Origin of the sequence: Nocardia sp. NPDC059228 (genome assembly GCF_042754245.1) — a bacterium.
Lineage (GTDB): Bacteria > Actinomycetota > Actinomycetes > Mycobacteriales > Mycobacteriaceae > Nocardia.
In genome coordinates this window covers 1-113,626 of the sequence record NZ_JBHZAL010000020.1, presented here as the reverse complement: position 1 = coordinate 113,626, position 113,626 = coordinate 1, and the positions used below count along the sequence as shown (strand labels likewise).

General features: G+C 68.6%; 106 protein-coding genes and 4 pseudogenes (1 of these 110 cut by a window edge). 41 read left to right on the top strand and 69 right to left on the bottom strand.

All coding sequences use genetic code 11. The features are described from left to right. Positions 1-35: the 3' portion of a 3-hydroxyacyl-CoA dehydrogenase family protein gene (locus tag ACFXKA_RS27295; protein ID WP_379429450.1), read on the top strand. It extends 841 nt beyond the left edge of the window; only the last 35 of its 876 coding nucleotides appear in the window; its start codon lies beyond the left edge, outside the window; its stop codon occupies positions 33-35. Positions 36-50: 15 nt separating this feature from the next. Beyond that, complete coding sequence (locus ACFXKA_RS27290) at positions 51-950, top strand: hypothetical protein (RefSeq protein WP_379429449.1); 900 nt, start codon at positions 51-53, stop codon at positions 948-950. Here the strand turns inward: ACFXKA_RS27290 and ACFXKA_RS27285 are convergent. Continuing rightward, complete coding sequence (locus ACFXKA_RS27285) at positions 836-1,249, bottom strand: ArsR/SmtB family transcription factor (protein ID WP_379429448.1); 414 nt, start codon at positions 1,247-1,249, stop codon at positions 836-838. The genes ACFXKA_RS27290 and ACFXKA_RS27285 overlap by 115 nt on opposite strands. A gap of 82 nt (positions 1,250-1,331) precedes the next feature. On the opposite strand from ACFXKA_RS27285, the gene ACFXKA_RS27280 reads away from it, so the two are divergent. Next, positions 1,332-1,706 carry a VOC family protein gene (locus tag ACFXKA_RS27280; RefSeq protein ID WP_379429447.1) on the top strand — a complete coding sequence of 125 codons (375 nt, stop codon included), beginning with the start codon at positions 1,332-1,334 and terminating at the stop codon, positions 1,704-1,706. 47 nt (positions 1,707-1,753) lie between these two features. On the opposite strand, the gene hsaA is transcribed toward ACFXKA_RS27280, so the two are convergent. After that, positions 1,754-2,917 carry a 3-hydroxy-9,10-secoandrosta-1,3,5(10)-triene-9,17-dione monooxygenase oxygenase subunit gene (gene hsaA / locus ACFXKA_RS27275; protein ID WP_379429446.1) on the bottom strand — a complete coding sequence of 388 codons (1,164 nt, stop codon included), beginning with the start codon at positions 2,915-2,917 and terminating at the stop codon, positions 1,754-1,756. A 209-nt stretch (positions 2,918-3,126) separates the two neighbouring features. On the opposite strand from hsaA, the gene ACFXKA_RS27270 reads away from it, so the two are divergent. The 6 genes from ACFXKA_RS27270 to ACFXKA_RS27245 all read left to right on the top strand — a co-directional run bounded on the left by ACFXKA_RS27270 (position 3,127) and on the right by ACFXKA_RS27245 (position 10,160). Continuing rightward, on the top strand, positions 3,127-4,317 hold the full coding sequence (locus tag ACFXKA_RS27270; protein ID WP_379429445.1) for a Rieske 2Fe-2S domain-containing protein: 1,191 nt from the start codon (positions 3,127-3,129) through the stop codon (positions 4,315-4,317). A 132-nt stretch (positions 4,318-4,449) separates the two neighbouring features. Beyond that, positions 4,450-6,189, top strand: coding sequence for a cytochrome c oxidase subunit I (ctaD, locus tag ACFXKA_RS27265; RefSeq protein ID WP_354844611.1), 1,740 nt, complete (start codon positions 4,450-4,452; stop codon positions 6,187-6,189). After that, complete coding sequence (locus tag ACFXKA_RS27260) at positions 6,186-6,314, top strand: hypothetical protein (RefSeq protein ID WP_354844614.1); 129 nt, start codon at positions 6,186-6,188, stop codon at positions 6,312-6,314. Before ctaD ends, ACFXKA_RS27260 begins: the two co-directional genes overlap by 4 nt. 615 nt (positions 6,315-6,929) lie before the next feature. Next, positions 6,930-7,781, top strand: a complete 852-nt coding sequence (locus ACFXKA_RS27255) for an alkaline phosphatase family protein (RefSeq protein ID WP_379429444.1) — start codon at positions 6,930-6,932, stop codon at positions 7,779-7,781. A 109-nt stretch (positions 7,782-7,890) separates the two neighbouring features. After that, the gene (locus ACFXKA_RS27250; protein ID WP_379429443.1) at positions 7,891-9,186 is read left to right on the top strand and encodes an MFS transporter; all 1,296 of its coding nucleotides are present in this window, start codon (positions 7,891-7,893) and stop codon (positions 9,184-9,186) included. Beyond that, a complete protein-coding gene (locus ACFXKA_RS27245; protein WP_379429442.1) occupies positions 9,183-10,160 on the top strand; it encodes a TolB family protein in 978 nt (325 codons plus the stop codon). Before ACFXKA_RS27250 ends, ACFXKA_RS27245 begins: the two co-directional genes overlap by 4 nt. Before the next feature lie 635 nt (positions 10,161-10,795). Here ACFXKA_RS27245 and ACFXKA_RS27240 read toward each other — a convergent pair. Further along, a complete protein-coding gene (locus ACFXKA_RS27240) occupies positions 10,796-11,152 on the bottom strand; it encodes a hypothetical protein (RefSeq protein WP_379429441.1) in 357 nt (118 codons plus the stop codon). Positions 11,153-11,312: 160 nt separating this feature from the next. On the opposite strand from ACFXKA_RS27240, the gene ACFXKA_RS27235 reads away from it, so the two are divergent. Beyond that, complete coding sequence (locus tag ACFXKA_RS27235) at positions 11,313-12,068, top strand: murein transglycosylase (RefSeq protein WP_379429440.1); 756 nt, start codon at positions 11,313-11,315, stop codon at positions 12,066-12,068. Positions 12,069-12,363: 295 nt separating this feature from the next. On the opposite strand, the gene ACFXKA_RS27230 is transcribed toward ACFXKA_RS27235, so the two are convergent. The 4 genes from ACFXKA_RS27230 to ACFXKA_RS27215 form a co-directional block, all read right to left on the bottom strand. Beyond that, positions 12,364-12,963 carry a TetR/AcrR family transcriptional regulator gene (locus ACFXKA_RS27230; RefSeq protein ID WP_379429439.1) on the bottom strand — a complete coding sequence of 200 codons (600 nt, stop codon included), beginning with the start codon at positions 12,961-12,963 and terminating at the stop codon, positions 12,364-12,366. 19 nt (positions 12,964-12,982) lie between these two features. Further along, positions 12,983-13,690, bottom strand: a complete 708-nt coding sequence (locus ACFXKA_RS27225) for an ABC transporter ATP-binding protein (RefSeq protein ID WP_379429438.1) — start codon at positions 13,688-13,690, stop codon at positions 12,983-12,985. After that, positions 13,687-14,808: an ABC transporter permease gene (locus ACFXKA_RS27220; RefSeq protein WP_379429437.1), complete on the bottom strand. Its 1,122-nt coding sequence runs from the start codon at positions 14,806-14,808 to the stop codon at positions 13,687-13,689. The genes ACFXKA_RS27225 and ACFXKA_RS27220 overlap by 4 nt, the downstream gene beginning before the upstream one ends. An 86-nt stretch (positions 14,809-14,894) precedes the next feature. Continuing rightward, positions 14,895-15,428: a hypothetical protein gene (locus ACFXKA_RS27215; protein WP_354844649.1), complete on the bottom strand. Its 534-nt coding sequence runs from the start codon at positions 15,426-15,428 to the stop codon at positions 14,895-14,897. A 29-nt stretch (positions 15,429-15,457) separates the two neighbouring features. Between ACFXKA_RS27215 and ACFXKA_RS27210 the strand changes: the two genes are divergently transcribed. After that, positions 15,458-18,430 (top strand): AAA family ATPase, encoded by a 2,973-nt coding sequence (locus ACFXKA_RS27210; protein WP_379429488.1) that lies wholly within the window; start codon positions 15,458-15,460, stop codon positions 18,428-18,430. Positions 18,431-18,623: 193 nt separating this feature from the next. Here the strand turns inward: ACFXKA_RS27210 and ACFXKA_RS27205 are convergent, their stop codons facing one another. Next, positions 18,624-18,965 (bottom strand): putative quinol monooxygenase, encoded by a 342-nt coding sequence (locus ACFXKA_RS27205; RefSeq protein WP_379429436.1) that lies wholly within the window; start codon positions 18,963-18,965, stop codon positions 18,624-18,626. Between the two features lie 61 nt (positions 18,966-19,026). On the opposite strand from ACFXKA_RS27205, the gene ACFXKA_RS27200 reads away from it, so the two are divergent. Continuing rightward, positions 19,027-19,407 (top strand): ArsR/SmtB family transcription factor, encoded by a 381-nt coding sequence (locus tag ACFXKA_RS27200; RefSeq protein ID WP_379429435.1) that lies wholly within the window; start codon positions 19,027-19,029, stop codon positions 19,405-19,407. A 59-nt stretch (positions 19,408-19,466) separates the two neighbouring features. Here ACFXKA_RS27200 and ACFXKA_RS27195 read toward each other — a convergent pair whose 3' ends face one another. Both ACFXKA_RS27195 and ACFXKA_RS27190 read right to left on the bottom strand, forming a co-directional pair. Continuing rightward, complete coding sequence (locus ACFXKA_RS27195; RefSeq protein ID WP_379429487.1) at positions 19,467-20,627, bottom strand: lipase family protein; 1,161 nt, start codon at positions 20,625-20,627, stop codon at positions 19,467-19,469. Between the two features lie 265 nt (positions 20,628-20,892). Further along, positions 20,893-21,375, bottom strand: a complete 483-nt coding sequence (locus tag ACFXKA_RS27190) for a MarR family winged helix-turn-helix transcriptional regulator (protein ID WP_379429434.1) — start codon at positions 21,373-21,375, stop codon at positions 20,893-20,895. Positions 21,376-21,457: 82 nt separating this feature from the next. On the opposite strand from ACFXKA_RS27190, the gene ACFXKA_RS27185 reads away from it, so the two are divergent. After that, positions 21,458-22,702: an FAD-dependent oxidoreductase gene (locus ACFXKA_RS27185; protein ID WP_379429433.1), complete on the top strand. Its 1,245-nt coding sequence runs from the start codon at positions 21,458-21,460 to the stop codon at positions 22,700-22,702. 106 nt (positions 22,703-22,808) lie between these two features. Here the strand turns inward: ACFXKA_RS27185 and ACFXKA_RS27180 are convergent, their stop codons facing one another. From ACFXKA_RS27180 to ACFXKA_RS27170, 3 genes are all read right to left on the bottom strand, one after another. Continuing rightward, entirely contained in the window at positions 22,809-23,003 is a 195-nt protein-coding gene (locus ACFXKA_RS27180) for an alpha/beta fold hydrolase (protein WP_379429432.1), read from the bottom strand. A gap of 68 nt (positions 23,004-23,071) precedes the next feature. After that, entirely contained in the window at positions 23,072-23,284 is a 213-nt protein-coding gene (locus tag ACFXKA_RS27175) for a hypothetical protein (protein WP_379429431.1), read from the bottom strand. Positions 23,285-23,354: 70 nt separating this feature from the next. Then, a complete protein-coding gene (locus ACFXKA_RS27170; RefSeq protein WP_354844667.1) occupies positions 23,355-24,002 on the bottom strand; it encodes a TetR/AcrR family transcriptional regulator in 648 nt (215 codons plus the stop codon). 241 nt (positions 24,003-24,243) lie between these two features. On the opposite strand from ACFXKA_RS27170, the gene ACFXKA_RS27165 reads away from it, so the two are divergent. The 3 genes from ACFXKA_RS27165 (at position 24,244) to ACFXKA_RS27155 (ending at position 27,584) form a co-directional block, all read left to right on the top strand. Next, positions 24,244-25,428 (top strand): LLM class flavin-dependent oxidoreductase, encoded by a 1,185-nt coding sequence (locus tag ACFXKA_RS27165; protein ID WP_379429430.1) that lies wholly within the window; start codon positions 24,244-24,246, stop codon positions 25,426-25,428. Positions 25,429-25,432: 4 nt separating this feature from the next. Next, positions 25,433-26,500, top strand: coding sequence for an alcohol dehydrogenase catalytic domain-containing protein (locus tag ACFXKA_RS27160; protein WP_379429429.1), 1,068 nt, complete (start codon positions 25,433-25,435; stop codon positions 26,498-26,500). 235 nt (positions 26,501-26,735) lie between these two features. Then, on the top strand, positions 26,736-27,584 hold the full coding sequence (locus ACFXKA_RS27155) for a ParA family protein (protein ID WP_354844676.1): 849 nt from the start codon (positions 26,736-26,738) through the stop codon (positions 27,582-27,584). On the opposite strand, the gene ACFXKA_RS27150 is transcribed toward ACFXKA_RS27155, so the two are convergent. Next, positions 27,557-28,087 carry a hypothetical protein gene (locus tag ACFXKA_RS27150; protein WP_379429428.1) on the bottom strand — a complete coding sequence of 177 codons (531 nt, stop codon included), beginning with the start codon at positions 28,085-28,087 and terminating at the stop codon, positions 27,557-27,559. The genes ACFXKA_RS27155 and ACFXKA_RS27150 overlap by 28 nt on opposite strands. A gap of 112 nt (positions 28,088-28,199) precedes the next feature. On the opposite strand from ACFXKA_RS27150, the gene ACFXKA_RS27145 reads away from it, so the two are divergent. The 3 genes from ACFXKA_RS27145 to ACFXKA_RS27135 are packed head-to-tail and all read left to right on the top strand — an operon-like array spanning position 28,200 to position 30,953. Continuing rightward, positions 28,200-28,964, top strand: a complete 765-nt coding sequence (locus ACFXKA_RS27145) for an ATP-binding cassette domain-containing protein (RefSeq protein ID WP_379429427.1) — start codon at positions 28,200-28,202, stop codon at positions 28,962-28,964. After that, a complete protein-coding gene (locus ACFXKA_RS27140) occupies positions 28,961-29,944 on the top strand; it encodes an ABC transporter permease (RefSeq protein ID WP_379429426.1) in 984 nt (327 codons plus the stop codon). Before ACFXKA_RS27145 ends, ACFXKA_RS27140 begins: the two co-directional genes overlap by 4 nt. A 28-nt stretch (positions 29,945-29,972) precedes the next feature. Then, a complete protein-coding gene (locus ACFXKA_RS27135) occupies positions 29,973-30,953 on the top strand; it encodes an ABC transporter substrate-binding protein (RefSeq protein WP_379429425.1) in 981 nt (326 codons plus the stop codon). Positions 30,954-31,010: 57 nt separating this feature from the next. On the opposite strand, the gene ACFXKA_RS27130 is transcribed toward ACFXKA_RS27135, so the two are convergent. The 3 genes from ACFXKA_RS27130 to ACFXKA_RS27120 all read right to left on the bottom strand — a co-directional run bounded on the left by ACFXKA_RS27130 (position 31,011) and on the right by ACFXKA_RS27120 (position 33,610). After that, a complete protein-coding gene (locus ACFXKA_RS27130; RefSeq protein ID WP_379429424.1) occupies positions 31,011-31,292 on the bottom strand; it encodes a hypothetical protein in 282 nt (93 codons plus the stop codon). Between the two features lie 322 nt (positions 31,293-31,614). After that, the gene (locus tag ACFXKA_RS27125) at positions 31,615-32,502 is read right to left on the bottom strand and encodes an alpha/beta fold hydrolase (protein WP_379429423.1); all 888 of its coding nucleotides are present in this window, start codon (positions 32,500-32,502) and stop codon (positions 31,615-31,617) included. 142 nt (positions 32,503-32,644) lie between these two features. Next, on the bottom strand, positions 32,645-33,610 hold the full coding sequence (locus ACFXKA_RS27120; protein WP_379429422.1) for an NAD(P)/FAD-dependent oxidoreductase: 966 nt from the start codon (positions 33,608-33,610) through the stop codon (positions 32,645-32,647). A gap of 82 nt (positions 33,611-33,692) precedes the next feature. Here ACFXKA_RS27120 and ACFXKA_RS27115 point away from each other — a divergent pair, with 82 nt between their 5' ends. After that, positions 33,693-34,277 carry an XRE family transcriptional regulator gene (locus ACFXKA_RS27115; RefSeq protein WP_354844698.1) on the top strand — a complete coding sequence of 195 codons (585 nt, stop codon included), beginning with the start codon at positions 33,693-33,695 and terminating at the stop codon, positions 34,275-34,277. Between the two features lie 27 nt (positions 34,278-34,304). On the opposite strand, the gene ACFXKA_RS27110 is transcribed toward ACFXKA_RS27115, so the two are convergent. The 7 genes from ACFXKA_RS27110 to ACFXKA_RS27080 form a co-directional block, all read right to left on the bottom strand. Then, positions 34,305-34,931 carry a TetR/AcrR family transcriptional regulator gene (locus ACFXKA_RS27110; protein ID WP_364624284.1) on the bottom strand — a complete coding sequence of 209 codons (627 nt, stop codon included), beginning with the start codon at positions 34,929-34,931 and terminating at the stop codon, positions 34,305-34,307. A gap of 105 nt (positions 34,932-35,036) precedes the next feature. Next, a complete protein-coding gene (locus tag ACFXKA_RS27105) occupies positions 35,037-36,533 on the bottom strand; it encodes a flavin-containing monooxygenase (RefSeq protein ID WP_379429421.1) in 1,497 nt (498 codons plus the stop codon). Further along, a complete protein-coding gene (locus tag ACFXKA_RS27100) occupies positions 36,530-37,387 on the bottom strand; it encodes an SDR family oxidoreductase (protein WP_354844707.1) in 858 nt (285 codons plus the stop codon). The genes ACFXKA_RS27105 and ACFXKA_RS27100 overlap by 4 nt, the downstream gene beginning before the upstream one ends. Beyond that, entirely contained in the window at positions 37,371-38,273 is a 903-nt protein-coding gene (locus ACFXKA_RS27095; RefSeq protein WP_379429420.1) for an alpha/beta fold hydrolase, read from the bottom strand. The genes ACFXKA_RS27100 and ACFXKA_RS27095 overlap by 17 nt, the downstream gene beginning before the upstream one ends. Continuing rightward, on the bottom strand, positions 38,270-39,631 hold the full coding sequence (locus ACFXKA_RS27090; RefSeq protein ID WP_379429419.1) for a cytochrome P450: 1,362 nt from the start codon (positions 39,629-39,631) through the stop codon (positions 38,270-38,272). The genes ACFXKA_RS27095 and ACFXKA_RS27090 overlap by 4 nt, the downstream gene beginning before the upstream one ends. A gap of 154 nt (positions 39,632-39,785) precedes the next feature. Further along, complete coding sequence (locus ACFXKA_RS27085) at positions 39,786-40,070, bottom strand: hypothetical protein (RefSeq protein ID WP_354844716.1); 285 nt, start codon at positions 40,068-40,070, stop codon at positions 39,786-39,788. Positions 40,071-40,171: 101 nt separating this feature from the next. After that, entirely contained in the window at positions 40,172-40,816 is a 645-nt protein-coding gene (locus tag ACFXKA_RS27080; RefSeq protein WP_379429418.1) for a TetR/AcrR family transcriptional regulator, read from the bottom strand. Between the two features lie 151 nt (positions 40,817-40,967). On the opposite strand from ACFXKA_RS27080, the gene ACFXKA_RS27075 reads away from it, so the two are divergent. After that, the gene (locus ACFXKA_RS27075) at positions 40,968-41,912 is read left to right on the top strand and encodes an oxygenase MpaB family protein (RefSeq protein WP_379429417.1); all 945 of its coding nucleotides are present in this window, start codon (positions 40,968-40,970) and stop codon (positions 41,910-41,912) included. Between the two features lie 12 nt (positions 41,913-41,924). Here ACFXKA_RS27075 and ACFXKA_RS27070 read toward each other — a convergent pair whose 3' ends face one another. Beyond that, positions 41,925-43,241 (bottom strand): alpha/beta hydrolase, encoded by a 1,317-nt coding sequence (locus tag ACFXKA_RS27070; protein WP_379429416.1) that lies wholly within the window; start codon positions 43,239-43,241, stop codon positions 41,925-41,927. A gap of 334 nt (positions 43,242-43,575) precedes the next feature. Here ACFXKA_RS27070 and ACFXKA_RS27065 point away from each other — a divergent pair, with 334 nt between their 5' ends. Continuing rightward, positions 43,576-43,977 carry a hypothetical protein gene (locus ACFXKA_RS27065; RefSeq protein ID WP_379429415.1) on the top strand — a complete coding sequence of 134 codons (402 nt, stop codon included), beginning with the start codon at positions 43,576-43,578 and terminating at the stop codon, positions 43,975-43,977. A gap of 6 nt (positions 43,978-43,983) precedes the next feature. On the opposite strand, the gene ACFXKA_RS27060 is transcribed toward ACFXKA_RS27065, so the two are convergent. The 12 genes from ACFXKA_RS27060 to ACFXKA_RS27005 form a co-directional block, all read right to left on the bottom strand. Then, positions 43,984-45,063, bottom strand: coding sequence for a calcium:proton antiporter (locus tag ACFXKA_RS27060; protein WP_379429486.1), 1,080 nt, complete (start codon positions 45,061-45,063; stop codon positions 43,984-43,986). A 286-nt stretch (positions 45,064-45,349) separates the two neighbouring features. Beyond that, a complete protein-coding gene (gene thpD / locus ACFXKA_RS27055; protein WP_354844728.1) occupies positions 45,350-46,234 on the bottom strand; it encodes an ectoine hydroxylase in 885 nt (294 codons plus the stop codon). A gap of 9 nt (positions 46,235-46,243) precedes the next feature. After that, positions 46,244-46,633, bottom strand: a complete 390-nt coding sequence (locus ACFXKA_RS27050) for an ectoine synthase (protein ID WP_354844730.1) — start codon at positions 46,631-46,633, stop codon at positions 46,244-46,246. Position 46,634: 1 nt separating this feature from the next. After that, positions 46,635-47,909, bottom strand: a complete 1,275-nt coding sequence (gene ectB, locus ACFXKA_RS27045; RefSeq protein ID WP_379429414.1) for a diaminobutyrate--2-oxoglutarate transaminase — start codon at positions 47,907-47,909, stop codon at positions 46,635-46,637. Beyond that, a complete protein-coding gene (gene ectA / locus ACFXKA_RS27040; protein ID WP_379429413.1) occupies positions 47,906-48,442 on the bottom strand; it encodes a diaminobutyrate acetyltransferase in 537 nt (178 codons plus the stop codon). The genes ectB and ectA overlap by 4 nt, the downstream gene beginning before the upstream one ends. A 104-nt stretch (positions 48,443-48,546) precedes the next feature. After that, a complete protein-coding gene (locus tag ACFXKA_RS27035) occupies positions 48,547-49,272 on the bottom strand; it encodes a response regulator transcription factor (protein WP_379429485.1) in 726 nt (241 codons plus the stop codon). 283 nt (positions 49,273-49,555) lie between these two features. Further along, positions 49,556-50,161 carry a L,D-transpeptidase gene (locus ACFXKA_RS27030; RefSeq protein ID WP_379429412.1) on the bottom strand — a complete coding sequence of 202 codons (606 nt, stop codon included), beginning with the start codon at positions 50,159-50,161 and terminating at the stop codon, positions 49,556-49,558. Between the two features lie 180 nt (positions 50,162-50,341). Continuing rightward, on the bottom strand, positions 50,342-50,884 hold the full coding sequence (locus tag ACFXKA_RS27025; protein ID WP_379429411.1) for a YaeQ family protein: 543 nt from the start codon (positions 50,882-50,884) through the stop codon (positions 50,342-50,344). A gap of 256 nt (positions 50,885-51,140) precedes the next feature. Further along, positions 51,141-51,644: a helix-turn-helix domain-containing protein gene (locus ACFXKA_RS27020; protein ID WP_354844746.1), complete on the bottom strand. Its 504-nt coding sequence runs from the start codon at positions 51,642-51,644 to the stop codon at positions 51,141-51,143. Continuing rightward, positions 51,641-53,893, bottom strand: coding sequence for a molybdopterin-dependent oxidoreductase (locus ACFXKA_RS27015; RefSeq protein WP_379429410.1), 2,253 nt, complete (start codon positions 53,891-53,893; stop codon positions 51,641-51,643). Before ACFXKA_RS27015 ends, ACFXKA_RS27020 begins: the two co-directional genes overlap by 4 nt. Positions 53,894-53,957: 64 nt before the next feature. After that, the gene (locus ACFXKA_RS27010) at positions 53,958-54,602 is read right to left on the bottom strand and encodes a pentapeptide repeat-containing protein (protein WP_379429409.1); all 645 of its coding nucleotides are present in this window, start codon (positions 54,600-54,602) and stop codon (positions 53,958-53,960) included. A gap of 115 nt (positions 54,603-54,717) precedes the next feature. Then, positions 54,718-55,242: a MarR family winged helix-turn-helix transcriptional regulator gene (locus tag ACFXKA_RS27005; protein WP_379429408.1), complete on the bottom strand. Its 525-nt coding sequence runs from the start codon at positions 55,240-55,242 to the stop codon at positions 54,718-54,720. Between the two features lie 85 nt (positions 55,243-55,327). Here ACFXKA_RS27005 and ACFXKA_RS27000 point away from each other — a divergent pair, with 85 nt between their 5' ends. After that, a complete protein-coding gene (locus ACFXKA_RS27000) occupies positions 55,328-57,115 on the top strand; it encodes an ABC transporter ATP-binding protein (RefSeq protein ID WP_379429407.1) in 1,788 nt (595 codons plus the stop codon). 56 nt (positions 57,116-57,171) lie between these two features. Here ACFXKA_RS27000 and ACFXKA_RS26995 read toward each other — a convergent pair whose 3' ends face one another. Then, positions 57,172-59,211: a CocE/NonD family hydrolase gene (locus tag ACFXKA_RS26995; protein WP_379429484.1), complete on the bottom strand. Its 2,040-nt coding sequence runs from the start codon at positions 59,209-59,211 to the stop codon at positions 57,172-57,174. A gap of 99 nt (positions 59,212-59,310) precedes the next feature. Between ACFXKA_RS26995 and ACFXKA_RS26990 the strand changes: the two genes are divergently transcribed. Then, positions 59,311-60,102 (top strand): SDR family NAD(P)-dependent oxidoreductase, encoded by a 792-nt coding sequence (locus ACFXKA_RS26990; protein ID WP_379429406.1) that lies wholly within the window; start codon positions 59,311-59,313, stop codon positions 60,100-60,102. 168 nt (positions 60,103-60,270) lie between these two features. Continuing rightward, entirely contained in the window at positions 60,271-61,053 is a 783-nt protein-coding gene (locus ACFXKA_RS26985; RefSeq protein ID WP_379429405.1) for a VOC family protein, read from the top strand. A 54-nt stretch (positions 61,054-61,107) separates the two neighbouring features. On the opposite strand, the gene ACFXKA_RS26980 is transcribed toward ACFXKA_RS26985, so the two are convergent. Next, positions 61,108-62,247, bottom strand: coding sequence for a lipase family protein (locus ACFXKA_RS26980; RefSeq protein WP_379429404.1), 1,140 nt, complete (start codon positions 62,245-62,247; stop codon positions 61,108-61,110). Positions 62,248-62,366: 119 nt separating this feature from the next. Between ACFXKA_RS26980 and ACFXKA_RS26975 the strand changes: the two genes are divergently transcribed. Then, positions 62,367-63,047: a TetR family transcriptional regulator gene (locus ACFXKA_RS26975; RefSeq protein WP_354844765.1), complete on the top strand. Its 681-nt coding sequence runs from the start codon at positions 62,367-62,369 to the stop codon at positions 63,045-63,047. Here the strand turns inward: ACFXKA_RS26975 and car are convergent. From car to ACFXKA_RS26960, 3 genes and pseudogenes are all read right to left on the bottom strand, one after another. Continuing rightward, positions 63,016-66,546, bottom strand: a complete 3,531-nt coding sequence (car, locus tag ACFXKA_RS26970) for a carboxylic acid reductase (protein WP_379429403.1) — start codon at positions 66,544-66,546, stop codon at positions 63,016-63,018. The two genes, ACFXKA_RS26975 and car, sit on opposite strands and share 32 nt — an antisense overlap. Before the next feature lie 172 nt (positions 66,547-66,718). Beyond that, positions 66,719-67,111: pseudogene (locus tag ACFXKA_RS26965) on the bottom strand (alpha/beta hydrolase); the annotation flags it as partial. A gap of 97 nt (positions 67,112-67,208) precedes the next feature. Then, positions 67,209-67,598: pseudogene (locus tag ACFXKA_RS26960) on the bottom strand (MFS transporter); the annotation flags it as partial. Positions 67,599-67,780: 182 nt separating this feature from the next. Here ACFXKA_RS26960 and ACFXKA_RS26955 point away from each other — a divergent pair. Both ACFXKA_RS26955 and trpS read left to right on the top strand, forming a co-directional pair. Then, entirely contained in the window at positions 67,781-69,085 is a 1,305-nt protein-coding gene (locus ACFXKA_RS26955) for an MFS transporter (RefSeq protein WP_379429402.1), read from the top strand. 152 nt (positions 69,086-69,237) lie between these two features. Then, positions 69,238-70,311 (top strand): tryptophan--tRNA ligase, encoded by a 1,074-nt coding sequence (gene trpS / locus ACFXKA_RS26950; protein ID WP_354844884.1) that lies wholly within the window; start codon positions 69,238-69,240, stop codon positions 70,309-70,311. Here the strand turns inward: trpS and ACFXKA_RS26945 are convergent. From ACFXKA_RS26945 to ACFXKA_RS26930, 4 genes are all read right to left on the bottom strand, one after another. Then, positions 70,308-71,486, bottom strand: a complete 1,179-nt coding sequence (locus ACFXKA_RS26945) for a serine hydrolase domain-containing protein (RefSeq protein WP_379429401.1) — start codon at positions 71,484-71,486, stop codon at positions 70,308-70,310. The two genes, trpS and ACFXKA_RS26945, sit on opposite strands and share 4 nt — an antisense overlap. 113 nt (positions 71,487-71,599) lie before the next feature. After that, positions 71,600-73,981 (bottom strand): ATP-binding cassette domain-containing protein, encoded by a 2,382-nt coding sequence (locus tag ACFXKA_RS26940; RefSeq protein WP_379429400.1) that lies wholly within the window; start codon positions 73,979-73,981, stop codon positions 71,600-71,602. A 46-nt stretch (positions 73,982-74,027) separates the two neighbouring features. Further along, on the bottom strand, positions 74,028-74,441 hold the full coding sequence (locus tag ACFXKA_RS26935) for a VOC family protein (protein ID WP_354844779.1): 414 nt from the start codon (positions 74,439-74,441) through the stop codon (positions 74,028-74,030). Positions 74,442-74,446: 5 nt separating this feature from the next. After that, positions 74,447-74,866, bottom strand: coding sequence for a helix-turn-helix transcriptional regulator (locus tag ACFXKA_RS26930; RefSeq protein WP_379429483.1), 420 nt, complete (start codon positions 74,864-74,866; stop codon positions 74,447-74,449). A gap of 229 nt (positions 74,867-75,095) precedes the next feature. Here ACFXKA_RS26930 and ACFXKA_RS26925 point away from each other — a divergent pair, with 229 nt between their 5' ends. Continuing rightward, complete coding sequence (locus tag ACFXKA_RS26925) at positions 75,096-76,115, top strand: alpha/beta hydrolase family protein (RefSeq protein WP_354844785.1); 1,020 nt, start codon at positions 75,096-75,098, stop codon at positions 76,113-76,115. A gap of 63 nt (positions 76,116-76,178) precedes the next feature. On the opposite strand, the gene ACFXKA_RS26920 is transcribed toward ACFXKA_RS26925, so the two are convergent. The 9 genes from ACFXKA_RS26920 to ACFXKA_RS26880 all read right to left on the bottom strand — a co-directional run bounded on the left by ACFXKA_RS26920 (position 76,179) and on the right by ACFXKA_RS26880 (position 84,749). After that, entirely contained in the window at positions 76,179-77,078 is a 900-nt protein-coding gene (locus tag ACFXKA_RS26920) for a GNAT family N-acetyltransferase (protein ID WP_379429399.1), read from the bottom strand. 59 nt (positions 77,079-77,137) lie between these two features. After that, positions 77,138-78,247, bottom strand: coding sequence for a PrsW family intramembrane metalloprotease (locus ACFXKA_RS26915; protein ID WP_379429398.1), 1,110 nt, complete (start codon positions 78,245-78,247; stop codon positions 77,138-77,140). A gap of 88 nt (positions 78,248-78,335) precedes the next feature. Further along, a complete protein-coding gene (locus ACFXKA_RS26910) occupies positions 78,336-78,905 on the bottom strand; it encodes a hypothetical protein (RefSeq protein WP_379429397.1) in 570 nt (189 codons plus the stop codon). Between the two features lie 174 nt (positions 78,906-79,079). Next, complete coding sequence (locus tag ACFXKA_RS26905; protein WP_379429396.1) at positions 79,080-80,156, bottom strand: polyprenyl synthetase family protein; 1,077 nt, start codon at positions 80,154-80,156, stop codon at positions 79,080-79,082. After that, positions 80,153-80,458, bottom strand: coding sequence for a flavodoxin-dependent (E)-4-hydroxy-3-methylbut-2-enyl-diphosphate synthase (locus ACFXKA_RS26900; protein ID WP_379429395.1), 306 nt, complete (start codon positions 80,456-80,458; stop codon positions 80,153-80,155). The genes ACFXKA_RS26905 and ACFXKA_RS26900 overlap by 4 nt, the downstream gene beginning before the upstream one ends. Beyond that, positions 80,455-80,703 (bottom strand): hypothetical protein, encoded by a 249-nt coding sequence (locus ACFXKA_RS26895; protein ID WP_379429394.1) that lies wholly within the window; start codon positions 80,701-80,703, stop codon positions 80,455-80,457. The genes ACFXKA_RS26900 and ACFXKA_RS26895 overlap by 4 nt, the downstream gene beginning before the upstream one ends. A gap of 95 nt (positions 80,704-80,798) precedes the next feature. Further along, positions 80,799-81,824 carry a polyprenyl synthetase family protein gene (locus ACFXKA_RS26890; RefSeq protein ID WP_379429393.1) on the bottom strand — a complete coding sequence of 342 codons (1,026 nt, stop codon included), beginning with the start codon at positions 81,822-81,824 and terminating at the stop codon, positions 80,799-80,801. 495 nt (positions 81,825-82,319) lie between these two features. After that, complete coding sequence (locus ACFXKA_RS26885; RefSeq protein ID WP_379429392.1) at positions 82,320-83,402, bottom strand: polyprenyl synthetase family protein; 1,083 nt, start codon at positions 83,400-83,402, stop codon at positions 82,320-82,322. 498 nt (positions 83,403-83,900) lie between these two features. Then, positions 83,901-84,749, bottom strand: a complete 849-nt coding sequence (locus ACFXKA_RS26880) for a lysophospholipid acyltransferase family protein (RefSeq protein WP_379429391.1) — start codon at positions 84,747-84,749, stop codon at positions 83,901-83,903. A gap of 395 nt (positions 84,750-85,144) precedes the next feature. On the opposite strand from ACFXKA_RS26880, the gene ACFXKA_RS26875 reads away from it, so the two are divergent. Then, positions 85,145-85,312, top strand: coding sequence for a hypothetical protein (locus tag ACFXKA_RS26875; protein ID WP_354844805.1), 168 nt, complete (start codon positions 85,145-85,147; stop codon positions 85,310-85,312). A gap of 139 nt (positions 85,313-85,451) precedes the next feature. Here ACFXKA_RS26875 and ACFXKA_RS26870 read toward each other — a convergent pair whose 3' ends face one another. Together ACFXKA_RS26870 and ACFXKA_RS26865 are read right to left on the bottom strand one after the other, a co-directional pair. After that, the gene (locus ACFXKA_RS26870) at positions 85,452-86,219 is read right to left on the bottom strand and encodes an ABC transporter permease (RefSeq protein WP_379429390.1); all 768 of its coding nucleotides are present in this window, start codon (positions 86,217-86,219) and stop codon (positions 85,452-85,454) included. After that, on the bottom strand, positions 86,219-87,169 hold the full coding sequence (locus ACFXKA_RS26865) for an ATP-binding cassette domain-containing protein (RefSeq protein ID WP_379429389.1): 951 nt from the start codon (positions 87,167-87,169) through the stop codon (positions 86,219-86,221). Before ACFXKA_RS26865 ends, ACFXKA_RS26870 begins: the two co-directional genes overlap by 1 nt. Before the next feature lie 104 nt (positions 87,170-87,273). On the opposite strand from ACFXKA_RS26865, the gene ACFXKA_RS26860 reads away from it, so the two are divergent. Both ACFXKA_RS26860 and ACFXKA_RS26855 read left to right on the top strand, forming a co-directional pair. Beyond that, a complete protein-coding gene (locus ACFXKA_RS26860) occupies positions 87,274-88,005 on the top strand; it encodes a TetR/AcrR family transcriptional regulator (RefSeq protein ID WP_379429388.1) in 732 nt (243 codons plus the stop codon). Positions 88,006-88,220: 215 nt separating this feature from the next. Next, a complete protein-coding gene (locus ACFXKA_RS26855; RefSeq protein WP_379429387.1) occupies positions 88,221-88,502 on the top strand; it encodes a hypothetical protein in 282 nt (93 codons plus the stop codon). Here ACFXKA_RS26855 and ACFXKA_RS26850 read toward each other — a convergent pair. Next, entirely contained in the window at positions 88,468-89,808 is a 1,341-nt protein-coding gene (locus ACFXKA_RS26850; protein ID WP_379429386.1) for an MFS transporter, read from the bottom strand. The two genes, ACFXKA_RS26855 and ACFXKA_RS26850, sit on opposite strands and share 35 nt — an antisense overlap. A gap of 113 nt (positions 89,809-89,921) precedes the next feature. Between ACFXKA_RS26850 and ACFXKA_RS26845 the strand changes: the two genes are divergently transcribed. From ACFXKA_RS26845 to der, 8 genes and pseudogenes are all read left to right on the top strand, one after another. Continuing rightward, on the top strand, positions 89,922-90,827 hold the full coding sequence (locus ACFXKA_RS26845; RefSeq protein WP_379429385.1) for a LysR family transcriptional regulator: 906 nt from the start codon (positions 89,922-89,924) through the stop codon (positions 90,825-90,827). 65 nt (positions 90,828-90,892) lie between these two features. After that, positions 90,893-92,158, top strand: a complete 1,266-nt coding sequence (locus ACFXKA_RS26840) for a hypothetical protein (protein ID WP_379429384.1) — start codon at positions 90,893-90,895, stop codon at positions 92,156-92,158. An 856-nt stretch (positions 92,159-93,014) separates the two neighbouring features. Further along, positions 93,015-93,911, top strand: a complete 897-nt coding sequence (locus ACFXKA_RS26835; protein WP_354844892.1) for a ParA family protein — start codon at positions 93,015-93,017, stop codon at positions 93,909-93,911. An 89-nt stretch (positions 93,912-94,000) separates the two neighbouring features. After that, positions 94,001-94,870: a segregation and condensation protein A gene (locus ACFXKA_RS26830; RefSeq protein ID WP_379429482.1), complete on the top strand. Its 870-nt coding sequence runs from the start codon at positions 94,001-94,003 to the stop codon at positions 94,868-94,870. A gap of 245 nt (positions 94,871-95,115) precedes the next feature. Continuing rightward, positions 95,116-95,934 carry an SMC-Scp complex subunit ScpB gene (gene scpB / locus ACFXKA_RS26825; protein ID WP_379429481.1) on the top strand — a complete coding sequence of 273 codons (819 nt, stop codon included), beginning with the start codon at positions 95,116-95,118 and terminating at the stop codon, positions 95,932-95,934. Between the two features lie 746 nt (positions 95,935-96,680). Further along, positions 96,681-97,538 (top strand): annotated as a pseudogene (locus ACFXKA_RS26820) (pseudouridine synthase); the annotation flags it as partial. Between the two features lie 65 nt (positions 97,539-97,603). Next, on the top strand, positions 97,604-98,272 hold the full coding sequence (gene cmk, locus ACFXKA_RS26815; protein WP_354844899.1) for a (d)CMP kinase: 669 nt from the start codon (positions 97,604-97,606) through the stop codon (positions 98,270-98,272). Then, entirely contained in the window at positions 98,269-99,684 is a 1,416-nt protein-coding gene (gene der / locus ACFXKA_RS26810; protein ID WP_379429383.1) for a ribosome biogenesis GTPase Der, read from the top strand. The genes cmk and der overlap by 4 nt, the downstream gene beginning before the upstream one ends. Before the next feature lie 180 nt (positions 99,685-99,864). On the opposite strand, the gene xerD is transcribed toward der, so the two are convergent. The 5 genes from xerD to steA form a co-directional block, all read right to left on the bottom strand. Then, a complete protein-coding gene (gene xerD, locus ACFXKA_RS26805) occupies positions 99,865-100,785 on the bottom strand; it encodes a site-specific tyrosine recombinase XerD (protein WP_354844836.1) in 921 nt (306 codons plus the stop codon). A gap of 100 nt (positions 100,786-100,885) precedes the next feature. After that, the gene (locus tag ACFXKA_RS26800; protein ID WP_379429382.1) at positions 100,886-101,539 is read right to left on the bottom strand and encodes an NUDIX domain-containing protein; all 654 of its coding nucleotides are present in this window, start codon (positions 101,537-101,539) and stop codon (positions 100,886-100,888) included. A 95-nt stretch (positions 101,540-101,634) separates the two neighbouring features. After that, a complete protein-coding gene (locus tag ACFXKA_RS26795; RefSeq protein ID WP_354844842.1) occupies positions 101,635-103,362 on the bottom strand; it encodes a CTP synthase in 1,728 nt (575 codons plus the stop codon). A 152-nt stretch (positions 103,363-103,514) separates the two neighbouring features. Continuing rightward, positions 103,515-104,435 carry a copper transporter gene (locus ACFXKA_RS26790; protein ID WP_379429381.1) on the bottom strand — a complete coding sequence of 307 codons (921 nt, stop codon included), beginning with the start codon at positions 104,433-104,435 and terminating at the stop codon, positions 103,515-103,517. A 7-nt stretch (positions 104,436-104,442) separates the two neighbouring features. Continuing rightward, complete coding sequence (steA, locus tag ACFXKA_RS26785) at positions 104,443-105,654, bottom strand: putative cytokinetic ring protein SteA (protein ID WP_354844847.1); 1,212 nt, start codon at positions 105,652-105,654, stop codon at positions 104,443-104,445. Positions 105,655-105,928: 274 nt separating this feature from the next. Between steA and ACFXKA_RS26780 the strand changes: the two genes are divergently transcribed. Beyond that, complete coding sequence (locus ACFXKA_RS26780) at positions 105,929-106,348, top strand: SRPBCC family protein (RefSeq protein WP_354844850.1); 420 nt, start codon at positions 105,929-105,931, stop codon at positions 106,346-106,348. 97 nt (positions 106,349-106,445) lie between these two features. Here the strand turns inward: ACFXKA_RS26780 and recN are convergent, their stop codons facing one another. From recN to ACFXKA_RS26750, 6 genes and pseudogenes are all read right to left on the bottom strand, one after another. Further along, positions 106,446-108,227, bottom strand: a complete 1,782-nt coding sequence (gene recN / locus ACFXKA_RS26775; RefSeq protein WP_354844853.1) for a DNA repair protein RecN — start codon at positions 108,225-108,227, stop codon at positions 106,446-106,448. Beyond that, complete coding sequence (locus tag ACFXKA_RS26770) at positions 108,205-109,170, bottom strand: NAD kinase (RefSeq protein WP_354844855.1); 966 nt, start codon at positions 109,168-109,170, stop codon at positions 108,205-108,207. Before ACFXKA_RS26770 ends, recN begins: the two co-directional genes overlap by 23 nt. Further along, positions 109,167-110,057, bottom strand: coding sequence for a TlyA family RNA methyltransferase (locus ACFXKA_RS26765; RefSeq protein WP_354844858.1), 891 nt, complete (start codon positions 110,055-110,057; stop codon positions 109,167-109,169). Before ACFXKA_RS26765 ends, ACFXKA_RS26770 begins: the two co-directional genes overlap by 4 nt. Position 110,058: 1 nt before the next feature. Further along, a complete protein-coding gene (locus ACFXKA_RS26760) occupies positions 110,059-110,289 on the bottom strand; it encodes a hypothetical protein (RefSeq protein WP_364624175.1) in 231 nt (76 codons plus the stop codon). A 165-nt stretch (positions 110,290-110,454) separates the two neighbouring features. Next, positions 110,455-111,357 carry an HAD-IIA family hydrolase gene (locus tag ACFXKA_RS26755; protein ID WP_379429380.1) on the bottom strand — a complete coding sequence of 301 codons (903 nt, stop codon included), beginning with the start codon at positions 111,355-111,357 and terminating at the stop codon, positions 110,455-110,457. A gap of 270 nt (positions 111,358-111,627) precedes the next feature. After that, positions 111,628-112,725: pseudogene (locus tag ACFXKA_RS26750) on the bottom strand (hypothetical protein); the annotation flags it as partial. Between the last annotated feature and the right edge of the window lie 901 nt (positions 112,726-113,626).

The window sequence follows — 113,626 nt, the reverse complement described above, 5'->3', positions numbered from 1 at the left end:
TCTACGACGACTATCCCGACCCGAATCGGCTCTGACGGCAGGAGGCCGCGATGAAACATCTGCTCGCACTCGACCTCAAAGCCCGTGCCATGCACGCGATCTCGCTCGACGGGGGTGACGTGCGCACCCTGATCACCGGGTTGGACGCCTACCCCGACGGCGTCGCCGTCGATCAGGATCGCGGGCACGTGTACTGGACCAGCATGGGCGCACCCGACCTACGTCCCACGCCCGGCATGGAACCCGTGTTCTTCCACCGGACCGGCATGCTCGAACGCGCCGACCTCGACGGCGGCAATCGCACGGTGATCGTCCCGCCCGGTGCGTTCACCACCGGCAAGCAGCTCACCGCCGATTTCGACACCGGCCACCTGTACTGGTGCGACCGCGAGGGCATGCAGGTCCTCACCTGCAATCTCGCCGGGGGCGAGCTACGCCCGCTGGTGGTCACCGGCGAAGGCCCCGAAGACGCTGTGCACTCTCGGAATTGGCCGGTCGGCATCTGCCTGGACCTCGACCGCCGCCACCTCTACTGGACCCAGAAGGGCGCACCGAAGGCCGGTGAGGGCCGCATTTTCCGCGCGCCACTGGAGCTCCCCACCGGTACCTCCCCCGCGGCCCGCACCGATATCGAGGTGCTCTGGCACGACCTCCCCGAACCGATCGACCTGGCACTGTCCGGCGACGGGAACCTGCTGTGGACCGACCGCGGCGCGGAACCCGCGGGCAACACCCTCAACCGCGCCTCGGTCGACCCGGTTCCGGGACCGGTGACCATCCTGTCCAGCGGCTACCGCGAGGCCATCGGCGTGGTGGCGATCAGCGAATCCCGGTTCTACGTCAGCGATCTCGGCGGTGCGATCCGCCTCGTCGACCTCGACGACGGCATCGACACCGAAATCGCCCGCCCCGGTGGCGCGCTCACCGGACTGGCACTGGCAGAACTCTGAGCGAGGGACCCGAGCACCGCGTCGAGAACGCCGGGGAATCGTTCGTCGATGTCGGCCCGGCGCAGGGCCATGTAGCGGGCCTTGCCGTCGACGCGGGTGACGGTGAGGCCGGCCTCGCGCAGGGTGCGCCAATGGTTCGACAGGGTCGATCTCGGGATTACGAGATGGTCGGGGCTGCAGGAGATTTCGCCGTGAACGGCCATCAAGCGCACCAGTTCCATCCGGACCGGGTCCCCCAGGGCGTGCAGCACCGTCACCAGGTTCAGGTCCGCGGTATTCGGCTGGGTCAGCGGCGGCATCGGGTTCCTCGTTCGGTTGACATGGCCGGGGCACCAGCTTACGTTCGTTTCGTTAATTCGGAAATATCGAAATGAGTTCGCAGTGACGGTCCTCAGCACCCTGGCCCGCGTCTACGTCGACGATCTGGACGCCGCATTGCCCACATTCACCGCGCTCACCGGTGAGCAGCCCCGACTCCGCTTCGCCTACCGCGAGCTGGAACTGGCCGGCATCGGCGCCTACCTGCTCATCGCCGGAACCCCGGAAGCCCTTGCCCCCTACCGGGAAACACACGCCACCGCGATAGTGGACGACCTGGACGAGGTGCTCACGATCGTCACCGCCCTCGGAGGCGACATCCTCGACGGTCCGAACGACGTTCCCACCGGCCGCAATCTGACGGTGCGGCACCCCGGCGGCGCACGCATCGAATACGTCGAATTCGATACGGCCAAGGTCGAATCCGTCGCGAGCTGACGACGGCAGGCTCCCTGCCGCGGCGATCAGGCGCCGACCCGATCCGACTACACCATGGTGTCCCCCACCGGGAGGCCAAAAGCGTGGTTTCCGTACATGACGTAGGCACGTTCGGGGTCGTTGGCCGCGTGGACGCGTCCGGCATGGGCATCGCGCCAGAGGCGTTGCAGCGGGGTGTCGTCGGCGAGGGCGCCGGCCCCGGCGGCCTCGAAGAGCCGGTCGATGGCGGCGATGGCGCGGGCGGTGGCGCGGACCTGGTCGCGGCGGGCGCGGGCGCGCAGGGCGAGCGGGATGTCTCCGCCGGCCCGGAGCCGGGCGTACTCGTCGGCGACATTGCCGGACAACTGCCGCCACGCGGCATCGATATCGCTGGCGGATTCGGCGATGCGGATCTTGCCGAAGGGGTCGTCCTTGGCGTGCTCGCCGGCGTACGCGGCCCGGATCCGCTTGCCCTGATGCTCGACGTGGGCCGCGTAGGCGCCGTAGGCCATGCCGACGATCGGCGTGGCGATCGTAGTGGGATGGATTGTCCCCCAGGGCATTTTGTAGACCGGCTCCGAATTTCGCTGCAGCCCGGGCGATGTCAGCGAGTTCATGACGCCGAAACTCAGGAAGCGGTGCCGTGGGACGAAGACGTCCTCGACGACAACCGTATTGGATCCGGTGCCCCGCAGACCGACCACGTTCCACACGTCGTCGACGGCGTAGTCGCTGCGCGGGATGAGGAAGGAGCCGAAATCGACAGGCTTGCCGTTCTGGAGCACCGGCCCGCCGACGAAGACCCAGTCGGCGTGGTCCACCCCGGAGGACCACGCCCACGAACCGCTGACCAGATAGCCGCCGTCCACCACGGCGCCGGCGCCCATCGGCGCGTACGACGACGCGATCCGCGCATCGCTGTCGTGGCCCCAGACATCGTCCTGCGCACGCTGATCGAACAGTGCCAGGTGCCAGTTGTGAATCCCCAGGATCCCCGCCACCCAGCCGGTGGATCCACAGGCGCTCGCCAGGGTGCGCACGGTGTCGTAGAAGACCACCGGATCGGCGGCGCATCCGCCCCATTGCCGCGGCTGCATCAGGGTGAAGAACCCCGCCTCCCGCAGATCCTCGATCGACTCGTCGGGAATGCGCCGCAGCGCCTCGGTCCGCTGGGCGCGCTCGCGCAGGGTCGGCACCAAAGCCTCGACGCGCTCGGTGATTTCACGGGTCATCTTGCCGGGTTCTCCTGACCGGTCGGGTGGCGAACGCACACTCTCCGCCACATATCTAGAACACGTTCCAGTCACTATTGAGCAGCTCGAGGTCCGCGACAAGCGGACGGAAATCCCTAAAAGAAGAGTCTTTCGACCATTTTCTGGATGACCCCACCGATCGGAAGCTGACACCGATCTGAAACTGGTTCTAGACCTAGGAGGGTGCGATGGCGACGACGTCACACGGGTTCGGCAGAAAGATCCGGGACATCGACGTGGGTACGATGCCCACCCGCTATGCCCGCGGCTGGCACTGCCTGGGCCTGGCGGACGCTTTCCGGGACGGGAAACCCCACTCGGTCAATGCCTTCGGCACCAAACTGGCCGTCTGGGCCGACGATACCGGCGAGCTGCGGGTGCTGGACGCCTACTGCCGCCACCTCGGTGGCGACCTGTCGACGGGCACGGTCAAGGACGGCCGGATCGCCTGCCCGTTCCACGACTGGCGCTGGGACGGCCACGGCCGCTGCACCGACATTCCCTATGCGCGGCGGGTACCCCCGCTTGCCCGCACCCGCGCGTGGATCACGCTCGAGCGCAACGGCCAGCTCTTCGTCTGGCACGACCACGAGGGCAACCCGCCGCCGGACGAGGTCACCATCCCGATCATCCGGGGACCGTACACCGACGCCGAAGACAACCCCGCGGCATTGCTTTCCCCCGACTGGACCCCGTGGACCTGGCGCTCGATCCTCATCGAGGGCTCCAACTGCCGCGAGATCATCGACAACATCGTGGACATGGCCCACTTCTTCTACATCCACTACGCGTTCCCGACCTTTTTCAAGAACGTCTTCGAGGGCCATGTCGCGACGCAGTACCTCGAGACCAAGGGCCGCCCGGACGTCGGCATGGCGACCAAATACCGCGGAGACACGCTGCTGAAATCGGAGGCCTCGTACTTCGGGCCTGCCTACATGATCAATCCACTGCTCAATGTCTACAGCGGTTACGAGGTCCGCAGCGTCCTGGTCAACTGTCACTACCCGGTCACCCAGGACTCGTTCGTCCTGCAGTACGGCATCACGATGGAGAGGCCCACCGGCGTACCGGCGGACACCGCGAACCGCCTGGCGGACAGGATGACCGAGGGCATCGGCGAGGGCTTCCTGCAGGACGTGGAGATCTGGAAGCACAAGTCCAAGATCGAGAACCCACTGCTCTGCGACGAGGACGGCCCGGTCTACCAGCTGCGCCGCTGGTACGAGCAGTTCTATGTCGACGTCGCCGACGTCGATCCGAAGTCGGTGCGGCGCTTCGAGTTCGAAGTCGACACCTCGCGGGCCAACGAGGTCTGGGAGCTCGAGGTCGCCGAGAACCTGCGCCGGCGCGATGTGACCACGGCCACCGCACCCTAGCCAGGTTCGAGGACGATCTCGGTTCGAAGGTCACCGGCGGCGCGGCCCAAGGTCCTCGATCGCTCGTCGAAGGTCATCGGCCCGGCCCACGGGTATTCACCGGCAACCCTGCGGCTCACTACCGTCCGCAGGGTGACCGCCCTTTCCCCGAAAACCCCGCCGCTACCCGAGATCACGCGACCCCATCCCGTGCGGCACGCACCAAAGGGGTCGTTTCTCTACAAGATGGTCACCACGACCGACCCGAAGGTACTGGGGCAGATGTACCTGGTGACCTCGATGGCGTTCTTCATGATCGCCGGGCTGATGGCGTTGATCATGCGCGCGGAGCTGGCGCAGCCGGGCATGCAGTTCCTGTCGCCGGAACAGTTCAATCAGCTGTTCACCATGCACGGCACGATCATGCTGCTGTTCTACGCGACCGCCATCATCTTCGGATTCGCGAATATCCTGCTGCCCTTGCAGATCGGCGCGCCCGATGTCGCGTTTCCCCGGCTCAATGCGCTCAGCTACTGGTTGTATCTGTTCGGCGCGACCATGGCGACCGCGGGCTTCGTCACCCCGGGCGGTGCGGCCGATTTCGGCTGGACCGCGTATGTGCCGCTGTCGGACATCATCCACTCCCCCGGCGTCGGCGCGGACCTGTGGATTCTTGGGGTGGGCGTCTCGGGCCTGGGAACCATTCTGGGCGCGGTCAATATGCTCACCACCGTCGTGTGCCTGCGCTGCCCGGGCATGACCATGTTCCGGCTGCCCATCTTCACCTGGAACGTCGTCGTCGCGAGTTTCCTTGTGCTGCTGGTGTTCCCGCTGCTGACCGCGGCCGCCCTGGCGCTGTACTACGACCGGCACCTCGGCGGGCACATCTACGATCCGGCCAGCGGCGGAACCATGCTGTTCCAGCATCTGTTCTGGTACTTCGGACACCCCGAGGTGTACGTGATCGCGCTGCCGTTCTTCGGCATCGTGTCGGAGATCTTCCCGGTGTTCAGCCGCAAACCGCTGTTCGGCTACACCGGCATGGTCTACGCGACACTGGGTATCGCGGCGCTGTCCATCGCGGTGTGGGCGCACCACATGTACGCCACGGGAGCCGTGCTGCTGCCGTACTTCTCGTTCATGACCTTCCTCATCGCGGTGCCGACCGGCGTGAAGTTCTTCAACTGGATCGGGACCATGTGGAAGGGGCAGCTCACCTTCGAGAGCCCGATGCTGTTCTCGCTGGGCTTCCTGGTGACCTTCCTGTTCGGCGGCCTGTCCGGCGTCATCCTGGCCTCACCGCCACTCGATTTCCATTTGTCCGACACCTATTTCGTGGTCGCGCACTTCCACTACACCCTGTTCGGCACGGTCGTGTTCGCCACCTTCGCGGGCATCTACTTCTGGTTCCCCAAGATCACCGGCCGTATGCTCGACGAACGCCTCGCGAAGTGGCACTTCTGGACCACGTTCCTCGGTTTCCATCTGACGTTCCTGGCCCAGCACTGGCTCGGCAACATGGGCATGCCCCGGCGCTACGCCGACTACCTGCCCTCCGACGGCTTCACCCTGCTGAACCAGGTCTCCACCATCGGCGCGTTCCTGCTCGGCGCGTCGATGCTGCCGTTCCTGTGGAACGTCTTCAAGTCCTACCGCTACGGCGAGGTCGTGACCGTGGACGACCCGTGGGGCTACGGCAACTCCCTCGAATGGGCGACCTCCTGCCCGCCGCCGCGGCACAACTTCTACGAGCTCCCGCGCATCCGCTCCGAGCGACCCGCCTTCGAACTCCACTACCCGCACATGATCGACCGCATGCGCGCCGAGGCCCACGTCGGCTGGGGCGCGACCGCCCATCACGTCACCGAGACGACGCCCGCGGAGGCGAAATGACCAGGCCCCAGCAACTCTCGACCTTCCGGATTCCCCGCCTGCCCTATGGCGTCCTGGTCATGCTGACCGGATTGACCCTGATCGGCGGCCTGATCCTGCTGACCCACCTCGCCCAGGGTCGCTGACCCCCGATCGTGCGGACGCTGACTCCCCTTGCAGCCGTTCGCACTCCGGTGAGGCCGCGCCCCCGCCCGCGCGGCCTCACCGACCTCTACGCGAGCGTTCGTGCCCGCGGATTCAGCCGGCTCCGCTTGACGCCAGGGCCGAGTGGGGCCATCACGCCAGAAGCGTGCTGGTCGAGATCGCTTGTGATGCAGCCTGTCCGGCACATGGAGCCGGAGCGAGTCTGTCGTGGCGGGTGCGACTCGGTCCGGAACCATATGTAGCGCAACGCATTCCGGGCGGATCATCTTCGAAAACAAAGGAATCCAGTCCGAGTCGGCATACGTATGAACCGATAAACATCCGGGAACAGCAATCAAACCTACACCGAAACGCAAAACGAATACTCGACAACCGATTTCGAATCATTCGCCCAGTTATTGCACGGTCATTTGACCAGTTGAACATTTGAGATCAATTGACTAAAAAGCACATTGGTCAGACAATGGCTTCCGCGCTTTATCTGTTCACTTTTCTAACACCCACTGGCTTCGAAACATTGGGCTCGACGCCACGGGTCGGCTCCAGGATTTCCCGAACCTGGCTGTGCCAGGGTTGGTTATCCTTCAGGAGGATTCGTGTTCAGGAAGCGCATTGTGCCCGCACTGCTTGCGGCCGCAGCTTTCATCGGCGTGACGACGGCGGCCGTTGTCACCTCACCCACCGCGCAGGCGGTGACGACCGTGCCCGTGTTCGATCACATCGTGCTGGTGATGTTCGAGAACCACTCGTACTCGCAGATCAACGGCAGTTCCAGCGCGCCGTACTTCAACAGCCTGGCCGGCCAGGGTGCGAAATTCACCCAGTCCTTCGGGGTCACTCACCCGAGTGAGCCCAACTACCTGGCGATGTTCTCGGGGTCGACCCAGGGCATCACCGACGACAGCTGCCCGCACACCTTCAGCGGCAACAACATTGCCAACCAGCTGATCACCGCCGGCAAGAGCTTCAAGAGCTACTCCGAGAGCATGCCTTCGGACGGCTACACCGGCTGCACCAGCGGCCAGTACGCGCGCAAGCACAACGCCGCGCCGTTCTTCAGCAACGTGCCCGCGACCAGCAACCTCATGTACAGCGACTTCCCGAACTCGTCGAACTACGCGACCCTGCCGACGGTCTCGTACATCGCGCCCAACCTGTGCAACGACATGCACGACTGTTCGATCGGCACCGGTGACACCTGGCTGAAGAACAACATGGATGCCTACGCGCAGTGGGCCAAGACGCACAACAGCCTGCTCATCGTTACCTTCGACGAGGACAACGGCAGTTCGTCGAACCACATCTTCACCACGTTCGTCGGCGCGCACACCCAGGTCGGCAGCTTCTCCAACCAGATCAACCACTACAACGTCCTGAGCACCATCGAGAGTGCGTACGGGTTGTCCCACCTGAACTCGGCCGCCGAGATCACCAACGTGTGGAACTGACCATTCGCGGTTGTCCGCGACTGATCGGTAGCTGGTAATCACCCCGCTCGCGGGCATGCCGACGGCGTGTCCGCGAGCGGCTCCCGCAACACACTGAGGTGGCACACCCATGTACCTGTCCACGATCGACCGTCCGCACGCCGGGGACGACGGCGCGAAACCATCGCGCAGGAAAGTGTTCTTCCTGTTGAGCGGCAACGTGTTCGCGCTCGGCACGGTCAGCCTGGTCACCGACATCTCTTCGGAAATGATGACCGCGGTCCTACCGGTGTACCTGGTCGTCGCGCTGCACCTGAGCCCCGCCGTCTACGGCGTCGTCGACGGCGCCTACACCGGGGCGACGGCGCTGCTGCGGCTGGTCGGCGGATACATCGCAGATTCGACGCGCCGCCGCAAGTTGATCGCCGGCCTGGGCTATGGGTTGTCGGCGGTGGCCAAACTCGGGCTGCTGGCCGTGGGCAGTGCCGTCGGCGCGATCGGCGCGGTGATCGCGATCGACCGCGCCGGCAAGGGCCTGCGCACGGCGCCACGTGACGCACTGATCACCCTGTCCACCCCGCCGCAGCTGTACGGCCGGGCATTCGGCGTGCACCGGACGATGGACACGATCGGGGCGTTCACCGGGCCGCTGGTCGCGCTCGGCATCCTCGCCGCAACCGCGCAGGCCTATGACGCGGTGTTCGTCGCCAGCTTCTGCATCGCCGCGTTCGGTGTCCTCGTCCTGGTGTTGTTCGTTCGGGATCACCGCGACGAACAGCCACCCAAGGGCACGGTGTCGGTCTCGGCGCTGGGCGGCCTCATCGCGATGGCGCCGGTGCGACGATTGGTACTGGCCGCGTGCCTGGCCGGGATGGTGACCATCGGCGACGGCTTCGTCTACCTCCTGCTGCAACACCGGGAACACCTGAGCGTCAACTGGTTCCCGTTGCTGGCGGTCGGCACGAACCTGTCCTATCTGCTGCTGGCCACGCCGCTCGGCATGCTCGCCGACAAGATCGGCCGGCTGAAGGTGGTGCTCGGCGGCTACACCGCGCTGGTGCTGGTGTATCTGATGTTGTTCGGGCCGTTCGGCGGCACTGCTCTCCTCCTGGTGGTGCTCGCCCTCTACGGCCTGTTCTACGCGGCCACCGACGGGGTACTCATCGCGCTGGCCGGCCCGGTCCTGCCAGAATCCCTGCGTACCACGGGAATCGCACTGATCCAGACCGGACAGGCGCTGTCCTACCTGGTGACCTCGGTGCTGTTCGGGCTGGCCTGGACGGTGTGGGGACCGGCGAGCGCGAGCCGGGTCGCCGCGGTTCTGGTCGCGCTGGCTGTGCTCATTCTCGGCCTCCTGCTGCGCGGCATCCCGGCCACGAACACCGACGCTTCCGGCACCGGCGACCTCGCCGAGGAGCACGCATGACTCGGCGAATGTTGCTCGCACTGCTCGGGTCCGTGCTCCTGACCGCCGTCGCGATCGGTTACGGCGTGTTCGTGACGACCCGCACACCACCGGCGGTATCGGCGTCCGACGCGCTGAGTCTCACCGGCGGGCCACGAATTCTGTTCCGCAGCACCGCACCCGACAGCAGGGGCCGCCTGGCGATGGTGGCCACGGACGATCCGGGCGGACCACGCTCGGTATCCGCGCTCGACTGCCTGCGGGTCCACGCGGCGGGCGGCACCGGCGTCTGTCTACGGCAGGACGGCGCGCTCTCCACCTTCCAGGCCGCCATCCTGGACAGCACACTCACTGTGAAGCGGGAGATCCCGCTGGTCGGCGTGCCCAACCGCACCCGGGTATCCGGGGACGGGCGGCTGGTGGCCTGGACGGTATTCGTGGCGGGCGACTCGTACAACAACGGACGGTTCTCCACCCGCGCCGGACTGATCGACCTCGACACCGGGGACATGATCGACTCGCTGGAATTCCTCCCGGTGACCCTGGACGGCCGTCCCTACACCGCGGGCGATCTCAATTTCTGGGGTATCACGTTCGCCGCCGACGACAACACCTTCTACGCCACGATGGCCACCGACGGACGCCGTTTTCTCGTGCAAGGTGATATCGCGGCGAAGAGCATTCGCACCATCGGGCAGAACGTGGAGTGCCCATCGCTGTCCCCGGACGGCCGGCGGATCGCCTTCAAGTCGCCGATCGACGGGAACCCCGGGAAGGGCTGGCGGCTGTCCGTACTGGATCTGGCCTCGGGCGCGCGGACCCCGCTGGCCGAAACCCGCAGCGTGGACGACCAGCCGGCCTGGCTGGATTCGAACACGATCGGTTACGCCATTGCGCGGGGCACCGATTCGGATATCTGGGCGGTCCCGGCCGACGGCTCGGGCAGTTCGCGGCTACTCATCCCGCACGCCGAATCCCCGGCGGCACTCGGCTGACCAGAAATGCAGAAGTCCTGACGGGCAGAATTCATTTCGGAAAGACAAGAATTCCTGATGCAGTCATTGGATGACAACGAATCCGGCCGAAACAATTCCAGCGCAACCGGACCCGCCGGTACGCCTGACACCGATGCCACCGAATTCCTCGACCTTCGGCAGAAATTGCCGCATCGCACGGTCCGCGACGCGCGCCGGCATCTGCCCCACGCCGCGGCCGCCGCGGCGCTGATCGCGCTCCTCATCGGGGGGTCCGTATTGGCAACGGATTCGCGGCGAAACGAAAGGGCGAGCAATGTTCTGGCGTCGTCGGATGTCTCCGAGACGTCGAGCGAGGCGGATTCGACCACCCAGGTCGGAGCCATCAGCGATGTCGCCGACGTATCGGAAGCCCCGAATGATGTAGACGTTCCGGATGACACCGCGGCAACGGACACCCTCGGCAGCGAGGCAGCCCCTGCGACCGACCCGGCCACCGGTGAGTCGACCGAGCCCACCGCGAGCGATCCGGCCACGACGACCACCGATACCCCGACCTCCGCCCCGGCACCCGGTCCATCCTTCAGCGCGAGTATCAGTGCGAGCGCGGGTTTTTCGGTGCAGGTCGCCCCACCATCGGACGCGAGCCAGATTGTTCAGCCCGGCGTGAGCCCCAGCCAGGATCCCATCACCACAACCACCGTTCCGATGGTCGTCGCCCCCTTCAGTACCACCGCCCTGTCGACGAGTCCCTCGCCGACCGAGACGACGACAACAACGGTCATCCCGACGACAACGCGAGCGGTCCCGACAACCACGACGTCCATTCCGGTAACCACGACGTCTATCGGTGGGACGACGACACCGGCAAGCGCCGGGCAGACGACACCGTCCGGCAAGCCGACAACCACAACGGACCGACGCACTCCGACGACACCGCCAACCACTAAGACGACCGGGCGGAAGCCGGCACCACCACCGCCCCAGCCGACGATTGCGCACCCACCGACCACGACTCCACGTCACCCGGCGGCCCCCAAGCCCACGAAGCCGAACCCCGCGACGTCTGCGCCCGTCCCGGCCAAGTAACCCGGATGGAAGACCCACCGCGACAGTGAATTTCGAGGGCCGATGACGAATTCCTCTCCACCTGGCCCGCGCGGCCGGGGTGCGATGACAGCGCTCCCGGCGCTGCTGGTGACCGCGATTGCGACAATCCTCTCGGGATGCGGCGCATCCGATCGAACTCCCGATCCGGAGCCGCCCCGTGCGGGTGAGCCGGTGCCGGCGATTCGCCTCGACGCGCTCGAACAGCCACTCGACCAGCTTCGTGACTGGGCTCGAGCGCGGTCCGAGGAATACGGAATTCCCGTGCGCGCGCTGCAGGCTTACGGATATGCGACGGTGGTGATGTCGAAGGCGCAGCCCGGATGCCATCTCGGGTGGGTCACCCTGGCTGGAATCGCCCGTGTGGAAAGCGATCACGCCCGTTTCGGCGGTGCCACCATTGCCGCCGACGGTCTGTTGCGGCCACCGATCCGCGGAATCGCCCTGGACGGCACCGGCGGCAACGCCCGGATCGTCGACCCCACCGCCACGGCCCGGGCCGGGCACACGGTGTATGCCCACGCAATGGGTCCGTTCCAGTTCATCCCCGACACCTGGAAACGCTGGGGTGTGCGCGCCGGCACCGACTACCACACCCTCGCCAGCACCCTGCAGAGCGGCAAACCAGCGGCCACCAGCGATCTTTCGGGTAGCCCGGACGATATCGACGACGCGGCCCTGGCCGCGGGCCGCTACCTGTGCGCGGCCGGCGGCGACCTGGCCACCGCCCATGGCTGGCGCCGAGCCATCCTGGCCTACAACCACTCCGCCGTCTACGTCGACCAAGTACGCAACGCCGCAACCGGTTACCAGAAGCAGTGAGGCCAATCGCTCTGTCTCACATTCGCCGGTGCCGCCTCGATTGCCGCGCCACGCGTGGCCCACCGGAGTTGATACAGAGCCTAGGACGACTGGACAAACCCTCCGGACACCCTCCGATATCCATCTGTTCGGCGGCGTGATCCTGCTGACGCGTCTCGCGCAGGGCCGCTGACCAGTACCGCTCCCCGATCGTGCGGACGCTGACTCACCTTGCCGCCGTTCGCGCTCCGGTGAGGTCGCTCCACCGCCCCGCGCGGCCTCAGCGGTGTGTTCCCGAGCTTCTCTGTCAGCGATTTCAGCGCCGACCGGCCGCGCTCGGCGACAGCGCCGACAGGTAGGGTGCGACCAATTCCGTTGCGGCCGTGACAGTCCGGTCGGCGTCCTGGCCACCCTCGAGCATCCGCGAAGCCGCATGCACGATGCCGTCGATGAGTCCGGCGGTGGCGGCCGGGTCGGCCGCACCGGCCGTCTCGAGCGCGGCGATCAGCGGGGTGCGGAGCTGTTCGTGCAGTTCGCGGCTGTAGGCGGCGATATCGTCGTCGATGATCGTGGTGAGCACGCGGGCCAGGGCGTGCTCACCGCTCGCGACCAATTCCAGGTTGGCGCGGACGTATTCGAGAACTTGATCGGCCGGACCGGACGCGGCCGCCATCCGCTCCGCCACCCGTCGCGCCCACTGCGGGAAGGTGTCGGCCAGCAGCTCGGCGAGCAGCTGGTCGCGGGAGGAGAAGTACTGGTAGATGCTGGGGCGGGCGAGCCCGGCGCGCGCCGCCACCTCGGTGAGAGTGGGCGGGCGGGCCGGGTCCTCGGTGAGGATGGCGCGCGCGGCGTCGAGCAGGGCGCGGCGTTGCGCCTCGCGATGTTCGGCGAGCGTGGCGGCTTGGATCCTCGGCACCTGATCTCCTCGTAGGGGGTTACCCGCTCAGTCTCCCATCCACCAGGGTGAGCACCCGATCGCAGTGGCCGAGGATGTCGTGATCGTGGGTGACCATGATGGTGGCCACCTTCCGCTCGCGGGTCTGCCGGGCCAGCAGCTCGATCACCTCGTGGCTGCGGGCGCGATCCAGCGCCGCGGTCGGCTCGTCCACCAGCAGCAGCGTCGGGTCGGTCGCGAGCGCGCGGGCGATACCGACGCGCTGGCGTTCCCCGCCGGAGAGCTGATGCGGCCGCCGCCCCGCCTTCGCGGCCATGCCGACGGCGGCGAGCAGGGCATCCGGATCCGCTGGGCCGCTCGAGGCCGGTGCGGTGCCGCGCTTCCGCCCGCCGGTGCGATCGAGCAGCCGCACCTGGTCGCGGGCGGTCAGCGCGGGAATCAGATTCCCGGTCTGGAACACGAACCCGATGTGCTCGCGGCGGAATCGCGCCAACTGCCGCCGGGGCAGGGTCGTCATCTCGGTGCCGTGCACCAGCACCTCCCCGGTGTCGGGCCGGGCCAGCCCGCCCGCGACCGCGAGCAGCGTGGATTTGCCCGATCCGGACGGTCCCACGACGGCCAGCAGCTCGCCCGCCCGCACGGTCAGGTCGATGCGGTCCAGGGCCGCCACGGCATGGTCGCCGCTGCCGAAGGTCAGCGAGACATCGCTGAGCGAGATGCCCTGGCGGACAATCGATTCGACGCTCATCGCTGCGCCCCCAGAGCCTCGAGCGGGTCGACCCGCGTGACGCGCAACGTGGTCAGCGCCGCACCCAGCATGCCCATCACGATCAGCAGTACCGCACCGACCGCGACCGCGCCGGGTTCGAGCGCGAAGGGCATGCCGCCGACGAACCGGCTGCCGCCCACTCCCACGCCGACCCCGGCGGCCGTCGCGGCGACGAGCACGATCGCGGCCTGGATCAGGCTGTCGCGCAACAGATATCCGGTGGAGACACCCAGTGCCCGCAGCACCGCCAGCTCGTGGGTGCGCTGCACCGTCCAGACCATGAAGAACGCGCCGACCACCAGGGCCGAGATGGCGTAGAGGAAGACCCGGATCAGGGTCATGGTCGACATTTCGGCCGAGTAGCCGGGAGAAGCATCGAAGGAGGCCGACAGCGTCATGCCGTGCGTGCCCGCGGCGCGGTCTCCGGCCGCCAGATCGATGCCGCCGGGCCGCGCACGCAGCGCCACGGCATTGGCCTCGTGATAGATCTCCGGCCGGGCGATGTCGCCGGGCCGCAGTCCGGCGTGGATCTCCTGCCAGAGTCGCAGCGGCACATAGGCGACGTTCACGTGCCCGAAGGTGCGCTGTTCGGCGGTCGCGCCGACGACCCGCAGTGAGGTGCCGATGCGGTCGATGATCACCACATCGCCGATGCGGACGCCCTTGTCGAGGGTGGTCGGGCTGACCACGATGCCGTCCGGCGCCCCGAGCCCGGACCCCTCTGCCGGGCTCGGGGCCAGAAACGACCCCGGCTCGACCCCGAACAGCGCGAGATCGATCGCGACCCCGTTGCCGGTCTTCGCATTGACCAGCGTGTTTCCGAACAGCGCCGCATCGGCGACATCGCCCCGCTCGCGCCAGGCCGCGACCTGTCCGTCGTCGACCGTGCTGCGGGTGAAGGCCGATTCGGTCTCCGTCTTCGGCGCGAAGGCGAAGGCGTCCACGGGCATGGCCTTCAATCCCGAGACACCGTCGTCGACCAGGCCCGACGACAGGCCCGCCAACATCACGATGAGCACCGCGATCAGGGCGACGACCGCGGCCATCAACCCGAATCTCGCTCGCGCGAACCACAGTTCGCGCACCGCCAGGAACATCCGAACTCCCTTGTCCGGCGCCGGGCACTTTTACCGACGCACCGTCGGGATGTTACCGACAGTGCGTCGGGAAAATCTGAGGGGGGTCACACCTTCTCGAGGCAGAAGGTGGTCCGGGGTTCGGCCAGGGTGATGACGCTGTCGGCGTCCTCGCCGCACAGGGTTTCGTCGGATTGGCCGTCGATGCGGGTCAGGACCTGGAAGCTGGCGTTGGAGGTGCCGCATTCGGCGTACTGGTATCCGGTCAGCATGCTCTCGTGATAGCAGGCGCCCTGCTTGAAATTCGGGGCCAGGCACAGGTATGCCATGGACATGCCATTGAGGGTTTCCTCGTACGAGGTGTAATCGGCTGCGCAATCGGTTTTGCTGCTGTAGACCTTGGCGACCTGGTACACCGCCTTCGGGGAACCGCAGTCCACCGGCGCGGTTTTGGAATCGATCATCGAGCCTTCGATGACATCGATACAATCGCCGACCTTCGAGCGACCGGTATCGGATTTGCCCGCGTCCTTGACCACATCGGCGCCCTTCTGCACGGCGGAACAACCCGCCAGGGCCAGGGCCACAATGGCCAGGATCACGGGGACCAGCCGCCGCGCACTCGACGAAATCCTCTGCATCTGAAGTTACGTACCTCTCCCACTCGCCAATCGATCGAACCCGGACTACCCAACCCGTTTCCGCACGCCACAGCATCCGTGAAACCACGGGATCGGGGCGGGGGCCGAGAGGCGAGAGTGCCGAGTTAGGCTCACCCGAAGGCCGTTCACTCGGAAAGGAGTGCGCGATCCAGCCATTCGTCGGCCGCACCCGCGAACTCTCCACCCTGAACGCGGCCTGCCACGCTCCCGGTGGAGACGGTGTATTCCTGGTGGAGGGCCCGGCCGGAATCGGAAAATCGCGGCTGCTTTCGGAATTCGCGGACAGGCTCGAGCCGGGCCGGTGGCGGACGGTCGCCGTCGCGGGCACCGAATACGATCAGCCCACACCGCACTATCTCGTGCGCGATATCGCGGATCGACTGGGCGGCACGGAAAGCGAAATCGGGACCGATACCCGGGACTCGGCCCGATGGATTCGACAGCGGCTCGAAGCCACGCCGACGCTGCTGATCATCGATGATGCGCATTGGGCCGATAGCGCCTCGATGCGGGCGCTGGCACTGCTGATTCGGCAGCGGCCGGAATCGGCTCGCATTGTGCTGGCCTACCGCGAAGGGCAATTTCCGGAATCGCTCGGATCCGCGCTGCGCGCACCGGGCGTCGCGAGCAGACACCTCGCGGTGCCGCCGCTGTCCGATGCCGACGCGAGAGCGCTACTGCCGGAGCTGCCGGCGGGCCGGTGCACGCAGGTGGTGGCGGCAGCGCACGGCAATCCGCTGTATCTGCGACTGCTCGCCGAACTCACCCCGGCCGATTTCGACGCCACGATTCGAGCCGAGGATCCGGCCGCGGCACCGGCGGATCAGACCGCACTGGACCGGACCATCCGGGCCGAACTGGCACACCTGCCCGCCCGGGAGCGGCTGGTCGCGCAGGCGATCGGGGTGTGCGGCGGCACCGATGACGTGGAACTGCTCTGCGGCACGGCCGAAGTCGCACCGGCCGACCTGCGCGAGGCGATCGACGATCTCACGCGGCGCGGCTGGGTCAGCGTCACCGCCGGCCTGGTGAGCTTCCGCCATCCGCTGGTACGCGCGGCGGCGTACCGGCTGGCCGGGCACGGGTGGCGGGCGGCCGCGCACGCTCGCGCCGCACAGGTGCTCCGCGCCAAGGACGCTCCCGTGCTCGCCCGGGCCCGCCACCTGGAACACGCCCTGGGTCGCGACGAGCTCGCTACGGTCGAATTGCTCTGCGCCGCCGAGCAGGCCCTCGGCACCGATCCGGCCGCCAGTGCCCGCTGGATCGCCGCGGCCCTCGACGCTCAGCCGGATTCGGGTGGGCGCGCCGATGTTCCGGCCCGCGTCCTGCTCGGCCGGGCGCTGCTGCTCTCGGGATCCGCGGAATCCGCGCGCGAGACCCTCGAACCCCTGCTGCCGGGCACTGCGGGCGATCCCACCCCCGAGCAGGTCGAAGCGGTTCTCCTCCATGCGCGCTGCGAACGGATCCTCGGGCGCGTGGACAGCGCGCGAAACCTGCTGACCCGGCTGGTCGATCGGCCCGGCAGTCACGAACACGGACCCGCCCGGCTGGAATTGGCCATCCTGGAGATCCAGGACAACCACGACGCCGGAGGCGCGGAACGAGTCCGGCAGCTGTTCACCTCCGAAGCCGTGCACGATCCGGCCATGCGCGCGGCCGCGGTGACACTGCGGAGCATGGGCCGGCTCAATGACCTGGACCTGCGCGCCGCCGAAGCCGACTACCGCGCCGCGCAGCGGGAATTCGCACAGCTCACCGACACTCAGCTGCTCGACGGCATCCACGCCGTCTCCGCCCTCGGCTGGATGGCGTACTTCCTCGACGACCAGCGCACCGGCCTCACCCACATCGAGCGGGCCATCCGCGTCAGCCGCCGCCGCGGCCGCAGCTTCATCCTCCCCGAACTCCTGACAGTACAGGCCTACTCGCTGGCCAAGCTGGGACGCTACGCGGACGCCCTCGCCGCCGCCGATGACGCCGTCGAAACCGCCGAACTCTACGCGTACCCAGGTATCGCCCCACTGGCCGGAGCCCTCAAACTCCGTGTCCTGGAGGCAACTTCGCCGCGCGCGGACGTCATCCAATGCTGGCGAGACCTCAACGCCCTCCCCCGCCCCGCCGTCCGCTGGTGGCGCGGCGCGGTCGAGGCAGCCCTCCTGGAACTGGCCACCCGCCTCAACCTGGATGAGCTGCCCACCCAGCAACCGAGCCCTCGCACACCCGCAGCTACAGCGGCCGAAGATACGAACCTGCGCCCTGGTCCGCCGCCGGGACCACAACCGCGAGATCCGCTCCGAGGCGACCGCATACTGCCTGGACGGGCGGAGCCACTACAAGACGGCGCAGCCAACGGCGGCCGATTGCACCCGATGCGAGCGGCCGAGCTCTCCGTCGCGTGCCTGAGCGCCGTCGATCGAGGTGACCTCGGTGCGGCCGAAACCCTGCTGGCCCAGGCGGAGGATGTGGCCGAGCGCCTGGGCTTACCCGGCGCGCTGGCTGCGGCTGCCCGGGCTCGGGCCGGATACCTGTGCGCCCGTGGGGATCTCCTCCCCGCCGAACGCGCCGCCGAGGACTCCGCCGAAGCGTATGCGCGGGCCGATATGCCGGTGTTCCGCGCGCAGGCCCTGTTGGTGGCGGCGCAGATAGCAGGGCGGCGCGGCGATTTCACCACGGCCACCGCCCGAATCGCCTCCGCCCGCGCCGAATTCGCGGCAGCCGGAGCCACGGAACTCCAGCGTGCCGCGACGGCCGTCCAACGTCGACTCGCAGGACATCGAACGGTCTCCGGAGCGACGAAGCTGAGCGAGCGGGAGCGCGAGGTCGCCGAGTTGGCCGCCAAGGGCCTCGCCAACAAGGAGATCGCGGCCCAGCTCTACCTGAGCCCCCGCACCATCGAGGATCACCTCGGCCGCATCCTGCGCAAACTCGGTTTGACCAGCCGCGCCGGAATCGCTTCTCGGCTGGCAGAATTGGCCGATTGACCGCGAACGCTGCGCCCGATCGACCGCGGACACCGGCGCCAGATCGACCGTGGAGGCTTTGGCCCGATCGACCACGAACACTCCACCCGATCAACCACGAACGCTGCGGTCTGATCGTCTGCGAACGCGGGGACGGGTCGACCGCGAAAGCCGCTGGTGCCGAACGTCATTGACGCGGACGAGGTCGCTCGCGTCAGGCTGGGATCGGGTGGGGGTAGGGGCTTTGCATCGAGAGGTAACGGATTTCGAGGTCGCGTTCGAGGTAGTCCATGCGGCGCTGCCAGAAGTCGCGCATGTGCGGGAGTTCGAGGTGGCGGTCGAGGTCGGCTTTCGAGCGCCAAACCTCGTAGAACACGAAGGTCGAGGGGTCGGCGGCGTCTTCGTGGAAGTGGTATTCGAGCGCGCCGGCTTCCTCGCGGGTCGGTGCGACGAACGAGAGGAGTAGCTCTCGGAGTTCGTCAACGCGTTCGGGTTTGGGGTGGGCCAGGCCCATGAGCGCGAAGGGGGTCCGATCATCAGGTACGAGATCTGTCATACCTTCGGACGCTAGCCGGGCGTGAGGTACGATGCAAGTCGTACCTGAAGGAGGTGGGTGGATGGCCGACGATGAGCCGGAGCCCGAGGACATGGACCTCGGCGCGGTGCTGGCGGCCCTCGCCGACCGGCACCGCATGGAGGTCGTCCTGGCCCTCCTCGCCGATGCCGACGGCGCGGAACGACATTGCAGTTCATTCGGGCTCCCGGTGTCGAAAGCCACTCGGACACACCACTTTCGAGCGCTGCGCCAGGCCGGGCTGATCCGTCAGATCAACCGCGGCAACAGCAATATGGCCCAGCTGCGCCGAGCCGACCTGACGCGGCGCTTCCCCGGCCTGGTCGAGCTGCTCACCGCCGAGAACGCACGCCGAGCTGCCGCGAACCAGCGGGCTAGCCGAGCAGATGGTCCGATGTGGTCAGCGGCCCCGCTGAGCACCTGAACCGGGAGGTACCAGCGCCTGCACCGGCCAGGCGCACACCTGGCGGTGGGCGGCCAGAATCAGCAGCTCACCGGGACCGGATCTCCGCGGAAACGTGATTCCACGTAGTTCCACGCGTCGGCGAATCCGGCGACGGCCGTGGTCATGTGCTCGGCGATTTCGAAGGGCCGGAACACCAGCGGCACACCGGCCTTGCAGTACCGGTCGGCGACCTCGGCGGCCGGATCGAAGAAGGTGAGCGTGTCGAACCGCCCCTGCCAGAAGTAGGTCGGGACCGCCGGCGTGCCCGGGAAGTAGCGCAGGCTGTTCTCCCGCAGTACCGCGTGCGCCTCCGGACTGTCCATCAGGCTCTTGGAGGCCGCCATCTGGTCGGCGTTGCGGAAGGCGCCGTGAAACAGCAGGAAGCGACGGCAGGCGTCGTGGGTGAATTCGCGGAACCAGAGCCCGTTCTCATTGAGCTGATCCGAGATCGGCAGGCGGTTCGGGTATTCGCGCTCCAGGCCCATGGCCGCCGCGAAGGCCAGGCCGAAGCCCGGGTGCGGCTCGAAACCCAGAGAGAGCGCCATCTGCTCGAGATCGGCCGGAATTCCCCCGGCCACAACGGCATCGAGCTTCAGGTCCGGCGCGTACTCGGGTTGCAGGGCAGCGGCCCAGGCGGTCGCCATGCCGCCACCGGAATACCCGGCCAGCGCGACGGGCGACTTCCCGAGTCCCAGCTCGGTGGCCTTGCGGACCGCCTTCACGCTGTCCAGGGTCACCATGCCGCTGAGCTTGGCCGCGCCGTAGGCGACATTCGGCCCCAGATAGTCGGGCAGCGAGATGGCCCAGCCGCGCCCGATCGGCAGCATGGCGCCCACGCCGTCCTGCAGCTCTCCGTTGAACAGCGAGCGCGACGGATTGCATTGCGCGCCCAGGGAGTTGATGAGCGCCTGATACGACACCAGCGGCGGGTTCGACACCCCCACCGGGAGTAGCACCGTGGTCATGCCGAGGATCGGCTGACCCTGGGAGTTGGTGCTGCGGAAGGCCACCTGCCAGCCCTCGGTGCCCACGTACAGCCCGGTATCGATCTTGCGCGTCCGGACCACGTCACCGGGCGCGAGCGCACCCAGATCGGCCGGCAGACCGTAGAACGGATCGGGATCCTGCGTGGGATACAGGGGTTGAGCCGACACGGGGGCGGCGCCTACGGCCCCCGCGGTCAGGATGCTCAGAGCCAGGACCACAGCCCTGACGGACACTGCGAACAACGACGTCCCTCACACTTCAGTCGTTCTCATCTCGCTCCCGACCGCGCGCGAAAGAACGATCGACCAATAAAGCAATGGATTGGCATTCGGCACAGCCGAGCCGGTGAACCGCCGGAAGAGCATGCGCCAGCAAGCCTCTCGCGAATCGTGCAGTGACGCTACAGCTAACTAATCAGAGCGTCCAGTTATTCGGACAATTCCGGCACGAACTGTCAGTACCGATCACCGCCCTCGACTACGAACCCCGAACCGCCTTGGGCAGGGCCGAGATTCGCCGACGGTGGCGTTGCTGGAGTTCGCGGCTGCGCGTGAGGAAGTCGAGGATGGTGCGCAGCTCGGCGGCCGACGAGCCCGCCATCTCGGCCGCACCCTCCTCGGCGATGGGCCCGTATATCTCCCAGGCCCGGGCCATGGTCGCCGGAGTGATGCGGACCAGCACCTTGCGCCGGTCGCCCGGTTCCGGCTCGCGGGTGACGTGACCGAGCTTCGCGAGCCGATCCAGCATCGTCGTGACACTGCCACTGGTCAGGCCCAATTCGGCCGCCAGTGCGCCCGGCGTCGACTCACCCCGGACCAGCACCTCGAGACAGCGCAGGTCGGTGCGATTGACGCCGAGCACGGTCGCGGCGGCCTGGTCGACATCGTCGACGGCTGCCTGCAACGCCTGAGACTCCTGTCCGACCCGGGCACGCAACTCGTCCAGATTTTCTCTTGACATTCAAACCTCTTGATCGTCAAACTATTTATATCTTGATAACCAAGATACATCACACTCAAGAGAGTTCAGAGGGAGACACGGCATGAAGAAGGCACTGGTCATCGGCGGCGGCATCGCCGGTCCCGTCACCGCGATGGCACTGCAGCAGGCTGGTTGGGAAGCCGTCGTCTACGAGGCCTACACGGACACGGCCGCCGGGCAGATCGGCGCATATCTGACAGTCGCGGTGAACGGCCTGTCCGCGCTGGCCGAGATCGACGCCCACCACATCGTCATGGACACCGGCCACGCCACCGACACACTGAGCTTCTACACCAGCGCCGGCAAGCACATCACCGACATGCCCATCGGCGGCACGCTGCCCGACGGCACCGTGACCCACAGCGTGAAGCGGCGCGACCTGTACCGGGCACTCAATGCCGAAGCCGCACGGCGCGGTATCCGGTACGAGTTCGGCAAGCGACTCGTCGACGCGGAAGCGACGGCCACGGGCGGCGTCGTCGCCACCTTCGCCGACGGCAGCCGGGCCGAGGCCGACCTGCTCGTCGGCGCGGACGGCATCCACTCCCGCACCCGGGAGATCATCGACCCGAATGCGCCGAAGGCCCACTACCTGGGCATCTACGGCCTGGGCGGATTCGTCACCGACCCGGCCCTGGTTCACGAACTCGGTTTGCGGCCGGGCGTTTACAGCATGATCTTCGGCAAGAAGGCCTTCTTCGGCTATCTGGTCGCACCCGGCGGCGAGATCTGGTGGTTCGCGAACATGCCCGGCGCACAGGAACTTTCGAAGCAGACAGTGGCATCCACGACGCGCGCGCAGTGGCGCGACCAGCTGGCACGGATGCTGGCGGCCGACCGGGGCCCCGCGGCCGCCATCGTCGCCGCGACCCCCGACGCCACCTTCGTCACCGGCTTCAACCAGTACGACATGCCGTCGGTCCCCACCTGGCACAACGACCGGATGGTCATCATCGGCGATGCCGCCCACGCGGTGGCCTCATCCTCGGGCCAGGGCGTCTCCATGGCCGTCGAGGACGCGGTGACCCTGGCCATCTGCCTGCGCGACCTGCCCGAGACCGCCACCGCCCTGGCCGAATTCGAGCACCGCCGCCGTGACCGGGTCGAGCGGGTGGTCGCGTACGGCGCCGAAACCAGCGGCGACAAGGCCCAGAACGGCCTGGCCCGCTTCCTCGTCCGCCAACTGACGCCGTTCTTCCTGAAGAGGGCCGCCAAGCAGGGCGTGGGCTCGCTGAACTGGATGTTCGACCACCGGATCAGCTGGTCCGGCGAATCGGCCGACCAGCCGGTCCGCCCGAGCGCCTAGTCCGGGCCGCGCCGTCGCCGACCGCGTCGGCCCGTCGCGCGATCACCACGAATCACCGCGCCCGGCAACGAGATTCGCCGACACGGGCACGCCCCGGCCGCGGGCGTCAGGCGCCTGCCCGGAGCTGGCGCAGGTAGGCGTCGAGGTGGGCGAACGTTACCCGGGGCTGTTCCAGATGCGGGAGATGGCCTGCGGCGGAGATGATTTCGAGGCGAGCATCGCGGAATGCAGCGGCATGGGCGGCTGCGTAGGCGGAGGTGGCGATGCCGTCGCTTTCGCCCCGGAGGAGCAGCGCCGGCAAGGACACCTCCGACAGCCGGGCGGCCAGCTCGGGATCGTGTATGGATTGCGGGACCGCTGAATCGGCGCTCAGCTGGCGAGGGTGTCCGGGGCGTCGGCGACTTCCGGGAAGCGGCGGCGCAGGCCGTCGAGCTGGCGCTTGACCGCGGTCAGGTCGGCCTGGGCGCGGGTTTGAGCTTCGGGGCGCGAGACGTATTGCAGCTCGCGGGTCAGCATATCGGCGTGGCTCAGGAGCTCGCGGGCCAGGACACGGGCCTGGGCGAGTTCGGGATCTTCGGGCATGGGCAACCGCTTTCGAGCTGGGAGTGGGCGAAGTATGTCATGTTTCGTCCACTTGTGCGTCACCGGCGATTCAGCGGCCGGTTCCGCCCAGCAAACGGTCGAGGCCGCCGATGAGGAAGACGACCTGGTCTTCGTAGAGGGCGGCCAGTTCCTCGGCAGGAGGTGGGGTCGCACCCGGATGCCATTCGTCCGCGCGGCTCAGGGCCTGCAGGAAACCCATGAGCGAGATCGCCCAGCGCGCCTCGAGGCGGCTGGGATCCGAGTGCGGAAAGGCGCGGCGGAGCTGAACGTGCAGCTGATCGGGGAGGTCCTGCTCGGCGGCGGTGAGGGCGGGATGCGAGTGCAGGGAGAGCTGGGTGACGATCTTGATCCAGCGCATGCCACGGGTCCGGTGCTGCAGCAACAGGTCTCGATAGGGCTCGGTGACCGCGCGGACCAGGGTCTCGGCGGTGGGCGCTTCGGCGCGAGCGGCGAGCACGTCGGCATTGGCGCGAATCCGGTCGCGGACGGTCGCGCCGAGATCGAGCAGCACGGCGGCGATCAGGTCGTCCTTGGTGCCGAAGTGGTAGTTGACCGAGGAGGGGCCGAGGCCGGCGGCGGCGTTCACCGCGCGCACCGACACCGCGTCCACGCCGTGGGCGGCGAACAGGCGCTCGGCGGTTTTCACCAGCCGGGTGCGGGTCGCATTGCCCTGGCGGTTCTGCATGGGGACGGTCACGGCATGAGCTTGGCACATCGGAGACGCGGGGCCGGCATCGCGGGGCCCAGAACTGGTTCGACAATCCGATTTCGGCACAGCACAGCGCTCATTATCGACGTTGAATCAGCTTCACTACCTGCGTTTTCGAATCGTGCCCACTCACCGGGACAGCCAAACTTATGGATCAGTTGATCCATGTTTACTCGGGGAACCGCACCGGGCGACGAAGCCCGGGGCACTGGGTGAAGGAGATCCATCCGTGTGGACCGCTGAATCGATGAAATTCGGGGCCTTCCTGGCCCCGTACCACCCCCTCGACGCCGACCCGGCCCTGCAGCTGCGTCGCGACATCGATCTCATGGAACACCTCGACCACCTCGGCTTCGACGAGGCGTGGATGGGCGAGCACCACTCGACCGGAGCCGAGATCGTGCCCGCGCCCGACGTTTTCATCGCCGCGGCCGCCGAACGCACCGAGCGGCTGCGCTTCGGCACCGGCGTGGTGTCGCTGCCCTATCACCATCCGCTGGTCACCGTCGACCGCATCACGCAACTGGACCTGCAGACCCGCGGCCGCCTGATCTTCGGCACCGGCCCCGGCAAGATCCCGCTCGACGCGCACATGATGGGCATCAATCCGTCGGATCAGCGCCGCCGCCAAGGCGAGGCGCTCGAGGCCATCCTCGCGCTGCTGCGCGGCGAGGTGGTGAACATGACCACCGACTGGTTCACCCTGCGCGACGCCCGCGCCCAGCTGCCGACCTACGATCCGGCCGGCATCGAGGTCGCCACCGCCTCCACCATCTCCCCCAACGGCTCGGTGCTGGCCGGCACGCACGGGCTGTCGCTGCTGTCGCTGGCGGCCAGCTCGCCCATGGGTTTCGAAGTGCTGGACCGCAATTGGGGCGTCTACGAGAAGGTGTGCGCCGAGCACGGGCACACCGCGGACCGGTCGCGGTGGCGGCTGGTCAATCCGATCTTCCTCGCCGAGACCCGCGCCGACGCCGAGCGCGCGGTGAGCCGCCGCATCGGTTCGATGGCCGCGTACGTGAACCGGCAGACCGGCGAGCAGCCGGCGTGGGCGGACACCCCCGAGGGCATCATCGATCAGTGGCGCAATGACAACCTCGGCGAATTCGGGCAGGCCATCATCGGCACGCCGGACGAGGCGATCGCGCGCATCGAGAAGCTCATCGAGAAGACCGGCGGGTTCGGCACCATGCTGGTCCTGCACGTGGACATGGCGAGCTGGGAGGACACCAAGCGCAGCTACGAGCTGTTCGCCTCGGAGGTGATCCCGCACTTCAAGAATCGCAACCGCCGCCGCGAGGACAGCCTGCAGTACGCGCAGGACAACCGGGAGCTGCTGATCGGGCAGCTGGTCACCGCGATCACCAAGGCACACACCGACTACTACGGCGAGACCGCCGCGACGGGAGCGTGATCCGATGCGCGCCACACAGTTTCTGAACGGGCAGTTCTCCGCCGCCGAGGTGGCCGAGCCGCCCGCACTGGGTCCGGGGCAGTTGCGGATCGCGGTGGCCGCGTGCGGCATCTGCGGCAGCGATCTGTCCATGTCGAAGGATCCGTGCCGGTTCGTGCAGGTGGCGGCGGACAGCGGGTATCCGCTGGCCACCTTCGACACCGAGCGACCGGTCGTGCTCGGGCACGAGTACGCCGGGACCGTCACCGAAATCGGCGCCGGGGTAACCGATTTCGCGGTCGGTGACCGCGTCGCGGGGATCGGGCTCGCGACCGAGGCGGCGACCGGCATTCCGACGATCATCGGGTACTCCAACGACTATCACGGGGCGTTCGGCGAGAGCATCGTGGTGGACGCGTTCTGGGTGCGGCACGTGCCCGAGGGGCTGTCGCTCGAGCATGCGACGCTGGCCGAGCCGCTGCACGTCGGCGAGATGCACGTGCAGCAATCCGGTCTCACCGCCGAGGATTCGGCACTGGTCATCGGCTGCGGGACCATCGGACTGGGCGCGATCATCGCGGCCAAGGCGCACGGGGCGCGGCTGGTGGTGGCTTCGGAGCCCTCGCCCAAGCGGCGGGAGCTCGCGCGGGCCGTCGGCGCGGACATCGTGGTGGATCCGAACGAGCAGGATCCGATCGAGGCGTGGATGACGGCGGTCGCGCAGGGCGACAGCGTGGTGGGCCAGTCGGGCACGGGCATTCTCATCGCGTATGAATGCAGCGGGCGCGCAGGAATTATCGGCACGCTCATGCGGACCATGCCGTTCAACTCGCGGATCCAGGTGCTGGCCGCGCCGTTCGCGGACGAGCCGATCATTCCGGTGGTCGGGCAGTTCCGGCGGATCGCGGTCAATTTCGGGCACGGACCCTACGAGAACGCCTACGACATCACGCTGGAGCGGCTGGCGTCCGGGGCGATCGACGCCGAGGCGCTGATCACCGGGCGGGTCGGGCTGGACGGGGTGGCGGATGCCTTCATGGCGCTGCGGAATCCGGAGGAGCACGTGAAGATCCTGGTGCTGCCGGATCACTGAAGGTGATATGCCCGGTTCATCCGGGTTCGATGTGGCGGGCGTCGTGGTCTATTGCCCCGACGACCGCCACCCGTTCGGCTGATGACCGGCACGCGCCGGGCTCCACCGTTGTCCGGCATGCTGGCTCATTGCCCGGATTGTGAAAATCACTGATAGATCGCCGCACTTGACGATGCGCGAAAGGACTCCGGAGCGGGTCCGACCGATCCGCCACGTGACGGGTTAGGCTGGCGAAATGTCGGCAAACATTGCTGTTGAGGAGGCCGGGGCGACCGGAGGCGAAGCCCAGGTGATTGCGCTGTGCAATCAGAAGGGCGGCGTCGGGAAGACCACCTCGACGGTCAATCTGGGTGCCGCGCTTGCCGAGTGCGGGCTGCGCGTGCTGCTGGTGGACCTCGATCCGCAGGGGGCGCTGTCGGCGGCCCTGGGCGTCGCGCACCACGATCTCGAACTCACCGTCTACGACCTGCTGAGCCGGTCGGCGCCGCCGATCGACGACGTGCTGATCAAGACCGGCGTCACGAACCTGCATCTGCTGCCCAGCAATATCGATCTGTCGGCGGCGGAGATCCAGCTCGTCAACGAGGTGGGCCGAGAGCATTCGATGCGCCGGGTGCTCGATCCGATCCGGGATCGCTACGACTACATCCTCATCGACTGCCAGCCGTCGCTGAGCCTGCTCACCGTCAACGCGCTCGCCTGCGCGGACGGGGTCATCATTCCCATGGAGTGCGAGTTCTTCTCGCTGCGCGGGCTGGCGCTGCTCAACGACACCATGGAGAAGGTGCGCGAACGACTCAATCCCCGGCTCGAGCTGTCGGGCATCGTGGTCACCATGTTCGATCCGCGGCTGCTGCACTGCCGGCAGGTGCGGGACCGGGTGGCGGAGACGTTCAAGGCGGAGCTGTACGACACGGTGATCTCGCGGACGGTGCGGTTCCCGGACTCCACCATCGCGGGTGAACCGCTCACCACGTGGGCACCGAAATCCCGTGGCGCGGAGCAGTATCGGGAGTTGGCGCGGGAGTTCCTGAAGCGGTCGGGGCGGCCGATGGGTCAGCTCGCGATGTCCACGATGCAGTAGCCCTGGGTCGCGGCGCGCAGGGTGAAGGTGAGCACGGTGGTGACGGCGGAGGAATTCGTCACCGGGACGGTCACGGCCGCGCCGGTGTCGCCGGTGCGGGCCGTCATCCGGTCGGCGTCGAAGGCTGTTGTGCCGGTGAGCCTTCCGGGATTGTCGGCCAGCGTCGAGCCCGCGCAGACGAGGGGGTACTTGCCCTCGGTGTCATCGGGCTGGAGCGGCTGCCCGATCCAGCGCGACAGGTAGCGGCGGACCGTGTAGCGGGCGTCGTCCTCGGTGAAAGGGGGCTGGGCGGGGGCGGATCGCGTCGGCGTGATGGTCACCGGCGCGGGGGTGGTCGTGGCCGCCTGCGAGGTGGTGCCCAGCGTGTCGAGTGAACCGGTCGGCACAGGGCGCGCTTTCTCGGAGGAGTGCGCGGTGTGCGGAGTCTGGGCACAGCCGACGGTCAGCGCGCACAGCGCCACGGCGGGGAGCACCTTCAACGCGCGGAATCCAAGGCGGGTCACCGATCCCACGATAGCGGTGTTTTCGATATCCACCCCGACGCGACGAGATCATCAGTACGCTCGGTTTGCGGACCGGACGTCCGCTCAGTCGATGTCGCCGGGGTGATCGCCGATGCCAGCCGTGGTATTGGAAGCCGATGGGCTTCAGAAGCGGTACGGCGGTGTGGAGGCCTTGCGCGGGGCCGGTTTTCAGGTCGGTGCGGGCGAAGTGGTGGCGCTGATCGGCGACAATGGCGCCGGGAAATCCACACTGGTGAAATGCCTCTCGGGGGCCGAACAGCCCGACGGCGGGCGGATTCTGCTGGACGGCAAGCCCGTTCGGATGGCGTCGCCGACCGCGGCGCGACGACTCGGGGTGGAGACGGTCTACCAGGATCTGGCCGTGGCCCCCGACCTCGATCCCACCGCCAATCTCTTCCTCGGACGCGAGTTGCTCCGCATAGGGCTGCCCGGGCGGCTCGGGATGCTCGATCGCAAGGCCATGAGAACGCAAGCGGCCGAACACTTTCAACGGCTCGGTGTCGTGCTGCCCAGTGCGGATGTGCCGATCGGGTCGCTGTCGGGCGGGCAGCGGCAGACGGTCGCGGTGGCGCGGGCGGTGATGTGGGCCAGCCGGGTCGTCTTCATGGACGAGCCGACCGCGGCGCTCGGCGTGGTGCAGCGGGAGCGAGTGCTGGATGTCATTCGCCGCGTGCGCGATCAAGGCATCGGGGTGGTGCTGATCAGCCACAATATGCCCGAGGTGCTGGCCGTCGCCGATCGTATCGAGGTGCTGCGGCTGGGGCAGCGGGTCGCCCGCTTCACCGCCGCCGATGCCACGCTGGAGCAGTTGGTGGGGGCCATGACCGGCGCGCTGACCACGGAGGACCAGTCATGAGGCGGCTGGCCGGGACCGGCACGTTCTGGATCGGGTGCGTGCTGGTCGTGCTGTACGCCGCGTTCAGCATCGTGCGGCCGGACGCCTTTCCGACGCGATTCACGCTGCAGACCTTGCTGATCGAGACGTCGGTGCTGCTGGTGCTGTCGATCGGGATGACCTTCGTGATCGTCACCGCGGGCATCGATCTGTCGGTGGGGATGGTGCTGATCTTCTCCGGCGTGCTCGCGGCCAAGACCATGGAGTGGCTCAGCCCTGGCGAGGATGCGACGCATGCGGGCTGGGGCATCATTCTGCTCGGGCTGCTGATATCGCTGGCGGGCGGGGCGCTCTGGGGGCTGGTGAACGGAATTCTGGTGGCCAAGGCCAAGATTCCGCCATTGATCGTGACGCTCGGGTCGTTCGGGGCGGCGCTGGGGGCGGCGCAGTTGATCACCGGCGGGGTCGATACCCGCACGGTTCCCGGGAAGCTGCGTGACTCACTGGGTTTCGGCACCATGCTGGGCGGGATTCCGGATCTGGTGCTGGTGGCGGTCGCGGTGACAGCGGTCGGCGCCTGGCTGCTGCACACCACGCGGTTCGGCCGGTACACGTTTGCGATCGGCTCCAGTGCGGAGGCTGCGCGGCGGGCCGGGATCGGGGTCACGCGGCATCTGATCCTGGTGTATCTCATGGCCGGAATGCTCTCGGGCCTGGCGGGTTTCATGAATTTGGCATATTTCGGGACCACGACGATCGCGGGCCACGGGACCGACAATCTCGATGCCATCGCGGGGGTGGTGATCGGCGGGACCAGTCTGTTCGGCGGGGTGGGGTCGGTGCTGGGCACCGTGATCGGGGTGTTCATCCCGTCGGTTTTGCGCAAGGGCTTCGTCATCGCGGGGGTGCCGGTGTTCTGGCAGCCCATCGCGGTGAGCGTCGTGCTCGTGGCGGCCGTGTGGTTCGACCAGATCCGCAGGCGGTCCCGGGACCGGAAATAACACAACGCAGTTCGAAGGTGAGGGCCTGATGATGAGGACCGGTGGGCGGGCGGCCGTAATGGCCGGCGTGGTGGTGGCGATGGCCGGGCTACTGGCGGGATGCGGTGGCTCGGTGAGCAATTCGGGCCAGGCCGACGCGAAGAAGCTGGTGCTCATTCCCGGCGTCGCGAACGAGCCCTTCTACATCTCGATGCAGTGCGGCGCCCAGGACGAGGCGAAGAAACTCGGATACTCCCTGGACACCCAGGCCCCCACCCAATTCGACGCCTCGCTGCAGACGCCGATCGTCACCGGCGTCATCGCCAACAAACCCGGCGCGATCCTCATCGCGCCCACCCACGCCCAGGCAATGGCCAGCCCGATCAAACAGGCCAAGGACGCGGGCATCAAGGTCATCGAGGTGGACACCGCGCTCGACGACACCTCCATCGCCCTGTCCTCCATCTCCTCCGACAATGTGAAGGGCGGGCAACTGGCCGCGGTCACTCTCGCGAAACTGGTGGGCGACAAGGGATCCGTGCTGGTGATCAACACGAAGGCCGGCACCTCCACCACCGACCAGCGCGCCCAGGGCTTCGAGGACGAACTGAAACAGAACCACCCGGGCATGTCGTCACTGGGCGTCCAATACAACAACAACGAAGCCGCCCAGGCCGCCTCCATCGTCACCGCCACCCTCGCCGCCCACCCCGACCTGGCCGGCGTCTTCGCCACCAACCTCAGCTCCGCCGAAGGCGCCGCCACCGGCCTCCGCAACGCCGGCAAGCTCGGCCAGGTCAAGGTCGTAGGCTTCGACGCCAGCCCCAAACAGGTGCAAGACCTGAAGGACGGCACAGTCCAAGCCCTCATCGCCCAAAACCCCGCCGACATAGGCAAACAGGGCGTGGACCAAGCCGACGCCGCCCTCCAGGGCAAGCCCGTCACCCGCAAGATCCAAACCGACATGATCGCCATCACCGCCGACACCATGTCCACCGACGACCAGTACTTCTACAAGAGCAAGTGCTGACCGGACCACCACGTCCGAGCACGAGGGCGCGGCAGGCGCAGCCCGGTCAGGCGCAACTCAGCCCTGCTGGCGATCGACGCGGTGCGACAAGCGCTGGGTGAAGGTTTCGGTCCACGCAGCCGACTCCGATTCCTCCGCAGTCCCCGTGGCGCGTCGCCTCGCACGCAAACCGCCCGTGCGCCCGCCTTGTTTCACCCCGCCGGGCCGGGCCTGCAACGCCAACACCCGAACTCCCCACGACACGTAGGCCTCCACGCTCATCCCCGCGCACTCCGCCGCATCGCGCAACGTGAGCCAATCATCCTCACCCACCGTCACCACAATGTCCTTGCTCGACATACCGACCTACGGTAGACCTTGCAGACCGTCCAGACCCGTTAGTGGCCTGCAAATATCTCGTTCAGCCGCTGATCGCCATGTCCGGGCAGTCGAACGGACCCCACCCCGCGCGCCGTAATGCCGAACGCCGGAGCACCGGTCGTATCTCGCACCTTCGACCGCCGGGCAGCATTTTCTTGCCAATTCCAAAGGCACAGTGCGTGATCAGAACGGTCGAGCCAGACATGACTCGACCGGCTCGTTCATGCGCTCACCCGTAATTCGTTGCAGCCGAGCGCATCACGCCGAAGTGGGTTGCCGCCGACTGGTCTGAGAAGCTCGCTCAGCTTTGCGACGCGTGTCGCTGGATGAGTTCGTATACGGGCTTGGGGTCTTCTATTTGGGGGTAGTGACCCAGACCTGGCAGTCGAGTTACCGGCGTGTTCGGCCTGAGGTTCAGAACTGCTTGCAGTACGGCCTCGGTGCAGATGGGGTCCAGACCCGCCCAGCCGAGTTCCAGCGCGCCCGGCCAGGTGCGTATTGCGTTGTGCCAGCGTGTGGAAGTCGGGGGTGTGACGCGTTCGTGGTTGTAGTAGATGAGTTTGTCGAGCATGCGATGACCGTCGTTGTGGGAGAGCAACGACCACTGATCGGCTGCCTCCTCAGCGGTGAGGGGATGTGCCGTGGAGAAGATGCTGCCGAACGAGCGACGGAACGAGAATTCGCTCGTCGCTCGGGTGACGAGCGGGCCGAGCCGGCTCAGCAGGAGTTTCTGTCCGAGCAGCAGGCTGGCCCGTTCGCGGACCAGGCTCGCATTGAACAACAGAGCCGATTTCAGCGTGAACGACAATGTTCCGTCGATGTCGCGGGCGAGGAGTTCGGTGGCGACCGAGCTGCCCATGTCGTGGGACACCATGACGACGGGTTCACCCACGTACCGCTGCGCGAGTTCCTCGGCGATATCGGCTTGAATTCGCAACGAGTACTGGATATCTCGCGGCTTGTCGGACAGCCCGAAACCGAGGAAGTCGAAGGCGAGCAGGCGGTGCCCGTCGATCGAGTCGAAGGCGTCCCGCCAGTCGTAGGAGCTGGACGGGTAGCCGTGCAGGAGCACCAGCGGCGGCAGGTCCGGGGAACCTGCTCGTTCGCGGACGAAGATCCGGTGGCGTCCGACCTGTTCGAAGGTGCCCGATCGCTGCCAGGCCGCGACGCGTGGGGTCAGGTCCGCCATCTCCACCCTCCTGTGAGCGACAGCCGTCGGTTCGCCGTTACCCTAACAAATTGCACTGCCCATGCAGATTGTTCGCGGGGTGAACGGGCCGATTCCCCACGCTCGGTAGGCCGGACCGGCGTGGGCCGGTCCGGCCTACCGGTCAGGCGGTGGCCAGGGCGCGGTGGGCTTCGACTGCCAGACGGGTTTCTTCGGTTACCAGGTCGGCGTTGATGTGGGCGCCGGCCATGGCGCCGGCGGCGGCGGAGTTGCCTACCTGGGCCGAGATGTCGGTGACGTTGCCTGCGGCCCAGATGCCGGGGGTTTCGGTGCGGCCGGTGGGGTCGGCGGGGATGTATTCACCTGCGCCGCTGGGGTGGGAGGTGGGGGTCAGGCCCAGAGCTGCCAGGAAGGCGGCGCGGGCGACCATGCGGGTGGGGGCGGCCAGGATCTCGCGGGGGATGATGGTGTCGTCGGCAAGGCGGACGCCGGAGATTTGGTCGGCGGCGATCTCTACGGCGGTGACCTCGCCGGTGATGACGCGAATTCCTCTGGCCGCCAGCTGTTCCGACTCCTCCTCGGTGGGAGGGGTGTTGGTGTGGGCGAAGTAGACGACGTCGTCGCTCCACTGGCGGAAGAGGAGGGCGAGATGAATTCCCATGGGGCCCAGGCCGAGGACGCCGATCGGGCGGTCCCGGACCTCCCAGCCGTGGCAGTACGGGCAGTGGATGACATCGCGGCCCCAGCGCTCGCGCAGGCCCGGGATATCGGGGAGTTCGTCGACCAGGCCGGAGGTCACCAGCAGCCGGCGGGCGCGGACGGACCGCCCGTCGGCCAGGGTGACGACGAATTCCTCGCCGTCCCTGACGATTCCGATCACTTCGCCCGGAACCACGTGTCCGCCATAGCCGCGCACCTCTTCGCGCCCCCGCGCCAGCAGTTCCGCCGGCGGCACGCCTTCGCGGGCGAACAATCCGTGTACCCCGTCCGCGGGCGCGTTGCGCGGGCTGCCCGCGTCGATCACGACCACCGAGCGCCGGGCTCGGGCGAGCATGAGCGCTCCGTTCAGTCCGGCCGCGCCGCCGCCGACCACCACCACGTCATAGCTGCTGTTCAGCTGATCGGTCATTGATGACCACCTCCTGCCTACGACCATGCGGACCATGCCGCGATCCTGGCAACCGTGTTTGCCGATATGGCAAACTGAAGCCATGACCGAGGATATCGACAGAGCCCTGGAAGGGGTGGGGCTACGGCTGCGTGAGCTGCGCAAACAGCGCGAGACCACGCTGGCGGAGCTGTCCGCCGAAACCGGCATCTCGGTGAGCACACTGTCCCGCCTGGAGTCCGGCGCGCGCCGCCCCACCCTGGAGCAGCTGCTCCCGCTGGCCCGGGCCCACAATGTGACCCTCGACGAACTGGTGAACGCCCCGCTCACCGGCGACCCGCGCGTGCACATGCGCCCGATCAACCGGGGTGGCATGCAGATGCTGCCGCTGACCCGCCGCGTCGGCGGCATTCAGGCATTCAAGATCGTGCTGGGCCCGAAATCCGGTCGCACCGAACCCAATCCGCAGACCCACGAGGGCTACGAGTGGCTCTACGTCCTCAACGGCCGGCTCCGGATGATCCTCGGTGCGCACGACCTGATCCTGCACCCGGGCGAGGCCGCCGAATTCGACACCAGGGAACCGCACTGGTTCGGCGCGGCGGACGACGAGCCGGTCGAATTCCTCAGTCTCTTCGGCAAACAGGGCGAGCGGGCCCACTTCCGTGCCCGCCCCAAGGGAGACTGACGGGCCCGCCCCACGGGCAACCGACAGCTATCCCTGATACCGCGGACCGACCAGCGCGAGCGCGGTTTCGACTGCCACATCGATGATTTCGGTGATGTCGCGCCCGTCCTCCACGGTGGAGGCGATGAGCTCCCGGAACCCGCCGTAGAGGATGGTCGCCATCTGCCGGGTCGGCGGATGCAGTCCGGCCGCCTGGAATTCCGATGTGGCGGTGAGGTCCTGGATCAGCGTGATGAACGATTCCGCGGCGTCCCGGTGCAGTTGCCGCGCCCGCTCCCCCAGCGCCGGGGTGTCGCGGATCCAGGCCAGGGTGATGCAGGTGTCGTCACGGGAGGCCCCGATCCACGCCTCGATCGCCTGATGGATCTGGGTGTCCCAGGGCGCGGTCGGGTCCACGGCCGCGTAGATCTGCTGGACGGTGTCGTTGTTGCGTTCGGTGAGCATGGCGACGAAGCAGTCCTGCTTGTCGACGAAGTGCTCGTAGAAGGTCCGCCGCGAGGTCCGCGCGAGGCGGACCACATCGGCGACGGTGGTATCCCGATAACCGCGCTCGCGAACCGCGTCGGCCATGGCATCCAGCAGCCGCCGCCGGAACCCGGAGTCGATGGCGGGTTCGGCGCTGGTTGTGGTGTCGGCGGTGTCGACGCGGGTCACGAGCATCAGCCTAGTTTCTCCGATCTCGGTGAGCATCGCGGCATGTCGGTATGTTCTCGGCGGTACCACTCGCGCCCGGTCAGGCGGTGTCGCCTCATACCCCGGTCAGGCGGTGACCTGTTCGGGACCGCGTTCGGCCGCGGCGGCGGTATGAGCCGGGCGGCGGCCGAAGCGGATGGTGCCGTCCTCGATTCGCCCGTGCCGCAGGGTGAACACATCCTGGGCGTAGTTCATGCCCAGCCGCCACGGCGCGCGCGATCCGGCCTTGGGGAACCGGTCCATGGACCGCAGCACGTAGCCGGCCTGGAAGTCCAAGAGCGGCGCGGTGGTCACCGCCGGATCCGGCCAGGGCGTCGCCTGCGAATACCCGTGAATGTCCATGTGCCGCAACAACCGGCACACGAATTCCGCGACCAGGTCGGCCTTGAGCGTCCAGGACGCGTTGGTGTACCCGATGGTGAAGGCGAAGTTGGGCACGCCGCCGAGCATCATGCCCTTGTAGGCGATGGTGTCCGGCGGCTGGATCTCGCGCCCGTCGACAGTGAGCCCGATACCGCCGAGGGCCAGCAGGTCCAGCCCGGTGGCGGTCACCACGATGTCGGCGGACAGTTCGGCGCCGGATTCCAGCTTCACCCCGTCCGCGGTGAACCGCTCGATCCGATCGGTCACCACCGAGGCCCGGCCGTCCCGGATGGCCCGGAACAGGTCCCCGTCCGGGACCAGGCACAGCCGTTGATCCCACGGGTTGTAGGCCGGGTTGAAATGCGTATCGACGTCGTAGCCCTCGGGCAGCTGCTTGATGGTCAGGTCCCGGAAGAACTTGCGCATCATCTGCGGCCGCCGCTGGCTGAGCTGATAGATCAGCGTGCCGACGGCGACGTTCTTCCACCGGGTGATGGCGTAGGCCCGCCGCGTCCCGAACCACCCGCGCAGTTTGGTGGCGATGGCGTCCACGCTGGGCGCGGACATGATGTAGGTCGGCGATCGCTGCAGCATGGTCACGTGCCCCGCGTTCTCGGCCATGGCCGGCACCAGCGTGACCGCGGTCGCTCCGCTGCCGATCACCACGACACGCTTTCCGGCGTAATCGAGTTCGGCCGGCCAGTGCTGCGGATGCACGATCTGCCCGTGGAAGTCGCCGATGCCGGGGAACTCGGGGGTGTAGCCCTCGTCGTAGCGGTAGTAGCCGCTGCACAGGTAGAGGAAGTCGCAGGTGATGGTCGAGGTCATCCCGTCGTGCTCGAACCCGACGGTCCAGCGCGCCTCCTCCGACGACCACGAGGCCCCGGTCACCCGGTGCCCGTAGCGAATTCGCCGATCGATCCCCGCGTCGGCGGCAGTCTGGCGAATGTAGCCGAGAATGGCGGGCCCGTCCGCGATGGCCTCCGCCGCCACCCACGGCCGGAACCGGTACCCGAGGGTGTGCATATCCGAGTCCGACCGCACCCCGGGATACCGGAACAGATCCCAGGTCCCGCCCATGGCCTCGCGCGCCTCGAAAATGGCGTAGCTGCGTCCCGGGAACGCGTCCTGGAGATGATGTGCCGCCCCGATGCCCGACAGCCCGGCCCCGACGATCAGCACGTCCACGTGTTCGGTCATTGCTTCGCTCCCTTCGCGGCCCGGGCGCGCACCAGGCCCATCACGACCGACAGCACGTCGAAGTAGTGCGTCGGGGTCACCCGCGCCAGCGTGTCGAACAGGTAGGCGTCGGGTCCGACGAGAACGCGCGCCTTGCCGCGTTCGACTCCGCGGCAGATGATTTCGGCCGCCTGCTCCGGCGTGGTCATCGTCATGGCCTCGAATTCGGCGGCCATCTGCTCGTGGGTGCGGCCCCTGCCCTCGGGATCCTTGCGCACCCGGCCGTTGCGGGCGATATTGGTCCGGATGCCGCCGGGATGCACGGTCACCGCCGAGACGCCCGTGCCCCGAAGTTCCTGCCGCAGTGCGTCGGTGAACCCGCGTACCGCGAATTTCGCCGCGCAGTAGGCACTCTGATACGGCATCCCCGCCAGCCCGTACACGCTGGAGGTGTTGACGATGGCGCCGCTGCCCTGCTCGACCAGGATCGGCAGGAACGCGCGCGTCCCGTTCACCACCCCGTCGAAGTTGATCTGCCGCAACCATTCGTCGTCCGCGGGCACACTGTCGAGCACCGAGGAGGACACCGCCACCCCGGCATTGTTGAACACCGCCGCCAGGGGCGCGGGCAGCCACTCGCGCACCTCGTCGGCGAAGGCCAGCTGATCGGCCGCGTCGCGCACGTCCAGCACGCGGGTCAGCACCGGCCCGCTGAGGGAGGCCGCCGTCTGCTTCAGTCCTTCGGCGTCGATATCCGCGATGGCCACCGGCGACCCACGGCGAGACAGCAACTGGGCCAGTCCCCGCCCGATTCCGGAGGCCGCGCCGGTGATCATGACCGGGTGGCCGGACAGGGGCCTAGAGGTTCGGGGCATCGGAACTCCTGGATTCGGCGGTGCGGACGTGCGAGTCGATGAGGTCGGCGAAGGTGGGCCAGAGTGCGGCGGGCAGATCGTGACCCATGCCGGGGAGGGTGTGCAGGCGCGCGCCGCGGATCGCCGCGGCGGTGACCTTGCCGCCGGTCGGGTTCACCATGCGGTCGCGGTCGCCGTGCAGGACGAGGGTGGGCGCGGTGATCGTCCGCACCTCGGCGGTCCGGTCGCCCGACTTCATGATTCCGGCGAGCTGGCGTCCCACTCCCGCCGCCGGGCGCGGATCGCGGTCCCAGGTGGTCCCGGCGGTCGCGCGAATCCTGGCCTCGTCGAACGGATATCCCGCCGAGCCGATGTGCCGGTACATGCCGACCGCGCGATCCAGGTGCTCCTCGCGGGTCCCGGCGGGCTTGCGGAACATGCGTGCCCAGGTGGACAGCGCGGGCCGCCCGACCCGCGCCGCACCGGTGGTCGAGAAGATCGATGTCAGCGAGGACACCCGAGCCGGATAGCGGGCCGCGACGGTCTGCGCGATCATCCCGCCCATCGACATGCCGACCACGTGCGCGGACCGCCAGCCGAGGGTGTCGAGCAGCCCGACGGTGTCGAGGGCCATGTCCCCCAGATCGTATTGCTGTGGGTCCCAGCGCTTGCGAGCCAGCGCCAGCCCGCCCGGCGGCCGGAACCCGGCGTGTGTGGAGGTCCCCACATCCCGATTGTCGAACCGCACCACGTCGTATCCGCGCACCACCAGCTGCGCGATCAGCCCGTCGTGCCATTCGTGTTTCTGCTGCCCGAGCCCGGCGATCAGCAGCAGCGGCACGCCCGATCCCTCCCGCTCGTAGGTGAGGGTGATCCCCCGCCCGACCTCGGCCACCCGCTCGCTCATGCGGTCACCTCGGCGCCACGCTCCACGCTGGTTTCGGCGGCCTCGACCGCCGGCGGCCGCGGTGCCCGCCGATACACGACGGCCCGCCCCTTCTTCGCCGGAACCAGTGCGACACCGCGGAAGTGCGGGCGCTCATCGGGCGCGTCGGTGGTCTCCAGTGTGAAGTCCCGCAACAGCACCCGCAGCACCACATTCATCTCCATGGTCGCGAAGGCCGCCCCGATGCACCGGCGCGCGCCACCGCCGAACGGAATCCAGCTGAAGGTCCCCGGCCGGGCGCCGACGAACCGATCCGGATCGAAATCCCTTGGGTTGGTGAATAATTCCGGATTGTCGTGCATGAGCCGGATACTCACCATCACATGCTGCCCGCGCGCCAGCGTCCACCGTCCCAGTCGCAGCGAGTCGGTCCGCACCTTGCGCATGGTGGCGTCGATGACCGGTCGTACCCGCTGAGTCTCGAGCAGTGTCGCCTCGCGCAGCGCGGACCCGCCGGCGTTGTTCTCCTCGACCAGGCGGCGCAGAACGTCCGGATGTCGCCGCAGCCGTTCGACGGTCCAGGCCAGCGAGGTGGCGGTGGTCTCGTGCCCGGCGGTGAGCAGGGTGAGCAGTTCGTCGGCGATCTCGCTGTGCGTCATGGCCGAACCGTCGTCGTAGCGAGCCTGCAGCAGCATGGCCAGCACGTCGTCACGCTCGCTCAGCTCCGGATCGGCGGCCGCGCGCCGGATGAGCCGTCCGACGATCTCGTCGTACCGCGCGCGGTAGGCAGCGAACCGTGCCCACGGCCCGAAGCGCCCGAACAGCCTGCGCGGCACCGGAAGTGCCGCCAGCGCCGACCCGACCAGCACCAGTTTCGGGAGCAACACCCGCAGCTGGTCGAATTCCGCGCCTTCCGCGCCGAAGACCGCGCGCAGGATCACGTTCAGGGTGATCCGCATCATCGAGTCCATGGTCGCGAACTCGCGCCCCGACGGCCAGCCGGCCATCTCGCGGACGGCCTCCTCCTCGATGAGCGATTCGTAGACCGCCAGCCGCCGCCCGTGGAACGGCGGGGTGAGCAGCTTGCGCTCCTTGCGGTGCTCGTCCCCGCGCAGCGCGAAAAGCGAACCGGGGCCGAGGAATTGGCCGAGGTTGGCGTCGATGTTGTCCACCAGATCGGTGTGCGTGGTGAACAGCGCCTTGACCTCGGCCGGTTCCGACAGCACGAGTGTGGGCCCGAAGCGGGGCATCGCGACAATGAACGCCGATCCGTAGCGCTGGTGCAGGCGACGCCAGGCCCGGGTGCGCCCGGCCAGGATCTCGATGCCCTGCACGAAGGCCGGCGTGGTTGGTCCGTCGGGCAGTGTCACTGTGGTCATGCGCCATCTCCCAGCCTGGTACATCTGCGTACCATCAGCACGGTACGCGCCTGTACCGACTGTGGCAAGGGTCACGTTCCGGACGCGAGAGGGCCGCGTGACAACTAGCGAGTCCGGTCCGCGCGACGGCCGGAACGCTGCCAGGAGCGGTCGGCTACAGCGCCGACCGCAACGGGTGAGCGGGATCGAAGATCGAGATCGGCGGGCCCTCCCCCGCCGGATGCACCTGGAGCTTGCCGGTGTCGTCGATGAGGATGCGCCGCCCCGGATATGTCCGCCGAGCGATCTCCACGTCACGCTCATCGAACTGGTCGCAGCCGGTGAAAACCAGTACGCCGTAATGTAATTCGGTGGCGTACACACTGGCCGGCCAACGATGTAGCCAGACGTCGAGATCGAAGAGGGCATCGGGTTTGGGCAGGTCAGTGCCGACCGTCATGCGGGCATACTAGGCCCGCCCGCCCGAGTTCCGCACGCGCACATCGGCGAGTCGCCGTATGGATCGCGTCAATGTTGCGCCGCCGGTTTCCCAAGGCAAGGTCAGCGGGCGCCGATCAGCAGGTGGACGATGGCCTGGACGAAACCTTCGATGCGCTCGCGGGGATAGGCGTCCGGTTCGCTGACGGCCAGGCGGCCCAGCATTTCGGCGATGGTCAGCAGTGAGTTCGCGAGCAGGCCGGAATCGATTCCAGCCCAGCGCGGATCGGCGATCAGACCCATGCGGACCAGCGCCTCGGCGCGGTCGAAGATGCCGGCGCGGGAGCTGCGAATGGCCTCGCGATATTCGTCGGGGGCATTGCCCGGGCCCGCGAGCAGCAGTCGCCAGCGGGTCGGATTGCGCAGGGCGACATCGACGAACGCCTCGACGGTTGCCGAGGCGGCGACGACCGGGTCCGCACCGAGCAGGTCGGTGGGCAGGGTGTCGGCGACCTGTTCGAGGGCACGCTCGCGTTCGCGTTCGAGCAGCGCGGCGACCAGCTCCGCGCGGGTCTTGAAGACCGTGTACAGCACCGGCTTGCCGACACCGGCCTCGGCGGCGACGGCCTCCATGCTCAGCTCGTGCAGCTCGGCCCGCTCGAGTACGGCGAAGGCGGCGTCGAGCAGCTGGGCCCGGCGCTCGTCCGGGGGCAGGCGGGGCGCATAGCGCCGCCGCGGCCGGTCTGCCGTCACACGGGGTTTGCTCACTGCCGCTCCACCTTCACCGGCCCATTCTGTCATCCCGGACAGCGAGGTCACGTGCCTGCCCGAGCTAAAGCTACGACACCGTTGTATTCGGTGACCACAATTGCTACGGTGGCGTTGCATTCCATGGGATCGAGCCTGCAGAGGAGCCCCGGTGACCTTCGATCCGACCACTCTCCGCCGCGATGACTACGGCTTCTTCGGCCCGGACTCGCCGAGCTGGAAGGTGTGGACCGCACCCACCGCGGTGATCGGCTTCCAGCGCGCGGTGACCCTCGAGCACTTCGATCCGTTCCTGACCGCGGCCGTGGCCGACACCGGCAAGATCTACTCGGAGCCACGCCACCGCCTCGACGCCACCTTCGCGTACTTCCTGATCGTGGCCATCGGCGATTCCCGCACGGCCATCCAAGCCTCCGAGCATCTGATGACGGTGCATGCGGAGAACACGGGCATCGAGCCGATCAGCGGGCAGCGCTACAGCGCCAATTCCCCCGAAACCCAGTTGTGGATCCACATCACCGGCTGGCACTCGGTGCTCGAGGCCTACGAAATGTTCGGGCCCGGACTGACTCCCGAGGAGGAGGCCCGCTACTGGCAGGAGTGCCGGATCGCGGCCGAGCTGCAGACCTGCAAGCCCGAGAAGGTGCCGGTCACGCGCGAGGGCGTGCGAGAGTACTACGCGAATGTCCGTGCGCGCCTGTGCACTTCGGAACGCGCCCAGGACGGCATGCGGCAGCTGCTGTTCACCTCGCCGCGCCACGGCGCGGGCTGGACGTACGCACTCGGTGCACGGCTGCTGTCGTTCGCCTCGATCGCGACGCTGCCCAGGTGGATGCGCAAGCTCGGCCAGTTCGACCGCCCGGGCATTGTCGACCTGCTGGTGAGACCCGCTGCGCGCGTCCTGGTCTGGCTGTTCTCGCTCTTCGACAAGGCGGGTCTGATCATGGCCGCCCCGATCATCGCGCCGATGGCGGGGCAGATCCTCGAACAGCACCGGAAGGCGGAGCCCCCGACCCGGCTCGAAACGGTCACACCGGCCGCCGCCCGCGAGCTCTATGGCCGTCGAGGGCACCGAACCGTGCCTGCCGCAAGCTGATTCGACGAGACTTCATCGGCAGGTAAGGTCCTGATCCGGACGCGTGCCGTCGCGCAGGAAACGCTCGACGGCATCGTTCGCGCACGCGACCGGCGAGGGATACACGCCGTGCCCGCCGCCGTCGACCGCCACCATCCGGGCGCGGTCACCGAACGCCTGCCGCAGGTGCAGCGCGCCGCTGTACGGGGTCGCCGGATCCCGGAGATTCTGCAGCAGCAGCACATTCGACGGTCCGGATGCGGTCACGACCGTGCGCGGCGCGACCGGATACGGCCAGAAGGCGCACGGGGAGACGCCGCGCGGCATACCCGCGGTGAGCGGGTATCGGGCTCGATCCGCGGCGACGGCGGTCGCGTAGTCGTCCGCCGACGTCGGCCAGGCCACGTCATTGCACAGGGTCGCCACCATGACCGCGGCCGATGCCTGGGCCGCCGGCTCCGGCGGGGAGATCCGCGCGGCAGGCAGGGCGCCCGACCGCAGCGCGGCATTGATCACCTGGGCGACATAGGGAAAACGCTGATCCTTGTACAGCCCGTCGAGCAGGATCTGCCGTAATCCGTTGCCGCTCAACGCCGAGGTCTCGGCACCCGGCCACGGCAGCGGTGCGCGATCCAATCGTGCCGCCAGCGTGAGGAACTGGTCTCGCACCGCCTCGGCCGTCGCCGCCACCCGATCCGGATTCCCCTCGGCCGCCGACCACCGCGCGAAGTCCGGAAACCGATCCTCCGCCCCCACAGCGGAATTTCCCAGCCAGGTCCGCTCGACCCGCTCGGGATCCGGATCATCGTTGCTGTCCAGCAGGATCCGATCCGTGTGCTCCCCGAACAGCGTGGCGTACACCGACAGCACGTACGTCCCATACGACGTTCCCCACGCCGCGATCCGCCGTTGCCCCAGCGCTTCCCGGATCCGGTCGATGTCCCGCGCCGCGGTCCGGGTCCCGATCGACCGCACCAGCGCACCCCCGTCCCGCACGCACGCCTCGGCCACCCGCCGCTCGATCGCCACATTCTCCGCGATCCCCCCGTCCGCGTCCGGCCACGACCGCAGCCGCTCCGGCGCCAGATCCTGCTGCGGGATACGGCAATTCGCCACGGTGCTCGCTCCGATTCCGCGTGGATCGAACCCGATCAGGTCGTACTCGTCCCGCACCGACTCCGGCAGCGTCTGCCCCGCGGTGGACGGCAGATTCAGCCCGCTGCCACCCGGCCCGCCCGGCACGAGCAGCAACACCCCACGCCGCTGCTCGGGATGCGCACTCCGAATCCGCGACACCGCAAGGGAAACCCGCTCCCCCTCCGGATGCTCATAGTCGAGCGGTACGGACACCGTCGCGCACTCCTGCCGCGAATCGACCCCCACCCCCTGACACGCGGCCCACTCGATGCCCGAGCTCGAATCCGACCGGCAGCCGACGAGCACAGACGACACCACCACTGCGAGCCCCACTGTCGCCCCAACGCGAATTGTTGTCTTCACACCGCCGAACGTAGGACCCCCGAACACTGACCCGCGTCACCCCACGGTGTCACCCGCCGCTCCCCCTACGGGACTGTCGGACAGCCGGTGGGTGAAACGCCAGTGTTGCGTGATTGAACATAATCGACTGAATTCGATAGGCTCGGGGTTTGGCGTGCGGGCCGATCGAGCCGAGGGTGATGCGATGAGGCAAGCGTTCGATGCTTGGAAGCGGGCGGTGACCCGGGGGGCCAGTACCCGGGCCATTGCGGAGAAGCTGGACAGCAATGGGCCCAGGATCAAGCGGCATTTGGAGGAGTCGGATCCGCCGGTGGCGGACACGGTGATCGAGCTGGCGCGGGCCTACGGGGTGAATCCGGTGGAGGGGTTGATCGCCGCTGGGCTGATCACGCGCAGCGATGTCGATCATGCTGCAACGAAGGACGCGCTTGCCGAGGTGCCCATGTTGCAGTTGCTGGAGGAGGCCGTGGAGCGGGAGCGGCGGGCCGTGCGGCGGCGAACGCCCGAGGGTGAGCAGGCGGCCGACGGCGAGGAGCGCCGGAGCCGGCGGTTCCGGCGCAAGGTCGGCGAGGGGACCGCGGAGTAGGCGTTCCTACGGCGCGACGGCCAGAAAACCGAACGCCGCGAAGAGCGCGAGGTGCACCGTGCCCTGCAGCAGGGTGGCGCGGCCGGGCACCACGGTGAGCATGCCGACGACCACTGTTATTGCCAGCAGCACCATTTCGGTCGCGCCCAGGCCGAGCAGCAGCGGGGTATCCAGCCAGATCGAGGCGACCGCGATGGCCGGAATCGTGAGGCCGATGCTGGCCATGGCCGAGCCCAGCGCCAGGTTCAGACCGACCTGAACCCGCCCGCCCCGCGCGGCACGGACGGCGGCCAGCGCCTCGGGCAGCAGGACCAGCATTGCGATCACCACGCCGACCGCCGAACGCGGCAGACCCGCTGCGTCGACACCGGATTCGATGGCCGGGGACACCGCCTTCGCCAGACCGACCACCCCGACCAGAGCGGCGATCAGCAGCCCGCCGCTGATCCACGCGCGGCGCGCACTCGGCCGCTCCGCGTGCTCGTCCTCGTCGTCGGTGCCGGGCTCCACCGGGAGGAAATCCTCCTTGTGCCGCACGGTCTGCATGGCGATGAAGCAGCCGTAGAGCACCAGTGAGGCGACGGCCGCGAAGGCCAGCTGGGCGGGCGAGAAGTGCGGCCCGGGTTCGCTGGTCGTGAAGGTCGGCAGCACCAGGCTCAGGGTGGCCAGGGTCGCGACCGTGGCCAGCGCCGCGCCCGTGCCCTCCGCATTGAAGACCGCGACCCGCCGCCGCAACGCCCCCACCAGCAACGCCATCCCGAAGATGCCATTGCAGGTGATCATGACCGCTGCGAACACGGTGTCACGGGCCAGCGGCGCGGCCTTGTCCCCGGCCGAAACCATCAGCGTCAGAATGAGTCCGACCTCGATGACGGTCACCGCGATGGCCAGCACCAGCGCGCCGAACGGCTCGCCGACGCGATGCGCGACGACCTCGGCGTGATGCACCGCGGCCAGTACCGCTGCCAGCAGCAGAGCGAATACCGGGATGTCGGCCAGCAGCGACAATTCCCGGCCCCACACCGCGGCGAGCATCACCACCGCGAGCAGGGGAACGACTACGGTCCAGCGAATCTTGTCCAGCAGCAAAGGTTCCTCAGTGGTCACGGGATTCGACGAGCGCGGAAATCCCTCGGACGCAGCCGAATCGACCGGGCACGCGCCGGCCGACCGGCGCGTGCCCGATGTTCGACCCATGTCAAACCATAGAGGTACGATGCAACGTTCCACAATCACGATGAACCATTGTCGTTCCATCGAGCGCAGTCATCTCACTCATATCGCCAGCTCAGACAGCACATCCGAAAAGTATGTGATCGCACCCACATGGAACGACATCGGTATACGAGACGAACCCTCGACAACTCCCCGATCACACCAGGGGCGTGAAGTCCCGGCTCGCGAGGTACTCCGGCCGCGGATGCGGCGCGGCATAGGGATCGAGCAGCGTGTTCTCGACACTGTTGAACACCAGGAACAGATTCGATCGCGGGAACGGCGTGATATTGCCCGCCGACCCGTGCATGAGATTCGAGTCGAACAGCAACGCCGAACCCGCCCGCCCGGTGAACTGCGTAATGCCGTGCTTCCCGGCCAGATCCGTGATGGCCGCCTGCGACGGGACGCCGATCTCCTGACCGCGCAGGGAAACCCGGTGATGATCGGCCGGCGTCTCACCCTGACAGGGGACGAAGGTGCGATGCGAGCCGGGCATGACCATGAGGCTGCCGTTGAACGGGTAGTTGTCGGACAGCGCGATCGACAGGCTCACCGCCCGCGGCGTCGGCATGCCGTCCTCGGCGTGCCAGGTCTCGAAGTCGGAGTGCCAGTAGAAGCCGGTGCCGGTGAACCCGGGCATGTAGTTCACCCGGGTCTGATGCAAATAAACCTCGGAGCCGAGTATCTCGCGCGCCAGACCGGCAATCCGATCCTCGCGCACCAGATCCGCGATCATGGCGCTGAGCCGGTGCACCTCGAACAGGGAGCGCACCCGATGCGACTCGCGCTCGATGATCACGCGCTCGTCCAGCACGAGGTCGGGATCGCCGGTCAGCCGCTGGATTTCGGCCGCGACCTCACCGACCTCGTACGGATCGAGCAGGCTGTCGACCACGGCGTAGCCGTTGTCGTCGAAATCGGCGAGGGCATGGCTGCCGATCTCACCCCACACCGTCGGGTCGTCACGCTCGATCGGCGGGGTGCCCACCACCGTGCGGGTGCGATAGCGGTCGATTCTTCCGTTGTCGGACACAGTCATTCGAAACTCCTAGTCGACGGCCACGAGCGGGTACACACCGTGCTCGTCGTGCACCTCCTGCCCGGTCACCGGCGGGTTGAACACGCAGAGCATGCGCATCCGGGTCCGGGCGAAGAGGCGGTGCCGTTCATGGCCGTTCAGCAGGTACATCGAGCCGGGGCCCAGCTCGTAGGTGGTGCCGTGGTCGAGATCGACCAGCGTGCCCTCGCCCTCGACCAGCCAGACGGCCTCGACGTGGTGCTGGTAATGGAATTCGTGGACGGTCTCGGCGTCGATGGTGGTCTCGTGGAACGAGAACCCGACCCGGTCGCCGCCGAGCACGATGCGCTTGCTGCGCCAGCCCGGGCCCGCGACATCCCGATCGGTGCCGGTGATCTCGGCGGTGGTGCGCACGATCATGTCAGCGCCCCCGTCCGCCGCTGACGGCATCCAGTGAGGCGGCCAGCAGCTCCAGGCCGTGATCGAGCTCGTCGTCGGTAATGGTCAGCGGCGGAAGCAGTTTCACCACCTCGTCCTCGGGACCGGAGGTCTCCACCAGCAGCCCGCGCTGGAAGGCGGCGGCACACACCTTCTCCGCCTGCGAGGCGTCGTCGAAGACCAGGCCGTGCACCAGACCGCGCCCCCGCGCGCCGACACCGTCGAAGGCCGCGGACATGCCCGTGAGGGCACGGTCGATGCGCTCACCCTTGAACCGGGTGGCGGTCTCCAGGGCGTCGTCGGCCCAGTAATGCTCCAGCGCCGCACGGGCGGTGACGAAGGCCGGGTTGTTGCCGCGGAAGGTGCCGTTGTGCTCGCCCGGCTTCCACAGGTCCAGTTCCGGCTTGAACAGCACCAGCGCCATCGGCAGGCCGTAGCCGCCGATCGACTTGGACAGCGTGACGATATCCGGTGTGATACCGGCCATTTCGAAGGAGAAGAACGGTCCGGTGCGGCCGCAGCCCATCTGCACGTCGTCGACGATCAGCAGAATCTCACGGGCGGAACACAATCCGGCCAGCTTGCGCAGCCACTGCACGCTCGCGAGGTTGACTCCGCCCTCGCCCTGGACGGTCTCGACGATCACGGCGGCCGGGCTGTCCAGGCCGGAGGAGGCATCGTCGAGGACGCGCTCCATCCATTCGAACGAATCATCGTCCGCGCCGGACAGATACCCGTCGAAGGGCATCGAGGTGGCGTGCTGCAGCGGCACTCCCGCACCCGCCCGCTTGGCGGCATTGCCGGTGACCGACAGTGCGCCCAGCGTCATACCGTGAAAAGCGTTGGTGAAGTTGAGGATCTCGGTGCGGCCGGTCACCTTGCGGGCCAGTTTGAGCGCGGCCTCCACCGCGTTCGCGCCGGTGGGTCCGGGGAACTGCACCTTGTAGTCCAGGCCGCGCGGCTTCAGGATCCGGTCGCGCAGTGACTGCAGCAGATCTCGCTTGGCGACGGTGGACATGTCGAGCCCGTGGGTGAGGCCGTCGCCCGCGATGTACTCGAGCAGCGACTGCTTCAGCACCGGGTTGTTGTGGCCGTAGTTGAGAGCGCCCGCCCCGGCGAAGAAATCCAGGTACTCCCGGCCGGACTCGTCGCGGAGCCAGGCGCCGGACGCGGTGTCGAAGACCGTCGGCCAGGAACGGCAGTAGCCGCGCACATTCGACTCGAGATCCGCGAAAACCGTCATATCGGGGCTAGTCATCGCCATTCCTCCTGGGTGGTGACCGGTGCGATGCGGTAGAGGTCCTCGGGCTGATGGCCGCCGGGAAACTGATCCGCCGTGAACAATGTGGTGCGGGTCAGGGCCGCGCCACGACGGCGGGCCAGCGAGGCGAACATGGCGACCGAGGCCGGATTGTCGGGGGCAATGGTGGTCTCGAGCTGCGTGACTCCGCGCGCCGCCGCACTTTCCAGCAGCGCGTCGAGCATGTCGACGCCCAGGCCGTGCCCACGATGGGGCTGATCGACCGCCACCTGCCAGACGAAAAGGATGTGCGGCCATGCGGGCCTGGTGTAGCCGATGACGAATCCGGCTACCTCGCCGTCTATTTCAGCGACGATCGAGGTATCCGCGAAATCGCGGCACCACAGCAGATAGGCATAGCTGGAGTTGGTGTCGAGGACCCGGGAGTCCTCCGCAATGCGCCACATTGGTGCGCCGTCGGAGAGCACGGGTTCCCGGATCTGGATGGTTTGCTGGGATATCGCGTCAAATTTGCTGATTTGGATCTGCATGACCACTTCAGCCTGACGGTGAAGTTTTGAGGTCTTCCATGCGAACTCATTGCGATCTCATGACGATCCCATGACTTCGTGGCCTCGCACACCCGCGAATACGCCTATCGCGGCATATCGAGGCGATATCCGAGGCCGCGCACGGTCACCACGATGCGCGGCTCCGACGGGTCCGTCTCGATCTTCGTCCGCAGCCGGCGGACGTGGACGTCGACCAGCCGCTCGTCACCGAAGAAGCCTTCGTCCCAAGCTCGTTCGAGCAGCAGGGTGCGGCTGAGCACCCGGCCGGGATTCGCCGCGAGTTCACACAGCAAGCGAAACTCGGTGATGGTCAACGGGATCTGCTCCTCGCCCCGGCGCACCACGCCACCGTCCGGTGAAAGCACCAGCGGCGCATCATCATCGGCGTCCAGGACGATCTCCACCGGCGGCTCGGACGCCGGATCATCCGGCAGCCCGCCCAGGTGTGGCCGACGCCGCAGCGCCCGCATGCGCGCGCTGATCTCCTTGAGCTCGAACGGCTTGGTCACGAAGTCATCGGCCCCCGCCTCGAGGGCCGCGACCACGTCGTGGGTGTCCGCGCTGGCGCTGACCACCATGATCGGTACCTCGTGGGCGCGCCGCACCTCGCGTATACAGGTGAAGGCATCCATCCCGCCCACCAGCAGGTCCACGATCATCACATCCGGCGCGCCGTTATTGCGCAGCCGTTCCAGGGCCACCTCGGTCGCGCCTGCCTCGGCGACCTCGTAGCCCTCCCCTTCCATCGCCGCCCGCAGGGCGCTGCGGACCCGGTAGTCGTCCCCCACGATCATCAGGCTCGCGCCCATCATCCATATCCTTTCGTCCGAAGGACGCCGCGAACACGTCCAGCGGACAATCACCGAACTGCGGTGATCGCGTTCGACTAGGTCGAATACCCGAACCTTAGTTGAACGAAACATCCGGCCATCCCAGGTATGCGAGGTGATAGCTGATGCACATCACTCGGATTGCTACCGGTCAGGCGGGGAAATACCGAATGGCACCGCCATGCTTCTGCATTTGCGCACGTCAAAGCCGGTTCGGGCGCATTTGCGACATTGTGAGAACCTGCACAGAGGTTTCGCCGATTCAGGCGTTCGCCGGGCGATCCCGGACCTCGATGTCGATGACCGGGCCATGGGCCGGGTCCAGCCAGCGCATCACGCGGTCCAGATCCGCGCCTGGAAGGGCTACGCAGCCCGCGGTCGGGGTGCCGTCTCCGACATGGAGGAAGTACGCCGAACCCGCGCCGGCGACGACCGGGGAGCGGTTGTAGTCGATGACGACGGCGTGATCGTAGGCGGGACCGGCCGCACCCAGGTCCTCACCCGCGGACTCATCGAACGGGCAGGTGCCGGGGGCGCAGGTGTAGTGGGTGTTGTAGAACGGCGATCCGGTATCGGAGACCCACCAATCCGATGTTGTCACTCGGCGATACGGGAGTCTGGTGCCGTTGTTGGCAGAGATGCCGAAAGCCTCTGTCAGCGTCCAGATTCCAGCCGGGGAACGGTTGGCCGATTCGCTGGTGGGGCCGATGCCTTGCGCACCCACGTCGGCGTACAGGGGGCCGATCGCTCGAACCCATTGTGTGCCATCGCGATCCCAGGCGGTGAGGGTGGCTGTGGTGGCGGTGGGAGAATCGGCGGTGACGGTGATGAGCTGAGTGGCCGGACCGGTGTACGTGGGCTGTTCCACCGGAGGCTCGGAGTGCTTCTGAGCGCAGCCGGCCGCAGCCAGGGCTATGACGGCCAGGGCTGCGATCGCTGGGCGGGGACGGGTTCGACGCATCGTGGTTGCCAGTTTGCCTGAGGCGGCGTGCTCGGGTCGTCTGAAACCCGGGGTGGAATTCGGCTCGCTCGACCTGTTGGCCGGGAGCTAGGCGAGGGAGTGTTCTTCGATGGGGGTCGAGAGGGAGGTGCCGTTCAGGTCCAGGTAGAGGTGGCGGTCCGTGACCGAGAGCGTGAGGGTGTTGCGGCGGTCGAGGAGGGCGGTGGCGGCGTCGATGAAGGATCGGTCGAAGGCGTAGAGCGGGATCTGGTCGGCCTGGTGGATGCGTTTGCCGGCGAGTTGGGCGAGGACCTTTGCAGGGTCCCGGTGAGTGTAAATGGCTACACGGTCGGCCAGTTTGCTGGCGCGGTGGATGCGGTCGGCGTCCGGGGCGCCCACGTCGATCCAGGTGGTGAGGCGGCCGGTGAGGTCGCGGATGAGAACCGGCGGCTCATCGGTGGAAGAGACGCCACCATCACTGAACGCGATTCCCTCTTCATACTCCAAGCAATAGGCCAGGATCCGAGTCAACATGTACTCCCCGGTCTCGGAGGGATGCCGCGCAACCCGCAACTCCAACTCCTCGTAGACCCCCCGATCCACATCAGCCAACTGCACATTCACGTTGTAGAGAGTCGCGTTCAGGGCCATAGTCCCTGCAGCCTAGAGCCCACCCCCGCCCCCACCCACAACCGGTTCAGACTCCACCCACGCCAAACCCGCGGCCAGGACTCCACCCACAGCAGACGAACGATCCCGACCCGACTCACCGGAGACGAGCGATTCGGACTCGACAGCAGACGAGCCCAAGCGATGCCACAGCTGTCGAAGCCTTGATTCCTATGCACTAATTCTACTGCGCCCCCACTATCCATTCGTACCGAATCCCATTCCGATACAAGGCTTTTCAATCACCATCACCAAAACGACCGGTCGCTAATGCCGCATTCCGAAGCCGAGCCGGAAACCCCGGTCCCAGCCGAGCGGAAATGTCCTCGTGCCGCAACGGCTCCCGGCAATGCGAGCACACCACCTCGGCGTGCGTATCGTGGTCGCACGCCGTGTGATGCAGAACCACCGGTTCCCCGGATTCCGGAGCCAGGTACCGATCCCCCCAGGCCATCATGGCCGCGATGACGGGAAAGAAATCGCGCCCCTGATCGGTCAGCCGGTATTCGTGGCGCACCGGTCGCTCCTGATACGGAACCTTGGTCAACAGTCCCGCGTCCACCAATCGGTTCAAACGCTGGGTGAGGATATTGCGGCTGAGGCCGAGGGTGGATTCGAAATCGTCGAAACGCTTGGCGCCGTAGAAAGCTTCGCGGAGGATGAGCGGCGTCCACCAGTCGCCCAGCAGGTCGACGGTGCGGGCGACGGTGCACGGCCAGTTCGCGAAACTCGTTCGTTTCATACGGTCACGGTATCCAGGCGGGCGGGGACGTACTTGTGCCAGGGGGTGCCGACCCATTCGTCACGGTCGTCGAAGGAGGTCAGCTCGTTCGGGGCGGTGCCGGTGGTGACAGAGGTGCCGTCCGGGGCGGCGACCGAGAGCCCGAAACCGTTGGGCAGCGACAGGTGGCCCGGGCGCATGCGGTCGGTGGGCTCGACCGGAACCTGCGCGGTGCCGCGCCGGGTCGTCACCCGGACCAGGTCGCCCGCCGTCAGCCCGAGCCGCTCGGCGTCGCCGGTACTGATGCGCAGGGTGCCCGCCGCATCACGCTTGCGCCAGGCCGGGTCACGGAAGATGGTGTTGGCCGTGAAGGCTCGGCGCTCACCGGCCGAAAGGATGAACGGCCAGTCCGCGCTGTCGTCCTCGGTCGGTACGGGCAGGGTGGCGATCACCTCCAGCAGCTCCGGAATCTCCAGCCGGATCACCTTGTCGCGCACCCGATTCCAGGTCTCGGCGTAATCGTCCTCAGAGATCACGATGCCGTGCTCGCCCGTCAGGATCGCCTCGAACAGCCGCTCCCCCGCCTCCAGACCCGTTCCGTACCCGGCGCGTTCGACGCTGGCCGGGAACTTGCGCACCATGTTGTAGGACGCCGCCCACAACAGTGCCGCCGAGGCCGCACCGTCGGGCAGCGTCTCCCCCAGCGTCCGATACAGCAGCACGGGAGCGAGTTTCGACCGCGCCGGATCGCCGAGGATCCCCAGGAAGGCCACGGCGAACGCCTCCCGCCCCTGCGCGAGCGCGGCCCGCAGCGGCGCGTAGTCCGCCTCGCTCAGCACGCCCGCGGCCTCGACCAGACGGGCGTGGATCTCGGGCTCGGGCAGCACGCCCGCCGGCGCGGGCAGCACCGGGTGCCGCAGGTGGAAGATATTGCGCGGGAAATCGAAGTTGAAGAACGTGGCCTCGTACTTCTCGAACTGGGTGGGCGCGGGCAGCACATAGTCGGCGAGGCGCGCGGTCTCGGTCATGGCGACGTCGATGACGACCACCAGTTCCAGCGCCGCCAGCGCCTCGCGCATGCGGGCCGAATCCGCCAGGGAGTGCGCCGGATTCGCGCTCTCGATGAACATGGCGCGGTAACGCGCCGGGTGATCGGTGAGGATTTCCTCGCTGATCACATTGCACGGCACCAGACCGCTCACGATCTGCGCGCCGGCCACCGGGCTCTTGGGGCCCTCGCCCGCCGGATGCCCGCGGTCGTGGCCGAGATTGCTCAGGCCGGTGAAAGCGTATTGGGTGCCCGGCTTTCCGACATTGCCGGTGAGCAGCCAGACCAGCTTCTCGACATAGCTGACGACCGTCGAGTACCGGTTCATCTGCACGCCGAGGTCCTCGAGCGCGGCGACCGAGTCCGCGCGGGCCAGCCGGTGCGTCGCGGCGGCCACCAGATCCAGGTCGACATCGGCTATGGCGCAGTACTTTTCGATCGGGACAGCCCGCAGCACCGGCAGCACCGCATCCAGGCCGCTGGTGTGCTCGGCCAGCCATTCCTCGTCGATCAGGTTGTCGCGAACCAGGATCGCGGCCATGGCCGTCAGCAGGTACACGTCGGTCCCCGGCCGCAGCTGCAGGTGGAAGTCCGCCAGCTCGGCGGTCTCGGTGCGCACCGGGTCGAGCACGATCATCGACCGCGCCGGATCCTTGGCGATCTCCTTCAGCACCGTGCGCGCCCGCGGAAACCCGTGCGACTGATACGGATTCTTGCCGATGAAGAACGCCACCTCGGCATGCTCGACGTCCGCGCGCATCGGGTAGCCGGTCATCCGCGCGCCGACCCAGAAGTCACCGGTCTTCTCCTGCGCCAGCGCGCTGGAGCGGTACTTCATGCCGAACGCGGCCATGGTCGCCGGGGCGTACGCGCCGCCCAGGTGATTGCCCTGCCCGCCACCGCCGTAATAGAAGATCGACTCACCGCCGAAGTGGTGCCCGACCTCCAGCAGCTTGGCCGACACCTCGGAAATCGCGGTCCCCCAATCGATTTCCTCGAAGCTGCCGTCCGCACGGCGCCGCAGCGGCGAGGTCAGCCGGCCGGTGTGCCCGTTCTGGTAGCGGTCCAGCTGCAGGGCCTTGTTGCAGGTGTAGCCCTCCGACGCCGGATGCAGCTTATCGCCGCGGATCTTCTCGAAGGACCGGCCGTCCGGCCCGAGCAGCACCTGGATGCCGCAGTTGCACTCACACAGGATGCACGCCGTAGGCCGCCACTCCGTCATGTGAGGAGCGTAACTCGAGTAAGTTCACTAGCGCTACTAACTCGCGCCGCTCGGCCGTTTCGGTCTACAGGTCCTTGACCAGGATTCCGAAGGAGTGGGCGAAGACCGGGGCCAGCTCGAGCAGCTGCGTATTGGTGACCAGCGCACCCGACAGCGATTCGACCCCACTGGAGATACCGATCGACCGAGCCTCGCGCAGGTCGACCTTCTTCAACTTGGCATTGCGCAGCGACAGCCCGGAGATCTCCGAGCCGGGGAAGGTCACCGAGGCCAGCTTCGCCTCGCTGATATCCACGTCCCGCAGCACGCAATCCACGAACGAGACATCGGTGAGCACCGCACCACGCAGATTCACCGAATCGAACTTGCAGTTGTGGAAACTCACCCGCCGCAGCGCCGACCCGAACGCCTCCACCCCCGACATGGCCGCGAGCACGAATTCCGCATCCATCCAATTGGTTTCGGACAGATCGGTCCTGATCCAGCGCGTGCCGTTCAGCCAGACATCGTTGAACCGCGAATACCGGAAGAAACCGCCGGTCACCGTGGTGGCCGAGATGGCGCACTCGGTGAAGGTAACCCCGCGCAACTGCGGATCGTCGAGTGAGAGACCATCGAAATGGGCACAGTCGTAAGCGCCCTCATCGCGCAGCGTCTCCTGCGGTTCCAGGAAACGCGCGAAAGGCAGGTCGGCCAGCTCCCGTGGCATATCGGTTCCTTACCGGGTCGAGGTGAAGATCGGATCGGCACAACGCTCCCGACCGTACTCGAGGCTCACGACAGCCCGGCCACCCATCCGCGCGACCGACCGGAACCTCGGCCTGCTACTCCGGGCCGGTTCGCGGGGTCAGCGCGGCGTTCGGCGGTGTGCAGTCGTCGGCTGCCAAGGTGGCGAGAAGCTCGCGCAGAGTGTGACGCTCGCCGGGCGAGAGGGCAGCGAAGATCTCTTCGGCGGCGTCACGGCGAGCGTCGGACATCCGAGCCAGTACCCGGCGGCCCGCTGCGGTCGGGGTCACCAGGGTGGCGCGGCGGTTGCCCGGATCCGGTTCGCGGGCAACCAGTCCGGCGGCGACCAGCGCGTCGACGACGGTCGTGGCCGAGCGCGGCACGATGCCGAGGTGCTCGGCGAGGGCGGACATACGCAACGGTTCGCCGCCGTGCTCGTCGGCACGGCCGATGATGCGCAGCGCGCGGGCCTGGGCCGGGGTGAGGCCGAGCGGCGACAGCCGCGCCGACTGCGTGCGGCGCAGTCGTTTGGTGGTGCGCAGGAAGAGTTCGGCCAGGTCATCGTCGGGAACGACACGCCTCGCGCCCGTCGTACGCGACTCGTCTGCAGGACTGCTCGGCATGATCCAGAGCATAACTCATTGTCCTTGGAACAATTATGAGCCAAACTCAGTTATAGCGCGTGACTCCCTGCGAAAGGAGGCGCTGATGGCTTCACAACCTGAACTGAGCCGGATCGTCCGGCTCTTCCATCCGTATCGCGGACGCTTGGCCCTGGTCGCGGCCCTGGTGGGTTTGGCCTCGCTGGCCGGTCTGGCTTCCCCGTTCCTGCTGCGCGGCATCATCGACGACGCACTGCCGCACGGTCGCACCGGACTGCTGACCCTGCTGGCCGTGGGCATGATCGCGGTCGCCGCACTGAACAGCGTGTTCGGCGTCTTCCAGACCTATATCTCGACCGCGGTCGGCCAGGACGTCATGCACGATCTGCGGTCGGCCGTCTACGCGCGGCTGCAGTCCATGCCGCTGTCCTTCTTCACCACCACCCGCACCGGCGAGGTGCAGTCGCGAATCGCCAATGACATCGGCGGCATGCAGTCCACGGTCACCTCGACCATCACCTCGCTGGTCTCCAACTTCACCTCCGTCGTCGCGGCGGTCATCGCCATGTTCGCGCTGGACTGGCGACTCACGCTGATCTCGCTGGTCATGCTGCCGCTGTTCGTGTGGATCAGCCGCCGGGTCGGCTCCGAGCGCCGGCGCATCACCGCGGAGAAGCAGCGCAAGCTGGCGGGCATGTCGGCGATCGTGGAGGAATCGCTGTCGGTGAGCGGAATCCTGTTGTCGCGCACCATGGGTCGCTCACCCGCGCTGGTCGAGGATTTCACCCGGGAATCGCGGGGGCTGGTGGATCTGGAGATCCGCTCCAGCATGGCCGGGCGGTGGCGGCAGTCGACCATCTCGATCGTGATGGCGGCCATGCCGGCGGTCATCTACTGGGCGGCGGGCATGACCGTGGCCCAGGGGCATCCGCTGGTGTCGATCGGCACGCTGGTCGCGTTCACCACGCTGCAGAGCGGCCTGCTGCGGCCGACCGTCATGCTGCTGTCGACCGGCGTCGATATCCAGAGCTCGCTGGCGCTGTTCGGGCGGATCTTCGAATACCTGGATCTGCGACCGGACATCGAGGAGCCCGCGCAGCCGACGCCCCTGCCGGAGCAGGTGACGGGCGCGGTGCGGTTCGAGCGCGTGGGGTTCGCCTACGACGCGGATCGGAACGTGCTGAGCGACATCGATATCGAGGTGCCCGCCGGGTCGAGCCTGGCGATCGTCGGCGAAACCGGCTCGGGGAAGACGACTCTCGGGTATCTGGTGGCGCGACTGTACGACGTGACGTCCGGCCGGGTCACCGTCGACGGCGTGGACGTGCGGGAGCTGTCCTTCGCCGACCTGTCCGCGGCGGTGGGCGTGGTGTCGCAGGAGACCTACCTGTTCCACTCCTCGGTCGCCGACAACCTGCGCTTCGCGAAACCCGATGCGACAGAGGCGGAATTGCATGCCGCGGCCCGGGCCGCGCAGATCCACGACCACATCATGAGCCTGCCCGACGGGTACGACACCCTGGTCGGCGAGCGCGGCTACCGCTTCTCCGGCGGGGAGAAGCAGCGGCTGGCGGTGGCGCGGGCCATCCTGCGGAATCCGCCCATCATGGTGCTCGACGAGGCGACCAGTGCGCTGGACACCAGGACCGAGCGCGAGGTGCAGGCGGCGATCGACGCGCTGTCCGCGAATCGCACCACCATCACGATCGCGCACCGGCTGTCCACGATCCGGGACGCCGATCAGATCGTGGTGCTCGATCAGGGCCGCGTCGCGGAACGCGGTACGCACCGGGAACTGGTGGAGCGCAATGGTTTCTACGCCGACCTGCTGGCCCGCGACACCTTCGACGATGTCATGGCCGAGGCCGACGTGGTCGGCGTGCTCGAATCCTGAACCCGGACAGCGGAAAGCCCTGCCGTCCACGCTGACGACAGGGCCTCTTGCTCTCCCTACCAGCCGATATTTCCGCCGAGAGGGACGTTCACCCAGCTGGGCGCGTTCGGGTCGAGGTCGATGTGCTGGGGCAGCAGCTCGCTCTCGTTCAACAGCGGGCGCAGCGGCAGGCCGCGCGGGAAGTTGAACGCGAAGACGTCGATGCGCAGGCGGTGGCCCGGCTGCAGGACCGCGTCGGTGGCGGTCAGGCCCAGATCGACGGTGGTGGGCTGACCGGGGACGAGCGGCTCGCGATCGGCCAGGGTGAGGACCGGGTACGGGTCGGTATAGTCGCCGTTGGCCGAGCGAGTTGCCTTGTCTTCGTCCACCTTTCGCAGCGACGCGGTCAACTGGCCGGAGGTCAGCACCGTGGACCTGCCGTCGGGCGCGACATCGTTGAGCGTCGCGGTCCAGTAGCCGTCGGTGGCGTCGAGCACCGTGTTGAGGTGTACGTTCACCGGCCCGGAGACGAGAGTCGCGGCGGCCACCGGTGGGCTGGTGAAGGTGAGGCCGTTGAGTTCCATCGGCCGCGCGTCCCTGGCGCAGGCGTCGAGGACGGCCGTGACGCCCGCGGTGATCTGCGCCGAATCACGCGAGCACAGGCTGTTGATGCCGGGCGCGACGGTGAGCCGCTCCGGCCCGGCGGGATCGGCGACCAGGCTGCCGTCGTGCACGCTCATCGGAGCGGTGCCGCTGGGCACGCCGGACAGGTACAGGCGTCGGTAATCGACGTCGCTGCGCGGGAATTGGTCCGTCGTGGTCCAGGAGCCGCCCTGCTGGAACAACGTCACCGGGCCGTAGCCGTCGATGCCGTTGTCGATGCCCTTGAGCCACTTGTCGAACCAGGCGCGCTCCAGCACGTCCAGGCGCGGCGGGGCCCCGGGTGCGCCGAAGCCACTGCCGGGATCGGCGTGGTAGGTGTCGCCCATGATCAGCTGTTTCTGCCCGGGCGGCAAGGGAATCACGTCGTAGATGCGCGGTTCGGAGTAGGTGAAGATGTCGTGCCAGCCGCCGTAGACCATGGTCGGCACCCGCACCCGGTCCGGATGCCCGAGCCAGGCGGTGCGCAGGCTGCTGTCGGGTTCCAGGATGCTCTTCAGGTTGTCCGGGATCTCCGGGATGGACTGCACTGTCAGCGCTTGAATGATGTAGTCGAAGAAGGTGAACGGGCTCTGCAGCCGGTCGGCCAGCCACTTCCAGTCGAAGGCGCCGGAGAAGATCGAGGTCAGATCCGGGAGCAGTTTCAGGCTGTCCACGCCCAGCAACCACGGTGGGATGAAACCGAATCCGAGTGCTCCGCCGGTGGCGAGCACATCGCGCACCAGGTCACTGCCGGGCTCGACCGGGAAGATGGCCTTCAGCGCGTCCGGCTGATGCTCGGCGGCCTGCACCTGATTGATCGCCGAGTACGAGATGCCCGACATCCCGACCTTGCCGTCCGACCACGGCTGCTGGGCCGCCCAGTTGATCACCTCGACGCTGTCGAGCTGCTCACGCTCCTGGAAGACCTGCCAGACGCCCTCGGAGAAGCCGGTCCCGCGCACGTCGGCCACGACCTGGGTGTAGCCGGACTGGACCAGCTTCCGGTCGGCGGTGAAGACGCGGGCCGCGCCGCCGGGCACCACCTTCACCAGGTCGGAGAGACCGCCGAGGCCGACGCCGGACAGGTCGAAACCCTGCAGGAAGTTCGACAGCACATCCGACAGGCCGGGAATCGACAGCGCCGAATCCGCGATCATGGACACGAGTTTCGTGTACGGGGTCAGGTTGACGACCGTCGGCAGCGGGGTGTCGACGATGTGGCCGTCGGCGTCCATGGGCCGATACACATTGGCCTTCAGGACGGTGCCGTCGCTCATGGCGATCGGGACGTCCCAATCGATGTGCACGCCAGGATATTTCGGCGGACCGTCCTCGATCGCGGTCCAGGCCGCGCCCAGTGATCCGGCGTCCGGGGTGGCGGTGGCCAGCGGCCGGACCAGCACCCCGACGGTGAGTGCGGTGGCGAACAGGGCGAGCGCGCCCAGCGTTCGTCCCCTGAACTTGGTGAATTGCATCCCGACCCCGTGGTTGAGGAACCTCTGCGTACCCAACGGTCGGACTGTAATGGCCGACACTCTCGACCGCAATCGTGGCGGGTGTCATATGTTGATCAGGTGAGCACAGCAGCAGGCGAATTGGCGGGACGCGTCGCACTCGTGACCGGCGGCGGGCGCGGTATCGGGCGCGCCATCAGCCATGCGCTGGCCACCCGCGGCGCCGTGGTCGCGGTCAACTGGGTGCGCCATGAGCAATCGGCGAAAGACACTGTGGCCGAATTGCATTCCCTGGGAGCCACCGCCCTCGCCGTGCACGCCCCGGTCGACGATCCGGTGGCCGTGACCGCCATGGTCGACCGCGTGACGAAGGAGCTCGGCCCGATCAGCATCCTCGTCCACAATGGCGGCGTCGCCAGCCGTGGCCGCCTGGTCTCCGACACCGATCCGGCGGAGGTCGAGCGACTGCTGCGTATTCAGGCCATCGGCCCGCACCACCTCACCAAGCTCGTCCTCCCCGGCATGCGCACCTGCGAACGCGGCGACATCATCATGATCAGCAGCGTCGCCGCCCACGCGCTCGGCGCGGCCGGCGCCCCCTACAACATGGCCAAGGCCGCCCTCGAAGCCCTCGCCCACACCCTCGCAAAAGAGGAATCCCCCAACGGAATCCACGTCAATATCGTCGCCCCCGGCCTGGTCGCCTCCGACATGGGCGACCGCCTGACCGCGGCCCTGTCCGGCGGCATCCACCGCCACGCCGCCGACCTCGACGCCACCTCCCCCTTCGGCCACGTCTGCCGCCCCGAAGAAGTAGCCGACGTCGTCGCCTTCCTCGTCTCCCCCGCCGCCGGTTACCTCACCGGCCAGCGCATCGTCATCGACGGCGGCGCCTACCCATACCGGCCGTGAACCCGGAATTGTCACTGGCCAGGTCGACGCCCGGGTGCTCCCGGAATGTTCCAACACAAGTTCGTGACCAGTCGGTATTCCGTGACCGGAATGCCGGGAAGCATGGTTAGCTGACCATGTGCCTGCCCTCCGACAGGCCGCAACCGACCGATTCTCGGGAGGATCCGTATGCCCACAACAGACAAGGTTTGGCCGCAAGGAACCCCGTGTTGGGTCGACTGTTCCGTCGACGATCCCGCCGCCGCGCGGGACTTCTACGCCCAGCTGCTCGGCTGGGACGTGCTCGACAGTCCGCCCGAGGCGGGCGGGTATCTGATGGCGATGCTCAACGGCAAGCCCGCCGCGGGCATCGGGCCCAAGATGGGTGAGGCCGCCATGCCGTCGGTGTGGACCACCTACTTCGCCGCCGAGAGTGCCGATGCGGTCGCGGGCGCGGTCACGGCGGCCGGCGGCACGGTGTTCATGCCGCCCTTCGACGTGATGGACGTCGGGCGCATGTTCGTCGGCGCGGACCCGGGGGGCGCGGTGTTCGGCGTATGGGAAGCCAAGGCGCACACCGGCGCCGGGATCTTCAACGAGCCCGGCGCGTACTGCTGGAACGACCTGCACACCGCCGCGTACACGCCGTCGCAGGAGTTCTACAAGCAGGTCTTCGGCTGGTCCTTCGACGAGATCGGCAGCGAGCAGATGCCGTACTCCACCTTCGCCGGCGCGGACGGCCGCCCGATGGGCGGCGTGGCCGACAGCACCGGCCAGCCCGGCGGCGGTCCCAACTACTGGCTGACCTGGTTCCAGGTCGCGGGCGCGGACGCCGCGCTGGACAAGGCCAAGGAGCTCGGCGCGACCGTACTGATGGGCCCGTCGGACAGCCCCTTCGGGCGCATGGGCATCGTGTCGGGCCCGCAGGGCGAGGTCTTCGGTCTGATCGACACCACTGTCACCATCGGCTGATCCGGAGCATCAGTCGCCAAGGCCGAGTGGCTCTGTGCCACTCGGCCTTTCGCGTCAGGAGAACAGTCGCGCCACGAACGGCACGCTGTCGGCCAGGGAGGCGAGCATGGCGCCGCTGTGGTCCTTCCCCACGTAGACGTGCACCTCGGGATGCGTTCCGGCCGCGGCCATGTCGGCGACCAGCTTGGCGGTCAGCGGTGCGGGGACATCGGTGTCATTGGTGCCCTGCCCGATGAACAGCGGCCGGTCGTAGCCGGTCAGCGGGACATCCATGACCGACCGCGCGGTGGGCACGAAATCGCCGTCCGCCAGCGGCCGCGACACCAGCTGGTTCAGCGACACACCGGCGGCACGCTCGGCCAGCGGGGCGAAGCACAGGGTCTGGGCGTCGATCACCAGCTGCTTGCCCAGCGGGGTCAGGTAGCTGTCCAGGTCGAAGTCCGGGCGGGCCGCCTTCACGCCGTTGAACACGTAGGTCGCGTAGGCGGTGATGTGCGAGGACCCGATGGGCGGGGTATGCGGCCCGATCAGGGTCGCGGCGTCGACGATATTCGAGGCCGGACCGGTTGCCACCGCGCCGCGGTAATCCAGTTCGGGCGCATAGCGTGTCGCGAGCGAGGCGGTGAAAACCGCGGCGCCGCCGCCCTGCGACTGCCCGATCGCCACCCACTTCGGGGCCAGCGAGTCGTCCACGGCGTGGGCGGCGCGCACCATGTCGATGGCGGCGTGCGCCTCGGCGCGGCCGTCGAGGTAGGCGTGCACGCCGGGGGTGCCCAGGCCGATGTAGTCGGTGGCAACGATGGCGTAACCCTGCTTCATCCAGGTGGCGAGGAACCCCATGTCGCGGTCGGAGCGACCGGCCACCGAGGGCGCGCAGTCGTCGCCGATGCCGACGGTGCCGTGCTCCCAGGACAGCACCGGCCAGCCACCGGGCGGCGGGGTACCCGCCGGGGTGAAGACCACGCCGGTGGACAGCGCGGGCTGATCGGAGGAATCGCGGGTCCAGTAGGTGAGCTTGCGGGCCGAGCCGGTGCCGTCGATCCAGAGGTCCTGCGCCAGCGCCTCATTGCCGACGACGGCGCCCGGGGCCGCACCCTCGGCCCGGACGGGCGGGTCGGCCTGGGCGGTGGCGGCAAGCGGCCCGGTGGCCAGCACGGCCGCCGAGACCAGGGTGATCACGGTGCGTCGCGTCATCGGAGGAGTCCTCTCGTATCGTCTCGCTTTGGTGTCACAGTGAGACACTTCGGTCAGACTATCCTGAGAAGTGTCACTTTGAGACACCAGGGTAGATATCGGCGACACGAGAGGGCGGGATGACGGCACCGACCGGGTTGCGGGAACGCGAGAAGGCCAGGGTGCGGCACGAATTGATCGACGCCGCGCTGCTGCTGTTCGAGCGCCGCGGCTTCGAGCAGACCACCGTGCAGGAGATCGCCGACGCGGCCCAGGTCTCGCGGCGCACCTTCCACCGCCACTTCCCCGCCAAGGCGGCCGTGGTCTTCAGCCACGAGGAGGACGTCATGTCCTATCTGCTGGCCGCACTGGACCGCCGCCCGCCGCACGAGGCGGTCTTCGTCGCGCTGCGGGCCGCGCTGCGCGAGTTCCTCCTCGACGATGCCGAGGCCGAGCTGCGTCGCCGCCAGGCCGACACCGCCCGGCGGGCGCGGCTGGTGCTGATCACCAATCCGCAACTGCGCCAGGAGAATTTCACCGGCACCTTCGGCCGCCGGGACGCGCTGGCCCGGAGTTTCGCCCGCCGCGGCGGACTGGCCGAGGACGATCTGCGGGCGAAACTCGCCGCCGCGACCTGCTTCGCGGCCTTCGGAGTGGGGCTCGACGACTGGGTGGCGAGCCCCGATCCGTCCCTCGACCGCCTCTACGAGATACTCGACGGCACCGTCGCCGCGCTGCAGCACGGTCTCGAGATCCCCGCGGCGGCAGGCGGCGGGCGGCGACTGAGGGCTACAGCAGACCGCGCAGCCTCAGGTCCGTGACGTACTTGTCGATGAGTTCCCTTGTCAGGTGCGGGATGTCGCCGTTCGGGCCGAGTTTCGCCTGCTGCACGGCCGTCTGGAAGCGCTTGGCCGGGAGCGCCGCGCCCGCGATGGGCAGGCCGGGGCGGCGGTAGGCGTGCAGGAGCGGCAGCACCGAGTGGGTGCGCTGCCGCTCCGGCAGGGCGCGCAGGGCGGTCTCGAAACGGCCGGCCCAGTCCGGGTAGGAGTCGATGCGGTCGATGGGATGGCCGGATTCGATGAGCCAGTCCACGAATTCATCGAGGGAGATGCCGTCGTCGTGGGGGTTGAGGACGTCGTAGGTCTCGAAACCGGCGGTGACGCGGGCGCCGAGAGCCGTGATGGCGGCGGCGGTGAAGTCCGCGGGCAGGCCGTCGTAGTGGGCCCGTCGCCGCCCGCCGTCGGAATCCAAGGCGTAGAACGATTTCGGGGCCAGGCCGGTGGCGAGCACGCTGAGCAGCAGGCGGGTGAACATGTCGGGCAGGTTGAACTGCCCGGCGTAGACGCTGTGCGCCAGGATCATGTCGGAGCGGAAGACCGCCACCGGCAGCCCGCACAGGTCGTGCGCCTCGCGCAGCAGCACCTCACCGGCCCACTTGCTGTTGCCGTAGCCGTTGGCGTAACCGTCGCCCACCGTGCGCACGGCGCTGATCTCGCGGATGTCGCCGTCCTCGGTGAACACGGCGGGGTCGATCTGATCGGCGACACCGACCGTGGACAGGTAGGTGACCGGTTTGCGGGTCGCGGTGAGCGCCAGGCGGATCACCTCCGCGGTGCCGACCACATTGGGACCGAACAGCTGGTCGTAGGGCAGCACGTGATTGACCAGCGCGGCCGGGTGCACGATGAAGTCGACGGTCTCGGCGAGCTCCTGCCAAACCGCTTGTTCCAGACCGAGATTCGGTGCGCCGATGTCTCCGGCCAGCACGCGCAGGCGACGCCCGGCCAGCTCCCGGTAGAGCCGCGACAGCTCGGGATCGCCGCTGTCGAACACCTCGTCCAGCCGCCGGCGCGCCGATTCGGCGTCGCGGCCGCGAATGATGCAGACGAGAGTGCCGTCGGTGTCGTCCAGGCGCTGCAGCCATTCCAGGCACAGGAACCGGCCGAGGTAACCGTTGGCGCCGGTCAGCAGCACCGTACGCGGCGGCTGCGGCGCGAGCGGCAGACCGGGCGCGGCCGCCAGGGTCGCCGCGTCCACGAACTTGTCGAGGGTGAGGTCGGCGGCGCGAATCTCGCTGCCGCCGTGCACGGCCGACGCGGTGGGACGACCGCCGGCACCGGACCGTTCGGCCTCGATGCGGGCGGCCAGCCCGGCCAGGTCGCTGGCGGGGCTGACGATCACGCCGACCGGCACCTCGACATCGAAGATCTCGCGCAGCAGCGTCGAGAACGACAGCGCCGACAGCGAATCCCCGCCCAGATCGGTGAAGTGCGCATCCGCCTGTGGCTCGCCGCCGCCGAGGATGGCGCGGGCGGCCCGGCACACCGTCTCGAGCACCGGCCGGTCGGCGGCCTCGCGACGCAGCGCGAGCAGCTCGTCCTCCTGCTGCCGCGCCTGCGCGCGGTACAGCTCCTCGAGCCGCTCGCCGTAGCGCTGCCTGAGCTTGGGCCGCAACAGTTTCCCGATGCCGGACAGCAGGCCGTTGTCCTGGGTGAAGGGCTCGGTCTCGATCAGGAACTCGCGCGGGATCTCGTAGGACTCCAGTTCGGCGTCCTTGGCGATCTGCTGCATGGATTCGGTGATGGCCGCGGTCATCTCGGCGGGTTCGAGCGCGAGGGCTGCCGCCGAGGGCACGATGACGGCCAGCAGGTGCGAGCGCTCACTGGACCCGTGCACGAAGATCTGGGCGATGAGCGGGCTGGTGGCGAAGACGGCCTCCAGCTTGGCCACGGCCACGAACTCGCCCTGCGACAGCTTGAGCACATTGTTGCGGCGGTCGACGTACACCAGATGGTCGGGCCGGACCTCGGCGACGATATCGCCGGTGCGGTAGTAGCCGTCCTCGTCGAAGATCTCGGCGGTCACCTCGGGACGCTTGAAATAGCCCGGGATCTGCTGCGTCGACTTCACCAGGAACTCGCCACGCGGGTACGGCTTGTCGGTGGCGAAGTAGCCGAGCTCGGGCACATCGGCCAGCTTGTAGTCGATGACCGGCGGCCGGCGGATCTCGTTGTCCATGAGCAGGCCGCCGCCCGCCTCGGTGGAGCCGTAACCGTCGACGAGCGGCTGGCCCAGCACCGAGTTCATGAACTCCTTCATGTCCGCGGAGATGGGCGCGCTGCCGACCATGACCCGGAGCAAGCGGCCACCCAGGAAGTCCTGCCGCAGTGCGGCTTTCGCGGCCTCGTCGGCCTCGGCGGGGGCCGCACCCGCGGCGATGCGGCGCTGCACGTCGCTCTGATAGCGCTGGAACACCATGTCGCACACGCGTGGGACGAAGAACGCCTCGGTGGGGCGGGCCAGGCCGAAATCCTCGAACAGGGTCGACATGTCGCTGGCCGCCGCGAAATACGCGGTTCCGCCGCGCGCGAAGGTGCCGCTCAGCACCATGCGGCCGGCGACGTGACTCAAGGGCATATAGCAGAAATTGATGACCGGGGCCGGAATGACCGTGGGCCCCAACCACATACCGGTCGCCAGGCGCTGCGGGTAGATCGCGCCCTTGGGGGTGCCGGTGCTGCCGGAGGTGTAGATGAGCAGGGCGAGCTCGTCCTCGTCGGCGGGGACGTGCAGCGGTACCGCGGGCAGGTCGCGGCCCCGGTCCGCCACGGCCGCAAGCGATTCCAGGCTGATCCAGGCTCCCGACTCCGCGATGCGGCGCTGTGCGGCGGCGTAGGTCTCGGCGTGGTGGTCGTCGCCGGGTTCGAAGTCGAAGACCACGATCGATTCCACCGGTGTGCCGCCGAGCACGCAGTCGAGCGCCGGCGCGAGCAGTTCCAGGCTCACCGCCAGCGTCCGGGCGCCGGTCTCGGTGATGATCGAATGCCATTGCGAGGCAGGTGAACCCGACTGCAGCGGCACGCTCACCAGGCCCAGCCGGATGCCGGCCAGCTCGACGGCGGTGAAGTCGCCGCTGGCGAAGCCCAGGATGCACAGGAAGTCTCCCGCGCGCAGGGGGTGTCGCGGGTCCGCGTGCCAGGCGGCCGCGATATCCCCGGAACGCACCCACAGCTCGCCATAGCTCGTGGTGCGGTACGCGGGCAGCAACCGCCGGGTACGCCGCCCATCGGCGCCGACCACGATCTCGGTGGCCCGCTCGGCGATGGCGGGCCGGTCGGCGTATCCGCCGAAGAGCACCGCCGCCACACCGGCCAGACCCTGCCCGGACTGCTGGGCCGCGGCCGCGACCTCGGGTAGCGGGACCAGCGCCCGTACCTGATCGTCGGCCATCAGTTCCTCGAACCGCTTCGCGATCTCGGCATGCGCGAGCCGATCCGCGAATCGCTGGGTAAGCTCCGCCCGAACGGCGTCCTCGACCATCAATGGCCTCCCTGGTCTCCGGCGATCACGACGCCGCGAATTCGTTCGGACGTCGGGTTTTCTCCCCATCAATTAGCTTTGCTAACATTTCCACCATGGGCGCCCGGGAGGGGAAAGTCAAGAACTCCGCGGCGCACCCCCAATCCAGAATGCGCCGCGAATCCGCAGCGTGCTACCGGTAGCCCGGATCGGTCACCGCGGCATCGACCAGGTCGGCGACGGCGACCGGCTGCGAGGCCGGCGAGACGTGGCTCGAGGGCGGCTCGACGGTCCGGCGCGGGCCCATCCGCTCGGCCATGCGGCGCTCGTTGGCCGGGTTGATCACGCGGTCCTCGATGGAGACCTGGCACCAGGCCGTCTCGGCCTTCCAGGCCGGGGCGGTGACGGTGTCACCGAAGCTGGAGCCCAGCGGGGCTTCTGTGTGACCGCCATGACCAGACCCTCGTCCTCGGTGAGGTCCTGGTCAGAAGCTGTCGTGGAACTTCTCCTGCGTGATCCGGAGACATCCGTCGGAGTCGGGGACGAGGGGCCCGCGGCGCTGTGCGCGGGGGGGCGGAATCGCCTGGCATCCAGCCCGAATTGAAGGCCGATCAGACCAGGGCGTCGTCGGCGGGGCTGGGTTCGGCGGCGGGCCGGTCGGTGCGGAGCAGCAGCCCGCAGCCGTTGCGGATCAGCGCCAGCGTGGACAGCATGAGGGTGGCGCCCGCGATGCCGAGCGCGGCGCGGGCGGCGATGAGCGCCTCGGCATTCGGCGCGTAGGCCGCCGCGAAGGAGGCCACGCTGAAGCCGGCCGCGCCGATCAGCCGCAGCCGCCGCCGGCCGATGCGGTCGCCGAGCGCGCCCATGGTGAGCAGGAGCCCGGCCAGCACGAAGCCGTAGATGTCGAAGATCCACAGCTGCTGGGTGGCACTGGGATCCAGGTCGCGCACGATGAAGGGCACCGCGAAATACAGTACCGAGACGTCCATGGAGACCAGCAGCAGCGGCAGGACGAGCACGGCGAGCGCGCTCCATTCCCGCCGGCCCGCGCGCCGGTGATCTTCGCTGTTCATTGACTCGACGACTTTCGTTCCGGGAGAGGCGAACACCGCAGCATCGCCGAATCCGCCGGCAGTGCCCTGGTATCGGATTGCCAGCGGACTGACAGCGCGGCCGGTCAGCATGACGGGTCGAACTCCCGTCCCCGATGGGTCACACTCGAACCGCACTCAAACGACGATTCGCCCGAGGAACGATGCAGAACCTTCCCGACGACGCCGTGCGCGTCGAAACCCCCGCGCGCTACCGGATCTCGAACTCCGCGGCGTTCTGGCTGCTGTCGATCGCGCTGGGGCTGCTGCTGTTCGCGTCGGCGGCCCCGTCGCCGATGTATCCGGTGTATCAGCAGATGTGGCACTACTCGTCGCTGGTGTCGACGGGTGTGTATGCCGCGAACGCCATTGCGCTGCTGGTGACTCTGCTGTTCGCGGGGTCGCTGTCCGACCACATCGGGCGGCGGCCGGTGCTCGTCGCGGCGGTGCTGGTGGAGCTGGCCGGGACGCTGGCGTTCGCCGAAGCGCAGTCGGTGACTTGGCTTTTCACCGCCCGCATCGTGCAGGGCATCGCGACCGGGCTGGCCACGGGTGCGATCACCGCCACGCTCATCGATCTGCAGCCGGCGGAATCGCGGCTGGGCGCGCTCATGACGAATGTGGCGGCCGGCGGCGGGCTCGCGGTGGGCGCGATCAGTTCCGGGCTACTGGTGGCCTACGCGCCCGCGCCCACCCGGCTGGTGTACTGGCTGCTCGCGGTGGCGTTCACCGTCATCGTGATCGGCGTGCTGCTGATTCCGGAGACGGTCGCGCCCGACGGGCGGGGCCTGGCGTCACTGAAGCCCAAAGTGTCAGTGCCGCAAGAGGTCCGGGTGGCGTTCCTCACCCTGGTGCCGTCGATCGCGGCCACGTGGGCGCTGGGCGGGCTCTATCTGGCGCTGGGCGGCGCGCTCATGAAGGTGCACTTCCACGTCGGCACACCGCTGGCCGGTGGCCTGGTGGTGGTCGCGTTGCAGGGCACCTCGGCGGTCACCGCACTGCTGGCACGCGACTGGACCATCGATCAGGCGCTGCTGCGCGGGCCGATCCTGCTCATGTCCGGGGTCTCGCTGGCGCTGCTGGGCGCGGCGACGGAGTCGGTGTGGCTGTTCTTCGCGGCCAGCGTGGTGGCCGGGGTCGGCTTCGGGCCGTCGTTCTCGGGTGCGCTGCGCATGCTGACGGGTCTGTCACCGGCCGAGACCCGGGCGGAGGTGGTGACCGCGATCTATGTGGTCTCCTACCTGTCGCTCAGTGTGCCCGCGGTCATCGCGGGGCTGTGCGTGCAGCGGTTCGGCCTGGCCGCCACGACCTACGGCTACGGCCTGATCGTGATCGCGATGGAGGCGGTCGCCCTGGCCGGGTCGCTGCGCCACCGCAGTCCGCACACCGCGCTGGCCGGACATCTGTGCCCGGCGCCGTGCCCGGGCTCGGTCGCGCCGATGCCGCGGGTGGTGTCGGCGCACCCCTGACCGGCGATCGCGGCCTCGGCTTGTTAAGGTGGACAGGTGATTCCCACCCGGCAGGCATGGCGCTGGCTGCACTAGCAGCCCGATGAACCATGACCACGGGCTGTACGCGGCCCGTGATTCCCGACCGGAACACTCAGCTCGTGCAGCCCTCCATGAACTTTCAGGAGTTGTACGTGACCACCCCTTCGGATTCCTTCGCCGCGTCCCGCGAACGCAGCGACGAGCTGGCCGCCGAGGTGGCCGCGCATCCCGGCCGATTCCGCGTCCTCACCGGTGAACGGCCCACGGGCAGACTGCATCTGGGCCACTACTTCGGTACCGTGCGGGAACGGGTGCGGTTGCAGGAACTGGGCGTGGACCTGTGGGTGATCCTCGCCGACTATCAGGTCATCACCGACCGCGACAGCCTCGGCCAGGTCCGCGAGAACGTCTACAGCGCGGTGCTGGACTACGCCGCCGCCGGGATCGATATGAGCCGGGCGACCGTGTTCACCCACTCCTCGGTGCCGGCCCTCAATCAGCTCATGCTGCCGTTCCTGAGTCTGGTCACCGAGTCGGAGCTGCACCGCAATCCGACGGTGAAGGCGGAGCTGGCCGCCTCGGAGCGGGCGCTGAGCGGGCTGCTGCTCACCTATCCGGTGCATCAGGCCGCCGACATCCTGTTCTGCAAGGGCAATCTGGTGCCGGTGGGCAAGGACCAGCTGCCGCACCTGGAGGTCACCCGGGTCATCGCGCGGCGCTTCAACGAGCGCTACGGCCGGGTGTTCCCGGAACCGCAGGCGCTGCTCACCTCGACCCCGGAGATCCCGGGCCTGGACGGCCGCAAGATGTCCAAGAGCTACGGCAATGCCATCTCGCTGTCCATGACCGCGGATGAGACCGCGGCGCTCATCCGCCGCACCGCAACCGATTCCGACCGGCGCATCACCTTCGATCCCGATGCCCGGCCCGGCGTCTCGGCGCTGCTCACCACGGCGGCACTGTGCCTGGGCACCGATGAGCAGACGCTGGCGGACAAGCTCGGCGACGGCGGCGGTGCGGCGCTGAAGAAGCTGGCCACCGACGCGGTGAACGACTTCTTCGCGGGGCATCGGGCCCGGCGCGCGGAGCTGGCCGCGGACCAGGATTTCGCGAGCGGCATTGTGCGCGAGGGCAATCGGCGCGCCAACGAGATCGCCGAACGCACCCTCGATGAGGTGCGCTCGGCGATGGGGACGGTGTACTAGTCCGCCAGGGCTCCGTAGACCGCGGTCAGGAAGTCGCCGCCGAGCGGGCTGCGCCACTCGGCGGCGATGATGATGTTGGCCGACTGCACGAAAAGCAGTGTCACCAGATCCTTTTCGGGGTCGGCGTACCAGGCGGTGCCCAGGCCGCCGGGCCACGAGAGGGTGCCGACGCTGGGAATGCCGCCGCCGGGTTCGGTTTGCATCCTCACGCCGTAGCCGAACCCCTGGCCGGCCCAGATATCCTGGCCCAGCGGAGGATTGAAGGGGGCGGCCGCGTGCTGTTCGGGGGTGAGGCGGTCCCGGCTCAGCGCGGCAACAGTTTCGGCCGACAGGATCCGGACCCCGTCCAGCTCACCGCCATTGAGGAGCATGCGGGCGAAGCGCGCGTAATCGTCCACGGTGGACACCAGGCCCGCGCCGCCGGAGGGGAACAGCGGCTCCTCGCCCCATGCGGTGGTGGCGGGCCGGTCGAGTTCGGTGCGGTCGGGGTCGTACAGCACCGAGAGGCGGTCGCGTTCCGCTTCGGGCACCGTGAATCCGGTGTCCACCATGCCCAGCGGCGTCAGGACCCGTTCGCGCAGTGCGGTTTCCAGCGGCTGCCCGGTCACCCGGCTGATCAGGATGCCGAGGATGTCGGAGGCGGTGTGATAGCGCCACACCGTGCCGGGCTGCGCGATGAGCGGCAGCTCGCCGACCCGGCGCAGCCACTCGTCCGGTGCCAGCCGTTCGGCGTTCGCGACGCCGATGGCGCTCGCGATGGGGTCGGCGGTGAGCGCGAACAATTGCGGTGCGAGGCTGGAGCGGCCCCAGCCCAGGCCCAGCCGGTAGGTGAGCAGATCCTCCACCGTGATCGCGCGCTCGGCGGGCACCACGTCCGCGGGCGAGCCGTCCGGGTCGCGCATGACGGTGCGGCCGGCCAGTTCCGGCAGCCAGGCGTCCACCGGATCCGACAGCGCGATGCGGCCCTCGTCCACCAGGGTCAGCGCCGCCACCGCGGTGATCGGCTTGGTCATGGAGGCGATGCGGAACAGCGTGTCGCGCCGCATCGGCTGCCCGGCCGCCCGATCCCGCCACCCCACCGTGTCCACCTGCACCAGTTCGCCGTGCCGGTAGATCACGGCCACCGCACCGGCCACCTCGTCCCGCTCGACGTACCCGTCGAGTACCTCGCTCACCCTCTTCAGCCCCTCGGCCGAAAACCCGTTCACCGCAATCGCTCCCTTCCGTCGGCAGCCGGGATCAACCGCCGACGGCCGCCGATATTCCCGGCCGGGTCCGGGTAGTTCGCTCAGGCACCCACGTATGCGGCGAGGTGCTCACCGGTCAGCGTCGAGCGGGCGGCCACCAGATCGGCGGGGGTGCCCTCGAAGACGACGCGGCCGCCGTCGTGACCCGCACCCGGTCCCAGATCGACGATCCAGTCGGCGTGCGCCATGACGGCCTGGTGATGCTCGATCACGATGACCGATTTGCCGGAATCCACCAGGCGGTCCAGCAATCCGAGCAGATGCTCGACATCGGCCAGGTGCAGACCGGTGGTCGGCTCGTCGAGCACGTACACGCCGCCCTTGTTCCCCATGTGGGTGGCCAGCTTCAGCCGCTGCCGCTCACCGCCGGACAGCGTGGTCAGCGGCTGCCCCAGGCTCAGGTAGCCGAGGCCGACATCGTCGAGATGCTGCAGGATCTTGTGCGCGGCAGGGATTTTCGCCTCCCCGTCCGCGAAGAACCCGAGCGCCTCGCCGATCGGCATGGCCAGCACCTCGCTGATATCGCGCCCGCCCAGCTGGTATTCGAGCACCGCCGCCTGAAAACGCTTGCCCTCGCACTCCTCACAGACGGTGGCCACCCCGGCCATCATGGCCAGGTCGGTGTAGATCACGCCCGCGCCGTTGCAGGTCGGGCACGCGCCCTCCGAATTCGCGCTGAACAGAGCGGGTTTCACGCCATTGGCCCTGGCGAACGCCTTGCGGATCGGCTCGAGCAGGCCGGTGTAGGTGGCCGGATTGCTGCGCCGCGAACCCTTGATCGCGCCCTGGTCGATGGACACCACGCCCTCACCCGCCGGAATCGACCCGTGCACCAGCGAGCTCTTGCCCGAGCCCGCGACACCGGTGATGACCACCAGCACGCCCAGCGGGATGTCGACATCCACCTTCTGCAGGTTGTTGGCCGTCGCGCCACGGATCTCCAACGCCGCCTTGGACTTCCGGACCACATCCTTGAGCGCGGCCCGGTCGTCGAAGTGGCGTCCGGTGATGGTGCCGCTGCTGCGCAGCCCGTCGACAGTGCCCTCGAAGCAGATCTCGCCGCCGCCGGAACCCGCGCCGGGGCCGATGTCCACGATGTGGTCGGCGATGGTGATGGTCTCGGGCTTGTGCTCGACCACCAGCACGGTATTGCCCTTGTCCCGCAACCGCAGTAGCAGATCGTTCATGCGCTGGATGTCGTGCGGGTGCAGGCCGACGGTCGGCTCGTCGAAGACATAGGTGACATCGGTGAGCGCCGAACCCAGATGCCGAATCATCTTGACGCGCTGCGCCTCACCGCCCGACAGCGTGCCCGAGGCGCGGTTCAGGCTCAGATAGCCCAGCCCGATCTCGACGAACGAGTCCAGCACCTGCCGCAGCGATTCCAGCAGCGGCGCGACCGACGGCTCGTTAAGCTCGCGCACCCAGTCGGCCAGATCGCTGATCTGCATGGCGCAGGCGTCGGCGATGTTGATCTCGCGGATCTTCGAGGACCGGGTCAGGTCACTGAGCCGGGTGCCGTCGCAGTCGGGGCAGATCTGGAAGGTGACCGCGCGCTCGACGAACGCGCGCACGTGCGGCTGCAGCGAGTCGATGTCCTTGGACAGCATGGACTTTCGGATCTTGGGGATCAGGCCCTCGTAGGTCAGGTTGATGCCCTCGACCTTGATCTTGGTCGGTTCGCGGTAGAGCAGGTCGGCGAGCTCGCGCTTGTTGTACTTCTTGATCGGCTTGTCCGGGTCGAAGTAGCCGCTGCCGATGAAGATCCGCCCGTACCAGCCGTCCATGCTGTAGCCGGGAATGGTGAACGGGCCTTCGTTGAGCGACTTGCTGTCGTCGTAGAGCTGGGTCAGATCGATGTCGTTGACCGCGCCGCGCCCCTCACAGCGCGGGCACATGCCGCCGGTCACCGAGAAGCTGCGCCGCTCCTTGACCTGCTTGCCGCCCTTCTCCACGGTCACCGCGCCCGCACCGCTGATGGAGGCGACATTGAACGAGAAGGCCTGCGGTGAGCCGATATGCGGCTGTCCGAGGCGGCTGAACAGGATGCGCAGCATGGCGTTGGCGTCGGTGGCGGTGCCGACGGTGGAGCGCGGATCCCCGCCCATGCGTTGCTGATCGACGCTGATGGCGGTGGTCAGGCCCTCGAGCACGTCCACCTCGGGACGGGCCAGCGTCGGCATGAATCCCTGCACGAAGGCGCTGTAGGTCTCGTTGATCAGCCGCTGGGATTCGGCGGCGATGGTGTCGAAGACCAGCGAGCTCTTGCCCGAACCGGATACGCCCGTGAACACCGTGAGCCGGCGCTTGGGCAGATCGACGGAGACGTCCTTGAGGTTGTTCACCCGCGCGCCGACGACCCGGATCAGGTCGTGGGCGTCGGCGGCGGGCAGGGCGGGCTGCGGGGACTTGCTCGGGGCCATGCGTGTCTCCATCTGTGCGGGCGTACCGGTGGGGCGGAAGAGCGGGTCAGGAAACCTGCTGGATACGAACGAGATTGCCCGCGGGGTCGCGCACGGCGAAGTCACGCACGCCGTAGGGCTGATCGGTCGGCTCCTGGACGATCTCGACCGCGTCGCTGGCCTGCAGCTTCTCGAAGGCGGCGTCGACGTCCGCGGAGGCCAGCAGGATGGCGCCGTAGGTGCCCTTGGCCATCATCTCCACGATGAGCTTGCGCTCGTCCTCGGTGATGCCCGGATCCACGGCCGGCGGGTGCAGCACGATGGAGGTTCCGGGCTGATCGGCCGGGCCGACCGTGAGCCAGCGCAGCCCGTTGTAGCCGACGTCCTTGCGGAGTTCGAAGCCGAGCGCGTCGCGGTAGAAGGCCAGCGCGGCATCGGCGTCATTGTGCGGGAGGAAGCTCGCTGCAATGGTGATATCCATGGCGATCAGGCTAGTTGCGGGGCGCTTGCCTGGGCTTCTCGATTCCTGATCGGTCGGGTCACCTGCTTCTCGACGCAGGAGGGCATGCCCTCGGGGGCATCGGCCATCTGCTGTTTGTACACGCTGGGCGGCACCCCGACCAGCTCGGTGAAGCGGGTGCTGAAGGTCCCCAGCGAGGAGCAGCCGACCGCGAAGCAGACCTCGGTGACGCTCAGGTCCCCGCGCCGCAGCAACGCCATGGCCCGTTCGATGCGCCGCGTCATCAGGTAGGCGTACACCGATTCGCCGTAGGCGGCCCGGAACTGCCGGCTCAGATGCCCGGCGGAGATGTGCGCGTCGCGGGCGAGGGCCTCGACATCCAGCGGCCGCGCGTACTCGCGGTCGATACGGTCCCGCACGCGGCGCAGCCGCGCCAGATCGCGCATACGCTGTTCCTCGTCGGGTTTGCCGGTCACCTCTCGATGGTCGCACGCTGGGCGAATACTGTCGCGACGGCGTACCCGGCGATTGGGGGCTACCCTGCAAACGTTTTGTCAGGTAACAGTTTTGCCTTGACACAAGACATAGCGTGTCGGGGGAACCGGATCGGCCGGGGCCCCGGCACGGATCGACGATGAGGCCGAGCGTGGCCCGAGGACTGGAATCAGCTGTTCGATGAAGCTCTCTGCACTACGTAATAGGACCGCCCTGCGGACCGCCGCCGTCGCGCTCACCGCCGCGTTGTCCGTGGCCCTGGCCACCGGCACCGGCTCGGCCGACCCGGACAAGCCTTCGGCCATCAGCTCCATCCAGAAGGATGGACGGACCTGGCATCTGAAGGTCTACTCCGCGGCCATGGGCCAGGACATCCCCGTGGACGTGCAGCGTCCGGCCGACGAGTCGCAGGCCGCGCCGAACCTGTACATGCTCAACGGCCTCGACGGCGGCCTGGGCACCGCCAGCTGGAACGCCCAGACCAATGCCCTCGGCTTCCTGGCCGACAAGCAGGTCAATGTGATCCAGCCGATCGGTGGCCGCGGCAGCTACTACACCGACTGGATCAAGGACGACCCGCAGCTCGGGCGCAACAAGTGGACGACGTTCTTCACCCAGGAACTGCCGCCGCTGCTCGATGCCGCGCTCGGCTCCACCGGCCTCAATGCCCTGGCCGGCCTGTCCACCTCCGGCACCTCGGTGCTGCAGCTGGCCGAGGCTCAGCCGGGTCTGTGGAAGTCGGTGGCCGCCTACAGCGGGTGCGCGCAGATCGCCGACCCGATGGGCAAGCAGTTCCTCAAGTTCGCCGTGGAGACCTGGGCGGGCGGCAAGACCGAGAACATGTACGGTCCCGACAACAGCCCGCTGTGGACCGCCAACGACCCGGTCATCAATGCCGAGAAGCTGCGCGGCACCCAGCTCTACATCTCCAGCGGCAGCGGCATTCCGCTGATGAAGGACGTCGAGTACTACACCAAGTCCGCGCCCGGCCCGCAGGGTGACATCAACCTGGCGCTGGGCATGATCATCGAGGGCGGCGTCAACGCCTGCACCCACAACCTCAAGGACAAGCTGGACTCGATCAACATCCCCGCGACCTACCAGTTCGACCCCGTGGGCACCCACTACTGGCCGTACTGGGAGACCGCCCTGCACGACTCGTGGCCGCTGCTGGCCTCGGGTATGGGCATTCCCGCCTGAGTCACAGTTCGCGAGCGCCGCATGCCGTCGATCGGCATGCGGCGCTGCTGTTTTCCGGGGTTGCTACCGCTTGTCCGGGTTCGCCATCGGGGTCGCGGGGTCGGGGACGCTCATCGGTGAGCGCGCGATGCGGCCGCCCAGCCGTTCGTTGACCGTGAAGCCGTGGTGGCGGCACCAGGCGGCGAGGATGGGGACCGCGGAATCGTCGTCGCGGAAGGTCGGCACCAGCTGGCCGACGATGTAGAGGTGGTGGGCGTCGGCGGCGCGGCACAGGTGCTGCAGGACCGCGGTGCCCAGGCCGGTGCCGCGCAGTTCCGGATTCACCGTGATGTTGTCGAGCTTGATGGTGTCGGCGTAGATGTCGAACACCACCTCGACCAGCGGGTCGGCGCGGCGCAGGGATCCGATGTCGAAGGGCACCGGTCTCAGCACGCCGGGCAGGTGGTCGGACAGCCGTTGCCGCGCGGCCTCGTCGGGGGCGGTGCGCGCGAGGGCCAGCACCTCCTCGCTGAGGTCGGCGACCACCGCGCGGTCGCCGACCGCGGCCATGGGCCGGGCCTCCTCGGTGGCGTGGGCCAGGGCGGGCAGGCGGCGGGCCCAGTGCGGGGCGTCGTCGCCGTGGCGCAGGGCCAGGTCGGCGAGGGTGTCCTCGAGGCAGAAGGGCGCGCCGAGGCTGCGCACGACGGCGCCCGACAGCACGCCCCAGCGATGGTCGTCGGCGCCGACGCCGTGCACGGCCAGCTCGCGGACCAGGGCGTCGCGGCGGGCGGTGGCGCGGGCGACCGGGGAGCCGGGCAGCTGCTGCAGCCAGCGTTGCCAGCCGGTCAGATTGGCGCGAATGCGGGTGGTGGCGATATCAGCGCTCGCGTCGAGATAGTTGCACAGCGCTTGCTGTCTGCGCTCCAACAGCTCCCTCGCGCGCTCTCGCCCGGGCTCGATGGGCAGCGTCCGACCCTCACTCATACTGACTCACGCTAGCGTCCAGTTGACTATGCACTGGTCACCGGCACGCAGAAACTGCGCTACCAGCCGGAACGCGCACCCGCGCCACCGGGGATGCCACCCGGCCCGGACCCGTACCACTGGGGCAGTGAAGTTTGCTGGGGCGCAACCGAATCCAGATCCGTGACCCGGTCCAGCAGCCCGCGCTCGTAGACCAGGGCCTGCCTGCGCGACCATCCGGTCGAATGACGCAGCGCGGCACGGGCTTTGCGGCGGCGGTGATAGGTGAGCAGGGGCGCCAGCCCGGCCTCGGTGCCGACGGTGCGGGCGGCCGGGCGGGCGATGAGCGCCCCGAACCAGCGCCGCTCGGTGGTCAGCACCCAGGCGTAGGCGACGGCGAAGATGACCAGGTCGATGAGGATGGGCAGGTAGGTCGACAACAGCGCCGGACCGGGCGGGCGCGGGGCGTCGAAGAGGACGTGCATGGTGACGGCCAGCCCGTAGAACAGCGCGAAAACGCCCAGCCGCCAGAACCACGACCGGTCGGTGCGGCTGATCAGCAGCACGATGCCGACACCGGCCAGCGCCGACATGGCCCAGTGCGAGGTCAGCGCGGTGAAAAGTCGCAGCATCGCCACCAGGATCACGTCCACCACCGGATCCTGCGGGGAAGACAGTGCGGTCTGGGTGCTGTAGAGGCAGTCCTCGGCGATCTGCGCGCCCAGCCCGACCGCCGCGCCGAGCAGCAGGCCGTGCATGGGCCGGGTCAGCCGGCCCCGGAACAGCAGCGCGACCACGGCGATGCCGATGGCCTTGATGTACTCCTCGTCGATGGGCGCGGTGATGGCGGCGCTCCAGTTGACGGCGAAGCGGTCGCCGAACAGGTTGGTGATGGCGCGACTCACGTGGTCGTTGGCCCACATGGCCAGCCCGGTCCACACCGTGGCGCCCCAGATCGCGCCCATCACCATGGGGGCGACCAGGTGGCGGCGGGCCCGGAAGGGGTCCAGCGCGAACAGGATTCGCCCGATGACCACCAGGGTGAGGGCGGTGATCGGAAGGGCGGCGAGGGCGGCCGCGCCCGCGAACCACACCTGCCCGGCGGCCTGCAGCACGAACAGCAGCGGCCCGGCCATCACCGCCAGGCAGTACACCCAGAACAGCAGCGAGCGCGGCTGGAACCAGCTCATGCCGCATCCTTTCCGGCCTGAGCGAAGCCCTCCATGGTTACGCTGCGCGAGCGCAGGGAGGCGGAGCGCCGCCGCCGGGCTCGACCGCTCATGCCTCGACCGCCTTGCTCGAGTTCAGCACGTCCGCGATCATCCGGAGTCCGGCTTCGCGGGTGGTTCCGGTGGCCGTGACGGTCACGCCCACGTCCCCGCTGCTGGCCACCGCGCACACTCCGCCGGTGGTATCGGGCAGCACGCAGGTGAGCCCGTGGAAGTCGCCGACATCCACCGCTCCCCCGTCGAAACGCACGGTGACCCCGGCCGCGCGCAGCGGCAGCAGCATGCGCGGGGCGGCGGTGGCGAAGTCGGTGATGCCGTCGACCACCGACACCGACACCCGCTGGTCGCCGCTGTCGGAGGTCAGCACGGCGATGGATTCGTCGCCGGTGGCCCGCCGGCGCATCTGCTCGGGCGCCCGGAAGACCATGGCGTTGGCGGGATTCGCGGCGCCGTGCACGGCGCCGATCCCGGTCGCGATGATCTTGATACTGGTCCCCGCCGCCACCTCGGTCTCGCGGACCGGTACCGCCGATGACAGCAGGGGCGGCACCACCAGGGCGACCGCCAGCGCCCCCACCGCCCCGATCGCGGGGACTACCGAATGCACAAGGCGCACCATGCTTTCCACCCTCTCGGCTCCCTGAGGCAACGCCGGGGAGGGCGGATGCGTTCCGGACGCCCGGGTCGGGGTCCGGGCAGTCGCCCGCCCGGCGCTTGCCGCGAGTTAACCACACCGGCGGGCGCGATCGGGGTCGCAGCGCCGGGCGGGGCCCGGGGGTGATCGGGAGCGCGGCTAGGAGGTGCGCGCGATGACGGCGTCGGCGATGCTGCGCAGCCCGGACACCGCGGCGGGCGGGAACGGGGCGTGGGCGAGGGTCCGCTGCACCAGCAGCCAGCGCTCACGGATCATTCGTTCCACCGTGGGACGCGCTGTGGCGCTGAGGATCTCGCGACAGAGTCCGGCCCCGTGCAGGTCCAGTCCGGCATTGCCGACCAGGGCGCCGAGCTGGGCGCGCTGCTCGGGGCACGCGTGTCGCAGGGCGAGTGCGAGCAGCGCGGTGTGCTTGCCTGCACGGAGGTCGTCGATGTTGGATTTGCCGGTCTCCGCCGGGTCACCGTAGACCCCGAGCAGGTCGTCCTGGAGCTGGAACGCCTCGCCTAAAGGCCGCCCGTAGGACGAGAGCGCCCGCGCCACGTCGGGTCCGGCCCCGGCCAGCGCGGCGCCCAGTTGGAGCGGCCGTTCCACGGTGTAGGCCGCCGTCTTGTACCGGATGATCTCGAGCGCCCGGTCCAGGTCGCGGGTGGGGCGGCCGGTGGTGAGCAGGTCGAGATACTGGCCGTAGTTCACCTCGGTACGCATGGCGTCGAGAATCGGTGCGGCAGCGGCATTCTGGGCCGCAGAGAGGCCCGCGGTGTGCAGCAGTTCCTGCGACCACACCAGCCCGAAGTCGCCGATGAGCAGGGCGGCGTGGGTGCCGAAACGGGCGGCGGACGGGCGGTCGCCGCGGGCACCCTCGGCCACGGCCCGGTGCACGGTGGGCCGGTCGCGGCGGGTGGCGCTGTCGTCGATGATGTCGTCGTGGATGAGTACGGCGGCGTGGAACAGCTCGACCGCCGCGGCCACCCGGACCACGGAATCGGGCAGCTCACCGCCGCCGCCGGCGTACCAGCCGAGCACGCAGAACAGCGGCCGGATCCGTTTGCCGCCCGCGAACAGGAACGCGCGCACCGCGTCGACCACGTCGGGGGGCAGTCCGGCGGTGGCCGCGGATTCGGCCTTGTCGCCGAGGAATTCGTAGAGCGCGGCCTCCACCCGCACCCGGATGGCGGTGCGGTCCAGCGAGGATGGAGCGATCGCGGGGGTACTCACAGGGTGTCCTCCGATCCGGCGTTCTCGGTGAGGGCGACTGCTTCGGCGAGCAACGCCTCGACGATCTGGTGTTCGGCGGCGGTCCGCACCACGCGGCCGCGAACGAAGATCTGCCCCTTGCCCGCGGCGGTCACCTCCGCGGTCTGTCGCAGAGTGGCGCCGACATCGCGGGTGGAGGTGGTGGTCATGGTCTGGACCGGGATCGGCGCGCCGCCGCCCACGGGGACGCGGCCGATCCGGATGCGGCGGGTGCGGCGGCGCACCGGTGGCGCCGCGGCGAGGTCGAGCCGGGTGGTGATCATGGCCGCCTCCGCATCGCGGCGGGGGCGGCGAAGACGACGTGTTCGCGGGCGATCTCGTATTCGCGCACGGTGACCGGGCCCCACCAGCGCAGCGCGTCGATCACCGCGTCCACCAGGGCGGGCGGCGCGGAGGCTCCGGCAGAGAGCCCGATCACCCGGGTGGGCTCGATCCACGCGCCGTCGATGTCGCCGCCGTCGTCGATGAGATGCGCCGCGATCCCCTGCCGCCGTGCGACTTCCACCATGCGAGGCGGCCAGCAGCACGGTGCGCCGGCGCTGCTTCGGAAGCCGCTCCAGTACCGAACTGGCACAGGTGTTCTCGTTCACGACCTCTCCTTCGTCACTTGTTCCGATGGTCGACGAGCTCAGCGAGGGTGCGGAGATCACCGCACCCGGGCCGGTCCGGCAGTGCGGCCACCGCCGCGCGCATGCGCTGCTGCGCCAGTCGTTCGGCGCCGTGCCGACCGCCCGCCTGTTCGACGAGCGTTGCGGCTCTGCCGATCTCGTCGGCCGAGAGCGGAGTGGTTGTATCGAAGAACCGGTTCAGCGCCCGCCCTGCGTCGGTACCGGACTCCAGCGCCAGGACGATCGGCAGTGATCGTTTGCGCCGGGCCAGATCCCCGGCGGGCTTGCCGCTGTGCGCGGGATCGCCCCAGATGCCGAGGATGTCGTCGCTCGCCTGGAACGCCACCCCGAGGTTCCGCCCGAAATGCTCGAAAACGGTGACGGTTTCGGCATTCGCGCCCGCGCTCAGCGCGCCGAGCGCGCACGAGCAGCCGAGCAGCGCGCCGGTCTTGCCCATCGCCATTCGCTCCCACCCGGCGGCGGTGGCCTGGGCGGCCCCGGCGTGGCAGTCCTCGTGCTGGCCGCGGCACATCTCGGTGACCGTGGTCGCGAGCCGGTCGATGGCGGCGACGGCAACGGCCGGGGGCAGCACCGCCGCAAGGACATTCACCGCCAGCGCGTGCAGGGCGTCGCCGAGCAGCACGGCGTCCGGGACGCCCCAGACCTTCCAGACGGTGGGGCGGCCGTGGCGCACCGCGTCGAGATCCATGACGTCGTCGTGGAGCAGGGTGAAATTGTGGATCAGCTCGACCGCGGCGGCCGCGCCGGCGGCCTCGGCGGGGACGCCGTCGCAGGCGAGGGCGGCGGAGGTGACCAGTGCGGGCCGGAGCATCTTGCCGGACGCGCCGCGGGTGGCGGCGCCGTGCTCGTCGCACCAGCCGAAGTGGTACCCGGCCATACGCTGGATGGGTTGCGGCAGGGACAGCACCGCCTCGCGCAGCACCGGTTCGAGCACGGTACGGGCGCGAGCCAGAATCTCGGCGGGGCGGTGCACGGGGGGAACGAAGGCGGTCACGGTCATGGAGACGCTTCTTTCGGTGCGCGAAGGGAATTCGGCTCACACGGTCGGCGTGGGCGTGACAATTCATCGAGGACGCCGACCGATCCTGAAGTTCGGCCGCACGCTCGAGAACAACCACCAGATTCTGTAGATCGCCGTCGAATTCGACCTCCTCGCATACGAGCCCGGGTCCGCGTCGTATCGGTGCCGGATGGGCTTGAACTCACAGCAGCCGGCAGCCGTGTCCGGTCAGCTCCCCTCCGCTCCAGATCTGTTGTCCCTGTTGTTGTTCCATCAGTACATGTCCTGTGCCCACCGGCATCGTCCGGATGGGAATTCAGGCATGCGAAGATGGCAGTAGCAATTGGGAAGCTGAAAAGGCTGCATACTCGGCCCCAGGTGCTGAAATGGGAATCCGTGCGCGACAGGCGATTACGAAGCTGCGATATTCTGCGACCGATCGGGCTCCCGAAATTCGGGGCACTGCGGGTACGCTGACATTATCGAATTCTACCCTCAGCCTTCGGTATTGGTGAGGTGTTCGGCGAGTGCGCGCAATACCTGCCGGGCCGGCGCGGGTACATGCATATCGTCAACCGCGTTCAAGGCCTGCTCGCGGCGCAAGGCGACCATCTGCTCGATCTCCTCGCGCGCGCCCACCTCGGTCATGATGTCCCGGCACAGCGTGGCCCCGCGCACGTCCAAGCCCGGATTGCCCAGTAGCGCACGCAATTCCACGGCGGTGCCGCCCACCGCCCGGCCCAGTGCGGAGGCGACCAGCGCGGTGTGCCGGCCGTCGCGCAAATCCTCGAGCCGGGAATCGGTACCGGCCCGGTCGCCGAAGACCCGGTGCAGGTCCTCGGTCAGATGCACGGCCTCCCCCAGCGCGCGAGCGTAGACCGACAGTGCCGCCTGGGTATTCTCGTCGGCCCCGGCAAGGCGGGCACCCAGCTGCAGCGGCCGTTCGCAGGTGTAGCCGACGGTCTTGTAGCGCACGATCTCCAGGGCGCGTTCCAGGTCGGCGACCGGATCACCGGCCGCGCGCACCTCCAGGTACTGCCCGTAGACGACCTCCATGCGCATGGCCGACATGGCCGCGCCGGCGGCCGCGCGCTGACGGGCGCTCAGATGTGCCGAGCACAGCAGCTCGTCCGACCAGGCCAGGGCCAGATCGCCGAGCAGAACCGCGGCCTGCCGGCCGAAGCGCTCCCGATCCGGCTTGTGCGCGAAGCGGTCCGCCATGGCGCAGGACATGGTGGGGAAGCCGCGCCGGGTGAGCCGGCGTTCGATGACATCGCGGTGGATGAGCACTGCGGCGTGCTGCAACTCCAGTGCCGCGGCCACCCGCACGACGGCCGTGGGCAGCCGATCGCTGCCACCGGCCGCGAACCAGCCGAGCACGCACAGCAGCGGGCAAATCCGCTTGCCGCCGCGGCAAACGAACGAGTGCAGGGCATCCACCAGGTCGGTCGGTAGCCGCTCGCGGTCCGCTACCCGCGCCTTCTCGGACAGGAAGCTCTCGAGGACGGCGTCCACCCGGTCGCGTACCCCGGTCATGTCGTGGGGAACGGTCCATTCGGCGCACACGGGCTCGACCATGTCGACACACCTCTCCTGGCATCGGATTTCGATCGCGGGACGCGGGGCCGGGCGGTCTCGGAATGAGCAGCCCCCTGCTTCGCCGCGAACGACCTTGTGCCACAGGCCGCCTCGTGCCCCCGGAAATCCCCCGAAACCTGTTACCCCGACCATGTTCCGACTACTCCCTGCGCGCAATCGAATCCACGCGATGTCGCTGTGAGCTCTGTGATCAATCCATGTGGTCGAAAATGATGTACGCCAATGCGTTTCAGCGCTGCGCCAGCAGTGCGCAGACCCAATCTGGTTAGTCTTCAGCCAATGAGCGAAACGTGACCTGAACCGAGAAAAGTGTAATACGCACGATCGCCGACGGTAAAGCGTTACCGCTCAGCATCGTCGCCGACACACCCGGACGCGGGACGCGGGACGCCGGGTGCGACGTGGAGATTCGCACCCGGCATCCGGCTCTGGCCCATACGATGAAATCCGCTGTCCCCCTGGAGCAGAGCGGTCCGGCTACAGCAGATCGGCCAGGCCCTTCAGCGGCCCGGGCAGTCCGGCCACATGCTTCTTGATCCCGGCGGCCACCGGGTTCGGCGTCTCGGCACGCAGCCGGTCCAGCTCGGTCTGCATGGTCCGGACGGACCGGGTGTAGTACTCGTCGACCAGGTCGGCGTCCTCCGGATCGCCCGGCTCGACCGACCAGTCCAGTGCGGGCAGGAAGCTGACGGTCACCGAGGCGGGCAGCGGCACCTGCGGCAGAATCGGCGCGACACCGAACGGCAGTCCGAGGGTGTACGGAAACACCTTGGCGCGCACGAGCTTGTCAAGCTGCAGTAGCCGCGCGGTGCGCTCACCGCGGCTGAGCACGAAGATGGAGTCGTGGCCGCCATTGGCGACCGCGGGGATCACCGGGACACCCATTTCGAGGGCGAGCCGCACGAAGCCCTTGCGCTCGGCGAAGTCGATCTTGCCGCGATCGGTCCACGGGCGGCACGCCTCCCAGTCGCCGCCGGGATACACCATGACCGCGCCACCGTCCTTGAGCCCCTTGGCCGCCGACTCGCGCGAGGCCGCGATGACGCCGAACTGGCGCAGGCTGTCGCCGAGAATCGGTGCGCGCAAAAGGATATCGTGCGCGACGCCGTAGCTGGGCTCGTCCGGGCGGCGTTCCAGCATGGCCATGAAGGTGATCCACACCTCGGGGGCCCAGTAGATGGACGAGTGGTTGCCGATGACCAGGGCCGGGCCGGACGCGGGCAGATTCTCCAGCCCGGTGACCGTCGGGGTGAAGTAGTCGGTGTAGGCCCGCGCCAGGGACAGCAGCGGGTGGTTCGGGTCGGGAATTACCTTGGTTTCGGTCATGAGCCATTCCTGTCGGTTGCCATGCCGGGGACGGGCGGCACGCAACGACGCCCACGTCGTCGAACAACGTCGAGCCGAATTGAATTGCCCCCGGGTCACATCCCCATTGATAGCTCCGACGGCCGCGCATGCGCGGTCCGGTTCAGCGTACGGACGTCGCTGCGTTGCGACAGATGCCCGTCACCGTCCTCCTGCCCCACCGACGTTATCAAACCCAAGCGTTTGCTTGGTATAGGGTGTGCGAATCCCAACATTCATCCGATTCAGGACGAAATCCTTACGCGGCGGTGCTTGCCCGGCGGCGCGATCGGATCGACCATGGCGAGAGTGCCCCGGACGCGACGCTCACAGCGAGGGCGATTCGGGTCACGGCGATTCGGAAGGATGTGCCGATCATGGTGACGATAGCTGGCCCGGCCGGCTACCTGGGGGCGATCCTGCTGGCCACGGGCTCGGTACCGGACCAGGTTCCGGACTACAGCCGCACCGAGATCTGGATCGGCTCGGCCATCCTGCTGCTCACCCTGGTGGCAGTGCTGGTCGCGGTGCTGCGCCGGCGTTGAGCGGCGCGCGTGATCCCGGGTGCCCGGCAGACCGAGCCGGGCACCGAGATCCTCGGTGCCCGGCTTTTTCGTTCCGCTAAGTCGGAATTGGACATACAGAACTTTCATGCCAAGATGCGCATATCGGCGTATACATATCTCAGTGTGCCCGCCGGCGACGGAACAATGCGCCCGCGCCCAGATAGCCGATCAGGGCGATGCCCGCACACCAGGCCAGGGCGGTCGGCGCGGAGTCCCCCACCCGGGTATCCATCAGCAGCCCGCGCACCGTCTCGGCGATCGAGGTGACCGGCTGATGCTGGGCGAAGCCGCGCAGCCAGCTCGGCAGCGTGTGGGTCGGCACGAACGCGCTGCTGACGTACGGCAGGAACATGAAGATGAACATGAAGCCGTTGGCCGCTTCGGGATTGGAGGCCAGCAGGCCCAGGGCGGCGGCCGCCCAGGACAGCGCCAGCACGAAGCACGCCAGCATGCCGGCCACCGCGAGCCAGCGCAGCGGGTCCGCGGTCGGCCGGAAGCCGAGCGCCACCGCAACCAGCACCACCACCCCGGTGGTGAGCAGATTGCGCAGCACGCTCTCCAGCACGTGCCCGGCCAGGACCGCGCTGCGGGAGACCGCCATGGCCCGGAACCGGTCCACGATGCCGCTGTGCAGGTCGGTGGCCACCGCCACGGCCGTGGCGCCCGATCCGAAACCCGCGCACAGCAGCAGGATTCCGGGCACCACGTAGTCGATGTAGGAGCCGCCGACATTCATCGCGCCGCCGAAGACGTAGACGAACATCAGCAGGATGGTCACCGGCACCGCGATGGTCATGATCATGGTGTCCGGACTGCGCAGGGTGTGGCGCAGATTGCGCCCGACCATGGCGGCGGAGTCCTGGACCGACTGCACGAGAGTGCCCATCACGCAGCGCCTTTTACGGTGGCGCCGGTCAGCGCGAAGAAGACATCGTCGAGATCCGGTGTGTGGATGGCCAATTCGCCGATGGCCACGGCATGGTCGTCGAGATGATCGAGCAGCTTGCGGATATCGCCGACGCTGCCGTCCGAGGGCACCCGCAGCGCCAGCTGCTCGGTATCCGGCTCGGCCCCGGGCAGGGCCCGCGCGGCTGCCGCCAGGCCGTGCTCGTCGGCGAAGCCGAGTCGCAGGTGGCCGCCCGGCGCCAGCCGTTTCAGCTCCGCCGCGCTGCCCTCGGCGACAATGCGCCCGGCGTCGAGAACCGCTATGCGGTCGGCCAATTGGTCGGCCTCCTCCAGGTACTGGGTGGTGAGGAAGATGGTCACGCCGTCGGCGACCAGACCCCGGATCACCCGCCACAGCTCGCGGCGGCTGCGCGGATCCAGGCCGGTGGTGGGCTCGTCGAGGAACACGATGCGCGGCCGCCCCATCAGGCTCATGGCGATGTCGAGGCGGCGGCGCATACCGCCGGAATAGGACCCCGCGCGCTTGCCCGCGGCATCGGTGAGGTCGAACTGCTCCAGCAATCGTGCCGTGCGCCTGCCGGTTTCGCCGGAACCCAGATGCAGTAACCGCCCCATGAGGCGCAGATTCTCGGCGCCGGTGAGGATCTCGTCCACGGCCGCGAACTGCCCGGTGACGCCGATGGCCGCGCGCACCGCGTCCGGCTCGCGCACCGGATCGTGGCCGCCCACCCGCACCTGTCCCCCATCGGGCCGGTTCAGCGTGGTGAGGATGCGCACCACGGTGGTCTTGCCCGCGCCGTTCGGGCCGAGCAGGGCGAACACCGTGCCGGCGGGCACGGTCACATCGATGCCGCGCAGCACGGGCTGATCACCGAAGGATTTGGTGAGGCCGGTGACCGCGATGGCGGGTTCGAGTCTGGATGTGGTCATGGAGGGACTCCGATCAGAAACTGTTTATGTCGTACACTTTGTTTATAGGCTACACAGTTTCCGGGATGGCGCAAGATGGAGGCGGAACGACGACAGGAGGTCAGATGAAGGGGCCCGACGAACGAGTCCTGCCCAAGGCGGTGAAGCTGCTGTGGGATCTGGACGACGCGGGCAGCCGTGGACCCAAGCGCGGGCTGAGCCTCGATCAGATCCTGGACACCGCCGTGCGGGTCGCCGACGCCGAGGGCTATGCCGCGCTGTCCATGGCCCGGGTCGCCAAGGAGCTCGGGTTCACCACGATGTCGCTCTACCGGTACGTCGACAGCAAGGACACCCTCGTCGAGCTGCTGCACGACCGCATCTTCGACGTGACCCCGGACCTGCCGGCCGACGGCTGGCGCGCCGGGCTGGAAGCCTGGGCCTGGGCCGAATTCCACACCATCCGCGCCCACGACTGGTGGCTGGACATCCCCATGACCTCGCCCCCGCTGGGCCCGAACAATATGGCCTGGCTCGAGGCGGGCATGCGCGTGCTATCCGGTCTCGACCTCGCCGAACCGCTCAAACTGCAACTGCTGGTGAACCTTTCGATCTATGTCATCGGCCGCACCCGCTTCCTGCGCGACACCATCCAGCAGAACAATCAGGACCAGGACTTCACCGCCATCCTGACCGCGGTGCTCGATCCCGGGCGCTTCCCCATCGTGAGTGCCGCCCTCGCCAACCGCGCCTTCGACGCCGACGACATGCACTGGGAAGAAGCCGATTTCAGCTTCGCCCTGGATCGGCTGCTGGACGGTTACCAGGTCTTCGTCGACAGGCACACCGGAGCCTGATTCCGGTCACCGCCGGATTGCGCTGGGCGGGACCGGCACAGGCCCGTGTCGACCGTGCGTAAACATCATGCAAATGGACCCCGCTACCGCTTGACCGGCCCCGAGCCGAACCCGACCATGGCCTCATGAGGCCCGCACGGCCGGTGCGGGCGGCTCGCGTTACGACGCGATGAGAGATAGACGCATCGTCGTCCTGCTGCGAGGAGGTGAGGGGCATGGCCGTTGTCGCGTGGGCACGTTCCACCACCGCCCTCCCCACGCTGGCGGCCGGGGCCATGGTTCTCGTCCTGGCCGGGCTGGCCACTGCCTTCGTCTACCTCGCGGTGCCCGCCGTGGCCGGTCCGGCCGAACGCGCGCCCGCGCCGATCGAGATCCACACCGATCCCCCGGCGGTACCGCCGGTGTGCACCGAGGTCACCGAGGACAGCCCGAATCCGGCGTGCGCGGACACCGATACCGACATCAGTGCCGACCCCGCGCCGGCCGGCCGGCCGTGACCAGCGAGATCAGCAGCAGCGCCGCGATCACGAAAAGCGCTGCCACACAGGCCACCAGCCCGGCCCAGCCGCCGGCCGCGTAAGCGATCCCGGCCGCGCTGCCGACCACCGCGCTGCCCAGGTAGTACGCGAACATGTAGAGAGACGATGCCGCGCCGCGATTTTCGGCCAGCGTGCCCACCCACGCGCTGGCCGTGGTGTGCGCGGCGAAGAACCCGGTGGTGAACAGCAGGATGCCGATCAGCACCGTGGTCAGGTGATCGGGGATGGTGATCAGCGCACCGAGGGCCATCAATGTCACCGCGGCGGCGAGGACCCGTGCATGGCCGCGACGATCGGCGAGCCTGCCGGTGTACGCCGATGCGACCGTCCCGGCGAGGTACAGCACGAACACCGATCCGGCCAGGGCCGCGGGCAATTCGAAGGGACGATGGGTCAGGCGGTAGCCCAGGAAGTTGTAGACCGACACGAAGCTGCCCATCAGCAGGAAGGCCAGACCGAAGAGCGCGATCAGGCCGCGATGCCGCAGCTGCGCCGTGAGATCGCCGATCATGGTGCCGAAACCGGCCGGGCGCGCGGCGAATCCGCGCGAGGGCGGCAGGGTGCACGCGAACCAGACCGTGCACGCCGCGGCGGCCAGCGAAACCGCCAGCTCCGCCCAGCGCCACGAGGTCAGCCCGAGGGCGAGCGAGGGAATCAACCGGCCCGCCAGCCCCCCGATGGTGGTCCCGGCGATATAGACGCCCATGGCCGCGCCGAGTCCGGCCGCCCCGATCTCCTCGGCCAGATACGCCATGGCCACCGCGGGCACGCCCGCCAGCGAAACGCCCTGTACGGCCCGCACCGCCAGCAGGGTGTCGAGGGTCGGGCACAGCGGCAGCAGCAGACCCAGCGCCGAAGCCACCACCGCCGATCCGATCATCACCCGGGTGCGGCCGATCCGCGCCGACAGCGCACCTGCCGGAATGATGGCCAGCGCAAGAAAACCCGTGGTCAGTGAGACGGCGAGGGCCGCGTGCGCGGGCGGGACCGCGAAGGCGGCCGACAGGCTCGGCAGCAGCGACTGGGTGGAGTACATGGCCGCGAACGTGGTCAGCCCGGCTGCGAAAAGGGCTGCGGTGACCCGCTTCTCGTGTGCGTGCGTCGGCCGGCCGGGTCCGGCGGTACCGGTCGGCCCCGGCGTGGCCGCGCTGGTCGGCTCCTGCGTGGCCGCGCTGGTCGGCTCCTGCGCTGCCGTCGGTTGCGATGTCGCCGTACCGGTCGGCCCTGACGCGGCGGTGCTGGTGGTCCCTTGCACGGTAGTCATCGGATCCTCTCGGTACGGGGGTGCGGGATCCAGGGTGCGACGCTGGCACTTAGAACGGAAATGCATGATTATGGAAGTACTCATGCTCTGCCGACATATAGGGAGGAGGCGGCGTGCTCGGCTCGGATCTGGAGTGGTTCACGACACTCGCCGAAACGGAGAATGTCAGCGCGGCCGCCGACCGGCTGCACCTGGCGCAGCCCACGCTGTCGCGCATGCTCGCCCGGCTCGAGCAGCGGCTCGGCACTCCGTTGTTCGACCGGCACGGCAAGCGCATCCGGCTCAACGAGTACGGCCGCCTCTACTACGAGCACGCCCGCCGCGCCCGCGCTGAACTGCACGCCGGGGAGCAGGCCGTCGCCGACCGCATCAATCCGGCCAAGGGAGTGGTCCGGCTGTCGTTCCTGCATTCCTTCGGCGGCCGGCTGGCCCCGCAGCTGATCGGCGAATTCCGGCGCGGCTCGGGGCGGGTCGGCTTCACGCTGTATCAGGGCGCGGCCGAGGTCATCACCCGGCAGGTGCTCGACGGCGAGGCCGATCTGGCGCTGGTGTCGCCGCGGCCCGGTGAGCCCGGCATCGGGTGGCGCACCCTGCTGAATCAGCCGCTGGTCCTGGCGGTTCCGGCCGACCACCGCCTGGCCGCCCCGTCCGGCAAGAGCGGGCAGCGGCCGATCCGGCTGGCCGAGCTGGCCGACGCCGAATTCATCACCATGCATCCGGGATTCGGCATGCGGCGGATCTTCGACGAACTGTGCGCGGCGGCCGGAATCCGGCCGCGCATCGTCTTCGAGTCCAGCGATCTGGTGACGGTCTCCGGGCTGGTGGCGGCCGGGCTCGGCGTCGCGCTGGTGCCCGCCGAGGAACCGATGCCGCCGGGGCTGGCCGTCGTCCCGCTCGCCGACGCGGGCGCGTCCCGCGATGTCGGATTGATCTGGTCGGCGACCGCCACGCCGTCGGAGGCGGTGCGGCGGTTCCGCGATTTCGCCGCCGACTGGGCGGCCCGCCGTCACCCCCGGTGAATGCGCGCGCTGTTACGGTGACTGGACGGTAACTGACCTGTTGCTTCAGACCTTGGGAGCCGCCCGTGCAGCGGTATCGCGCGGCCCTCGACACGGTGGGCGCGTGCGCGGCCGCCGCGATCGCGGGCCTGGCCCTCATCGTGCCCGTCGACACCGGGTGCGCCGCCGGCTCGTCGGCGCTGCAGATGACGCTGCTGAGCGTCACCGTGCCCCGGGCCACGGCCGCGGGCGTGATCGTCGCGGTGCTGGCCGCGGTCTGCGTGCGCATGTTCGGCTCTCGCGCCGCCTGGGGCACCGCCGCGGTCGCGACACTGATTCTGGTCACCGACCACCTGGTGCCCACCCCCTCCGTGACCATGGCCACCGCCAACTTCGTCGATTCGATCGCGGCGGGGGTGCTGCTCGGCGCGGCGGGCGCGGCGGCGCTCGAATACCGGCCGCCCGCAATCGGATACCTGCTCGGGGGGCTCATCGGCGTCACGGTGGGCGACCACATCGAGAAAATCTCGGCCGAGCACGGAACCCTGTCGCTGCTCGAACGCGCCTTCGTGGATCTGCCGCCGGTCTGGGTCACCGTACCGACAATGGGATTGCTGGCCGTGTGCTGTGTCCTGTGCCCGCGCGCGGGAGAGGCGTTCTACCCCACCGCGTTGAACCTGCCGTTCGCGCCCGTGCTCGCCGCGGCCGTGGTGGTCACCACCGTCGACATGGTGTCGGAGCGGCTCACCACGGCGACGAGCGGCACCGCGGTCATCGTGGCCGGAACGCTCGCGGTGCTCGCGGCGGCGGTGATCGCCGCGCTGCTGCTGCCGGAACGCGACGGCACCCTCACCCTGCTCGCGGTGGCGCTCGCCGCGACGGGCAGCGCGATCGCCATCGCGGCCCAGGCGCATTGGAAGCTCGCGCCGATTCTCTCGGTCTTGGCGATCGGCCTGGCGACGGGCCTGCGGCGCGCGGCGCCGGTCGTCGCCGCGGTCGCGATCGTCGCCCTCGGGGTGTTCGCGCTACTGGTTCCCAGCACGCGGCACGATGATTCGTGGAGCGCGCTGATCGGCAGCTGCGCCATTGCCGCGCTGGCGGGGTACAGCTTCGGCGCGGTCACCACCCGCGGCACGGCCGGGACCGTGCTGGCGATCGGCCTGCTGTTCATTCCGACCGCCGTGCTCACGCTGGAATTCCGTGGCTGCGAGGCGTTCCCGCTGCATCCCAACCGGACCGCCGAATCGGGTGACCGCGCCGCCTGGATGGCCATCGCTCTCGGGGCCGGATGCCTGGCCGCCGTCATCGCGCTGCGACGTCTGCGGCCCGAGCGGGTCGAGCAGGATCAGTAGATCCGGTACCACCGGATCAGGGGATCGCCGAGTTCGCCAGGGTGCCGGTGGCCGCCGGACTCGCGAGGGTCCGGAAGTCCGGATCGTAGCTGGCGTTCACCGCACCGATCCGAAAGAAATCGCGGGACGAGAACGTCTGGGTGACAGCCGAACCCGTCGCCCAGGCGGTGAATCACATGCCAGTTCGACTGCTTTGATCATGCTGCGGCTGTAGTCGGTCGATTGTCCGGGAGATGGTGAGGTTCACGTGAGGACCGGTGCCCATCCAAGTTCGCGATACTGGGTGCGCTGTCGGCTCGGGGGTTTGCTGGCGGTGGCCGAGGTCGTCCGGGGCGGGGGCGCGGACATCGGTGTCCGGGCGCGCTGCGGTGTCGCGATTGGCGGCTCGGGGCTTATAGTGGGCAGTTGCCGTCAGGGGTTGATGGCGGATCACGTTGCGGGGTCGAGGTGTGGGGGGCGGCGACGGGAGGCGGTTTCGCCGGGAGGGATCGGCCGAGCCGGAGGGAAATCGGGTGGGCCGGAGGGAAATCGGGTGGGCCGGATCGGACAGGATTCGGGGAAACCCCCGCTGATCTCCCGCAGTCCTGGTGCATAGGCCGTAACCTGCTGTCCCACAAGCGAAGAATGCTCCTGACCGGACACCAGTCCGACCGAGGACACCCTTACCCGCCCTGAAGTGCAGGTTTAGGGTGCGTGTCCGAGCGTTGGTCTTGCGTGAACAGGCGGTAGCGTCTAGGAGGGACCCGGTCGCACACGTGGCCGGGCGCTTCGTCCACGGCAGGTCGGTGCACGGAGCAAGGGCAGGAACGTCGAAGGAGCAGCGGACGTGACGACTACCGGTGGTGCGGGCCAGCGGATCGAAACCGCCGCGCAAACACTGTGGGAGGCACCCGATGTGGTGCACGACGGCCGGGAAGTCGGTCCGACCGGACGCCCGGTGCGCGAGATCCCCGTGCCGCTCGACGCCGACCACAGCGGACCCGCCCTCATCGTCGCCATGTGCAATCAGAAGGGCGGCGTCGGCAAGACCACCTCGACCATCAATCTCGGTGCGGCGCTGGCGGAATACGGGCGCAAGGTGCTGCTGGTCGACCTGGATCCGCAGGGCGCGCTGTCGGCGGGACTCGGTGTGGCGCACCACGATCTGGACGTCACCGTGCACAACCTGCTCGTCGGCCCCGGCAAGGTCAATGTCGACGACGTGCTGATGAACACCAAGGTCGAGGGCATGGATCTGCTGCCCAGCAATATCGACCTGTCGGCGGCGGAGATTCAGCTCGTCAACGAGGTCGGCCGGGAGCAGACGCTGGGCCGCGCCATCGCGCCGCTGCGCGACCGCTACGACTACATCCTGATCGACTGCCAGCCCTCGCTGGGCCTGCTCACCGTGAACGCCCTGGCCTGCGCCGACGGCGTCATCATTCCCATGGAGTGCGAATACTTCTCGCTGCGCGGCCTGGCCCTGCTCAACGACACCGTGGAGAAGGTGCGGGACCGGCTGAATCCGGAACTGACCCTGTACGGCATCGTGGTCACCATGTTCGATGCTCGCCTATTGCATTCACGTCAGGTGATGACGCGCGTGGTCGAGGTGTTCGGCGACCTCGTGTACGACACCGTGATCTCGCGGACCGTCCGCTTCCCCGACGCCAGTGTCGCCGGCGAGCCCATTACCACCTGGGCGCCGAAATCCGGTGGCGCGGAGGCCTATCGGGCCATGGCCCGGGAAGTCATCCAGCGGTCGGGCCGTTGAGCGATCCTCTCGATTCGTCCGAGCACGACCCGGCGGACGCGGATACAGCCCTGCCCGCCGGAGATCCGGACTCGCCGGTCCTGGCGGACATCGTCGCAGGCGGCGGTACTGCCGGACCATCGGACGATCAGAACGCAACGGGCAAATTTCACCTGAAGCTCGCCAACTTCGAGGGCCCGTTCGACCTGTTGCTGCAGCTCATCAGCTCGCGACGGCTCGACGTCACCGAGATCGCACTGCACAAGGTCACCGACGAATTCATCGCCCACACCAAGGCGCTCACCGCCCGGCTCTCGGAGGAAAAGGGGCTGCGCGCCGACAAGGTCCTCGACCAGACCACTGAATTTCTGCTCATCGCGGCTACCCTGCTGGATCTGAAGGCGGCCCGGCTGCTGCCCTCCGGCGAGGTCTCCGACGAGGAGGACCTCGAGCTCCTCGAAGCCCGCGACCTGCTGTTCGCACGGCTGTTGCAGTATCGCGCCTTCAAACAGGTCGCGGCACTGCTGGGCGAGCTGGAGGCCGCGGCGCTGCAACGCTATCCGCGCGCGGTGTCGCTGGAGGAGCGGTATCTGGCGCTGTTGCCGGAGGTTACGCTGGGGGTGGACGCCGCAGGGTTCGCCGAGGTCGCAGCCACCGTGTTCCGGCCGCGTCCGAAACCGAGGGTGGGGCTGGATCACATCCACGCCCACGCGATTTCGATCGCCGAACAAGCCGCGCTGGTGCTGGAGATGCTGAAAAGCCGTGGCGCGGGCGGCTGGACGACCTTCCACGAACTCTGCGCCGACTGCGAACTGCCGATCCAGATCGTGGCCCGCTTCCTCGCGCTGCTCGAACTCTACCGGGGCAAGACCATCGAGTTCGATCAGCCCGACCCCCTGGGCCCGCTGTCCATCAGCTGGATCGGCGAGCTCGAAGACCAACCGGCCCAACCGGTGACGATTGAAGAGGATTACGGGTGACCGAGGTGCAGAACTTGGGTGACGACGCGCACGACCCGGCCGCCGCCAACCAGGCAGCGCCCCAACCGACCCTGGCCGAAAGGATCGTGGCCGAAGCGGCCGCGGCAGCGAAGGCCCGCGCAGCCCGGGCGAATGCCGCCGAGCCCGAGGACGAGGTCACCGAGCCCAGCGGTGGAAGCGCCGAAACAACAGCCGAGGGCGTCGAGGCCCCGGCGGAGGGTGCGGCGCTCACCGGCGAAGCGACCATGCTCGAGACCGCCGCCACGGAGCCCGCGGCCGACGCGCCTGAGCCCGTGAACGACGGCCCGGCGGCCGTGGCTGATACCTCCCAGTCCATCACCGGCGCTGCCGAGCCTGTGGCTGAAGTCTCTCGACCTGGGGCGGGGGTCGTGGCGCCGGACGGGCCGGGCATCGATGCGGAGGAGTTCGAGGACGAGGAGGCGCTCGAGGAGGACGAGTTTCGGGCGGCGCTCGAGGCGATGCTGCTGGTGGTGGATGCGCCTGCGCCGGTGGAGTTGCTGGCGTCCGCTTTGCGGGATCATCCGATCCGGGTGGAGACCGCGCTGCGGGATATGTCGGCGGAACTGACCGCGCGACGCAGTGGCATGGATCTCAGGTTCGTGGGCGACGGGTGGCGCTACTACACGCGGACGGAATTCGCCCCCTATGTGGAACGTATGCTGTTGGACGGCGCACGGTCGAAGCTCACACGCGCCGCTTTGGAAACCCTGGCGGTGATCGCGTACCGTCAACCGGTTACCCGAGCACGCGTGAGTGCGGTGCGCGGTGTGAACGTGGATGGCGTGATCCGGACCCTGCTGGCGCGGGGCCTGATCGCGGAGGCCGGAGCGGACCCGGAGACCAACGGCACTCTGTACATCACCACCGAGCTGTTCCTGGAACGGATCGGACTTGCGTCACTGGCGGATCTACCGCCGCTGGCCCCACTGCTCCCGGGCGTCGATCTGATCGACGAGATCAACGAGAGCCTGGACACCGACCCCCGGTACACCAGGCTGAAGAAACCGGCCGAGGCCGATATCGACCTCGGTACCGATGATTGAAATAGGACAACGTGAATACACCCGCTCGCCGAGATGGCACACCGGATCGTAGAAAACGTGGCAGCGAACCGCCCAGCGGTTCCCGCGCCGCCCGCGGCCGGACCGGAGACGACCGGTCCGCGCGAGGCGGCGGCTCGTACGGCGGAGGCTCCGCCAACCCCCGTGGCGGCTCCGCGAATCGCGGCGGCTCGCGCGGTGACTCGCCCTCGTGGGGCGGAAAATCCCGTGGCGACTCGCGCGGCGGCAGTGATTCGCGCGGCGGCAGTGGCTCGTACGGCGGCGGACGCGGCGGCAGCGGGTCCTACGACTCGCGCGCCGGCGGATCTCGCAGCGGCTCGTACGGCGATTCCCGCGGCGACTCCCGCGGCGGCGCTTCCCGTGGCGGCGGCTCCTACGGCGACTCCCGAACCGGTGCGTCGCGTGGCGGTTCCGGCTCGTACGGTTCGCGCGGCGCTTCGGGCTCGCGCGAAGGCTACGGCTCGCGTGGCGAAAGCCAGTGGGGCGGTGGCGGTTCGCGCGGTGGAGCACCCTCGCGTGGTGGCTCGTCGTACGGAAACTCCGCGCGCGGCAACCAGTCTCGCGGTGATTGGGGTTCCGACTCGCGTGGCGGCGACAGCCGTGGCGGCCAGTCGCGCACCGGATTCGGCTCCGACCGTTCCGGTTTCGGCCAGGACCGCAATGCCTCGCGCGGCCGGATCGGCGGCGGTAGCCCGCTGGCTCCGCACACCTCCCCGAACACTCCCGCCAAGAAGAAGGCCGCCAAGCCGGAGCGCAAGATCGTCGCGCCCGTGCTGATCAGCAATGCGAAGCCCGCGCGTCACCAGCACGTGGACCTCGAGGAGCGCGGTCCGAAGAAGCTGCCCTGGGGCGAGGGCGAGCGCCTGCAGAAGGTCCTCGCGAAGGCCGGTGTGGCCTCGCGCCGCGCGGCCGAGGAGATGATCGACGCCGGCCGCATCGAGGTCGACGGCAAGATCGTGCGCGAGCAGGGCCTGCGCATCGATCCGCAGACCGCCGTGGTCCGGGTCGACGGTGTGCGTGTCGTCATCCGCGACGAGCAGGTGTACCTGGCGCTGAACAAGCCCAAGGGCTGGCAGTCGACCATGTCCGACGAGATGGGCCGCCCATGCGTGGGCGACATCGTCGCCGAGCGGATCGCGGCCGGGCAGCGGCTGTTCCACGTCGGCCGCCTGGACGCCGACACCGAGGGCCTGCTGCTGCTCACCAATGACGGCGATCTCGCGCACCGGCTCATGCACCCGTCCTTCGAGGTGTCCAAGACCTACCTGGCCACGGTCAACGGCGAGGTCAAGAACCGCGAGGTCGGCAAGCTGCTCAAGGACGGCGTCGAGCTGGAGGACGGTCCCGCCAAGGTGGACCGGTTCCAGGTGCTCGAGGTCGGCCAGGGCAAGTCGCTGGTGAAGGTGGTGCTGCACGAGGGCCGCAAGCACATCGTGCGCCGCCTGCTGGCCGAGGTCGGCCACCCGGTGACCGCGCTGGTGCGCACCCACATTGGCCCGGTCGCACTGGGCGATCAGCGGCCGGGCACGCTGCGCGTGCTGGGCCGGGACGAAATCGGGAAGCTCTACGAGGCGGTGTCGTTGTGAACGGTGTGGGAAGTCTGATCGACGCGACCGGCGCGCTGACCGGGTGGGCGCGGCTGGTCGTCGCCATGGACGGCCCGTCGGGCACCGGCAAGTCGAGTGTGTCGCGCTTGCTGGCGACCCGGCTCGGGGCCAGCTACCTCGACACCGGTGCCATGTACCGGGTGGCGACACTGCGCGTGCTGCGCACCGGCGTGGACCTGGACGACGCCGCGGCCATCGCGGTCGCGGTCAAGGAGCTGCCGCTGACCATCGGCACCGATCCGAGCCGGGAGGTCATCCTGCTCGACGATGAGGATGTGTCGAACGAGATCCGCGGCAATGCGGTGACCAAGGCGGTGTCGGCGGTGTCCGCCGTGCCCGAGGTGCGCGAGCAGCTGGTGGCCCTGCAGCGGGACCTGACGGCGGCGGCGGGGCGAATCGTGGTCGAGGGCCGCGATATCGGCACCGTCGTGCTGCCCGAGGCCGATGTGAAGATCTACCTGACCGCCTCGGCCGAGGCCCGCGCCGCGCGACGCAATGCGCAGAACATCGCCGAGGGCCGGGGTGACGATTTCGAGGCTGTGCTGGCCGATGTGCAGCGCCGCGACACCCTGGATTCGACCCGCAAGGTGTCGCCGCTGCGTCCCGCCGAGGACGCCGTGCTGGTCGACACCAGCGATCTGAACAAGGACGAGGTCATCGACGAGCTGTACCGCGTAGTGGCCGAACGGATTTCAGCGGGAGGCGCGCAGTGACGCAGGACACCTTCGCCGGTGATGGCATCTGGTCGGACGAATCCGACTGGGACATTGCCGAATTCGAGGGCGAGCAGGACGCCGAGCACATCCCGCTGCCGACGGTGGCCATCGTCGGCCGGCCGAATGTCGGCAAATCGACGCTGGTGAACCGCATTCTGGGGCGCCGCGAGGCCGTCGTGGAGGACATTCCTGGCGTGACCCGGGACCGGATCTCCTACGAGGCCAACTGGGCCGGACGCCGGTTCCTGGTGCAGGACACCGGCGGCTGGGAGCCCGACGCCAAGGGCCTGCAGCAGTCGGTGGCCCGGCAGGCCGAGGTCGCCATGCAGACCGCCGACGCGATCGTCGTGGTGGTGGACGTCACCGTGGGCGCGACCTCCGCCGACGAGGCGGTGGCGCGGACGCTGCGCCGCAGCAAGACCCCGGTCATCCTGGTGGCCAACAAGGTCGACAATCAGAAGCTGGAGGCCGATGCGGCCGAGCTGTGGTCGATGGGCCTGGGTGAGCCGCGCCTGGTATCGGCCGCGCACGGTCGCGGCACCGGTGATCTGCTGGACCTCATTCTGGAGGTGATGCCCGAAACCCCGCGCGAGGGAACGGGCCTCACCGGCGGCCCGCGCCGCGTGGCGCTGGTCGGCAAGCCGAATGTGGGCAAGTCCTCACTGCTGAACCGGCTGGCGGGCGAGGAGCGCTCGGTCGTCCACAATGTCGCGGGCACCACCGTCGACCCGGTCGACTCGCTCGTCGAATTGGGCGGCAAGCCCTGGCGTTTCGTGGACACTGCGGGCCTGCGCCGCAAGGTGAGCACGGCCAGCGGCCACGAGTTCTACGCGTCACTGCGCACCAAGTCGGCCATCGAGGCCGCCGAGGTGGCGGTCATGCTGATCGACGCTTCGGAGCCGATCACCGAGCAGGATCTGCGCGTCATCTCCATGGTGGCCGAGGCCGGCCGCGCCCTGGTGATCGCCTACAACAAGTGGGATCTGGTCGACGAGGACCGGCGCGAGATGCTCGAGCGCGAGATCGACCGCGAAATGGTCCAGGTCCGCTGGGCCCAGCGCGTCAATATCTCCGCTCAGACGGGTCGCGCCGTCCAGAAGCTCGTCCCCGCCATGGAAACCGCCCTGGATTCCTGGGACAAGCGCATCTCCACCGGCCGCCTGAACAACTGGCTCAAGGAGGTCATCGCCGCCACCCCGCCCCCGATGCGCGGCGGCCGCCTCCCCCGAGTCCTGTTCGCCACCCAGGCCTCCACCCGCCCCCCGACGTTCGTCCTCTTCACCACGGGCTTCCTCGAGGCCGGCTACCGCCGCTTCCTCGAACGAAAGCTCCGCGAGGAGTTCAACTTCGACGGCTCCCCGGTCCGCGTGAACGTCCGCGTCCGCGAAAAGCGCGAACGCAAGAAGTAACTCACGCCACGGCCGAAGACGAGCCCGGGTGACGGCGCCAGCTGTCACCCGGGCTTTCTCGTTGCCGCTGAAGCAAATTCGCCCCGGGGCGCGACAGCGTCACGCCCTCACCGGCTCGATCCCCGGTTCGGCGTGTGCGGGAGGGGTTCGTAGTCAGTCAGGAAGCATCAGAACAGGTCGTCACCGGGCGCGCGGATGCGCGGTGGCCCAGACCTCGTGCAGGGTGCCGACGGTGACCAGGGTGTAGATCTGGGTGGTGGTCACCGAGGCGTGGCCGAGTAGCTCCTGGACGACGCGGACGTCGGCGCCGCCGTCGAGGAGGTGGGTGGCGAAGGAGTGACGCAGGGTGTGGGGGGAGACCTGGGCGGCTATCCCGGCCCGGTCGGCTGCTGATTGCAGGACCTGCCAGGCGGATTGGCGGGAGAGGCGGCCGCCGCGGTGATTGAGGAAGAGGGCGGCGTTGCCTTTGCCTCGGGTGGCGAGGGCCGGGCGGCCTCGGACCAGGTAGTTGTCGAGGGCGGCCAGGGCGGGGCGGCCGATCGGGACCATGCGCTGTTTGCCGCCCTTGCCGCGCAGGACCACCGCGCGTTCGGCGGTGTCGATGTCGTCCACGTCGAGCCCGACCATCTCGGAGATGCGAGCGCCCGTGGAGTACAGCAACTCCAGGAGTGCCCGGTCGCGCAGCCCGCGCGGGCCGTCGGCGATATCTCCCCCGGCGGCGTCGAGCAGGCGGGAAACCTGGTCGTACGGGAGGGCTTTCGGCAGTCTGCGGGCGGGTGTCGGCGGTTTCACCGGGTGCGCTACATCCGCGTCGGTGATGCCCTCCGCGGTCGCGAACCGGTGCAGCCCGCGGACGGCGACCAGGGCCCGCGACGCCGACGAGGCCGCCAGGGCGGGATGCTCGGAGTCCCCCGACCGCAGCGACACCATGTAGTCGGCGATGTCCGATTCGGCCACGCGCGCAAGCGTTTCCACTCCGCGCTCGGTCAGAAAGTACCGGTAGCGACCCAGATCCCGCCGATAGGCGCTGAGCGTATTGCGCGCGGCGCCGCGCTCGACCGCCAAATGGTCGAGGTACGCGTCGATCTGCCGCTTCAGCACGGCTCACATCTTTGCAGCCGCCACCGACGAACTCCCCGACCCGAACCCGGCGAAGCGAACAAGTTTCCCAATCGGGACCTCTTGCCTTCCCAACCGGGATCTACTGCGATGCCTCCCGCGCCTTGCGATCCAGGAACGCGGTGGGCATTCCCGGCCAGGGCGCGTCGGCGGGCCGCAGCCGAGCCCCGCTGGACCGGGCCGTCATCAGCGCGGTCACCCCGGCCACCGCGGTGGCATTGGTGATGTCGCCCGCCAGCGCGGCCTGTACGGCCTCCGTCAACGGCATCCGCAGGATCTGGAGGTCGGCCTCCTCCATTTCCGGGTCCGGCCGGTCGATTTCATAGAGCCCGGTCGCCAGATACACCCGCAGCGCCTCATCGGTGAACCCGGGCGAGAGCGCCACATCGACCAGCACCGACCACTCCCGTGCCGCCAGTCCGGTCTCCTCGGCCAGCTCTCGCTGGGCGGCCTCGAGGGGATCCTCGCCCGCCTTGTCCAGCAGTCCGGCCGGCAGCTCCAGCAGCCGCCGCCCGATCGGATGCCGATACTGATTCACCAGCACCAGATTGTCGTCGTCGTCCAGCGCCGCCACGGCGACCGCCGCGTGATGCTCGATCACCTCCCGCTCGGCGACCCTGCCACCGGGCATGACCACCTGGTCCAACCGCAGCGCCAGGATCGCGCCCGAGTACACCGTGCGACTGGACAGGACATCGAAATCGTGTGTGCCGGGGACCGGTTCCGAGGAGGTCATTCCAGAACCGTAGCGCGGATACCCGGGCGGATACGAAACCGCCCGAGCACTCGTCGAATGCTCGGGCGGGCCGTGGAATCCCGGTCAGGCGGGGATCACTTGGAGACCTTCTCGGCCTCCGCGGCGGGCACCTCGTCGGGAATCTCCACCGGAAGCCGTTCGGCGGCCTTGTATTCCAGCGCCGCCGAGATCAGCGCCGCGAACAGCGGGTGCGGGCGCGTCGGACGGGACTTGAGCTCCGGGTGCGCCTGGGTGGCGACCAGGAACGGGTGCTTGTCCTGCGAGTACTCCACGAACTCGACCAGGTGGCCGTTCGGGGAGGTGCCGCTGAACTTCAGGCCGCTCTTGGCGATCTTGTCACGGAAGGTGTTGTTGACCTCGTACCGGTGCCGGTGCCGCTCGGAGACCTCGGTCTCGCCGTACGCCCGCGCCACCAGCGAATCCTGCTGCAGCACAGCCGGGTACGCGCCGAGCCGCATGGTGCCGCCCAGATCGGCCTCGCCGGCCACGATCTGCTCCTGGTCGGCCATGGTCGAGATGACCGGGTACTTGGTGTCGGGCTCGAATTCCGCCGAGTTGGCGTCCTTCATGCCCACCGAGCGCGCCGCCTCGATGACCACGCACTGCAGACCCAGGCACAGGCCCAGCAGCGGAATCTTGTGCTCGCGGGCGTAGTGGATGGCGCCCACCTTGCCCTCGATGCCGCGAATGCCGAAACCGCCCGGGATCAGGATGGCGTCCACGTCGGCCAGGTGCGACCGCGCACCCGCCTCGGTCTCGCACTCGTCGGACTGCACCCAGCGGATGTTCACCTTGGCCCGCGAGGCGAAACCGCCCGCGCGCAGCGCCTCGGTGACCGACAGGTAGGCGTCGGGCAGGTCCACGTACTTGCCGACCAGCGCGACGGTGACCTCTTCGCGCGGGTTGTGCACGCGGTCCAGCAGATCGCCCCAGACCGTCCAGTCGACGTCGCGGAAGGGAAGCCCCAGCTTGCGAACGACGTAGGCGTCCAAGCCTTCCCGGTGCAGCACCTTCGGAATGTCGTAGATCGACGGCGCGTCCGGCGTGGAGATGCAGGCGTCCACATCCACGTCGCACATGAGCGCGATCTTGTTCTTCAGCGGCTGCGGCACCTCACGGTCGCAGCGCAGGATGAGCGCGTCGGGCTGGATACCGATATTGCGCAGCGCCGCCACCGAGTGCTGGGTCGGCTTGGTCTTGAGCTCGCCCGAGGGACCCAGGTAGGGCACCAGCGTGACGTGCAGGAAGAAGCAGTTGTCGCGACCCACCTCGTGGCGAATCTGCCGCGCCGCCTCGAGGAACGGCTGCGACTCGATATCGCCCACGGTGCCACCGATTTCGGTGATCACCACATCCGGCGCCTGCCCGTGCAGGTCCGGTCCCGTCATGGCGAGAATGCGACTCTTGATCTCATCGGTGATGTGCGGGATCACCTGCACGGTGTCACCGAGGTACTCACCCCGGCGCTCCTTGGCGATCACCTTCGAGTACACCTGACCGGTGGTGACATTGGCGTCCCCGGACAGATCGCGATCCAGGAACCGTTCGTAGTGGCCGACATCGAGGTCCGTCTCCGCGCCGTCCTCGGTCACGAACACCTCACCGTGCTGGAAGGGGTTCATGGTGCCGGGATCGACATTCAGGTACGGATCCAGCTTCTGCATCGTGACGCGGAGTCCGCGTGAAGTGAGCAGCTGACCGAGGCTGGAGGCGGTCAGACCCTTACCGAGTGAAGAGGCGACGCCACCGCTGACGAAGATGTGTTTCGTGGCCGCGCGCGCCGGAATCCGTGATTGACCCACGGGACTTCACGGTAACACGGATCGGCGACGCCGATCGCATGCCGCGCATGTTGGTTGCCCGCGATTGGCTCGATTCCGCGTGTCGCGGGAAGCCTTCCCCATGCCGCCATCGGCGTGGCCGGGGCTTTCCGACGTGCGGCCCGGGGATCGTCTCAGTGCGGCATGGCCGCGACTGTGAGCGAGGTCGCCTTCTCACCCGTGCCGTAACGGCCGGTACCGCCGTTCAACTGCTCGGTGAGCCCGAGCACGGTGGTGATCCGCCCGATCTCACGATCGACATTGTCGACGGTCGTGACGGTCGACAGCCCACCCTCGGACCGTGTCACGGCGATCGCCCCGGGCCCCTCGGCGGCCCCGTAGCGACCCGCCAGCACCACCCCGGCACTGTGGGACCGCAGGCCCCCGGCGAACCTGGCGATGATGGTGCCGCGGTTGTTCTCGTCGGCCCGCGCCCCGTCGCCGGTGACCACCACGGCCAGCTGGGCGGGCTGCACCTCGGCGAAGGTCAGGAAGCCGCCGCCGCGCAATGTCTCGAGGGCCAGGCCCCGCTCCTGCGGGGTGCCGCGCACCTGCCCGCTGACCGGATCGTCGAGCAGCACCTGGCCGAGCAGATCGCCCGCGAGGCTGCCTTGATCGACGGCGTCGACCTTCAGCTGCGCGCCGGCGGGGACCACGTTCAGCAGCGCGGTACGTAGTCGGTCGCCCTCGGAGGAGTCGGCGAACGCGCCGCTCAGGCCGATCCGGCCGGTGACCGCGGCGCCTGCGGTGGTGAGGGCCGCGGTGACGGCATCGGCGTCGCCGCTGTCGGCGTCGGGGGTGGTGAAGACGAGGACCGATCGGTTGGCCAGCGCGCCCGCCAGCAGCTTGCCCGCCGAGCCCGACAGGAAGGCGTCGGCCGCCTTCACCTGTTCGTTCAAACGCCCGTTCTCGGCACGCAGATCGTCGATCTGCTGCCGGTCGCCCGTGCCGGGAAACAACCCATTGCCTTGTGCGCGGGTGCCCAGCACCACGCCGACCGCCAGGGCCAGGAATACCGCGGCGATCGAAATCGCGTGGTGGCGAAAGGAAATCATCGGTCCCCTACCTGTGCCGGTCGAATAGGCCCTGTACCCAGTGCGATCCGCGATGCCAGGTGTCGGCGGTCCAGGTCAGCGCCTCAACGCCCATGTGGGTGGCCAGCAGCGCGACCACCAGGGCCACCAGCGCCGCGAGCACCACCAGCGCGACCGCCCAGCCGGAGCCCCGGTGTCGGTACAGCGAGGCAACGGCTTTCGCGTCCATGAGCTTGGTGCCCATTTTCAGGCGGGTCAGGAAGGTGGCCGGATTCGAATCGCGCCGGCCGCGGTCGAAGAAGTCGTCCAGCGAGGCCGCCGCACCGACGGTGACGATCAGCGACGCGCCGTGGTGATCCGCCAGCAGCAGCGCCAGATCCGCGGGCGCGCCCGAGGACGGGAAGGTGGTCGCGCCGATGCCCAGATCCTGGATGCGCTCCAAACCCTTGGCGTGGCCGTCGGTATCGGCGGGCAGGATCACCTCCGCACCGGACTTCAGCGTGTTCGCGGTGATCTCCTCCGGGTCACCGACGATGAGGTCGGGCCGGTAGCCGTGGCGGGTCAGGGTGTCCGCGCCTCGGCCGACGCCGATCAGGATCGGCGCGTACTCCTTGATGAACGGCTTGATGCGCTTGAGGTCGTCGATGTGCTCGGGACCGTCGGCCACCACCACGACATGCCGCTTCTTCATGTCGACTTCGACATCCGGCACGCCGATTCCATCGATGAGCAAGGAGGATTCGGTGCGGATGAACTCGATGGTGTTGCCGGAGAAGGCTTCCAGATGGTCGGCGAGCCCGTTGCGCGCCTCGATCATGCGCTCGGCGATGGTGACCTCGGTGAGCTCGATGCCCTCGACGAGTGCCTCGGGTTCCTTCTTCGCCAGTTTGTCCGCGTAGACGACGCCACCCTCGACGCGAACCTTGGCGCCGTCCTTGATCTTCTTGAAGACATCCGAGCTGACCGCGTCAAGCAACTGGATGCCATTGGCCACCAGCACTTCCGGACCGAGGTTCGGATATCGTCCGGAGATCGACGGCGAGGCGTTCACCACCACCGCCACCTGTGCTTCGACGAGCCGGTCGGCGGTGAGCCGATCCAGGTCCATCTCATCGAGCACCACCACGTCGCCAGGCCCCACGCGCTGGAGCAAACGCCTGGTGTTGCGGTCCACCCGGGCCATCCCGGTCAGACCCGGCAGCGTTTCGGTATTACGCGACAAGAGGGCCAGCATCTTCATAACGATCGATGATTACGGCAAAGTCTCAACCTTTGATGGAGGCGCGCCGGTCAGCAAACTATCCGCTCCGCCTCCCCCGGAACTTCAGCGGGCAGCCGAGAGCCCTTAACGGTCATGCATCCGCGCTATCAGTTTGGTGCCGAATCTATTTCGGACGTACCCGGCGAGTTACCCCGATTGGCACGAAATCAGTAGTCACGCCCGCATACGGGCGCCGTGGGCGCAGGCCGATCGCACCTTCCATCTTACCGACCGGTAAGGCTATGCTCCGGACATGGCCAGCACCACCGTAGATACCGTCCTACCCGCCCCGCGTGAGGTCGTCTACAAGCTCTTCACCGAGCGCGACAGCCTCAATGCCTTTCTGCCCATTCAGATTTCACTGAAGAAGCCGGGCATCGGGAGCCCGTCCGGCGTCGGCGCGCAGTACCACCTGGGCCTGGCCGGCATCGGCCCGACCGAGGAGACCACCGAGCTCGTCCCCAATGAGCGCATGGTCTACCGCGTCATCGCGGGCGCCCCGGTCAAGCGGCACGTCGGCACCATCAGCTTCTCCGACGCGCCGGGCGGCACCCGGGTCGTCTACACCATGGAGTCCGAGCCCAGCCTCCCCGTCCCCGCCCAGATCCTCGAGCCCGGCCTCCGCGCCCTCACCAACGCCCTCATCGGCGGAGTGCGCAAGGCGATCAAGTAACGCCCGGCCACCGCGCCTTCGGAGCCGGCGCGGCGGCACGGACAGAACCGGCCGGATCCTTCGCGGGCCCGGCCGGTTTTTCTGTCTCGGTGCCCGGTTACTCGCCCGAGACGGCGGCGCCGACCTTCTCGGCGTCCGCGGTGGTGAGAAGTTCCCAGGCGTGGGCGCGGCCGGTTTCGGTGTCGCCCATGCCCGCCAGCATGCGGGCGAGTTCGACGACGCGTTCGTCCTGGGTGAGGGCCTTGACACCGGATCTGACGGCCTTGCCGTCGTCGAGCTTGTCGACCACCAGGTGGGTGTCGGCGAAGGCTGCCACCTGCGGCAGGTGGGTGACGACGATGACCTGGTGGGTGCGGGCCAGACGGGCCAGGCGGCGGCCGATTTCGACGGCGGCGCGGCCGCCGACACCGGCATCGACCTCGTCGAAGACCATGGTGGTGCCATGCTCGGAGCTGGCGAGAACCACCTCCAGGGCGAGCATGATCCGGGAGAGCTCACCGCCGGAGGCGCTCTTGCTCAGCGGCAGCGGGTGCGCGCCGGAGTGGGCGGCCAGGCGGAATTCCACCTCGTCCACGCCGGTCGAGCCGGCGTGCAGTTCCGTGCCGTCAATGACCAGTGGGGCCGAATCCTGCACGCCCGCAAGGACGGGACCGACACCGACCTCGAGCCGGGCACGACCCATGGCCAGACCGCCCAGTTCGGTGCTCACCGCCGACGCCAGCTTCCCCGCGGCCTTGCTGCGGGCCGCGGTCAGCTTCTTGGCCGTTTCACGCACCTTCTCGGCCGCGGTCTCGACATCCGCGGCCAGCGCCGCCAGCGCCTCTTCCGACACGTCCAGCGAGTCCAGGCGCGTGCGCGCCTCCTCGGCCCACTTGATGACCCCGTCGATATCCGGCGCGTACTTGCGGGTCAGCGTCTTCAGCTCGGCCTGGCGGGTCAGCATGGACTCCAGCGCGCCCGGATCGGACGGCAGGTCCGACAGGTAGGAGCTGAGCTCGGTGGTCAGATCCACCACCACCGAAATCGCCTCGCCCAGACGGGGAGCCAGCGCGGTCAGGATCGGATCGTCGGAGGCTTCGATGCGGGCGCGCGCGGTGCCGAGCAGATCCAGGGCGCCCGCGTCCTCACCCGGCGAATCGGCCGGACCGGCCAGCGCGTCGTGCGCGGTGGAGGCGGCCTCGCGCAGCGAATCCAGATCCGACAGCCGGCGCACCTCGGCCACCAGGTGGTCGTCCTCGCCGGGTTCCGGCGCGACGGCGTCGATCTCGGCCAGCGACTGCGTCAGATGATCGGCTTCCAGGGCCAGCTCCCGGCTGCGCGCGGTCCGCTCGAGCAGCTGATTGCGCTTGTCCAGCCAGGCCTTTCGGGCCTTCTGGTACTTGGCCAGCAGCGGCGCCACCGCGTCGGAGGCGAACTGGTCCAGCGCGTGCAGCTGCTGGTCGGGCCGCTGCAGCCGCAGCTGATCGTTCTGCCCGTGCACGGTGAGCAGCGGGGTGGTGAAGTCCGCGAGCACCGCGGCCGGCACGCTGCGGCCACCCAGGTGGGCGCGGGAGCGGCCATCGGATCCGACCGTGCGGACGGCGATGATGCTGCCGTCGTCATCGCGTTCGGCGCCGGTGGATTCCAGCACCTGCTCGACCTCGCCGAGGGCGCCGTCGTGCACCTCGTCCACGGTGAAACGGCCCTCCACCACGGCCCGCGACGCCCCGAGGCGCACCCGCCCCGCGTCGGCGCGGGCGCCGCTGAGCAAGTGCAGGCTCGTCACCACCATGGTCTTGCCCGCACCGGTCTCACCGGTCAAAACGGTCAAACCCTCGTGGAATTGTGCGGTGGCGGTGGAAATTACGCCCAGCCCGTCAATCCTGATCTCTGTCAGCACTCGTGCTCTCCGTTCGCCGTCGGCCACGCCAGCCTGTCACGGGCAACTGGAATTTGCGCACCATCCGATCGGCGAACGGCGCGGAGTCGAGCCGGACCCACCGCACCGGGTCGGTCCCGCGGACCGTCTCGACCCGGCCGCCCCGCGGCAGTGCGAGGGTGCGTCGGCCGTCGAGGAAAACGATCGCATCATGGCCCGTCGCAACGGTTTCCACCGCGATCAGCGAATTCGGGCTGGTCACCAGGGGCCGCGCGAACAGGGCGTGCGCATTGGACGGGATCACCAGCAGCGCTTCGAGTTCCGGCCACACCACCGGCCCGCCCGCCGAGAAGGCGTAGGCGGTGGACCCGGTCGGCGTGGCGATCAACACACCATCGCAGCCGAAGGCCGACACCGGCCGGCCGTCCACCTCCAGCACCACCTCCAGCACGCCCATGCGCGCCGCGTTCTCGATGCTGGCCTCGTTCAACGCCCAGCCGCGCTCCACCACCACATCGTCGACGCGCACGGTGACGTCGATGGTCATCCGCTCCTCGACGGTGTAGTCGCGCCGCACCACCTGGGACAGCGCCTCGTCCAGGTGCTCGGCCTCGGCCTCGGTGAGAAAACCGATGCGCCCCAGATTGATTCCGAGCACCGGCACCGAGGCACTGCGGGCGAGTTCGGCCGCCCGCAGGAACGTCCCGTCACCGCCGAGCGCCAGCACCATCTCGGTGCCGACCGCCGCGTCGAGATCGTGTGCCATCACCCGCACCGGGTACCCGTCGGCCGCGCCGTCGTCGTCGATGTCGAAGCGGGTGCTGTACGCCTCGTCCTCGAGCACGCGCAGCCCCATCCCGGCCCCGCACAGGATCTTCGCGACCCGGTGCGCGGTATCGAGGATCTCCGGCCGTCCCGGATGCGCGACCAGCAGAACCTCCCTGGCCGGGCTAGCCGCGTTCACTGTGGACCCTCCTGCACCGCACGCTCGATCAGCGCCGCCACACGCGCCGCCTCGTCTGCATCGTATGCGCCCCCACCGACGTCCGCGCCGTCACCGGCCGCAGCGGGCTCGGTCTCCGGACGCGCCGGCGCGCCGGTCTCCTTGCGCAACCAGAGGAAATACTCGACATTCCCGGACGGACCAGGCAGCGGGCTGGCCGTCACGCCACGCGTGCGCAGCCCGAGTTTCGCTGCCGCGGCGGCGACTTCGCGCACCGCCTCGGCGCGCAGGGCCGGATCCCGCACCACACCGCCGGATCCCACGCGATCCTTACCCACCTCGAACTGCGGCTTCACCATGGGCAGCAGATCCGCGCCCGGCGCACAGCAGGCGGCCAGCGCGGGCAGCACCAGGCCGAGAGAGATGAACGACAGATCGGCGACAACCAATTCGACTGTGCCGCCGATGAGTTCGGGCGTCAGCTGCCGCACATTGGTGCGGTCGTGCACGCGGACGCGGTCATCGTTCTGCAGCCGCCAGATCAGCTGGCCGTACCCGACGTCGGCGGCCACCACCTCCTCGGCTCCGCGCGACAGCAACACATCGGTGAATCCACCTGTAGACGCGCCCGCGTCCAGGCACCGCTTGCCCTCGACCGACACGCCCTGCGGCTCGAACGCCTCGAGCGCGCCCAGCAGTTTGTGCGCGCCGCGCGAGGCCCACTGCACCTCGTCGGGTTCCTCCCGCACCAGCAGCGGCGTGCCTGCCTCGACTCCCGTCGCCGCCTTGGTGGCGACCGACCCATTGATCAGGACGCGGCCCGCGTTGATCAGCTCGACCGCGTGTTCCCGCGACCGCGCCAATCCACGGCGAACCAGTTCCGCGTCCACCCGTGCGCGCCTGGCCACCTCAGATCTTGTCCACCGTGGCCAGGGCCTGCACCAGCACCTCGTGCGCCTGCTCCAGAATCTTGGCCCGCCGCACGATATCGGTGCCCTCCGAGTGCACACTCGGCGCGCCCGGGAAGCCCGGATTCGGTGCGCCCGCCGACAATTCGGCCAGCAGCGCGGCCACCTCCGCCTTGACCCGCTCCGGGTCGGCGAACTCCTGATTCGCACCCGGCAGATGCTGCCCGGGCAACGGCGCCCCCGGACGGGGCCCCGGCGTCCCGAGAGGGGATCCCGGCGCGGGAAACTGCGGGCGAGGCGTGGGCATAGTCATCGTGGCGACAACGCTACCCGAACCCGCATTCGAACACACGTACCCCACCGCTTACCGATCCCCCGCCGACCGGCACGTCCTGGATTACCCGCGAGGCGTCGAGGAGATCCGGATGGCGCGGCCCGGGGCCGCGTCCAGGCGGGCCGTGATCTCCTTCGCGATGTCTCCGACGCCCGGCACGACCGGATCGAAGTCGGCGACAGGGTGATTCAGCGCGTCGAGGGATTCGGCGATGTAGGTCGGCATGCGATCCGAGGGCTGGGTGCCCAGATCCTCGAGCGTGCTCACGCCGGTCAGCACCATCAGCGACTCCAGGCCTGTAGCGTGCGCGCCGTCGATATCGGTGTCGAGGCGGTCGCCGACCACCAGGGCGTCGCGGGTACCGGCCCGCTCGAGCGCATCCTCCATCAGCGGCGCATACGGCTTGCCCGCCACGATCGGCTCCAGGCCCGACGCCTGCCGCAGCGCCGCGACCATCGAGCCGTTGCCGGGAGCCAGGCCACGCTCGGTGGGGAGCGTGGCGTCGGTATTGGCGGCCACCCACAGCGCCCCCGCCCGCAGCGCGTAGGCGGCCTCGGCAAGATCCGCCCAGGCGGTCTGCATCGAATGGCCCTGCACCACAGCGCTCGGCACCAGGCCGTCGAAGCGGCGGACCGCCTGCAGGCCGACATTCTCCACCTCGGCCATCAGATCATCGGTGCCGACCACCAGCACCGTCGACCCCGGCGGGATCCGCTGCGCCAGCACGCGCGCGGCCGCCTGCGCGCTGGTCACCACCTCGTCCTCGTGGGCGTCGAAACCGAGCTCCCGCAGGTGGAAGGCCACCGCGTCGGCCGAGCGGCTCGCATTGTTGGTGACATACATCAGGCGCTGTTCCGGATCGCCCGCCGAAAGTGCTTCCGACGCACCCGGAATCGGCTCGTGGCCGCGGAACAGCGTTCCGTCCAGATCCAACAGCAATGCCTCGAACCGATCCCGCAGTCGCATTACGCCGTCCCTCTCGTCACTCTTCACAGAAACAAAAACGACCGTGCGGCTGCGCTGTTGCGCGGCCGCACGGTCGAAATCACTTGCCGGTCCTCAGTTCTCGGAGTCGTCCGCGGGCTTGCCCGAACCATCCGCGGCTTTCCCGGCCGTCTCCGACTCGGCAGCGGTGTCCTCGGCGTCGGAATCCTCCTCCGCCGCAGCGGAATCCGCGTCGTCCTCGTCCTCGTCGTCATCGTCGAACGCCGCGGTCCAGTCCGCGCCGCCGTCACCGTCACCGGAGAGTTCGGCGGCGCGGTCCTCGGCGTCGGTCTCGCCGTCCAGGTCGGCGGAGGCGGCGTTCATGAACCAGGTCAGCGCTTCGTCTTCGCGACCGGCGGCCAGCAGGGCCTCGGCGTAGGCGTAGAACAGGCGCGTGGCCGCGGAACCGGTGCGCGCCGGATCCAGCTCGGCGGTCTGTAGCGTGACGACGGCCTGGTCGAACTGCCCCAGATCCATCCGGGCGCCGGCGACCACGATGCGCAGCTCGGTGGCCTCGTCGCCCTGCAGGGCCCGGGCCTCATCGCTGCGGCCCAGCTCGATGGCGCGCTCGGGACGGCCCAGACCACGCTCACAGTCGGCCATGACGGCCAGCAGCCCCGAGCCGCCGGACATGCGGCGCGCGGTCCGCAGCTCCGACAGCGCCTCGGCCCATTCACCCGCGTGATAGGCCGCGACACCGGCGGTCTCGCGCACCACCGCGATGCGGCCGGCCCGCTGCCGGGCAGCGCGCGCGTGCTCCAGTGCCAGCTCCGGATCCTCGTCCAGCAGCTGGGCCACCATGACCAGGTGCCGGGCCACCGACTCGGCATTGCCCTTGTCCAGGCTCAGCAGATCGCGCCGCACCGCCGGCTCGAGATCGGAGGCCTGCACGTCGTCGGGCAGGTTCGGCTCATCGGGACGACCCGAACGCCGCTCCCCCGGCCGGCCGCCGCTGACCCGCGCGCCCTCGCCACCGCGGCGACGCTCGCCCTCGAACGACCTCGCGCTCGCACCGTTCCCGGCCCGCTCGGCATCCTGTCCCGCCCCCGGGTACTCCGGACGCTCATCCGCGAACCCGTTGCGCGCGAAGCCCTTCCGCTCCTCCCGCTCCCCGCGGTCCCGGTCGAAGCCCCGTCCCCCACCACGGTTGAACCCGCCTTCACGACGATCACCGCCGCGATCGGAGCCACCGTCACGACGGTCTCCCCGGTTGAAGCCGCCTTCACGACGCTCGCCACGGTCGAAACCACCCTCGCGACGCTCGCCACGGTTGAACCCGCCCTCACGACGATCACCGCTGCGCTGGAAACCGCCCTCGCGACGCTCGCCACGGTCGAAACCACCCTCACGACGATCACCGCGGTCGAAACCGCCTTCACGACGGTCACCACGGTTGAAGCCACCGTCACGGTCACCACGGTTGAAGCCACCTTCGCGACGCTCGCCGCCGCGGTTGAAACCACCGTCACGGTCGCCACCCCGGTTGAATCCGCCCTCGCGACGCTCGCCACGATGGAAACCGCCTTCACGACGGTCACCACGGTTGAAGCCGCCCTCACGACGATCACCGCCGCGATCGAAGCCACCCTCGCGACGCTCGCGGCTGAAGCCGCTTTCACGACGGTCACCACGGTCGAAGCCGCCCTCGCGACGCTCGCCGCGGTTGAATCCGCCCTCGCGGTTGTAGCCGCCCCGGCCGCCTTCGCGCTCGGACCCGCCGCGGCTGCCGCCCTCGCCCCGATAGCCGCCGCGATCGCGGTCGCCCTCGGAGCGGTAGCCGCCACGCTCATTGTCACGACCACGGTTGAATCCGCCACCGCTGCGGTTGAATCCGCCCTCACGGCCGCCATCGCGCTCGCGGCGCGGTCCGCCCGACGACCGTCCCTGGTCGCGGCGTTCGCCTTCGTCGCGCCGGCCATAGCCGCCCTGTCCGGTCCCACCACTGTTACGGCGGAAGGGTTTGCGGCCGTCGTTCTGCTCCGCCACGGTGATCCCTCTCTGTTCTTGTAGCCTGCGGTACCCGGCCACGGCGCTGGAGCGCGTGAGGAGGGCCGGCGGGCGATCCCACCTACCCATGAATTCAATCACGCCGCTCTCGAGCGTCAACGCAGCACCGGGTGGTCAAACGCCGAAAGGGGACCCGGTGAGGGTCCCCTTTCGCGAAGGATGTTCCGGCGGTGTCCTACTCTCCCACACCCTGTCGAGTGCAGTACCATCGGCGCAGGTGGCCTTAGCTTCCGGGTTCGGAATG

What these genes read in the sequence shown, in the direction of transcription:
- ACFXKA_RS27290 (WP_379429449.1), top strand. Translation starts at nt 51, where the DNA reads ATGAAACATCTGCTCGCACTCGACCTCAAAGCCCGTGCCATGCACGCG.
- ACFXKA_RS27285 (WP_379429448.1), bottom strand. Translation starts at nt 1,249, where the DNA reads ATGCCGCCGCTGACCCAGCCGAATACCGCGGACCTGAACCTGGTGACG.
- hsaA (WP_379429446.1), bottom strand. Translation starts at nt 2,917, where the DNA reads ATGACCCGTGAAATCACCGAGCGCGTCGAGGCTTTGGTGCCGACCCTG.
- ACFXKA_RS27270 (WP_379429445.1), top strand. Translation starts at nt 3,127, where the DNA reads ATGGCGACGACGTCACACGGGTTCGGCAGAAAGATCCGGGACATCGAC.
- ACFXKA_RS27260 (WP_354844614.1), top strand. Translation starts at nt 6,186, where the DNA reads ATGACCAGGCCCCAGCAACTCTCGACCTTCCGGATTCCCCGCCTGCCC.
- ACFXKA_RS27250 (WP_379429443.1), top strand. Translation starts at nt 7,891, where the DNA reads ATGTACCTGTCCACGATCGACCGTCCGCACGCCGGGGACGACGGCGCG.
- ACFXKA_RS27245 (WP_379429442.1), top strand. Translation starts at nt 9,183, where the DNA reads ATGACTCGGCGAATGTTGCTCGCACTGCTCGGGTCCGTGCTCCTGACC.
- ACFXKA_RS27235 (WP_379429440.1), top strand. Translation starts at nt 11,313, where the DNA reads ATGACAGCGCTCCCGGCGCTGCTGGTGACCGCGATTGCGACAATCCTC.
- ACFXKA_RS27225 (WP_379429438.1), bottom strand. Translation starts at nt 13,690, where the DNA reads ATGAGCGTCGAATCGATTGTCCGCCAGGGCATCTCGCTCAGCGATGTC.
- ACFXKA_RS27220 (WP_379429437.1), bottom strand. Translation starts at nt 14,808, where the DNA reads ATGTTCCTGGCGGTGCGCGAACTGTGGTTCGCGCGAGCGAGATTCGGG.
- ACFXKA_RS27215 (WP_354844649.1), bottom strand. Translation starts at nt 15,428, where the DNA reads ATGCAGAGGATTTCGTCGAGTGCGCGGCGGCTGGTCCCCGTGATCCTG.
- ACFXKA_RS27205 (WP_379429436.1), bottom strand. Translation starts at nt 18,965, where the DNA reads ATGACAGATCTCGTACCTGATGATCGGACCCCCTTCGCGCTCATGGGC.
- ACFXKA_RS27200 (WP_379429435.1), top strand. Translation starts at nt 19,027, where the DNA reads ATGGCCGACGATGAGCCGGAGCCCGAGGACATGGACCTCGGCGCGGTG.
- ACFXKA_RS27190 (WP_379429434.1), bottom strand. Translation starts at nt 21,375, where the DNA reads ATGTCAAGAGAAAATCTGGACGAGTTGCGTGCCCGGGTCGGACAGGAG.
- ACFXKA_RS27185 (WP_379429433.1), top strand. Translation starts at nt 21,458, where the DNA reads ATGAAGAAGGCACTGGTCATCGGCGGCGGCATCGCCGGTCCCGTCACC.
- ACFXKA_RS27175 (WP_379429431.1), bottom strand. Translation starts at nt 23,284, where the DNA reads ATGCCCGAAGATCCCGAACTCGCCCAGGCCCGTGTCCTGGCCCGCGAG.
- ACFXKA_RS27160 (WP_379429429.1), top strand. Translation starts at nt 25,433, where the DNA reads ATGCGCGCCACACAGTTTCTGAACGGGCAGTTCTCCGCCGCCGAGGTG.
- ACFXKA_RS27155 (WP_354844676.1), top strand. Translation starts at nt 26,736, where the DNA reads ATGTCGGCAAACATTGCTGTTGAGGAGGCCGGGGCGACCGGAGGCGAA.
- ACFXKA_RS27145 (WP_379429427.1), top strand. Translation starts at nt 28,200, where the DNA reads ATGCCAGCCGTGGTATTGGAAGCCGATGGGCTTCAGAAGCGGTACGGC.
- ACFXKA_RS27140 (WP_379429426.1), top strand. Translation starts at nt 28,961, where the DNA reads ATGAGGCGGCTGGCCGGGACCGGCACGTTCTGGATCGGGTGCGTGCTG.
- ACFXKA_RS27135 (WP_379429425.1), top strand. Translation starts at nt 29,973, where the DNA reads ATGATGAGGACCGGTGGGCGGGCGGCCGTAATGGCCGGCGTGGTGGTG.
- ACFXKA_RS27130 (WP_379429424.1), bottom strand. Translation starts at nt 31,292, where the DNA reads ATGTCGAGCAAGGACATTGTGGTGACGGTGGGTGAGGATGATTGGCTC.
- ACFXKA_RS27125 (WP_379429423.1), bottom strand. Translation starts at nt 32,502, where the DNA reads ATGGCGGACCTGACCCCACGCGTCGCGGCCTGGCAGCGATCGGGCACC.
- ACFXKA_RS27120 (WP_379429422.1), bottom strand. Translation starts at nt 33,610, where the DNA reads ATGACCGATCAGCTGAACAGCAGCTATGACGTGGTGGTGGTCGGCGGC.
- ACFXKA_RS27115 (WP_354844698.1), top strand. Translation starts at nt 33,693, where the DNA reads ATGACCGAGGATATCGACAGAGCCCTGGAAGGGGTGGGGCTACGGCTG.
- ACFXKA_RS27105 (WP_379429421.1), bottom strand. Translation starts at nt 36,533, where the DNA reads ATGACCGAACACGTGGACGTGCTGATCGTCGGGGCCGGGCTGTCGGGC.
- ACFXKA_RS27100 (WP_354844707.1), bottom strand. Translation starts at nt 37,387, where the DNA reads ATGCCCCGAACCTCTAGGCCCCTGTCCGGCCACCCGGTCATGATCACC.
- ACFXKA_RS27095 (WP_379429420.1), bottom strand. Translation starts at nt 38,273, where the DNA reads ATGAGCGAGCGGGTGGCCGAGGTCGGGCGGGGGATCACCCTCACCTAC.
- ACFXKA_RS27090 (WP_379429419.1), bottom strand. Translation starts at nt 39,631, where the DNA reads ATGACCACAGTGACACTGCCCGACGGACCAACCACGCCGGCCTTCGTG.
- ACFXKA_RS27085 (WP_354844716.1), bottom strand. Translation starts at nt 40,070, where the DNA reads ATGACGGTCGGCACTGACCTGCCCAAACCCGATGCCCTCTTCGATCTC.
- ACFXKA_RS27065 (WP_379429415.1), top strand. Translation starts at nt 43,576, where the DNA reads ATGAGGCAAGCGTTCGATGCTTGGAAGCGGGCGGTGACCCGGGGGGCC.
- thpD (WP_354844728.1), bottom strand. Translation starts at nt 46,234, where the DNA reads ATGACTGTGTCCGACAACGGAAGAATCGACCGCTATCGCACCCGCACG.
- ACFXKA_RS27050 (WP_354844730.1), bottom strand. Translation starts at nt 46,633, where the DNA reads ATGATCGTGCGCACCACCGCCGAGATCACCGGCACCGATCGGGATGTC.
- ectB (WP_379429414.1), bottom strand. Translation starts at nt 47,909, where the DNA reads ATGACTAGCCCCGATATGACGGTTTTCGCGGATCTCGAGTCGAATGTG.
- ectA (WP_379429413.1), bottom strand. Translation starts at nt 48,442, where the DNA reads ATGCAGATCCAAATCAGCAAATTTGACGCGATATCCCAGCAAACCATC.
- ACFXKA_RS27035 (WP_379429485.1), bottom strand. Translation starts at nt 49,272, where the DNA reads ATGGGCGCGAGCCTGATGATCGTGGGGGACGACTACCGGGTCCGCAGC.
- ACFXKA_RS27025 (WP_379429411.1), bottom strand. Translation starts at nt 50,884, where the DNA reads ATGGCCCTGAACGCGACTCTCTACAACGTGAATGTGCAGTTGGCTGAT.
- ACFXKA_RS27020 (WP_354844746.1), bottom strand. Translation starts at nt 51,644, where the DNA reads ATGAAACGAACGAGTTTCGCGAACTGGCCGTGCACCGTCGCCCGCACC.
- ACFXKA_RS27015 (WP_379429410.1), bottom strand. Translation starts at nt 53,893, where the DNA reads ATGACGGAGTGGCGGCCTACGGCGTGCATCCTGTGTGAGTGCAACTGC.
- ACFXKA_RS27010 (WP_379429409.1), bottom strand. Translation starts at nt 54,602, where the DNA reads ATGCCACGGGAGCTGGCCGACCTGCCTTTCGCGCGTTTCCTGGAACCG.
- ACFXKA_RS27005 (WP_379429408.1), bottom strand. Translation starts at nt 55,242, where the DNA reads ATGCCGAGCAGTCCTGCAGACGAGTCGCGTACGACGGGCGCGAGGCGT.
- ACFXKA_RS27000 (WP_379429407.1), top strand. Translation starts at nt 55,328, where the DNA reads ATGGCTTCACAACCTGAACTGAGCCGGATCGTCCGGCTCTTCCATCCG.
- ACFXKA_RS26995 (WP_379429484.1), bottom strand. Translation starts at nt 59,211, where the DNA reads ATGCAATTCACCAAGTTCAGGGGACGAACGCTGGGCGCGCTCGCCCTG.
- ACFXKA_RS26985 (WP_379429405.1), top strand. Translation starts at nt 60,271, where the DNA reads ATGCCCACAACAGACAAGGTTTGGCCGCAAGGAACCCCGTGTTGGGTC.
- ACFXKA_RS26980 (WP_379429404.1), bottom strand. Translation starts at nt 62,247, where the DNA reads ATGACGCGACGCACCGTGATCACCCTGGTCTCGGCGGCCGTGCTGGCC.
- ACFXKA_RS26975 (WP_354844765.1), top strand. Translation starts at nt 62,367, where the DNA reads ATGACGGCACCGACCGGGTTGCGGGAACGCGAGAAGGCCAGGGTGCGG.
- car (WP_379429403.1), bottom strand. Translation starts at nt 66,546, where the DNA reads ATGGTCGAGGACGCCGTTCGGGCGGAGCTTACCCAGCGATTCGCGGAT.
- ACFXKA_RS26955 (WP_379429402.1), top strand. Translation starts at nt 67,781, where the DNA reads ATGCAGAACCTTCCCGACGACGCCGTGCGCGTCGAAACCCCCGCGCGC.
- trpS (WP_354844884.1), top strand. Translation starts at nt 69,238, where the DNA reads ATGAACTTTCAGGAGTTGTACGTGACCACCCCTTCGGATTCCTTCGCC.
- ACFXKA_RS26940 (WP_379429400.1), bottom strand. Translation starts at nt 73,981, where the DNA reads ATGGCCCCGAGCAAGTCCCCGCAGCCCGCCCTGCCCGCCGCCGACGCC.
- ACFXKA_RS26935 (WP_354844779.1), bottom strand. Translation starts at nt 74,441, where the DNA reads ATGGATATCACCATTGCAGCGAGCTTCCTCCCGCACAATGACGCCGAT.
- ACFXKA_RS26930 (WP_379429483.1), bottom strand. Translation starts at nt 74,866, where the DNA reads ATGCGCGATCTGGCGCGGCTGCGCCGCGTGCGGGACCGTATCGACCGC.
- ACFXKA_RS26925 (WP_354844785.1), top strand. Translation starts at nt 75,096, where the DNA reads ATGAAGCTCTCTGCACTACGTAATAGGACCGCCCTGCGGACCGCCGCC.
- ACFXKA_RS26920 (WP_379429399.1), bottom strand. Translation starts at nt 77,078, where the DNA reads ATGAGTGAGGGTCGGACGCTGCCCATCGAGCCCGGGCGAGAGCGCGCG.
- ACFXKA_RS26915 (WP_379429398.1), bottom strand. Translation starts at nt 78,247, where the DNA reads ATGAGCTGGTTCCAGCCGCGCTCGCTGCTGTTCTGGGTGTACTGCCTG.
- ACFXKA_RS26910 (WP_379429397.1), bottom strand. Translation starts at nt 78,905, where the DNA reads ATGGTGCGCCTTGTGCATTCGGTAGTCCCCGCGATCGGGGCGGTGGGG.
- ACFXKA_RS26900 (WP_379429395.1), bottom strand. Translation starts at nt 80,458, where the DNA reads ATGATCACCACCCGGCTCGACCTCGCCGCGGCGCCACCGGTGCGCCGC.
- ACFXKA_RS26895 (WP_379429394.1), bottom strand. Translation starts at nt 80,703, where the DNA reads ATGGTGGAAGTCGCACGGCGGCAGGGGATCGCGGCGCATCTCATCGAC.
- ACFXKA_RS26890 (WP_379429393.1), bottom strand. Translation starts at nt 81,824, where the DNA reads ATGACCGTGACCGCCTTCGTTCCCCCCGTGCACCGCCCCGCCGAGATT.
- ACFXKA_RS26885 (WP_379429392.1), bottom strand. Translation starts at nt 83,402, where the DNA reads ATGGTCGAGCCCGTGTGCGCCGAATGGACCGTTCCCCACGACATGACC.
- ACFXKA_RS26880 (WP_379429391.1), bottom strand. Translation starts at nt 84,749, where the DNA reads ATGACCGAAACCAAGGTAATTCCCGACCCGAACCACCCGCTGCTGTCC.
- ACFXKA_RS26875 (WP_354844805.1), top strand. Translation starts at nt 85,145, where the DNA reads ATGGTGACGATAGCTGGCCCGGCCGGCTACCTGGGGGCGATCCTGCTG.
- ACFXKA_RS26870 (WP_379429390.1), bottom strand. Translation starts at nt 86,219, where the DNA reads ATGGGCACTCTCGTGCAGTCGGTCCAGGACTCCGCCGCCATGGTCGGG.
- ACFXKA_RS26865 (WP_379429389.1), bottom strand. Translation starts at nt 87,169, where the DNA reads ATGACCACATCCAGACTCGAACCCGCCATCGCGGTCACCGGCCTCACC.
- ACFXKA_RS26860 (WP_379429388.1), top strand. Translation starts at nt 87,274, where the DNA reads ATGAAGGGGCCCGACGAACGAGTCCTGCCCAAGGCGGTGAAGCTGCTG.
- ACFXKA_RS26855 (WP_379429387.1), top strand. Translation starts at nt 88,221, where the DNA reads ATGGCCGTTGTCGCGTGGGCACGTTCCACCACCGCCCTCCCCACGCTG.
- ACFXKA_RS26850 (WP_379429386.1), bottom strand. Translation starts at nt 89,808, where the DNA reads ATGACTACCGTGCAAGGGACCACCAGCACCGCCGCGTCAGGGCCGACC.
- scpB (WP_379429481.1), top strand. Translation starts at nt 95,116, where the DNA reads ATGCTCGAGACCGCCGCCACGGAGCCCGCGGCCGACGCGCCTGAGCCC.
- cmk (WP_354844899.1), top strand. Translation starts at nt 97,604, where the DNA reads ATGGACGGCCCGTCGGGCACCGGCAAGTCGAGTGTGTCGCGCTTGCTG.
- ACFXKA_RS26800 (WP_379429382.1), bottom strand. Translation starts at nt 101,539, where the DNA reads ATGACCTCCTCGGAACCGGTCCCCGGCACACACGATTTCGATGTCCTG.
- ACFXKA_RS26790 (WP_379429381.1), bottom strand. Translation starts at nt 104,435, where the DNA reads ATGATTTCCTTTCGCCACCACGCGATTTCGATCGCCGCGGTATTCCTG.
- steA (WP_354844847.1), bottom strand. Translation starts at nt 105,654, where the DNA reads ATGAAGATGCTGGCCCTCTTGTCGCGTAATACCGAAACGCTGCCGGGT.
- ACFXKA_RS26780 (WP_354844850.1), top strand. Translation starts at nt 105,929, where the DNA reads ATGGCCAGCACCACCGTAGATACCGTCCTACCCGCCCCGCGTGAGGTC.
- ACFXKA_RS26755 (WP_379429380.1), bottom strand. Translation starts at nt 111,357, where the DNA reads ATGCGACTGCGGGATCGGTTCGAGGCATTGCTGTTGGATCTGGACGGA.